This is a genomic window from Krasilnikovia sp. MM14-A1259 (assembly GCF_047159535.1).
Classification (GTDB): Bacteria; Actinomycetota; Actinomycetes; order Mycobacteriales; family Micromonosporaceae; genus Actinoplanes.
The window spans coordinates 7,068,564-7,183,906 of sequence record NZ_BAAGAJ010000002.1 but is presented as its reverse complement, the minus strand read 5'-3'; the positions used below and the strand labels follow the sequence as shown (position 1 = coordinate 7,183,906).

At 71.2% G+C, this 115,343-nt stretch carries 94 protein-coding genes, 1 tRNA gene and 1 pseudogene (2 of these 96 cut by a window edge); 26 read left to right on the top strand and 70 right to left on the bottom strand.

The genetic code is table 11. The annotated features are described in order from the left end of the window. The 9 genes from ACMCNK_RS32695 to ACMCNK_RS32655 form a co-directional block, all read right to left on the bottom strand. Positions 1-320, bottom strand: the 5' portion of a protein-coding gene (locus tag ACMCNK_RS32695; RefSeq protein WP_412740180.1) for a putative Ig domain-containing protein. 6,346 nt of this gene lie to the left of the window's left edge; 320 of the gene's 6,666 nt are visible here — the first part of the coding sequence; its start codon is at positions 318-320; its stop codon lies off the left edge, out of view. 288 nt (positions 321-608) lie between these two features. Further along, on the bottom strand, positions 609-1,058 hold the full coding sequence (locus tag ACMCNK_RS32690; protein WP_412740179.1) for a metal-sulfur cluster assembly factor: 450 nt from the start codon (positions 1,056-1,058) through the stop codon (positions 609-611). Between the two features lie 104 nt (positions 1,059-1,162). Next, complete coding sequence (sufU, locus tag ACMCNK_RS32685; protein ID WP_412741062.1) at positions 1,163-1,618, bottom strand: Fe-S cluster assembly sulfur transfer protein SufU; 456 nt, start codon at positions 1,616-1,618, stop codon at positions 1,163-1,165. Continuing rightward, complete coding sequence (locus ACMCNK_RS32680; RefSeq protein WP_412740178.1) at positions 1,615-2,871, bottom strand: cysteine desulfurase; 1,257 nt, start codon at positions 2,869-2,871, stop codon at positions 1,615-1,617. Before ACMCNK_RS32680 ends, sufU begins: the two co-directional genes overlap by 4 nt. A gap of 19 nt (positions 2,872-2,890) precedes the next feature. Further along, positions 2,891-3,649, bottom strand: a complete 759-nt coding sequence (gene sufC, locus ACMCNK_RS32675) for a Fe-S cluster assembly ATPase SufC (protein ID WP_412740177.1) — start codon at positions 3,647-3,649, stop codon at positions 2,891-2,893. After that, positions 3,646-3,978 (bottom strand): non-heme iron oxygenase ferredoxin subunit, encoded by a 333-nt coding sequence (locus ACMCNK_RS32670; protein WP_412740176.1) that lies wholly within the window; start codon positions 3,976-3,978, stop codon positions 3,646-3,648. The genes sufC and ACMCNK_RS32670 overlap by 4 nt, the downstream gene beginning before the upstream one ends. Positions 3,979-4,033: 55 nt before the next feature. Continuing rightward, complete coding sequence (gene sufD, locus ACMCNK_RS32665) at positions 4,034-5,167, bottom strand: Fe-S cluster assembly protein SufD (protein WP_412740175.1); 1,134 nt, start codon at positions 5,165-5,167, stop codon at positions 4,034-4,036. Between the two features lie 60 nt (positions 5,168-5,227). Further along, entirely contained in the window at positions 5,228-6,649 is a 1,422-nt protein-coding gene (gene sufB / locus ACMCNK_RS32660) for a Fe-S cluster assembly protein SufB (RefSeq protein WP_412740174.1), read from the bottom strand. Further along, complete coding sequence (locus ACMCNK_RS32655) at positions 6,646-7,368, bottom strand: helix-turn-helix transcriptional regulator (RefSeq protein ID WP_412740173.1); 723 nt, start codon at positions 7,366-7,368, stop codon at positions 6,646-6,648. Before ACMCNK_RS32655 ends, sufB begins: the two co-directional genes overlap by 4 nt. Before the next feature lie 116 nt (positions 7,369-7,484). Between ACMCNK_RS32655 and ACMCNK_RS32650 the strand changes: the two genes are divergently transcribed. Further along, on the top strand, positions 7,485-8,429 hold the full coding sequence (locus ACMCNK_RS32650; protein WP_412740172.1) for a COX15/CtaA family protein: 945 nt from the start codon (positions 7,485-7,487) through the stop codon (positions 8,427-8,429). A gap of 233 nt (positions 8,430-8,662) precedes the next feature. On the opposite strand, the gene ACMCNK_RS32645 is transcribed toward ACMCNK_RS32650, so the two are convergent. From ACMCNK_RS32645 to ACMCNK_RS32635, 3 genes are all read right to left on the bottom strand, one after another. Further along, positions 8,663-9,580, bottom strand: a complete 918-nt coding sequence (locus ACMCNK_RS32645; protein ID WP_412740171.1) for an ATP-grasp domain-containing protein — start codon at positions 9,578-9,580, stop codon at positions 8,663-8,665. 22 nt (positions 9,581-9,602) lie between these two features. Beyond that, positions 9,603-9,896 (bottom strand): hypothetical protein, encoded by a 294-nt coding sequence (locus ACMCNK_RS32640; RefSeq protein WP_412740170.1) that lies wholly within the window; start codon positions 9,894-9,896, stop codon positions 9,603-9,605. 203 nt (positions 9,897-10,099) lie between these two features. Beyond that, on the bottom strand, positions 10,100-11,059 hold the full coding sequence (locus tag ACMCNK_RS32635; RefSeq protein ID WP_412740169.1) for a heme o synthase: 960 nt from the start codon (positions 11,057-11,059) through the stop codon (positions 10,100-10,102). Between the two features lie 343 nt (positions 11,060-11,402). On the opposite strand from ACMCNK_RS32635, the gene tkt reads away from it, so the two are divergent. From tkt to ACMCNK_RS32605, 6 genes are all read left to right on the top strand, one after another. Continuing rightward, positions 11,403-13,457 carry a transketolase gene (gene tkt, locus ACMCNK_RS32630; RefSeq protein WP_412741061.1) on the top strand — a complete coding sequence of 685 codons (2,055 nt, stop codon included), beginning with the start codon at positions 11,403-11,405 and terminating at the stop codon, positions 13,455-13,457. Positions 13,458-13,553: 96 nt separating this feature from the next. Next, complete coding sequence (gene tal / locus ACMCNK_RS32625; protein ID WP_412740168.1) at positions 13,554-14,699, top strand: transaldolase; 1,146 nt, start codon at positions 13,554-13,556, stop codon at positions 14,697-14,699. Positions 14,700-14,793: 94 nt separating this feature from the next. Next, positions 14,794-16,311 (top strand): glucose-6-phosphate dehydrogenase, encoded by a 1,518-nt coding sequence (gene zwf, locus ACMCNK_RS32620; RefSeq protein ID WP_412740167.1) that lies wholly within the window; start codon positions 14,794-14,796, stop codon positions 16,309-16,311. Continuing rightward, entirely contained in the window at positions 16,308-17,324 is a 1,017-nt protein-coding gene (locus ACMCNK_RS32615; protein WP_412740166.1) for a glucose-6-phosphate dehydrogenase assembly protein OpcA, read from the top strand. Before zwf ends, ACMCNK_RS32615 begins: the two co-directional genes overlap by 4 nt. A 19-nt stretch (positions 17,325-17,343) precedes the next feature. After that, positions 17,344-18,114, top strand: a complete 771-nt coding sequence (gene pgl / locus ACMCNK_RS32610) for a 6-phosphogluconolactonase (protein WP_412740165.1) — start codon at positions 17,344-17,346, stop codon at positions 18,112-18,114. Next, positions 18,054-18,749 (top strand): hypothetical protein, encoded by a 696-nt coding sequence (locus ACMCNK_RS32605; protein ID WP_412740164.1) that lies wholly within the window; start codon positions 18,054-18,056, stop codon positions 18,747-18,749. The genes pgl and ACMCNK_RS32605 overlap by 61 nt, the downstream gene beginning before the upstream one ends. A 23-nt stretch (positions 18,750-18,772) precedes the next feature. Here the strand turns inward: ACMCNK_RS32605 and ACMCNK_RS32600 are convergent, their stop codons facing one another. The 15 genes and pseudogenes from ACMCNK_RS32600 to rsgA all read right to left on the bottom strand — a co-directional run. Further along, complete coding sequence (locus ACMCNK_RS32600; protein ID WP_412740163.1) at positions 18,773-19,048, bottom strand: flagellar biosynthetic protein FliQ; 276 nt, start codon at positions 19,046-19,048, stop codon at positions 18,773-18,775. A gap of 97 nt (positions 19,049-19,145) precedes the next feature. Next, positions 19,146-19,568, bottom strand: a complete 423-nt coding sequence (locus ACMCNK_RS32595; protein WP_412740162.1) for a glyoxalase superfamily protein — start codon at positions 19,566-19,568, stop codon at positions 19,146-19,148. Between the two features lie 106 nt (positions 19,569-19,674). Then, on the bottom strand, positions 19,675-20,016 hold the full coding sequence (locus ACMCNK_RS32590; protein WP_412740161.1) for an RNA polymerase-binding protein RbpA: 342 nt from the start codon (positions 20,014-20,016) through the stop codon (positions 19,675-19,677). A gap of 164 nt (positions 20,017-20,180) precedes the next feature. Continuing rightward, complete coding sequence (secG, locus tag ACMCNK_RS32585; protein WP_412740160.1) at positions 20,181-20,438, bottom strand: preprotein translocase subunit SecG; 258 nt, start codon at positions 20,436-20,438, stop codon at positions 20,181-20,183. 126 nt (positions 20,439-20,564) lie between these two features. Beyond that, positions 20,565-21,356, bottom strand: coding sequence for a triose-phosphate isomerase (gene tpiA, locus ACMCNK_RS32580; protein ID WP_412740159.1), 792 nt, complete (start codon positions 21,354-21,356; stop codon positions 20,565-20,567). 55 nt (positions 21,357-21,411) lie between these two features. Continuing rightward, positions 21,412-22,611, bottom strand: a complete 1,200-nt coding sequence (locus ACMCNK_RS32575; protein ID WP_412740158.1) for a phosphoglycerate kinase — start codon at positions 22,609-22,611, stop codon at positions 21,412-21,414. An 11-nt stretch (positions 22,612-22,622) separates the two neighbouring features. Continuing rightward, the gene (gene gap, locus ACMCNK_RS32570; RefSeq protein WP_412740157.1) at positions 22,623-23,621 is read right to left on the bottom strand and encodes a type I glyceraldehyde-3-phosphate dehydrogenase; all 999 of its coding nucleotides are present in this window, start codon (positions 23,619-23,621) and stop codon (positions 22,623-22,625) included. A 355-nt stretch (positions 23,622-23,976) separates the two neighbouring features. Further along, complete coding sequence (whiA, locus tag ACMCNK_RS32565) at positions 23,977-24,957, bottom strand: DNA-binding protein WhiA (RefSeq protein ID WP_130511592.1); 981 nt, start codon at positions 24,955-24,957, stop codon at positions 23,977-23,979. Positions 24,958-25,013: 56 nt separating this feature from the next. Then, complete coding sequence (locus tag ACMCNK_RS32560; RefSeq protein ID WP_412740156.1) at positions 25,014-26,114, bottom strand: gluconeogenesis factor YvcK family protein; 1,101 nt, start codon at positions 26,112-26,114, stop codon at positions 25,014-25,016. Next, on the bottom strand, positions 26,111-27,010 hold the full coding sequence (gene rapZ / locus ACMCNK_RS32555; protein ID WP_412741060.1) for an RNase adapter RapZ: 900 nt from the start codon (positions 27,008-27,010) through the stop codon (positions 26,111-26,113). Before rapZ ends, ACMCNK_RS32560 begins: the two co-directional genes overlap by 4 nt. A 63-nt stretch (positions 27,011-27,073) precedes the next feature. Then, positions 27,074-29,170, bottom strand: a complete 2,097-nt coding sequence (gene uvrC, locus ACMCNK_RS32550; RefSeq protein ID WP_412740155.1) for an excinuclease ABC subunit UvrC — start codon at positions 29,168-29,170, stop codon at positions 27,074-27,076. Between the two features lie 104 nt (positions 29,171-29,274). Next, on the bottom strand, positions 29,275-29,844 hold the full coding sequence (locus ACMCNK_RS32545; protein WP_412740154.1) for a Rieske (2Fe-2S) protein: 570 nt from the start codon (positions 29,842-29,844) through the stop codon (positions 29,275-29,277). Between the two features lie 354 nt (positions 29,845-30,198). Then, complete coding sequence (gene uvrA, locus ACMCNK_RS32540; RefSeq protein WP_412740153.1) at positions 30,199-33,186, bottom strand: excinuclease ABC subunit UvrA; 2,988 nt, start codon at positions 33,184-33,186, stop codon at positions 30,199-30,201. A gap of 139 nt (positions 33,187-33,325) precedes the next feature. Further along, positions 33,326-35,143 carry a hypothetical protein gene (locus tag ACMCNK_RS32535; protein WP_412740152.1) on the bottom strand — a complete coding sequence of 606 codons (1,818 nt, stop codon included), beginning with the start codon at positions 35,141-35,143 and terminating at the stop codon, positions 33,326-33,328. Positions 35,144-35,397: 254 nt separating this feature from the next. After that, positions 35,398-36,195: pseudogene (rsgA, locus tag ACMCNK_RS32530) on the bottom strand (GTPase RsgA); the annotation flags it as partial. A 231-nt stretch (positions 36,196-36,426) separates the two neighbouring features. Between rsgA and ACMCNK_RS32525 the strand changes: the two are divergent. Continuing rightward, a complete protein-coding gene (locus ACMCNK_RS32525) occupies positions 36,427-37,137 on the top strand; it encodes a maleylpyruvate isomerase family mycothiol-dependent enzyme (protein ID WP_412740151.1) in 711 nt (236 codons plus the stop codon). Between the two features lie 90 nt (positions 37,138-37,227). Here the strand turns inward: ACMCNK_RS32525 and ACMCNK_RS32520 are convergent, their stop codons facing one another. After that, positions 37,228-37,848: a cysteine hydrolase family protein gene (locus tag ACMCNK_RS32520; protein ID WP_412740150.1), complete on the bottom strand. Its 621-nt coding sequence runs from the start codon at positions 37,846-37,848 to the stop codon at positions 37,228-37,230. A 186-nt stretch (positions 37,849-38,034) separates the two neighbouring features. Between ACMCNK_RS32520 and ACMCNK_RS32515 the strand changes: the two genes are divergently transcribed. Next, a complete protein-coding gene (locus ACMCNK_RS32515) occupies positions 38,035-38,667 on the top strand; it encodes a ClpP family protease (protein ID WP_412740149.1) in 633 nt (210 codons plus the stop codon). Between the two features lie 58 nt (positions 38,668-38,725). Here ACMCNK_RS32515 and ACMCNK_RS32510 read toward each other — a convergent pair whose 3' ends face one another. Both ACMCNK_RS32510 and ACMCNK_RS32505 read right to left on the bottom strand, forming a co-directional pair. Then, positions 38,726-39,151 carry an uL11 family ribosomal protein gene (locus tag ACMCNK_RS32510; RefSeq protein WP_412740148.1) on the bottom strand — a complete coding sequence of 142 codons (426 nt, stop codon included), beginning with the start codon at positions 39,149-39,151 and terminating at the stop codon, positions 38,726-38,728. Positions 39,152-39,329: 178 nt separating this feature from the next. Then, entirely contained in the window at positions 39,330-40,169 is an 840-nt protein-coding gene (locus tag ACMCNK_RS32505) for a transglycosylase SLT domain-containing protein (protein ID WP_412740147.1), read from the bottom strand. 161 nt (positions 40,170-40,330) lie between these two features. Here ACMCNK_RS32505 and typA point away from each other — a divergent pair, with 161 nt between their 5' ends. Continuing rightward, positions 40,331-42,196 (top strand): translational GTPase TypA, encoded by a 1,866-nt coding sequence (gene typA, locus ACMCNK_RS32500; protein ID WP_412740146.1) that lies wholly within the window; start codon positions 40,331-40,333, stop codon positions 42,194-42,196. Positions 42,197-42,238: 42 nt separating this feature from the next. Here the strand turns inward: typA and ACMCNK_RS32495 are convergent, their stop codons facing one another. Further along, positions 42,239-43,261: a TerC family protein gene (locus ACMCNK_RS32495; protein ID WP_412740145.1), complete on the bottom strand. Its 1,023-nt coding sequence runs from the start codon at positions 43,259-43,261 to the stop codon at positions 42,239-42,241. A gap of 344 nt (positions 43,262-43,605) precedes the next feature. Here ACMCNK_RS32495 and ACMCNK_RS32490 point away from each other — a divergent pair, with 344 nt between their 5' ends. Further along, positions 43,606-43,908 (top strand): antibiotic biosynthesis monooxygenase family protein, encoded by a 303-nt coding sequence (locus tag ACMCNK_RS32490; protein ID WP_412740144.1) that lies wholly within the window; start codon positions 43,606-43,608, stop codon positions 43,906-43,908. Positions 43,909-44,054: 146 nt separating this feature from the next. Here ACMCNK_RS32490 and uvrB read toward each other — a convergent pair whose 3' ends face one another. From uvrB to rpsA, 3 genes are all read right to left on the bottom strand, one after another. Continuing rightward, on the bottom strand, positions 44,055-46,187 hold the full coding sequence (uvrB, locus tag ACMCNK_RS32485) for an excinuclease ABC subunit UvrB (RefSeq protein WP_412740143.1): 2,133 nt from the start codon (positions 46,185-46,187) through the stop codon (positions 44,055-44,057). Positions 46,188-46,664: 477 nt separating this feature from the next. Next, positions 46,665-47,858 (bottom strand): dephospho-CoA kinase, encoded by a 1,194-nt coding sequence (gene coaE / locus ACMCNK_RS32480; RefSeq protein WP_412740142.1) that lies wholly within the window; start codon positions 47,856-47,858, stop codon positions 46,665-46,667. A gap of 207 nt (positions 47,859-48,065) precedes the next feature. Beyond that, positions 48,066-49,568 (bottom strand): 30S ribosomal protein S1, encoded by a 1,503-nt coding sequence (gene rpsA, locus ACMCNK_RS32475; RefSeq protein ID WP_412740141.1) that lies wholly within the window; start codon positions 49,566-49,568, stop codon positions 48,066-48,068. Between the two features lie 370 nt (positions 49,569-49,938). On the opposite strand from rpsA, the gene ACMCNK_RS32470 reads away from it, so the two are divergent. After that, positions 49,939-50,751, top strand: a complete 813-nt coding sequence (locus tag ACMCNK_RS32470) for a class I SAM-dependent methyltransferase (RefSeq protein ID WP_412741059.1) — start codon at positions 49,939-49,941, stop codon at positions 50,749-50,751. Positions 50,752-50,836: 85 nt separating this feature from the next. Here ACMCNK_RS32470 and ACMCNK_RS32465 read toward each other — a convergent pair whose 3' ends face one another. The 12 genes from ACMCNK_RS32465 to ACMCNK_RS32410 form a co-directional block, all read right to left on the bottom strand. Then, the gene (locus ACMCNK_RS32465; RefSeq protein WP_412740140.1) at positions 50,837-54,163 is read right to left on the bottom strand and encodes a putative Ig domain-containing protein; all 3,327 of its coding nucleotides are present in this window, start codon (positions 54,161-54,163) and stop codon (positions 50,837-50,839) included. 290 nt (positions 54,164-54,453) lie between these two features. Continuing rightward, a complete protein-coding gene (locus ACMCNK_RS32460) occupies positions 54,454-54,825 on the bottom strand; it encodes an ArsR/SmtB family transcription factor (protein WP_412740139.1) in 372 nt (123 codons plus the stop codon). 74 nt (positions 54,826-54,899) lie between these two features. Next, positions 54,900-57,590: a DNA polymerase I gene (gene polA / locus ACMCNK_RS32455; RefSeq protein WP_412740138.1), complete on the bottom strand. Its 2,691-nt coding sequence runs from the start codon at positions 57,588-57,590 to the stop codon at positions 54,900-54,902. A gap of 54 nt (positions 57,591-57,644) precedes the next feature. Then, positions 57,645-58,424 (bottom strand): amino acid ABC transporter ATP-binding protein, encoded by a 780-nt coding sequence (locus ACMCNK_RS32450; protein ID WP_412740137.1) that lies wholly within the window; start codon positions 58,422-58,424, stop codon positions 57,645-57,647. After that, the gene (locus ACMCNK_RS32445; protein ID WP_412740136.1) at positions 58,421-59,428 is read right to left on the bottom strand and encodes an amino acid ABC transporter permease; all 1,008 of its coding nucleotides are present in this window, start codon (positions 59,426-59,428) and stop codon (positions 58,421-58,423) included. The genes ACMCNK_RS32450 and ACMCNK_RS32445 overlap by 4 nt, the downstream gene beginning before the upstream one ends. 7 nt (positions 59,429-59,435) lie before the next feature. Next, on the bottom strand, positions 59,436-60,341 hold the full coding sequence (locus tag ACMCNK_RS32440) for an ABC transporter substrate-binding protein (RefSeq protein WP_412740135.1): 906 nt from the start codon (positions 60,339-60,341) through the stop codon (positions 59,436-59,438). A gap of 34 nt (positions 60,342-60,375) precedes the next feature. Further along, entirely contained in the window at positions 60,376-61,086 is a 711-nt protein-coding gene (locus ACMCNK_RS32435) for an ABC transporter ATP-binding protein (protein ID WP_412740134.1), read from the bottom strand. Beyond that, positions 61,076-61,930 (bottom strand): ABC transporter ATP-binding protein, encoded by an 855-nt coding sequence (locus tag ACMCNK_RS32430; RefSeq protein WP_412741058.1) that lies wholly within the window; start codon positions 61,928-61,930, stop codon positions 61,076-61,078. The genes ACMCNK_RS32435 and ACMCNK_RS32430 overlap by 11 nt, the downstream gene beginning before the upstream one ends. 29 nt (positions 61,931-61,959) lie before the next feature. Further along, complete coding sequence (locus ACMCNK_RS32425; RefSeq protein ID WP_412740133.1) at positions 61,960-63,078, bottom strand: branched-chain amino acid ABC transporter permease; 1,119 nt, start codon at positions 63,076-63,078, stop codon at positions 61,960-61,962. Positions 63,079-63,133: 55 nt separating this feature from the next. Continuing rightward, a complete protein-coding gene (locus ACMCNK_RS32420) occupies positions 63,134-64,084 on the bottom strand; it encodes a branched-chain amino acid ABC transporter permease (RefSeq protein ID WP_412740132.1) in 951 nt (316 codons plus the stop codon). 78 nt (positions 64,085-64,162) lie between these two features. Next, entirely contained in the window at positions 64,163-65,329 is a 1,167-nt protein-coding gene (locus tag ACMCNK_RS32415; protein ID WP_412740131.1) for a branched-chain amino acid ABC transporter substrate-binding protein, read from the bottom strand. A 216-nt stretch (positions 65,330-65,545) separates the two neighbouring features. Next, the gene (locus ACMCNK_RS32410) at positions 65,546-66,163 is read right to left on the bottom strand and encodes an ANTAR domain-containing response regulator (protein ID WP_412740130.1); all 618 of its coding nucleotides are present in this window, start codon (positions 66,161-66,163) and stop codon (positions 65,546-65,548) included. A 127-nt stretch (positions 66,164-66,290) separates the two neighbouring features. On the opposite strand from ACMCNK_RS32410, the gene ACMCNK_RS32405 reads away from it, so the two are divergent. Both ACMCNK_RS32405 and ACMCNK_RS32400 read left to right on the top strand, forming a co-directional pair. Beyond that, positions 66,291-66,377: transfer RNA gene (locus ACMCNK_RS32405), tRNA-Leu, on the top strand. Between the two features lie 397 nt (positions 66,378-66,774). Further along, positions 66,775-66,930 carry a hypothetical protein gene (locus ACMCNK_RS32400; protein ID WP_412740129.1) on the top strand — a complete coding sequence of 52 codons (156 nt, stop codon included), beginning with the start codon at positions 66,775-66,777 and terminating at the stop codon, positions 66,928-66,930. Between the two features lie 23 nt (positions 66,931-66,953). Here ACMCNK_RS32400 and ACMCNK_RS32395 read toward each other — a convergent pair whose 3' ends face one another. From ACMCNK_RS32395 to ACMCNK_RS32385, 3 genes are all read right to left on the bottom strand, one after another. Then, on the bottom strand, positions 66,954-67,319 hold the full coding sequence (locus tag ACMCNK_RS32395; protein ID WP_412740128.1) for a hypothetical protein: 366 nt from the start codon (positions 67,317-67,319) through the stop codon (positions 66,954-66,956). Between the two features lie 63 nt (positions 67,320-67,382). After that, positions 67,383-68,267: a hypothetical protein gene (locus ACMCNK_RS32390; protein WP_412740127.1), complete on the bottom strand. Its 885-nt coding sequence runs from the start codon at positions 68,265-68,267 to the stop codon at positions 67,383-67,385. A gap of 34 nt (positions 68,268-68,301) precedes the next feature. Further along, positions 68,302-68,901, bottom strand: a complete 600-nt coding sequence (locus ACMCNK_RS32385) for an RNA polymerase sigma factor (RefSeq protein WP_412740126.1) — start codon at positions 68,899-68,901, stop codon at positions 68,302-68,304. Positions 68,902-69,158: 257 nt separating this feature from the next. On the opposite strand from ACMCNK_RS32385, the gene ACMCNK_RS32380 reads away from it, so the two are divergent. Beyond that, positions 69,159-70,673 (top strand): hypothetical protein, encoded by a 1,515-nt coding sequence (locus tag ACMCNK_RS32380; protein WP_412740125.1) that lies wholly within the window; start codon positions 69,159-69,161, stop codon positions 70,671-70,673. Between the two features lie 167 nt (positions 70,674-70,840). Here the strand turns inward: ACMCNK_RS32380 and ACMCNK_RS32375 are convergent, their stop codons facing one another. The 4 genes from ACMCNK_RS32375 to gltB form a co-directional block, all read right to left on the bottom strand. Further along, entirely contained in the window at positions 70,841-71,716 is an 876-nt protein-coding gene (locus ACMCNK_RS32375) for an acyl-CoA thioesterase (protein ID WP_412740124.1), read from the bottom strand. Beyond that, complete coding sequence (gene pyk / locus ACMCNK_RS32370) at positions 71,713-73,161, bottom strand: pyruvate kinase (RefSeq protein ID WP_412740123.1); 1,449 nt, start codon at positions 73,159-73,161, stop codon at positions 71,713-71,715. Before pyk ends, ACMCNK_RS32375 begins: the two co-directional genes overlap by 4 nt. Before the next feature lie 205 nt (positions 73,162-73,366). Next, the gene (locus tag ACMCNK_RS32365; RefSeq protein WP_412740122.1) at positions 73,367-74,845 is read right to left on the bottom strand and encodes a glutamate synthase subunit beta; all 1,479 of its coding nucleotides are present in this window, start codon (positions 74,843-74,845) and stop codon (positions 73,367-73,369) included. After that, entirely contained in the window at positions 74,838-79,430 is a 4,593-nt protein-coding gene (gene gltB, locus ACMCNK_RS32360; RefSeq protein WP_412741057.1) for a glutamate synthase large subunit, read from the bottom strand. The genes ACMCNK_RS32365 and gltB overlap by 8 nt, the downstream gene beginning before the upstream one ends. Before the next feature lie 204 nt (positions 79,431-79,634). Here gltB and ACMCNK_RS32355 point away from each other — a divergent pair, with 204 nt between their 5' ends. Continuing rightward, positions 79,635-80,504 (top strand): GNAT family N-acetyltransferase, encoded by an 870-nt coding sequence (locus ACMCNK_RS32355; RefSeq protein WP_412740121.1) that lies wholly within the window; start codon positions 79,635-79,637, stop codon positions 80,502-80,504. Positions 80,505-80,580: 76 nt separating this feature from the next. On the opposite strand, the gene ACMCNK_RS32350 is transcribed toward ACMCNK_RS32355, so the two are convergent. From ACMCNK_RS32350 to trpC, 5 genes are read right to left on the bottom strand one after another with little or no spacing between them, the layout of a single operon-like run. Then, the gene (locus tag ACMCNK_RS32350) at positions 80,581-81,771 is read right to left on the bottom strand and encodes an FAD-dependent oxidoreductase (RefSeq protein ID WP_412740120.1); all 1,191 of its coding nucleotides are present in this window, start codon (positions 81,769-81,771) and stop codon (positions 80,581-80,583) included. A gap of 30 nt (positions 81,772-81,801) precedes the next feature. Then, positions 81,802-83,112: a prolipoprotein diacylglyceryl transferase gene (gene lgt, locus ACMCNK_RS32345; RefSeq protein WP_412740119.1), complete on the bottom strand. Its 1,311-nt coding sequence runs from the start codon at positions 83,110-83,112 to the stop codon at positions 81,802-81,804. A gap of 48 nt (positions 83,113-83,160) precedes the next feature. Then, complete coding sequence (trpA, locus tag ACMCNK_RS32340; RefSeq protein ID WP_412740118.1) at positions 83,161-83,967, bottom strand: tryptophan synthase subunit alpha; 807 nt, start codon at positions 83,965-83,967, stop codon at positions 83,161-83,163. Then, positions 83,964-85,199, bottom strand: a complete 1,236-nt coding sequence (gene trpB / locus ACMCNK_RS32335; RefSeq protein WP_412740117.1) for a tryptophan synthase subunit beta — start codon at positions 85,197-85,199, stop codon at positions 83,964-83,966. The genes trpA and trpB overlap by 4 nt, the downstream gene beginning before the upstream one ends. Beyond that, on the bottom strand, positions 85,196-85,987 hold the full coding sequence (trpC, locus tag ACMCNK_RS32330; RefSeq protein WP_412741056.1) for an indole-3-glycerol phosphate synthase TrpC: 792 nt from the start codon (positions 85,985-85,987) through the stop codon (positions 85,196-85,198). The genes trpB and trpC overlap by 4 nt, the downstream gene beginning before the upstream one ends. A gap of 387 nt (positions 85,988-86,374) precedes the next feature. Here trpC and ACMCNK_RS32325 point away from each other — a divergent pair, with 387 nt between their 5' ends. Further along, a complete protein-coding gene (locus ACMCNK_RS32325) occupies positions 86,375-86,698 on the top strand; it encodes a hypothetical protein (protein WP_412740116.1) in 324 nt (107 codons plus the stop codon). On the opposite strand, the gene ACMCNK_RS32320 is transcribed toward ACMCNK_RS32325, so the two are convergent. The 6 genes from ACMCNK_RS32320 to ACMCNK_RS32295 all read right to left on the bottom strand — a co-directional run bounded on the left by ACMCNK_RS32320 (position 86,620) and on the right by ACMCNK_RS32295 (position 100,005). Further along, a complete protein-coding gene (locus ACMCNK_RS32320) occupies positions 86,620-87,207 on the bottom strand; it encodes a Trp biosynthesis-associated membrane protein (protein WP_412740115.1) in 588 nt (195 codons plus the stop codon). The two genes, ACMCNK_RS32325 and ACMCNK_RS32320, sit on opposite strands and share 79 nt — an antisense overlap. Beyond that, positions 87,207-88,745: an anthranilate synthase component I gene (locus ACMCNK_RS32315; protein WP_412740114.1), complete on the bottom strand. Its 1,539-nt coding sequence runs from the start codon at positions 88,743-88,745 to the stop codon at positions 87,207-87,209. Before ACMCNK_RS32315 ends, ACMCNK_RS32320 begins: the two co-directional genes overlap by 1 nt. A gap of 55 nt (positions 88,746-88,800) precedes the next feature. Beyond that, positions 88,801-89,187 carry a phosphoribosyl-AMP cyclohydrolase gene (hisI, locus tag ACMCNK_RS32310; RefSeq protein WP_412740113.1) on the bottom strand — a complete coding sequence of 129 codons (387 nt, stop codon included), beginning with the start codon at positions 89,185-89,187 and terminating at the stop codon, positions 88,801-88,803. A gap of 70 nt (positions 89,188-89,257) precedes the next feature. Beyond that, positions 89,258-89,710, bottom strand: a complete 453-nt coding sequence (locus ACMCNK_RS32305; RefSeq protein WP_412740112.1) for a hypothetical protein — start codon at positions 89,708-89,710, stop codon at positions 89,258-89,260. A gap of 71 nt (positions 89,711-89,781) precedes the next feature. Beyond that, entirely contained in the window at positions 89,782-96,327 is a 6,546-nt protein-coding gene (locus ACMCNK_RS32300; RefSeq protein ID WP_412740111.1) for an RHS repeat-associated core domain-containing protein, read from the bottom strand. 90 nt (positions 96,328-96,417) lie between these two features. Then, positions 96,418-100,005 (bottom strand): LamG-like jellyroll fold domain-containing protein, encoded by a 3,588-nt coding sequence (locus ACMCNK_RS32295; RefSeq protein WP_412740110.1) that lies wholly within the window; start codon positions 100,003-100,005, stop codon positions 96,418-96,420. A 581-nt stretch (positions 100,006-100,586) separates the two neighbouring features. Here ACMCNK_RS32295 and ACMCNK_RS32290 point away from each other — a divergent pair. Then, positions 100,587-101,837 carry a hypothetical protein gene (locus ACMCNK_RS32290; protein WP_412740109.1) on the top strand — a complete coding sequence of 417 codons (1,251 nt, stop codon included), beginning with the start codon at positions 100,587-100,589 and terminating at the stop codon, positions 101,835-101,837. Positions 101,838-102,319: 482 nt separating this feature from the next. Here the strand turns inward: ACMCNK_RS32290 and ACMCNK_RS32285 are convergent, their stop codons facing one another. Further along, entirely contained in the window at positions 102,320-102,772 is a 453-nt protein-coding gene (locus tag ACMCNK_RS32285) for a hypothetical protein (RefSeq protein ID WP_412740108.1), read from the bottom strand. On the opposite strand from ACMCNK_RS32285, the gene ACMCNK_RS32280 reads away from it, so the two are divergent. The 4 genes from ACMCNK_RS32280 (at position 102,732) to ACMCNK_RS32265 (ending at position 105,635) form a co-directional block, all read left to right on the top strand. Beyond that, on the top strand, positions 102,732-103,325 hold the full coding sequence (locus tag ACMCNK_RS32280; RefSeq protein WP_412740107.1) for a hypothetical protein: 594 nt from the start codon (positions 102,732-102,734) through the stop codon (positions 103,323-103,325). The two genes, ACMCNK_RS32285 and ACMCNK_RS32280, sit on opposite strands and share 41 nt — an antisense overlap. Before the next feature lie 158 nt (positions 103,326-103,483). Then, positions 103,484-104,212 carry an ABC transporter ATP-binding protein gene (locus ACMCNK_RS32275; RefSeq protein WP_412740106.1) on the top strand — a complete coding sequence of 243 codons (729 nt, stop codon included), beginning with the start codon at positions 103,484-103,486 and terminating at the stop codon, positions 104,210-104,212. Then, on the top strand, positions 104,209-104,946 hold the full coding sequence (locus ACMCNK_RS32270; protein WP_412740105.1) for an ABC transporter permease: 738 nt from the start codon (positions 104,209-104,211) through the stop codon (positions 104,944-104,946). The genes ACMCNK_RS32275 and ACMCNK_RS32270 overlap by 4 nt, the downstream gene beginning before the upstream one ends. A 68-nt stretch (positions 104,947-105,014) precedes the next feature. Continuing rightward, positions 105,015-105,635 (top strand): TetR family transcriptional regulator, encoded by a 621-nt coding sequence (locus tag ACMCNK_RS32265; RefSeq protein ID WP_412741055.1) that lies wholly within the window; start codon positions 105,015-105,017, stop codon positions 105,633-105,635. A 36-nt stretch (positions 105,636-105,671) separates the two neighbouring features. Here ACMCNK_RS32265 and ACMCNK_RS32260 read toward each other — a convergent pair whose 3' ends face one another. Next, a complete protein-coding gene (locus ACMCNK_RS32260) occupies positions 105,672-106,397 on the bottom strand; it encodes a DUF2470 domain-containing protein (RefSeq protein WP_412740104.1) in 726 nt (241 codons plus the stop codon). A gap of 156 nt (positions 106,398-106,553) precedes the next feature. On the opposite strand from ACMCNK_RS32260, the gene rpsD reads away from it, so the two are divergent. Next, a complete protein-coding gene (gene rpsD / locus ACMCNK_RS32255; RefSeq protein WP_412740103.1) occupies positions 106,554-107,162 on the top strand; it encodes a 30S ribosomal protein S4 in 609 nt (202 codons plus the stop codon). 4 nt (positions 107,163-107,166) lie between these two features. Here the strand turns inward: rpsD and ACMCNK_RS32250 are convergent, their stop codons facing one another. Both ACMCNK_RS32250 and ACMCNK_RS32245 read right to left on the bottom strand, forming a co-directional pair. After that, positions 107,167-108,942, bottom strand: a complete 1,776-nt coding sequence (locus ACMCNK_RS32250; RefSeq protein WP_412740102.1) for an ABC transporter ATP-binding protein — start codon at positions 108,940-108,942, stop codon at positions 107,167-107,169. Between the two features lie 112 nt (positions 108,943-109,054). Beyond that, a complete protein-coding gene (locus ACMCNK_RS32245; protein WP_412740101.1) occupies positions 109,055-110,857 on the bottom strand; it encodes an ABC transporter ATP-binding protein in 1,803 nt (600 codons plus the stop codon). Between the two features lie 161 nt (positions 110,858-111,018). On the opposite strand from ACMCNK_RS32245, the gene ACMCNK_RS32240 reads away from it, so the two are divergent. Further along, a complete protein-coding gene (locus ACMCNK_RS32240) occupies positions 111,019-111,657 on the top strand; it encodes a TIGR03085 family metal-binding protein (protein ID WP_412740100.1) in 639 nt (212 codons plus the stop codon). Between the two features lie 13 nt (positions 111,658-111,670). Here ACMCNK_RS32240 and ACMCNK_RS32235 read toward each other — a convergent pair whose 3' ends face one another. Beyond that, positions 111,671-112,222, bottom strand: coding sequence for a septum formation initiator (locus ACMCNK_RS32235; protein WP_412740099.1), 552 nt, complete (start codon positions 112,220-112,222; stop codon positions 111,671-111,673). 101 nt (positions 112,223-112,323) lie between these two features. On the opposite strand from ACMCNK_RS32235, the gene ACMCNK_RS32230 reads away from it, so the two are divergent. Together ACMCNK_RS32230 and ACMCNK_RS32225 are read left to right on the top strand one after the other, a co-directional pair. Beyond that, a complete protein-coding gene (locus tag ACMCNK_RS32230; protein ID WP_412740098.1) occupies positions 112,324-113,007 on the top strand; it encodes a response regulator transcription factor in 684 nt (227 codons plus the stop codon). Continuing rightward, positions 113,004-114,269: an ATP-binding protein gene (locus tag ACMCNK_RS32225; protein WP_412740097.1), complete on the top strand. Its 1,266-nt coding sequence runs from the start codon at positions 113,004-113,006 to the stop codon at positions 114,267-114,269. Before ACMCNK_RS32230 ends, ACMCNK_RS32225 begins: the two co-directional genes overlap by 4 nt. On the opposite strand, the gene ACMCNK_RS32220 is transcribed toward ACMCNK_RS32225, so the two are convergent. Further along, positions 114,266-115,343 carry the end of a putative bifunctional diguanylate cyclase/phosphodiesterase gene (locus ACMCNK_RS32220; RefSeq protein ID WP_412740096.1) on the bottom strand. 1,166 nt of this gene lie beyond the right edge of the window, so 1,078 of the gene's 2,244 nt are visible here — the last part of the coding sequence; its start codon lies off the right edge, out of view; its stop codon occupies positions 114,266-114,268. The two genes, ACMCNK_RS32225 and ACMCNK_RS32220, sit on opposite strands and share 4 nt — an antisense overlap.

The window sequence follows — 115,343 nt, the reverse complement described above, 5'->3', positions numbered from 1 at the left end:
GGCTTGCCGGAGATCAGGCCGCTGGTGGCGTTGATGGTCAGCCCGGCGGGCAGGCCGGTCGCCGACCACAGGTACGCCCTCGTGCCGCCCAGGGCCGCCATCTGCAGGCTCGTCGCGAGGTTGACGCCGCTGACGCGGGCGCCCGGGTTCGTCACCGTCGGGTTCGTCACCGGCGGCGCGATGGCCTGAGCCGGCGCCACCGCGACCAACGCGGCCACGATCGTCGCCACGCAGCTCAGCGCGAGCAGCGCCAACGCGCGCGGTGACCCGCCGTGCCGGCCAGAATTCCCCGAAACCTTGTGCAGCCCGTGACCCGTCATGCCCAACCTTCCACGCCCAATGCGACACGGGAAAGGTAGGGAATCGCGGCATATGTGCGGCAGCGGACAACGGTGCGGCACCGGCCCGCGGTCGGTGCCGCCGGAACTCCACCCGGCACCGACCTCGGTGCCCGAAGGGGGGAGACCCGCTCAGGGCCCCCTCAAGATCGCTCAGGGCCCCGTCAAGGTCACGCATCAAGGCTGCCCTGCGGACCCATCGGTCACACCGGTACCAGCCCCGCGCGGGCGGGTCGGGAATGTCTCCGGGAAAGCCCTAAGGCACGGACGTCAGACGTTGAAGCCGAGCGCCCGCAACTGCTCCCGCCCGTCGTCCGTGATCTTGTCGGGGCCCCACGGCGGCAGCCACACCCAGTTGATCCGGAAATCGCTGACGAGGCCGCCGCCAGGGCCCCCGGTCAGGGCCTGGCGGGTCTGGTCCTCGATCACGTCGGTCAGCGGGCAGGCCGCCGACGTCAGGGTCATGTCGAGCGTGACGACGTTCTCGTCGTCGACGTGCATGCCGTACAGCAGGCCGAGGTCCACCACGTTGATGCCGAGCTCCGGGTCGACGACGTCGCGCATCGCCTCCTCGACGTCCTCGACCGACGCCCGCGCCGGGCCGTCGCCCTTGACCACACCGGCCTTGGAATCCGCGACGGCGTTCGCCGACGTCGCGTCGTCCGGGCCGGCGGTGTCCGCGGCGTCCGCGGCGATCTCTTCAACGGTCCTGTCGCTCATGCCCTGTCATCCTTCCGCATGCGCTCGCGGCCCTCGCTGCGCTCGGTGCACTCGCTCATGCCCAGTCATCCTTCCGCACGCGCTCGCTCACGCCGTTCACACCACTACGCCTTGGCCGGGCTTGCGCTCACGCCCGCGCGCGCCGCCGCGTCCTTGAACGCCATCCACGGCAGCAGCGCGCATTTCACCCGGGCCGGATACCGCGCCACCCCGGCGAACGCGATCCCGTCGCCGAGTACCTCTTCGTCCGGCTCGACCTGGCCCCGGCCCTGCATCAGCTCCAGGAACGCCTCGTGCACCCGGAACGCCTGCGCGGTGTCGCTGCCCTGGAGCAGCTCGTGCAGCACGGATGCGGACGCCTGGCTGATCGAGCAGCCCGCCCCGTCGTACGAGATGTCGGCCAGCTTGTCGCCCTCGACCGCGACGCGCACCGTGATCTCGTCCCCGCACGTGGGGTTGACGTGGTGCGCCTCCCCGCCGTACGGGTCGCGCAGCCCCTTGCCGTGCGGGTGCTTGTAGTGGTCCAGGATGATGTCCTGGTAGAGCTGGTCCATCATCAGGCGAACACCCTCCGCACCCGGTCGAGTCCCTGCGCCAGCGCGTCGATCTCCTCGGTCGTGGTGTACAGGTAGAACGATGCGCGGGTCATCGCCGCGACCCCGAACCGGCTGCACACCGGGCGGGCGCAGTGGTGCCCCACCCGCACCTCGACCCCGAGGTCGTCGAGGATCTGGCCGACGTCGTGCGGGTGGACTCCCTGCACGTCGAACGACACCGTGCCGCCGCGCCCCTCCGGACCGCCCGGGCCGAACACGCGCACCCCGGGAACGTCGGCGAGCGTCTTCAGGGCGTACCCGGTGATCTCCTGTTCGTGCTCGTGGACGGCGGCCATGCCGAGCGCGGACAGGTAGTCGATCGCGGCGCCCAGGCCGACCGCCTCGACGATCGGCGGGGTGCCCGCCTCGAACCGGGCCGGCGGGGCGGCGAACGTCGTCCGCTCCATCGTCACGGTTTCGATCATCGAACCGCCGCCGAGCACCGGCGGCATCGCGGCCAGCAGTTCGCCGCGGCCCCACAGCGCGCCGATGCCGGTGGGCCCGAGCATCTTGTGGCCGGTGAACGCGATGAAGTCCGCGCCCAGCTCGGCCACGTCGATCGGCAGGTGCGGCACGGACTGCGAGCAGTCCAGCAGCACCAGCGCGCCGACCTCGTGGGCCCGGGCGACGATCCGGGCGGGGTCGTTGATCGTGCCGAGGATGTTCGACATGTGCACGATCGAGACGATCTTCGTACGCTCGTTGACCAGCTCGCCGAGGCGCGACTCGTCGAGCCGCCCGTCGTCGGTGATGCCGAACCAGCGCAGCGTGGCACCGGTGCGCTGGCACAGCAGCTGCCACGGCACGATGTTCGAGTGGTGCTCCATCTCGGAGATCACCACCTCGTCGCCGGGGCCGAGCCGGAAGCGGGGGTCCACGTCGGGCTGCGTGGCGGCGTTCGAGAACGCGTACGCGACGAGGTTGATCGCCTCGGTGGAGTTCTTGACGAACACCACGTCCTCCGGTGCCGCCGCACCGATGAACGCGGCCACCTTCGCCCGGGCGTCCTCGTACGCCGTGGTCGCCTCGGTGCCCAGCGTGTGCACCGAACGGGAGACGTTGCCGTTGTGCCGCTCGTGATGCGCGCGCATCGCATCGAGCACCGCGCGCGGCTTCTGCGAGGTGTTGGCGCTGTCGAGATACACCAGCGGGTGCCCGTTGACCTCCCGACCGAGGATCGGGAAGTCGGCACGCACCCGGGCAACGTCGAACGTCATCGTGAGTCCTTCGGGGGTCTCAGGCGCGGGTCAGGTAACGCTCATATCCCTCGGCCTCGAGCTGCTCGGCCAGCTCGGGACCGCCCTCCTGGACGATCTTGCCGGCGACGAAGACGTGCACGAAGTCGGGCTTCACGTAACGCAGGATGCGGGTGTAGTGGGTGATCAGCAGGACGCCGGTCTCGCCGGTGTCCTTCACCCGGTTGACGCCCTCGCTGACGATGCGCAGGGCGTCGATGTCCAGACCGGAGTCGGTCTCGTCCAGGATGGCCATCTTCGGCTTGAGCAGTTCGAGCTGCACGATCTCGTGGCGCTTCTTCTCGCCGCCGGAGAAGCCCTCGTTGACGTTGCGCTGGGCGAACGACGGGTCCATCTGCAGCCGCTCCATCGCGGAGCGCAGCTCGCCGCCCCAGGTACGCAGCTTCGGGGCCTCGCCGTCGACCGCGGTCTTCGCGGTGCGCAGGAAGTTCGCCACCGACACGCCCGGCACCTCGACCGGGTACTGCATCGCCAGGAACAGGCCCGCGCGGGCGCGCTCGTCGACGCTCATGGCGAGCACGTCGACGCCGTCGAGGGTCACCGTGCCGCCGGTGATCTCGTACTTGGGGTGCCCGGCGATGGAGTACGCCAGTGTGGACTTGCCGGAACCGTTCGGACCCATGATGGCGTGGGTCTCGCCCGACTTCACGGTCAGGTCGACGCCGGCCAGGATCGGCTTGAGCTCGCCCTCGGGCAGCTTGACCGACACCTGCAGGTCGCGGATCTCGAGGGTGCTCACGGCATTACTCCATTGCTCGGTGTCGAAGAGACGTAGATTTCGCCGTCGCGGATCTCGACGGGAAAGGTCGCCACCGGCTCGGTGGCGGGCAGTCCGGTGGGCTCGCCGGTACGCAGGTCGAAGCGCGAGCCGTGCAGCCAGCATTCGAGGGTGCAGCCGTCGACCTCGCCCTCGGAGAGGGCGACCGTGGCGTGGCTGCACTCGTCGCGCACCGCGTAGAACGCGTCGTCGTCGGCGTGCACGACCGCGATCTCCACGCCGTCGACCTCGACCTTGATCGCGGTGCCCTTCGCCACGTCGTCGGCGGACCCGACCAGCTCGAAGGTCACGACGGGCCTGCCTTTGTCATGCTCTCCCGGCCCTCGCTGCGCTCGGTGCAGTCGATCATGACTCGACCTCGGCCAGGCGGGCCTCGATGGTGTCGCCCAGCCGCTCGCGCAGCTCCTCGATCGGCACCTTGTTGATCAGCTCGGCGAAGAAGCCACGGACGACCAGCTTGCGGGCCTCGCCCTCCGGGATGCCGCGGGCCATCAGGTAGAAGAGCTGCTCGTCGTCGAAGCGGCCGGTCGCGCTGGCGTGCCCCGCCCCGGCGACCTCACCGGTCTCGATCTCCAGGTTGGGCACGGAGTCGGCCCGGGCGCCGTCGGTGAGCAGCAGGTTCCGGTTGATCTCGTACGTGTCCGTGCCGGTCGCGGCGGCCCGGATCAGCACGTCGCCGACCCACACGGTGTGCGCCGAGGCGCCCTGCAACGCGCCCCGGTAGCCGACGTAGCTGCGGCAGTCCGGCACCCCGTGGTCGACCAGCTGCCGGTGCTCGAAGTGCTGCCCGGCGTCCGCGAAGTACAGGCCCCACAGCTCGGCCTCGCCGCCGCGGCCCGCGTACTCGACGCTGGTGAACTGGCGGACCAGCGAACCGCCGAGCGCCACCTGCACGTGGTTGACCCGGGCGTCGCGGCCGACCCGGAACCGGATGTGCTGCGCCTGCACCGCGTCCGCGTCCCACTCGGCGAGCGTGACCAGGTGCAGCTGAGCGCCGTCACCGACGACCACCTCGACGTTGTCCGCCAGCACGGCGCCGCCGACCTGCTCCAGCACGAGCGTGACCTGGGCGAACCCACCGATCTTGACCACCGTACGGGCCGCCGCGGCGTCCGTGCCCTGGCCGACGACCTTGATCAGTACGGGCGCGTCCGCGACCGTCTCGGCGGCCACCTCGATCAGGTTGACGTCGACCGCCGCCCCGAACGCCAGCGCGGAGATCCGGTCGAACGGGGTCAGCACCGGCTCCACGTCGGCGGCGGAGACGGACTTGACGGCCACTCCGGCCGGCAGGCCGCCGTACTCCAGCACCGGGGCCGCCCCGGTCAGCGTGCTCGCCGTGACCAGCGACCCCAGCCGCTTGAGCGGGGTGAAGCGCCACTCCTCCTCCAGGCCGGTCAGGGCCGGGAAGTCGGCGACGTCGAAGGAGCGCAGCACCTGCGACTTGGTGCTCGGGGGGGCCAGGGCCTCGGTAGTCATCTCGTCCTTGCTCGGGTAGTTCGACGATTCAACGACAGGCGGTCAGCAGCGACGGGGCGGTCAGCCGACCGCGCCCTCCATCTGCAGCTCGATCAGGCGGTTGAGCTCCAGGGCGTACTCCATGGGCAGCTCCTTGGCGATCGGCTCGATGAAGCCGCGCACGATCATCGCCATCGCCTCGTCCTCGGTCAGGCCCCGGCTCATCAGGTAGAAGAGCTGGTCCTCACTGACCTTGGAGACGGTCGCCTCGTGGCCCATGGCCACGTCGTCCTCGCGGATGTCGACGTACGGGTACGTGTCGCTGCGGCTGATCGTGTCGACCAGCAGCGCGTCACACTTGACCGTGCTCTTGGAGTGCGCCGAGCCCTCCAGCACCTGCACCAGGCCCCGATAGCTGGTCCGGCCGCCGCCGCGGGCGATCGACTTGCTGACGATCGTCGACGAGGTGTGCGGCGCGGCGTGCACCATCTTGGCGCCCGCGTCCTGGTGCTGGCCCTCGCCGGCCATGGCGACCGAGAGCACCTCGCCCTTGGCGTGCGGGCCGGTCATGTAGACCGCCGGGTACTTCATGGTCACCTTGGAGCCGATGTTGCCGTCGATCCACTCCATGGTCGCGCCCTCCTCGCAGGTGGCGCGCTTGGTGACCAGGTTGTAGACGTTGTTCGACCAGTTCTGGATGGTCGTGTACCGGCAGCGGGCGTTCTTCTTCACGATGATCTCGACGACCGCGGAGTGCAGCGAGTCGGAGGAGTAGATCGGCGCGGTGCAGCCCTCGACGTAGTGCACGTACGCGCCCTCGTCCACGATGATCAGGGTCCGCTCGAACTGGCCCATGTTCTCCGTGTTGATCCGGAAGTACGCCTGCAGCGGGATCTCCACCTGCACGCCCTTGGGCACGTAGATGAACGAGCCGCCGGACCACACCGAGGTGTTCAGCGACGCGAACTTGTTGTCGCCGACCGGGATGACCGTGCCGAAGTACTCCTTGAAGATGTCCTCGTGCTCGCGCAGGCCGGTGTCGGTGTCGAGGAAGATGACGCCCTGCTCCTCGAGGTCCTCACGGATCTTGTGGTAGACGACCTCGGACTCGTACTGCGCGGCGACACCCGCGACGAGGCGCTGCTTCTCCGCCTCCGGGATGCCCAGCTTGTCGTACGTGTTCTTGATGTCCTCGGGCAGGTCCTCCCACGACTGGGCCTGCTTCTCCGTGGAGCGCACGAAGTACTTGATGTTCTGGAAGTCGATGCCGGTGAGGTCGGCGCCCCAGTTCGGCATGGGCTTGCGGTCGAACAGCCGCAGCCCCTTGAGCCGGCGCTCCAACATCCACTCCGGCTCGTTCTTCTTCGCGGAGATGTCGCGCACCACTGCCTCGGACAGGCCGCGCTGGGCCTCAGCGCCCGCAACGTCGGCGTCGGCCCAGCCGTACTCGTACTTGCCCAGGGCAGCGAGGTGCTCTTCCTGAGTGACGATCTGGTCGGTCATCTATCCGTCCTAACCGTGATGGCGGCTTTCTCCCGTGCCGGTCCCGGGATGTGCGTGGTGCACACCCCGTCGCCGTGCGCGATGGTCGCGAGACGCTGCACGTGGGTGCCGATGAGCCGCGAGATGACCGCGGTCTCGGCGTCGCACAGCTGAGGGAACTCGGCGGCCACGTGGGCCACCGGGCAGTGATGCTGGCACAGCTGCCCACCCGAGGCGATCGCGGTCGAGTTGGCAGCGTAGCCCTCGGCGGTCAATGCCTCGGCGAGCGCCTCCGCCCGGGCGATCGGGTCCTCGCCGGCCGAGCGCAGTGCCGCCCGGCAGCGGTCCTCCAGCGTCGCGACCTGGGCGGCGGCGAACGCGCTGACCGCCTCGGGGCCGCCGTGCTCGGCGATCCAGCGGACCGCAGCGGTGGCGATGCCGTCGTAGAAGTGCGGGAAGCCCTCGCGCGCCTCGGCGGTCAGCACGAACGTCTTGGCGGGGCGGCCGCGGCCACGCGGACCACGCGGGGCGCGCTCCCGCACCTCGACGAGGCTTTCGGCGAGCATGGCGTCGAGGTGCTTGCGGATCGCGGCCGGGCTCAGGCCCAGCTCCGCGCCCAGCTCGGCCGCGGTGGCCGCGCCGCGCTCCAGCAACAGCTGGGCGACCCGGTCGCGGGTACGTCCGTCCGGCGCGCTGGCGTTCGCCACCGCACCTCCCCGGGACAGCACCGCGTTTTTCACTACGGCAACGTTACGTATTTCGCCCGGCGCCCGCAAACCCGGGTTCCGGTGATCCAGGACACCGCCCCGGGCCAGCACTCGCAAACAAGATCAAATCTACGCGTACGATCCGGGACGTGAGCTTCCGCGCCCCCCTGCGCCCCCTCGCCCTGGCGAGCCTGGTGGCCAACATCGCGCTGGTCGTCACCGGCGCCGCGGTCCGCCTGACCGGCTCCGGCCTGGGCTGCCCCACGTGGCCCAAGTGCACCGACGCGTCGTACACCACGACCGCCGCCATGGGTGTGCACGGCGCCATCGAATACGGCAACCGGATGCTCAGCGTCGCCCTGGGCGTCATCGCGCTCGCGTGCTTCGTGGCCGCGCTGTGGCAGCGGCCCCGGCGGCGTTCCCTGGTGCTGCTCTCGCTCGGGGTGCTGCTCGGCATCCCCGCCCAGGGCGTGATCGGCGGCATCACCGTGCTCACCCACCTCAACCCGTGGGTCGTCGGGCTGCACTTCCTGCTGTCCATGGCGCTGATCGCCCTCGCGTACGCGTTGTGGCGCCGCACCGCCGAGGGCGACGGCCCCGCCCGCCCGCTGGTGGCCGCGCCGCTGCGCGTGCTGGCCGGGCTGACCGCGGCGGTGAGCGCCGCGGTGATCGTGCTGGGCGTGGTCGTGACCGGCAGCGGCCCGCACGCGGGCGACGAGCACGCCCGGCGCAACGGGCTGAACCCGGAAATGATCTCCCAGGCGCACGCCGACCTGGTGTTCCTGCTGCTCGGGTTATCGGTGGCGCTGTGGTTCGCGCTGCGCGCCGTGGGCGCGCCGCCGACTGCCGTGCGGGCCGCGGCGGGGCTCGTGGCGATCGAGCTGGCGCAGGGGCTGATCGGCTTCGTGCAGTACGTCACGCACCTGCCGGTGCTGCTCGTGGGGGCGCACATGCTGGGCGCCTGCCTGGTCTGGGTCGGCACCCTGGCCGTGCTGTGGAGCCTGCGCGAGCGTCCCGGGGTCCCGGCCGCCCCGGAACCGGCCGCTCCCCCCATCACCGCCGAGACCGCAGACCCGGTGCCCGCGGCGCACTGAGCCCGCGGAGTACTGGGCCCGCGGCGCACTGGGCCGCAGCGCACTGGGCCCGCGGCGCACTGGGCCGCGGCGCACTGGGCCCGCGGCGCACTGGGCCCGCGGCGCACTGGGCCGCGGCGCACTGGGCCCGCGGCGCACTGGGCCCGCGGCGCGCTCGCCGCATGGACCTGGCGTGACCCGGAGCCGGAACAGGCCCCAGGACCACCCGGCACGACCCGCGGCCGGGCCGGCGGTCACGAGCGCGGCAGGCGGTCCAGGATCGCGTCGGCGAGCCGGTCGGCGGCGCCGTCGTCATACAGCAGGAACAGCGACGGCTCGGTGAGTTCCAGCTCCACCAGCAGCGGTCGGCCGTCGGGGCCCGGGATGAGATCCACCCGGGCGTACAGCAGCCGGTCGGCGCCGCCGGGGATGGCCGCCAGGGCGAGCGCGGCGACGGCCAGCTCGGCCTCGCCCGCCTCGCGCGAGCTGATCTCCTGGCGGTACGCGCTGGGGTCGCTGCCGGCGTCCGGGCCGTGCAGCAGGGCGTCCTTGCGCACGGCGTGGCTGTACCGCAGCGCGCCGGTCTTGTCCGGGGTGCACAGCACCGCGGTCTCGCCGACCGTGTCGACCGCGGCGAGGTACGGCTGGACCATCGCGGTACGCCCGGCTGCGCCGAGCCGAGCCACGTGGGCCTGCGCGAGCTCGCTCTGCTCGGGCAGCCGGTAGCGGCCGGAGTCGCGGCTGCCGATGCTGATGGCCGGCTTGACCACCCATTCCCCCGCGGCGGGGGCGGTCCACGCCTCGCCGGGCTCCACGAACCGGGTCGGGGTGACCGGCACGCCGGCCTCGGCGAGGTCCCGCAGGTAGTGCTTGTCCGTGTTCCACGCGACGATGTCGGCCGGGTTGGCCAGCCGGGGCACGCTCCCGGCCCAGGCGACGAACGCGTCGCGGCGGGGCGGGTAGTCCCAGGTCGAACGCAGCACCGCCAGGTCGTAGGCGGCCCAGTCGGCGGCGGGGTCGTCCCAGCACACCGCGTCGACCGCGACCCCGCGGGCGCGCAGCGCCGCACGCAGGGGGTGATCGTCGGCGTACAGGTCGGGGAAGTGGTCCGAGGTGACGAGAGCGACCCGGGATCGCTCCCGGGTCGCGGGGCCGGACGGGTCCGAGGTCACCGGTGTGCCGCACGCATCGGGATCAGCGGGCCATGCTCCGGCGCGACATCGACCGCCACAGGTCGCCGCTGGGGCGCATCTGCTCCATCAGCTCACGCTCCCACTCGTTCTGCACCTCGACTCCTGCGGTCTCGCAGGCCTCGCGGGCCACGTCGGTGCCGTCGGCGAACTGGTCGGTCCAGGCGCCGTCCTCGCCCACCAGGACGATGCGGGCGCCACGCTTGCCGACGTACTCGATGACCGCCTTGGCGCCGCCGTGTCCCACGGCGAACGACTTGATGCCGGCGGTCAGTGTCGTATCGGAACCTTCTGCCATGAGGGGCAGCCTAAGCAGACTGTGGCCCGGCGCACGCACCCCTCGGCGCTTTTTGTGATGCCAATTACCTGCCCCTATGGACGTTCACCGCATTGGTATGCACGGATTTGGTCCGAATTGCACCTTCACCAGGGTTCGTCCGAACGAGCGTTGCTCCGTCACCCGGCCGCGGGTCACCCACCGCCCGGCAGAGGGACCCGGACTCAGCGCAGGGCGTCGATCGCGACCGCGATGAACAGGATCGTCAGGTACGTGACGGACCAGTGGAACAGGCGCATCGGCTTGAGCGGCTCGCCGCGGTGACTCCGCCGCACGAGCAGGATCGCCTCGCCGAGCAGCAGCGCGCCCGTGACGATCGCGGTGACGCCGTAGACGATGCCCAGGCCCAGTGGCCAGGCGGCCAGCGACGCGGCGACCGTCAGGACCGTCCAGAGCAGGATCTCGCCGTTGACCCGGCGCGCGGAACGGACCACCGGGAGCATCGGGATGCCGGCCCGGGCATAGTCGTCCTTGTACGTGATCGCCAGCGCGTAGAAATGCGGCATCTGCCAAAAGAAAACAACGGCAAATAGCGCCCAGCCGCCCGGAGCCAGCGACCCGGTGACCGCCGCCCACCCGATCAGCACCGGCGCCGCCCCGCACACCCCGCCCCAGAACGTGTTCTGCGGGGTACGGCGCTTGAGCCACAGCGTGTAGACCAGGTCGTAGTAGACGATCGCGGCCGCGGTCAGCGCGGTCGCCAGCCAGTTCGTGAACACGGCCATCAGCACCAGCGACACCGCCGCCAGCACGAGCCCGAACACCAGTGCCGCGCGCGGCGTAACCGTGTGCGCGGGCAGCGGACGCCGCTTGGTGCGCCGCATCAACTGGTCGATGTCGCGGTCGATGTAGCAGTTCAGCGCGCTCGCCGCGCCCGCGGCCAGCGACCCGCCGATCAGCACCACGGCGACCAGACCGAAGTCGGGCCACCCGTCCGCGGCCAGCATCATCGCCGGGACCGTGGTGACCAGCAGCAGCTCGACGATGCGCGGCTTGGTGAGCGCCACGTACGCCCGCAGCACCGCCCGGACGTCGCGGCGCACCCCCGAACGGTCGGCCGGGAACGGTGCCGTCTCGCGCACGCCGGACGGCCGTCCCTGGGGACGCTCGGTGATCATGCTCACGGACAGCCACCTTCCGGCATCGGCGCGGATTTGCGCGCCCCTTGCCGGCGGGGCCGACGGCACGCTCGGACAGACTACGCGCAGCCTGTACGGCCGACCGGAGGACCCGGCCCGCGTGCACGGCGTCACACGCCGCGACCTTCCGGCCGGGCGATCCGCCTGTCCGCTCTCAGCGTATGGGCCTGCCAGGTTCGCACGGCGGGTGTTCACGGGTAATGGATAGGGTCGAGTTCGTAGGGTCCCCCCGAGACGCCCGAGGAGCAGAACCGACGTGGCTGGCACAGATGCTTTGAACTGGTCCGACCTCGACCGGCGGGCCGTGGACACCGTCCGCGTGCTCGCGATGGACGCCGTCGAGAAGGCCGGTAACGGTCACCCCGGCACCGCCATGAGCCTCGCCCCCGCGGCATACCTGTTGTTCCACCGCGTCATGCGGCACGACCCGAGCGACCCCGCCTGGCCGGGGCGGGACCGGTTCGTGCTGTCGTGCGGGCACTCCAGCCTCACCCTCTACATCCAGCTCTACCTCTCCGGCTACGGATTGTCACTGGACGACCTGGCCTCGCTGCGGCAGTGGGGTTCGCTGACGCCGGGTCACCCCGAGCACGGGCACACCCCCGGTGTGGAGACCACCACCGGCCCGCTCGGCCAGGGCATCGGCAACGCGGTCGGCATGGCGATGGCGGCCCGCCGCGAGCGCGGCCTGTTCGACCCGACCGCCGAGCCCGGCGGGTCCCCGTTCGACCATCACATCTGGGCGATCGCCTCGGACGGCGACATCGAGGAGGGCATCAGCCACGAGGCCAGCGCCCTGGCCGGCGTCCAGCAGCTCGGCAACCTCACGCTGATCTGGGACGACAACGAGATCTCCATCGAGGATGACACCCGCATCGCCAAGAGCGAGGACGTCGCCGCGCGGTACGCGGCGTACGGGTGGCACGTGCAGACCGTGGACTGGCGCCGCGGCGACCCGGCCGACGGCGAGTACCACGAGGACGTCGAGGCGCTGTACGCGGCGCTGCAGGCCACCAAGGCCGAGACGGACCGGCCGTCGTTCATCGCCCTGCGCACGATCATCGGCTGGCCCGCGCCGAACAAGCAGAACACCGGCAAGATCCACGGCTCCGCGCTGGGCGCCGACGAGGTCGCCGCGACCAAGGAGCTGCTCGGCTTCGACCCGCAGGCCGCGTTCGCGGTCGACGAGCAGGTGATCGCGCACGCCCGCGAGGTCGTCACCCGGGGCCGCGCCGCCCACGCGCAGTGGCAGGGCGGTTTCGACAGCTGGGCCACGGCGAACCCGGACGCCCGCGCACTGTACGACCGGGTGGCCGCCCGCACCCTGCCCGACGGCTGGGCCGGCGCGCTGCCGGAGTTCGGCGCCGACGCCAAGGGCCTGGCCACCCGCGCCGCCTCCGGCAAGGTGCTCGACGCGCTCGCCGGAGTGCTGCCGGAGCTGTGGGGCGGCTCGGCCGACCTGGCCGAGAGCAACAACACGACGATGAAGGGCGAGCCGTCGTTCATCCCGGCCGAGCACGCCACCAAGGCGTTCCCCGGCCACGAGTACGGCCGTACGCTGCACTTCGGCATCCGCGAGCACGCCATGGGCGCGATCCTCAACGGCATCGCGCTGCACGGCGGCACCCGCCCGTACGGCGGCACGTTCCTGGTGTTCAGCGACTACATGCGCCCGTCGGTGCGGCTGGCCGCGCTGATGAAGCTGCCGGTGACGTTCGTGTGGACGCACGACTCGATCGGGCTGGGCGAGGACGGCCCCACCCACCAGCCGGTCGAGCACCTGACCGCGCTGCGGGCCATCCCCGGCCTCGACGTGGTGCGCCCGGCGGACGCGAACGAGACCGCCTGGGCGTGGCGCGGCGCGCTGGAGCACACCGACCGCCCGACCGCGCTGGCGTTGAGCCGTCAGGCGCTGCCGACGATCGACCGCGAGCGGTACGCGTCCGCCGAGGGCGTCCTCAAGGGCGGCTACGTCCTGTCCGAGGCCACCGGCGGGCAGCCGCAGGTGATCCTCATCGCCACCGGCTCGGAGGTGCAGTACTGCCTGACCGCCCAGGAGCGGCTGGAGGCCGACGGCACCCCGACCCGGGTCGTGTCGATGCCGTGTCAGGAGTGGTTCGCCGCGCAGGACGCCGCGTACCAGCAGCAGGTGCTGCCGCACGGGGTGAAGGCGCGGGTCACCGTGGAGGCCGGCATCGCGATGAGCTGGCAGCGTTTCCTCGGCGACTGCGGCGAGGCGGTCAGCATCGAGCACTACGGCGCCAGCGCACCGGCGGGGGTGCTGTTCGAGCAGTTCGGGTTCACCGCGGACAACGTGGTGGCCAAGGCCCACGCCGCCCTCGCGAAGGTCGGCGAGATCACCGGTACGACCACCGGGAACTGATCTTCACAGGCGGTTTCGCCGTACTACAGGCTCGGGAACTGAGCTGTCGGGACGGCTTCGCCGCACCGCAAAGCCGAAGAATTGAGGAGTATCGCGATGACCGACAGGCTGGCCGAGCTCTCCGCCGCAGGTGTGGCGGTCTGGCTCGACGATCTTTCGCGGGTGCGGCTGACGACCGGCTCGCTGGACAAGATGCGCCGTGAGCAGCATGTGGTCGGCGTGACCACGAACCCCACCATCTTCGCCAAGGCTCTCGCGGACGCCGACGCGTACGACGAGCAGCTGCGTGACCTCGGCACCCAGGGGGTCACGGTGGAGGAGGCGGTGCGCCTGCTCACCGGCTACGACGTGCGCTGGGCGTGCGACGTGATGCGGCCCGCGTACGACGCGTCGGGCGGGGTCGACGGCCGGGTGTCCATCGAGGTGGACCCGCGGCTGGCGTACGAGACCGCGAAGACCGCCGCCGAGGCGCGCACGCTGTGGTGGCTGGTGGACCGGCCGAACCTGTTCATCAAGATCCCGGCGACCGAGGCGGGCCTGCCGGCGATCACGGCGACCCTGGCCGCGGGGATCAGCGTCAACGTCACGCTGATCTTCTCGCTGGAGCGGTACCGGGCGGTCATGGACGCGTTCCTGTCCGGTCTGGAGCAGGCGAAGGCGAACGGCCACGACCTCACCAAGATCGGTTCGGTGGCGTCGTTCTTCGTCTCCCGGGTGGACACCGAGATCGACAAGCGACTGGACAAGATCGGCACGGACGAGGCGAAGGCGATGCGGGGCAAGGCCGCGATCGCCAACGCGCAGCTGGCGTACGAGGCGTACACCGAGGTGTTCGCGACCGCACGCTGGCAGACGCTGGCCGACGCGGGCGCACACCCGCAGCGTCCGCTGTGGGCGTCCACCTCGACGAAGAACCCGGACTTCCCGGACACGATCTACGTCGAGGAGCTCATCGCACCCGGGACGGTCAACACCATGCCCGAGTCGGTGATCTTCGCGTTCGAGGATCACGGGACGACCCGCGGCGACACCGTCACCGGCTCGTACGATGCGGCCCGCAAGGTCCTCTCCGACCTGGCCGCGCTCGGCGTCGACTACGACGACGTGGTGCGGGTACTCGAGGAGGAGGGCGTCGAGAAGTTCGAGGCCAGCTGGGTCGAGCTGCTCGACGGCGTCGGCAAGTCGCTGAAGGCGGCCGCCGGGGGTGCCGCGCACCCCAGCGACGCCGCGAAGAGCGCCTGAGGTTTCCCGTCCGCCCGGCCGGTCATCCCGGCCGGGCGGTCCAACCCCGGCCCGCCACCGTACGGGGGCACCAGAAGCTGGCAGGATGGCACACGTGGGTAATCCGCTGCGCGCACCGCAGGACCGCCGCCTCCCCCGGATCCCGGAGCCGTGCGCTCTGGTGATCTTCGGGGTGACCGGCGACCTGTCCCGTAAGAAACTGATCCCGGCGGTCTACGACCTCGCCAACCGCGGCCTGCTGCCGCCCGGATTCGTGGTCCTGGGCTTCGCCCGCCGCGACTGGGGCGACGGCGACTTCGAGTCCCTGGCCTACCAGGCGGCCAAGAACGGCGCCCGCACCCCGTGGCGCGAGGACGTCTGGCAACGGCTGGCCAGCCAGTTCCAGTTCGTGCCGGGCTCCTTCGACGACGACGCCGCGTTCGACAGCCTGGCGAGCACTCTGGACGACCTGCGCGAGCGCAACGGCATCGCGGGCAACGCCGCGTTCTACTTCTCCATCCCGCCCGCCGCGTTCCCGATGGTGCTCAACCAGCTCAACCGCACCGGCATGGCCGACAACGCCAAGTCCGGCGGGTGGCGCCGGGTCGTGGTGGAGAAGCCGTTCGGCAACGACCTGAAGACCGCGATGGCGCTCAACCAGCTCGTCGACGAGGTGTTCACCCCGCAGGACGTCTTCCGCATCGACCACTACCTGGGCAAGGAGACGGTCCAGAACATTCTGGCCCTGCGCTTCGCGAACAGCCTGTTCGAGCCGGTGTGGAATTCCAAGTACGTCGACAGTGTCCAGATCACCATGGCCGAGGACGTGGGCATCGGCACCCGCGCGGCGTTCTACGACTCCGCCGGGGCGGCCCGCGACGTGCTGCAGAACCATCTGCTGCAGTTGCTCGCCCTCGTGGGCATGGAGGAGCCGACCAGCTTCGACCCCAACGAGATCCGCGCCGAGAAGCTGAAAGTGCTCAAGGCGATCAGCCTGCCCCCCGACATCACCCAGGGTTCGGTGCGCGGCCAGTACCTGCCCGGCTGGGTGGCCGGTGAGCGCGCGGTGGGTTACCTGGAGGAGAAGGGCGTGCCCGCCGACTCCACCACCGAGACGTACGTTTCCGTGCGCCTGGGCATCCAGAACCGCCGCTGGGCAGGGGTGCCGTTCTTCGTGCGCGTCGGCAAGCGGATGCCGCGCCGGGTGACCGAGATCGCGATCCTGTTCAAGAAGGCGCCGCACCTGCCGTTCAACCCGGCCGACGTGGAGATGCTCGGCAACAACCAGCTCGTCATCCGCGTCCAGCCGGACGAGGGGGTGGTGCTGAAGTTCGGCTCGAAGGTGCCGGGCACCACGATGGAGGTTCGCGACATCGCGATGGACTTCCAGTACGGCGAGGCGTTCACCGAGTCCAGCCCCGAGGCGTACGAGCGGCTCGTGCTCGACGTGCTGGTCGGCGACCGGACACTGTTCCCGGACGCGGCCGAGGTGGAGCAGAGCTGGCGGGTCATCGACCCACTGGAGGCGGCGTGGACCGGCACCACCCCGGAGCCGTACCGCTCCGGCGAGTGGGGTCCCCGGGCGTCCGACGAGATGCTGGCCCGCGAGGGCCGTGCCTGGAGGCGAGCATGATCGGGTTGTGGGACACCACCGGCAACGAGGTGGTCAAGGCGCTCGCCGCCGAGCGGCGTTCGGCGGGCGGGGTGGCCAGCGGCCTCGCCCTGACCCTGGTGGCGGTCGTCGAGGAGAAGATGGTCCGCGAGGCCGAGGCCGCCGCCACGATCGCCGCCGCGGCTCACCCGTGCCGGCTGCTCATCGTGGTCCGCTCGGATCTGGAGGGCCGCAGCCGCCTGGACGCGGAGATCGTCGTGGGTGGCCGGCTCGGGCCCGCCGAGGCGGTCGTCATGCGTATGTACGGCCGCCTCGCCCTGCACGCCGAGTCGGTCGTCATGCCGCTGCTGGCCCCGGACGTGCCCGTGGTGACGTGGTGGCACGGCGAGCCGCCGGAGATGATCGCGAACGACTTCCTCGGTGTGGTCGCCGACCGCCGGATCACCGACTCCAAGCAGGCCCCCGACCCGGTGGCCGCGCTGGTGCAGCGGGCCCGCGACTACGCGCCCGGCGACACCGACCTCACATGGACCCGGATCACGCTGTGGCGCACGCTGGTCGCCGGCGCGTTCGACACCACCGAGGAGGAGGTCGTCGGCGCGAAGATCATGGCGCCGCGGACCGACCCGACGGCGGCGCTGATGTCCGGCTGGCTCAAGTCGCGGCTGCACATCGACCCGGTGTGGGAGCACACGGACACCGCGCCCCGGATGCACTCGGTGGAGCTGCAGTGCGCCAACGGCGACTGTGTGCGGGTGACCCGGGAGGAAGGGACGGCGCTGTTCAGCCGTACCGGCCAGGAGGACCGGTACATGCCGCTGCCGAAGCGGCCGGTAGGTGACGAACTGGCCGAGGAGCTGCGCCGGCTCGACGCGGACCAGATCTACGCGGACGCGCTGGGTGCGATGGCTGGTGTCACCGACCTGGAGCACCGGCCCGCCATGCGCGTGCACGTGTGGAAGGATCCGGCGCTCGCACAGCGCGCGGGAGCCGTGGAGGGCGCACTGGCGGGCCCCGGCGGCACGTCCGCCTGAGGCGATGACAAGGGAGAACATGAGCGAGACGGTGGTGGTCGTCGTCCCCGACGCCGACATTCTGGCGTCGGCCGTGGCGGCACGGCTGGTCGTGAAGATCATTGACGCGCAGGCCGAACGTGGCTGGGCCAGCATCGTGCTGACCGGCGGCCGGGTCGCCGCCAAGGTGCTGCGCGCGGTGCGGGACCTGCCGGCCGCCGATGCGATCGAGTGGACGCACGTCGACCTGTGGTGGGGCGACGAGCGGTTCCTGCGCGCGGGCGACCCGGACCGCAACGAGACGCAGGCCCGTGAGGCCCTGCTGGACGCGTTGCCGCTGGATCCGGCCCGGGTGCACGCGATGCCCGCCGCGGACGGCCCGGACGGCGACGACGCGGCCGCGGCCGCCGCCCGGTACGCCCGGGCACTGGCCGCCGCCGCCAAGCCGGGCAGCTCCGAACTGCCGCACTTCGACGTGCTCATGCTGGGCGTCGGCGAGGACGGCCACGTGGCGTCGATCTTCCCGGAGCATCCGGTTTACCACGCGACCGGGACGGCCGCGCCGGTGCACAACAGCCCCAAGCCGCCCCCGACGCGGATCACGCTGACCCTGCCGACGATCCAGAGCGCGGAAGAGGTGTGGCTGGTCGCGGCCGGCCCCGACAAGGCCGCCGCGGTCGGCATGGCGATCAGCGGGGCGGGGCCCAAGCAGTTGCCGGCTGCCGGGGCGACCGGCACGGACCGTACGCTGTGGCTGCTGGACCGGGCCGCCGCCGCGAACGTGCCGTCGAAGCTGCGCAGCCTGCGCTGAGCGTGCCGCCCGCCTCGACCGGCGCGCTGAGCGACGTCTTCTGGCTCGGCGGCGGCAGCGGGGCGGGCAAGTCCACGGTCGCGCGGCGCCTGGCGGACCGGCACGGCCTGCGGCTGTACGCGACCGACGACGTCATGGCCGAGCACGCCCGCCGCAGCCCGGCTGAGGTGAGCCCGGCGCTGGCCGAGTTCGCGGCCATGGACATGGACGAGCGGTGGGTGCGGCGCAGCCCGGAAACGATGCTGGAGACGTTCCACTGGTTCCGGGGCGAGGGTTTCGACCTGATCGTCGAGGATCTGCTGCGGCTGCCGCAGGGGCCGGCCGTGCTGGTCGAGGGGTTCCGGCTGCTGCCGGAGCTGGTGCGGCCGTGGGCCGGCCCGGGGCGGGCGCTGTGGTTGCTGCCGACGCCGGCGTTCCGGCGGGCGGCGTTCGACAGCCGCGGCTCGACGTGGCAGATCGCGGGCCGCACCAGCGATCCGCCGCGGGCGCTGGACAACCTGCTGGCACGCGACCGGATGTTCACCGACGGCCTGCGCGAGCAGACGCGGCGCATGGGGCTGCCGGTCGTCGAGGTCGACGGCACGCTGTCCGAGGACGATCTCGCCGACCGGGTGGCCCGGGCGTTCGGGCTTTGAGCCCCGGCCCTTTGCTGCCGCGATCAGCCGGCGGCGAGCAGTTGCGGCACCTTGTCGAACAGCTGCGTGGTGTAGGTCACCATCTCGTGCAGCATCCAGTTGCCGCAGATCAGCAGCGCCACCCCAACCCCGGCCGCCTTGGGCACGAAGGACAGGGTCGCCTCCTGGATCTGCGTCACGGACTGGAACAGCGAGATCGCAAAGCCGATCAGCAGCGCGGTCAGCAGGATCGGCGCGGCCATCTTGGTGGCGATCGTCAGTGCCTGCATGGCCAGCTCTACGATCATCGTGTCGGTCATGCCATCCCGTTCGGGCGCGGACCGGCGGCGCCGAGCGCAGAACGGGCGCGCGCGGGTTGCCGTTGGGTTCGCCCGCCCGGATCCCTCAAGCCACCGGTCAGGCGTCCGCGGGTCGTCCCCGCGACGAGATCTGCTGCACGGCCCACTGGTTGCCGTCCGGGTCGCTGAAGAACACGAACCCCACGTTGTCGAGGGGATCCGGCATCGGCCGCGGGTTCTCCCCCAGCACCTGCACGTCGCTGACTTCGACGCCGCGCTCGCGCAGCTCGGCGTGCGCCCGTTTGATGTCGGCGACCACGAGCTGCAGCCCCTTCAGCGAGCCCGGTGGCATGTCCGGCACCACGCCGGGGCCGATGACGATGGAACAGCCCGACCCGGGTGGGGTCAACTGCACCATCCGGCCCTTGTCACCGAAGCGCGTGTCGTGGTCGACGACGAAGCCCAGCCGGTCCGCGTAGAACTCTTTCGCCCGGTCCACGTCCGTAACCGGCACGATGACGACTTCCAGGGTCCAGTCCACCCGGTCATGATGCCACCGGCGCCGCGCGCGGGCGGCGAGGACACGCGGCGGCCCGCGTGGTGCCCGGCGCCGCGCAGCGGCTACGACGGCCTGCAGGCCGCGCAGGTCACTCTCCGCGGCGCTGGCGCACCTTCGCGAGGGCCTCGGCGAGGATCGCCTCGCCGTCGGCGTCGGAGCGGCGCTCCTTCACGTACGCGAGGTGCGACTTGTACGGCTCGACGCGGCTGCGCCCCGGCGGGTTCTGCCGGTCCAGTCCGGCGGGCTGACCGCACCGCGGGCAGTCCCAGGTCTCGGGCGAGGGCGCCTCGGCGGCAAAGAGCACATCGACCCGGTGGTCGCTGGCACACCAGTACGTCACCTCCCGCCGGGGGGCGGGCTCGCTGCGCTCGTCGGGGCGCATCGGGCTGGAGCCGACACGGCTGCCGCGGATCGCACTGCCACTGGACACGGATGTCACTCCTGTCTCGAGGGGCGCAATGTCATCGCCGTGAGAACGGCGGGAGATCCCCGTAAAGGGACCCTGAGGAAAGAACCGCGCGGCCCGGACGGAACCGGACCGCGCGGCAGAGTCTACGTCTCCCGGGGCAACGGGAGAAGTATCGAGCCGTGTCGTCAGCCGCCGGACTGGCTGACCCGCAGCCACAGGCCGAGGCCCACGATGCACGCGAACCAGACGATGCCCACGAGCACGGTGTATCGGTCGAGGTTCTTCTCCGCCACGCTGGAGCCGGCCAGGCTGGAGGTGACGCCGCCACCGAACATGCTCGACATGCCGCCGCCCTTGCCGCGGTGCAGCAGGATCAGCATGGTCAGCAGGATGCTGGTGATGATCAGCAACACGATCAACGTGTACGTGAACGCGATCGGCATGGTCGGTTCGTCCTCTCGACGGTCGGCGTCGGTCTTGGCGGGGCCCGCCGAACGCACAGCAGCGCCCCCACAATAGCGGTCACGCTCGCGCCCAGCCGCCCGGGGGACGGCCGGGCGCGAACACCGCTAACGGCCCACGTGCTCCGAGAACCGGCAGATCCCGGCGAATTCGTCCGCATCCAGGCTCGCGCCGCCGACGAGCGCGCCGTCGACGTCTGGCTGCGCCATGATCGCGGCGGCGTTGCTCGCCTTGACCGAGCCGCCGTACTGGATCCGCACCGCCTCGCCGACCTCGGCGCCGTGCCGCTCGGTCAGCCGGGCCCGGATCGCCCCGCAGACCTCCTGCGCGTCCTCCGGGGTCGCCGTTTTGCCGGTGCCGATGGCCCACACCGGCTCGTACGCGATGACGGTCTGCTTGACCTGCTCGGCCTTGAGCCCGTCCAGGCCCGCGTCGACCTGGGCGAGCACATGCGACACCTGGTCGCCGGCCTCCCGGATCTCCAGGCCCTCCCCCACACAGAAGATCGGCGTGAGGTCCGCCGCGAACGCCGCCTTGATCTTCGCGTTGACCAGGGCGTCGTCCTCGGCGTGGTACTGGCGGCGCTCGGAGTGCCCGATCACCGCGTACGCGCAGCCCAGCTTGGCCAGCATGCCGCCGGAGATCTCCCCGGTGTACGCGCCGCCGGTGTGCGCGGACACGTCCTGCGCGCCGTACCCGAGCTGCAGTTTGTCGCCGTCGATCGCGGTCTGCACACTGCGCAGATCCGTGAACGGCGGCAGCACGACGACCTCGACCTCGGCGAGGGTCTGCTCGGGCAGGCTCGCCGCGAGCTTCTGCACCAGGAGGATGGCCTCGAGGTGGTTGAGGTTCATCTTCCAGTTGCCGGCGATGATCGGCCGGCGATTCGACTCACTCACAGGCGGCCCTTCCCGGTCATGCTCTCCCGGCCCTCGCTTCGCTCGGTGCAGTCGATCATGACGCCTCCAGGGCCGCGACGCCGGGCAGGGTCTTGCCCTCCAGGTACTCCAGGGAGGCGCCGCCGCCCGTGGAGATGTGCCCGAAGGCGGTCTCGTCCAGGCCGAGGGTGCGCACGGCCGCGGCCGAGTCGCCGCCGCCGACCACGGAGAACCCGTCGATCTTGGTGATGGCCTCGGCCACCCCGCGGGTGCCCGCGGCGAACGGGGCCAGCTCGAACACGCCCATCGGGCCGTTCCAGAACAGCGTCTTCGCGCCGCCGATGGCCTCGGCGAACAGGGCCACGGACTCCGGGCCGATGTCCAGGCCGAGCCGGTCCGCCGGGATCTGCGAGGCGGACACGGTCACGTGGTCGGCGTCGGCGGAGAACTCCGTCGCCGCGACGACGTCGACCGGCAGCACGATCCGGCCCTTCGCCTGCTCCAGCAGGTCGGCGCAGGTCTGCACCATGTCGGCTTCCAGCAGCGAATTGCCGACCTCGTGGCCCTGGGCCTTGAGGAACGTGAAGCACATGCCGCCGCCGACGAGCAGCTTGTCGACCTTGGGAAGCAGCGCCTGGATGACCGCGAGCTTGTCGGAGACCTTCGAGCCGCCGAGCACCACGACGTACGGCTGCTCCGGGCTGTCGGTGACCTTCTTGAGCACCTCGAGCTCGCGCAGCACCAGGCCACCCGCGTAGTGCGGCAGCCGGGCGGGCACGTCGTACACCGAGGCGTGCTTGCGGTGCACCGCGCCGAACGCGTCGTCGACGTACGCGTCCGCGAACGCCGCGAGCTGGTCGGCGAACCCGCCCCGCTCGGCGTCGTCCTTGCTGGTCTCGCCCGCGTTGAAACGCAGGTTCTCCAGCAGCAGCACCTGCCCTTCGGTCAACGCGGCGGCCTTGGCCTGCGCATCCGGGCCGACCGTGTCGGCGGCGAACACCGCCGGCGCACCCAGCAGCTCGCCGAGGCGCGCCGCGACCGGGGCCAGGGTGAACTTCGGGTCGGGCGCACCCTTGGGGCGGCCCAGGTGCGAGCACACCAGCACACGGGCACCGGCATCGCGCAGCGCGACCAGCGTCGGCAGCACCGCGCGGATGCGGCCGTCGTCGCTGATGACGCCCGGATTGTTCTTCTCGAACGGGACGTTCAGGTCGGCGCGCACGAGCACGCGCCGACCCGAGACACCCTCGCCGAGCAGGTCGTCGAGAGTCTTCACGCTGTCGTCCCTCAGGCGCCGACGAGCTTGACCAGGTCGACCAGGCGGTTCGAGTAGCCCCACTCGTTGTCGTACCAGCCGACGACCTTGACCTGGTTGCCGATCACCTTGGTCAGGCCGGCGTCGAAGATGCACGAGGCCGGGTCGGTGACGATGTCGGCCGACACGATCGGGTCCTCGGTGTACGTGAGGTAGCCCCGCAGCGGGCCCTCGGCGGCGGCCTTGACCGCGGCGTTGACCTCGTCCACCGAGGTCTCCCGCGACGCGGTGAACGTCAGGTCGGTCGCCGAGCCGGTCGGGATCGGCACGCGCATCGCGAAGCCGTCCAGCTTGCCCTTGAGCTCCGGCATGACCAGGCCGATCGCCTTGGCGGCGCCGGTCGAGGTGGGCACCACGTTCAGCGCGGCGGCGCGGGCCCGGCGCAGGTCCTTGTGCGGGCCGTCCTGCAGGTTCTGGTCCTGCGTGTACGCGTGGATCGTGGTCATCAGACCCTTCTCGATCCCGACCGAGTCGTGCAGCGCCTTGGCCATCGGCGCCAGACAGTTCGTGGTGCAGGACGCGTTCGAGATGACCGTGTGCTTGGCGGCGTCGTAGAGGTTGTCGTTGACGCCCATCACGATCGTGATGTCCTCGTTCTTGGCCGGAGCCGAGATGATGACCTTCTTCGCGCCGTTGTCCGCGTGCACCTTCGCCTTGGTGGCGTCGGTGAAGAAGCCGGTCGACTCGATGACCACGTCGGTGCCCAGGTCGGCCCACTTCAGGTTGGCCGGGTCCCGGTCCGCGAACGCCTTGAAGGTCTTGCCGCCCACGGTGATCTCGTCGGCGGTGGCCTTCACCTCGTGCGGCAGGCGGCCGAGGATCGAGTCGTACTTGAGCAGGTGGGCGAGGGTCGCGTTGTCGGTCAGGTCGTTGACACCGACGATCTCGATGTCGGCGCCGGAGGCGAGAACCGCCCGGAAGAAGTTGCGGCCGATACGGCCGAAGCCGTTGATGCCAACCCGGATGGTCACAGGTGGATCTCCTCGTTTCGGTCCGCCGGCGATGCGACCGGCGGAGGACTGTGTGCCGACCTTTGCTCGCGGGCCGGCTGTGTGGTCCCGGCCGCCGCGCCTTACGGAGGAATCCTGCCGCCGCACGGGCGGCGGCACGGCGCGGTCGGCCCTGCTGCCGGCACCGTCGCCGTCCCCCAGACCCTATCGGAGGAACGTCCGGCGCATGTCGGCGGGGCGCGACCTTATCGTTACTTCAGGTCCACGGCCGTGTCGCCGGATTGGCCGAGATCGAGTCCCGCAAATGCCCGCAATCAGGCGATGCCCGCGCCCGCCCGGCACCCGTGATGGGCGGGGCTCAGCCCGCCGGACGGGCTCAGCAGGCCATCATCTCGGGGGTGACGGCGGCCTCGGTGTCCGGGATGCCGAGGTCGCGGGCACGCTTGTCAGCCAACGCCAGCAGCCGCCGGATACGCCCGGCGATCGCGTCCTTGGTCAGCGGCGGGTCGGCCAGCGCGCCCAGTTCCTCCAGCGACGCCTGCCGGTGCTCCAGCCGCAGCCGGCCCGCCGACGTGAGATGGTTGGGCGCCTCGTCGGCGAGGATCTCCAGCGCCCGGGTGACCCGGGCCGCGGCGGCCACCGCGGCGCGCGCGGAGCGGCGCAGGTTCGCGTCGTCGAAGTTGGCCAGCCGGTTCGCGGTGGCCCGCACCTCGCGGCGCACCCGCCGCTCCTCCCAGGCCAGCACGCTGGCGTGCGCACCTATCCGGGTCAGCAGCGCCGCGATCGCGTCACCGTCCTTGATCACCACCCGGTCCACGCCGCGCACCTCGCGCTCCTTGGCGGTGATGCCGATGCGCCGCGCCGCGCCGCGCAGCGCGAGCGCGGCCTCCGGGCCAGGGCAGGTGATCTCCAGGGCGCTGGAGCGGCCCGGCTCGGTGAGCGAGCCGTGCGCCATGAACGCGCCGCGCCAGGCGGCGACCGCGCAGCAGACATTCGCGGACACCACGTGCGGGGGCAGGCCGCGCACGGGACGCCCGCGCACGTCGAGCAGGCCGGTCTGACGGGCCAGCGCTTCACCGTCTTTCACGATGCGCACGATGTAATGGCTGCCCTTGCGCAAGCCGCCGGACGCCAGCACATGAACCTCGCTGGGGTAGCCGTACACGTCGGCGATCTCGCGGCGCAGCCGCCGCGCCACCGCCCCGGTGTCCAGCTCGGCCTCGACCACGACCCGGCCCGAGACGATGTGCAACCCGCCCGCGAAGCGCAGCAGGGCGGCCATCTCGGCCCGGCGGCAGCACGGCTTGGGCACGTCGACCCGGCTCAGCTCATCCTTCACCGCTGCGGTCATCGCCATCGTCGTCACCTCGTGCGCCGGATCGTGAACTATGTGTGGCCGTGGTCGTCTGATACTTAACGAGCGGCGCCCAGGACAGGCACCAGTGCGACGCCCAACGACTCAGGATCATGCCTGGGGCTGCCATCCGCAACGGCGACGGGGGCCAGGACGAGCCGAGCGCCGAGCGCCTGGGCTGCATGATGCACCGGCTCCGGCTCGCCCACCCACTTGGCATCCGCCAGCACGACATCCACGCGCAGGCCCGGCAAATACCAGTGCAGAGCGGCCAGGTGATCGGCCACCGACAGGCCATGCGTTTCGATGTCCGCGGCCAGGTTCAGGGTGACCAGCCGCCGGGCGGGACTACTCATGATCGCGTCGGCGAGCTGCGGCACCAGCAGGTGCGGCAGCACGCTGGTGTACCAGCTGCCCGGGCCGAAGATCAACCAGTCGGCCTCGGCGACCGCGGCCAGCGCGGACGGGCAGGCCGGCGGCGCGGGCGGCACCAGACGTACGGCCTCGACGTGCCCCGGGGTGGCCGCGACCGCGTGCTGGCCGCGCACCGTGATCATCTCGTCGGGCCGCTGCGGGTCGGCGCCACGCACGTCGGCCTCGATGCCCACGGCGTGGCGGGACATCGGCAGCACCCGGCCCCGCGCGCCGACCAGCCGGCCCGCGTGTTCCAGCGCGGCGATCGGGTCGCCCAGCAGCTCCATGAGACCGACCAGCAGCAGGTTGCCGACGGCGTGCCCGGCAAGCGGGTCCTGCCGGTCCCCCGGACCGGGCCCGACGGCCCCGGCGCTGGTCGCTCCCGAACCGCCGGGAGCGGCACTGTCCGCCCCGGCGCCGGCGATCATGCCCGCTGCCGGGCCGCCGTCGCGGTGCCGGCGCTGGCCGCCCGGCGCGAAGCGGTACTGCAGCAGTGCGGCGGTGCGCTGGTCGAACGGATCGTCGTCGGCCAGAGCCGCGAGGGCCTGCCGCAGGTCGCCCGGTGGCAGGGAGTCGCGCTCGGCGCGCAGGCGGCCACTGGAGCCTCCGTCGTCGCCGACCGTGACCACGGCGGTGATGTCGAGCTCGAGGTCGGGCGCGCTGTGGCGCAACGCCCGCAACGAGGCGGCGAGGCCGTGGCCGCCGCCGAACGCGACGACCCGGAGGCGGCGGGCGCCGCCCGTCACTCCCGCCCCAGGTCGCGGTGGGAGGACAGTGCTGAGAGCCGCAGGTCGCGCAGCCGCGTGGTCAGCTCCTCGGCAAGGGCCACGCTGCGATGCTTGCCGCCGGTGCAGCCCACGGCCACCGTCAGGTAGCGCTTGCCCTCCCGCTCGAACCCGGGCGCGGTCGCCGCGATCAGCGACGCGTACGTCCGCACGAACTCGGCGGCACCGTCCTGCCCGAGCACGTATCCGCTGACCGACTCCTCCAAGCCGGTGTGCTCACGCAGTTCCGGCACCCAGAACGGGTTCGGCAGGAACCGGGCGTCCATGACGTAGTCGGCGTCGGGCGGCAGCCCGTACTTGAAGCCGAACGACAGCACGGTGATCCGTAGCTTGCGGGCGTCCTCGCCGCCGAACAGCTCCTCGACGCGGCGGCGCAGCTGGTTGACGTTGAGGTGACTCGTGTCGATGATGACGTCGGCCTGCTCGCGGGCCTCTTCCAGCAGCTTGCGCTCGGCGGCGATGCCGTCGGCAAGGCGACCGTCGCCCTGCAACGGGTGCGAGCGGCGCACGCTCTCGAACCGCCGGATCAGCACCTCGTCATCGGCGTCGACGAACACCACCCGCGGGGAGAACCCGCGTTCCTTGAGCGCGCGCACCGCACCGGCCAGGTCCGTGGAAAAGGCCCGGCTGCGCACATCGAGCACCATCGCGGTCCGGCGCGCCGCGCCGCCGGCCTCGAACGCGAGCTGTGCCATGTCGAGCATGAGCGCCTGGGGCAGATTGTCGACGACGTAGAAGCCGACGTTCTCCAGCGCGCGGGCGACCGTGCTGCGACCGCCGCCGGACAGCCCGGTCACCACCACCAGGTCGGTGCCGGCCTCGTCCGGGCCCGGTTCCTCCGGAGCGAACTCCGGCATGGACTCACTCACACACGTCCTCCTGCGCTGCGCTGCGCCCGAGCGTCGGGCGGACACTGCATCCTAGGCCGACTCGGTGCTGCTGGGGCTTTCGGCCTCGGATCGGGTACCCAATTCGGGGGGTGCCGACGGGGTGGGTGGATGCAACGCGGCGAGCACCGCCTCGGCGGTACGCCGTCCGATCCCGGGCACCTCGGTCACCTCCTCCGGCGTGGCTTGGGCCAGGCGTTTGAGCGACCCGAAGTGCCGCAGCAACGCCTTGCGCCGGGTCTCCCCCAGGCCGGGGATGTCGTCCAGCGCAGATGCCGTCATCCGCTTGGAACGACGCTGACGGTGAAACGTGATGGCGAACCGGTGTGCCTCGTCGCGAACCCGCTGCAACAGGTACAGCGCCTCGGAGGTGCGCGGCAGGATCACGGGGAAGTCGTCGCCGGGCAGCCACACCTCCTCCAGCCGCTTGGCCAGCCCACACAGCGCCACGTCCGTGATGCCGAGGTCGGCCAGCACCGCCGCCACCGCGTTGACCTGAGGCTGGCCGCCGTCGACGACGACGAGCTGCGGCGGGTACGCGAACCGGCGCGGCCGGCCGGTCAGCGGGTCGATGCCGGGCAGCTCGCCCGGCCCGTCCCCCGAGTCCGCCGCGGGCAGCCTGTCCGGCCCGTCCCCCGAGTCCGCCGCGGGCAGCCTGTCCGGCCCGTCCGCGGCCGGCGGCCCGCCGGCCGGACCGGCCGCCGGGGGTGGCGCACCGGCCGCCACGGCCCGGAAGCGGGCGAAGCGGCGCCGCATCACCTCGCTCATCGCGGCGAGGTCGTCCGTGCCGCTGCCGTCCGGGTTGCCCCGGACCGCGAAGCGGCGGTACTCGCTCTTGCGGGCCAGCCCGTCCTCGAACACGACCATGCTGGCCACTACGTCGGTGCCCTGGATCTGGGAGACGTCGAAACACTCGATGCGCAGCGGCGCCGATTCCATCCCCAGCGCCTCGGCGATCTCGTCCAGCGCCTTGCTGCGGGTGGTGAGGTCACCGGCGCGGCGCAGTTTGTGCCGGGCAAGAGCCTCACCGGCATTGCGGGCGACCGTCTCGAGGAGGGCACGTTTGTCACCGCGCTGGGGCACCCGCAGGGACACCCGGCTGCCGCGGTGCTCGCTGAGCCAGTCGGCCAGTGCCGGAGCGTCCGGCGGCAGCTCGGGCACGAGCAGTTCCCGGGGAACGTCGCGTTCGCCGTGCTCGTCGCCGTACACCTGGGTGCAGAAGTGGTGCACCAGATCGCCGGTGGTCAGGTCCTCGACCTTCTCCACCACCCAGCCGCGCTGGCCGCGGACGCGGCCGTCGCGCACGTGGAAGACCTGCACGGCGGCCTCGAGCGGATCCTCCGCGAACGCGACCACGTCGGCGTCCGTGCCGTCGCCGAGCACGACGGTCTGCTTCTCCATCGCACGGCGCAGCGCGGCGATGTCGTCACGCAGCCGCGCGGCCCGCTCGAACTCCAGCTGCGCGGACGCGTCGAGCATGTCGCGCTCGAGGCGTTTGACGAACGCATCGGTACGCCCCGCCATGAAGTCACAGAAGTCGTCGACGACGGCCCGGTGCTCGTCGGCGCTGACCCGGCCCACGCACGGGGCGGAACACTTGCCGATGTAGCCCAGCAGGCAGGGGCGGCCGATCTGACCGGCCCGTTTGAAGACCCCGGCGGAACACGTCCGCGCGGGAAAGACACGCAGCAGCAGGTCGAGGGTTTCCCGGATGGCCCAGGCATGCGAGTACGGCCCGAAATACCGCACGCCCTTGCGCTTGGCGCCGCGCATGACCTGCAGGCGCGGGAACTCCTCGTTGAGGGTGACGGCGAGGAACGGGTACGACTTGTCGTCGCGATACTTGACGTTGAACCGGGGATCGAACTCCTTGATCCAGGAGAACTCCAGTTGCAGCGCCTCGACCTCGCTGCCGACCGTGACCCAGTCGACAGCCGCGGCGGTGGTGACCATCTGCTGGGTGCGCGGGTGCAGCGACCAGGTGTCCGCGAAGTAGGAATTCAGCCGGTTACGCAGGCTTTTCGCCTTGCCGACATAGATCACCCGGCCGGTCGGGTCACGAAAACGGTAGACGCCGGGGGCGTCGGGAACGGTCCCCGGAGCCGGCCGGTAGCTGGACGGGTCAGGCACGGCTCAACAGTAGTGCGTGGCCCTGACATGATTACCCGACCGGAGGCCCGTTGCCGCCGCCACGGCGTCGGGCCTCCGGCCGGAAACTCGGACCGGTCGCAGCGTCAGGCCTTGACGATGTTGTCGCCGTCCACCTTGACCTTGACCTCGGGCAGGCCCTTGGGGGCCGGGCCGCCCTTGACGGAACCGTCCTCAATGGAGAACGTGCTGCCGTGGCACGGGCAGCTGATCACTCCGCCGTCGACCTTGTTGACCGGGCAGCCGGCGTGCGTGCAAATCTTGTTGAACGCCTTGAACGTCCCACTGCTCGGCTGGGTGATGACCAGGTCGCCCTGGATGACGCCGCCGCCCTTGGGCACGTCGGCGACCGCGGCCAGCACTTCTGCGCCGCCGCCGGAGTCACCGCCCTTGGATGAGCCGCCCTTGGATGAGCCGCCCGGGAAACCCGCATCGGCGCCCTTGCTGCCGGCCGGGGCGGGGTTGTTCTGGAAGTCGCTGCCGCTGGGGTTCGTCCCGCCGCCGCTGCTGCTGCTCGTGCCGCACGCGGCCAGCAGGCAGGTGGCGCCGAGTGCCCCGGCACCCGCCAGCACGGCGCGGCGCGGCGCCACGGCGCCCTGACGGGTCGGCTCACCCTGCGGGTGCGCGGTGTCGGTCCTCGCCTGCACGTCAGTCATGTGTCCGTACCCCTCCAGTGCCCTCAGCCGCGCCCGATACCTCACGCGGCGTTGTCTGTAGATACGCGGAATCCACCGGAGTGGTTCATGCGCAAGCCCGAAAAATATCCGGACGCGGCGCGGGGCGTTCTCCCCTTTTGCGGCGTTTGCCGGTGGCTTTCGGGCGGATTTCACTGCATCCGCAGGTCGGCCGAGCCTAGCCCGCCCCGCCTGTGAGAACGGCCTGACGTAGCTGTGTGTTACCTGAGCATGCGTAGCTCAGGCATTGGCGGCGGCGAGCGTGTGCGACTCAGGTATCGGCAGCAGTGGAAGCGGGCGCGGCTCAGATGTCGGCGGCAGTGAAGCGGGCGCGGCTCAGGTGTCGGCGGCGCGGGAACGCGGGGCGCGTGACCGGGTGGTGCCCGCGCGCGTGGCGCCCGACCGCGTGCCGGTGGCCTTGCCGTTGCCGTTCGCCTTGGCCGCACGCGCCACCGCGGCGGCGCAGCCTTCCGGCTCACCGGTGAGGCCCAGCACATGGCGCAGGAACTGGCCGGTGTGGCTTTCGACCACCTCGGCCAATTCCTCCGGCGTGCCGGTCGCCAGAACGAGGCCGCCCTTGTTGCCGCCCTCCGGGCCCATATCGATCAGCCAGTCCGCGGTTTTGATCACATCGAGGTTGTGCTCGATGACGATCACCGTGTTGCCCTTGTCGACCAGCCCGCCCAGCACCATCAGCAACTTGCGGATGTCCTCGAAATGCAGGCCGGTGGTGGGCTCGTCGAGCACGTACACCGTGCGCCCGGTCGAGCGTTTCTGCAGCTCCGAGGCCAGCTTGACGCGCTGGGCCTCGCCGCCGGACAGCGTCGGCGCGGGCTGGCCCAGCCGCACGTAGCCCAGCCCCACGTCGACCAGGGTGCGCAGGTGGCGGTGGATGGCCGGGATCGCGGCGAAGAACTCGGCCGCCTCCTCGATCGGCATCTCCAGCACCTCGGAGATCGTGCGCCCCTTGTAGTGCACCTCCAGGGTCTCCCGGTTGTAGCGGGCCCCCTTGCACACCTCGCACGGCACGTAGACGTCCGGCAGGAAATTCATCTCGATCTTGATGGTGCCGTCGCCCGCGCAGTTCTCGCAGCGGCCGCCCTTGACGTTGAACGAGAACCGGCCCGGGCCGTACCCGCGCACCTTGGCCTCGGTCGTCTCGGCGAACAGTTTGCGGATGTTGTCGAACACCCCGGTGTAGGTCGCCGGGTTCGAGCGCGGCGTACGCCCGATCGGCGACTGGTCGACGCCCACCACCTTGTCGACGTGCTCCAGCCCGGTGATCCGGGTGTGCCGGCCGGGCACCATCCGCGCACCGTTGATCTGGTTGGCGAGCACCGTGTGCAGAATGTCGTTGACCAGCGTCGACTTGCCCGACCCGCTGACGCCGGTGACCGCCACGAACTGCCCCAGCGGGAACCCGACGGTCAGGTTGCGCAGGTTGTGCTCGCGCGCGCCCTGCACGACCAGCTCGCGGCCGGCATGGCGGGGCCGGCGCATCTGGGGGACGGGGATCACCTTGCGCCCCGACAGGTACGCCCCGGTCGGCGACTGCTTGCTGTCCAGCAGGCCCTGCACCGGCCCGCTGTGCACGATCCGCCCGCCGTGCTCGCCCGCGCCCGGGCCGATGTCGACCACCCAGTCCGCGGTCCGGATGGTGTCCTCGTCGTGCTCGACCACGATCAGCGTGTTGCCGAGCTTCTTGAGCCGCACCAGCGTCTCGATGAGCCGGTGGTTGTCACGCTGATGCAGGCCGATCGACGGCTCGTCCAGCACGTACAGAACCCCGACCAGGCCGGAGCCGATCTGGGTGGCCAGCCGGATGCGCTGGGCCTCGCCACCGGACAGAGTGCCCGCGCCCCGGTCGAGCGACAGGTAGTCCAGGCCGACGTCGACGAGGAACCGCAGCCGCGCGTTGATCTCCTTGAGCACCCGCTCGGCGATCATCTTCTGACGGTCGTCGAGCTCGATCGTGGCGAGCATCTCGGCGCACTCGCCGACCGACAGCGCGCACACCTCCGCGATGCTGCGCCCGGCAATCGTGACCGCCAGCACCTCGGGCTTGAGCCGGGCGCCTCCGCACGACGGGCACGGCACGTCGCGCATGTACCCCTCGTACTTGTCCCGCGACCAGTCGCTCTCGGTGTCCGCGTGCCGGCGTTCCAGCCACTGGACCACGCCCTCGAAACCGGTGTAATACGAGCGCTCCCGCCCGTACTTGTTGCGGTAGCGGACGTGGACCTGGTCCTCGGAGCCGTGCAGGATCGTCTTCTGCGCCCGGGCCGGCAGCTTGCGCCACGGCGTGTCGATGGTGAACTTCTCCTGCTCACCCAGTGCTTCCAGCAGCCGCAGGAAGTACTCCAAGGTGGTGCCGCCCGACCACGGCTGGATCGCGCCCTCACGCAGGGTGCGCTCCACATCCGGGATGATCAGCTCCGGGTCGACCTCCTTCCGGGTGCCCAGGCCGGTGCACTCCGGGCACGCGCCGTACGGCGCGTTGAAGGAGAACACCCGCGGCTCGAGATCCTCGATGGCCAGCGGGTGGTCGTTGGGGCAGGCCAGGTGCTCGGAGAAGCGCCGCTCCCGGTGCGGGTCGTCCTCCGGCAGGTCGACGAAGTCCAGCAGCACCATCCCCCCGGACAGCTGCAGTGCCCCCTCCACCGAATCGGTGAGCCGCTGCTTGCTGCCCGATTTGACGCTGAGCCGGTCGACCACCACCTCGATGGTGTGTTTCTCCTGCTTCTTCAGCTTCGGTGGCTCGGTCAGCGGGTGCACCACACCATCGACGCGGGCCCGCGCATACCCCTTCGACTGCAGCTCGCCGAAGAGATCGACATACTCCCCCTTGCGGCCGCGGACCACCGGGGCCAGCACCATGAACCGGGTGCCGTCGGGCATCGCCAGGACCCGGTCGACGATCTGCTGCGGGGTCTGGCGGCTGATCCGCTCACCACACACCGGGCAATGCGGGACGCCGGTCCGGGCGAACAACAGCCGCAGGTAGTCGTACACCTCGGTGATCGTGCCGACCGTGGAGCGCGGGTTGCGGGAGGTGGACTTCTGATCGATGGAGACCGCCGGTGACAGGCCCTCGATGAAGTCGACGTCGGGCTTGTCCATCTGGCCGAGGAACTGCCGCGCATACGACGACAGGGACTCCACGTAGCGGCGCTGACCCTCCGCGAAGATCGTGTCGAACGCGAGGCTGGACTTGCCGGACCCGGACAACCCGGTGAAGACGATGAGGGCATCTCGGGGCAGGTCGAGGTTGACGTCGCGCAGATTGTGCTCCCGCGCGCCGCGGATGATCAGTCGGTCGGCCACAGCCAGCCACTCCGTCTTGGTTCTTGGGGTCCGGGCTTCAGTCGCGGCAACTCTAGCCACGGGGTCCGACAAGTTCCGCCGGCCTAGGTGCAGCGCCCCGCAGTAACTGCACATTCCCCCAGAACGGCCACCGCAGACGTCACCCGCGCGGCGGAACCGGCAGATCCCGCACGTCCCACACCTGCACGCCCCCGACCAGCCGCGGGGAACGCCCCAGCAGGTCGGTGAGCGTCACCTCCAGCAGATCCCCGTGGTGGCTGTTCGGTACCAGCACCACCACCCCGGCACGCCAGTAGCTCAGGTCGGCGATCGCGTTGCGCCGGTCGACGTAGGTGAGCGCCGGGCGCCGCCCGTACTCATCCACCCAGGCCAGCAGGACCGACGTCGGGCGCGGCGCCGCATGCCACGAACCGGTCTCGTCGCGCGGCGGCTGCGCCGGGCCCATGAAATAGCCGCGCGGCACCGCGAAGTCCAGCCCCGACAGCGCCGCCCAGCGCATCCCCGCCCGCCCGATCGTCACCTCGGGCAACGGCACCGGCACCAGCGTGCGGTCGGCGCTCACGTACTGCCGCCATGTCCCCTCGGCGAGGAACGGCGGCAACGGGTCCGCGCCGACGATCGGCAGCGGCTTGGGCAGCACCGGCACCAGCGCCACCGCCAGCGCGGCCCAGAACGCGACCCGGCGCCGCTGCGGGTGGTCCCCGATCCGGTCGGCGGCCAGCGCGATCAGCACCCCCACCAGGGTGGCCGGCACCATCGCGAACCGGGTCACGCTCACCAGATCCAGGACCGGCACGTGGCTGACCAACGCGAAGGGCAACGGGATCCCGGTGACGTGACCGGCGACGCGCAGCTTCGGGCCCAGCGACGCCACCAGCAGCACCGCCCCTGCCAGCACAACGGCCCGCGCAGCCGCCGAGCGCCACAGCATGGCCACCATCACACCCAGCATGATCAACATGGGTACGCCGAAGAACGTGTTCTCCTCGGTCGCGCTGACGGTCAACTCGCGGGCCACCGCAACGTTGCCGGCCAGCGACTGCCGCGCGTACGCGCCCAGCGAGAGCAGATCCGTCGCGACCTGGTCCGGCGTGAACGGCTGCCCGTGATAGCTGCCCGCGGCGCCGAACTGATGCCACAGCGGGTACGCCAGCAGCGCCGACGCCACCGCCACCGCCACACCCAGCCCGGCGACGAACCGGCGCCACACCGCCCTCGCCACATCCCGCCGCTGCACCGCGTACGCCGGCACGAACACCGCCAACGTCAGCGCCGTGAACAGCAACGTCTCCTCGTTGATGAACACCTGGAGCACCACGAGCAGGCCCAGAGCCACCCCACCCCGCAACACGCGCCCCGGCTCGCGCAGCCGCAACACCTGCCACACAATGAACGGCACCACGAACTGGCAGACGAAGTTCACGTGCCCGTTCGCGTGCGACACCATCGTCGGCGCGAACCCGCACCACAGGCCACCCAGCCAGGCGGCAAGACGGCCCCGCACCAGCCGGGTGAACAGCCAGTACCAGGCCGCGGCGGTGCCGGCCAGGCCGAGAGTGAGCAGCAGCACCACCGACACCCCGGCGCCCAGCCAATGGGTGATCGGTGACACCGGCAGGCCGAGGGCGAGCACCGACGTGTTCGCCATCATGTTCACGCCGGTCGGGGCGTTGAGCCGGTCGCTGAACAACAGATCAGCGCCGTGGAACACCACCCGCTCGCTGTGGGCGAGCATGAACAGGAACACGCCGTGGTCGTCGGCGTTGGCCGACAGCACCCGCCCGTTCGGGTCGCGCCACAACTGCACCAGCACCAGCACGGCCAGGGCCAGGTAGCTGAACAACGCGCCCAGATCGGCACGCCGCCGCCGGCGACCGGGAACGTCGGCAACCGGCGTGGCGGGCTCCGGGGCCCCGGGTTCCGCCCGCCGTTCGACCGCCTCGGTGACCGCGCGCACCGACGCATTCTGCCAGGCAGCCGGCCCCGCCGTCAGGGCCGGTCCCGCCGCCACCTCACCCATACCCCCACGGCCACCTCGGCGTCAGCGGCCTGGCCCGCGAGCCGCCCGCCACACCCCGTACCCCGGGCTGCGGGTGCCGGCGCAAGGTCAGGCGATTCCGTTCCGGCGTTCCGTGGTGGCCGGGGCTGCCCGACGACATGCCCGGTGCCGGCAGGCTGTCAGGGCCGAGTCCGGTGCCTGCCGCCCGCGTCGGCCGCATCGCGCAGACCCAGGCCGCGGATTCCCGGCGTGTCCAGGACAGCGCCGCCACCGGGCACCGGCACCAGCCTCCGGTCCGCCGCCGGACTCCGCCCCTTACGGCTCTCCCGCACCGGCATCACGCTGGCCCCCGCCAACGCATCGACCAGCGCAGACTTGCCCGCACCCGGGCGGCCCAGCAGCGCCAGCGAACGGCCCGGCCCCACCAGCCCGCGCAGCTCGGCCACACCGTCACCGCGGTGCGCGCTCACCGGCAACACCGGCACGCCCGCGACCACCGCAGCCACATGCCGCACGACCGCATCGGCATCCACGGCCGCGTCGGACTTCGACAGCACCACCACCGGCCGCGCCCCGGACTCCCCGGCCCACGCCAGCAGGCGTGCCAGCACAGCATCGTCGAGCCCGGGAACCATCGGCTCGACGACCGCCACGGTGTCCATGTTGGCGGCCAGCACCTCACCGGCCACCGGCGCACCCCCGAGCCCGGTCGTGTCGTGCCCGACCAGGACCGCGCGGCGCGGCAGCACGTACTCGATCGTGGTCCGCCGATCGGGCCAGCGCCGCAGCACCACCCAGTCGCCCGGACACGGCAGCCGGGCCGGATCCGCGGCCGCCGCGATCAGCACCGGCCCGCCCACGCTGGCCCGGCCGACCCCGGCCGCGCCGAGGACGGTGCAGACGCCTCGCTCGACCCTCAGCACACGGCCGGGGTCCGCGTCGGCACGGTCGAACGCCCGGTAGGCGTCGGCGAAGCCGTCGTCCCAGCCCAGGTGGGACAGATCTGACACGCTGCCCACCTCCTTCGGGGGATTTCGATCGACACACCTGCACAGACCGTACGGTCACCGCTACACCCACGAAAGCGAATTCCCATGCCGTTCTGTCGGCGCCGACCACTAGGGTTCAAGCCATGACGGCGACTCCCCTGTCACGCCCCCGCAGCGTTCGGTGCACTCGGTCATGACGGCGCCCATCGGGTCATGCCCTCGCGGCCCTCACTGCGTTCGGTGCACTCGGTCATGACGGTCGATCCGCTCGCGTTGATGACCGACGTCGAGGAGGCCACGCAGCGGGTGCTGCGCGCGGCAGCGTCCCTCGACGACGACGCGGTCACCGCACCGTCCGGTCTGTCCGGCTGGACCCGCGGCCATGTCCTGACCCACCTGGCCCGCCAGGCCGACGCCATCACCAATCTGCTCACCTGGGCGCGCACCGGCGTCGAGACCCCGGCGTACGCCTCGCCCGCAGCGCGCGTGGAGGGCATCGAGGCCGGCGCCGAGCGCCCCCTCGCCGAGCAGCTCACCGATCTGCGTACCTCTCACGAGCGGATGGCCGACGCGGCCGCCGCCATGCCCGCCGACTGCTGGACCTTCCACATCCCCTCGCGTAACCAGCTCGCCGCCGCCCTGCCGTGGGTGCGCCTGCGCGAGGTGGAGGTGCACCACGTGGACCTCGCCGTCGGCTACACGCCGGCCGACTGGTCGGACGCGTTCGCCCAGCGGCTGCTGCGCGAGATCGTGGGCGGCGCCGCCCCCGCTGCGCCCGCCATGGCGCTCCGCCCGTTCGGCCTCGATCACGAGCTGATCCTCGGCGATCCCGGCGCCGCTCCCACACCGGTCATCGGCGGCCCGACCCGGTCCATCGCGGCTTGGCTGTCCGGCCGCGGCGACGGCGCCGACCTCACGGTCTCGCCCGACGGCGAGTTGCCCATCCCGGCCACCTGGATGTGACATGTCGTCCGCGGGCGACGACAGCCCCGAGCTCGGGCACGCGGATGCCGCCTGCGGCCGGCATGCCCGAGCAGCAGCCCGGGGCCGGCCTCAGCGGGCCAACGCGGCCATGATCTGCGCCGATTCCACCGGCAGCGAGAACATCGGATAGTCGTAGGCGATCGCGTTGTCATGCTCCTCGGCCGACGTCGCAGCCGTGCAGTCGGTCAGCGTGATGACCCGGTAACCGTTCTCGTACGCGCTGCGCATCGTGGATTCGACGCAGCAGTTGGTCAGGAAACCACCGAGGATCACGGTCTCGATGCCGCGGTTGCGCAGAATGAAATCCAGGTTCGTGCTGGCGAACGTGTCCAGACCGCGCTTGCCCTCGATGAGGATGTCCCCTTCGGCCGGTGCCAGGGCGTCCACGATGGCCGCACCCCACGTGCCCTTCACGAACGCGTTGCCGTCCACCACCCCCTTGAGGATCCCGTACGGGTGGCGGCTCAACTCGCCGTAACCGGGGGCGAACGTGATCGGCGCGTGCATGACCGTCACACCGGCCGCCCGGGCCGCCTCGACCAGCGCCACCGTCTTCGGCAGCATCCCGGTCTTGTCCATCACCGCGGCCACGGCGCCGTGCAGGGCCCCGCCGTCCGAGGTGAACTCGTTCTGAAACTCGATGAGCACCAGTGCGGTCCTGGCGGGATCAAGTTGCAACGTCTCGGACACGGCTACCCCCAACGCAAATGGCACGCGGTCACGTCAGGTGTCCATGCAAACACACACCGACCTCGTCCGCCCTCAGCTGAAGGGCTCCGTCCGGCCGTGGCGCCGAACCTAGACTGTGGCGCAAGCCGCGACGCCGGCGCACGGCGACACCGAGTGGACGGTGGCGGCACACGCGCGGAGGTACCGGTGGATCTGCGACACGACCCGCTGCGCTGGCAGCCCGGCCCCGATCCCTCCCCCGGTTCGTGGCCGCCGCCCGCCGATCCCGGCCCGGCCGTGCCCGGCTGGCTCGAGGAACGCCTGTTCGACCAGCGGATCGTCATGCTGCGGGGCCCGTTGACCGGCCAGTCCGCGATGGGCGCCACGGCAGCGTTGCTGACGCTCGACGCTGCCGGGCCGGCCCCCGTGCAGGTGCACGTGGCCAGCTCCGGCGGAGAGTTGAGCGCTGCCCTGTCGATCGTCGACGTCATCGACGCCATGACCGCGCCGGTGGAGGCGGTGGTCACCGCGGAGGCCGGCGGGGCCGTCCTGGCCGTGCTCGCAGCGGCGCGGACCCGCGTCGGGTACCGGCACGCCCGGTTCCGGCTGGCCGAGCCGCGCGCCGCAGGGGTCACCGGCACAGCGGACGAGGTCGCCGCCGCAGCCGGCCAGCACCTGCGCGAGCTGGAGGAGGTCGTCCTGCGCCTCGCCCAGCTCACGGGCCAGTCCCGCGCCCGCATCGAGGACGACCTGGCCGCCGGGCACAGCCTGACCGCCGCGCAGGCGCGTGACTACGGCCTCATCGACGCGGTCGTCGGCGACGACGCCGGTCCCACGTAAGCACCACACGCACGCAAAAGGCGCGGACCCGGACGGGTCCGCGCCTTTGCGATGCGAATTACTCGGCGACCTTGACACCCATCGAACGGGCCGTGCCGGCGACAACCTTGATCGCGGCATCGACGTCGTTGGCGTTGAGGTCGGGCAGCTTGCGCTCCGCAATCGTACGGATCTGGTCGGCGCTCAGCGTGCCCACCGTCTGGGTCAGCGGGTTCGACGCGCCGGACTGGATCCCGAGCGCCTTGCGGATCAGGAAGCTGGTCGGCGGGGTCTTGTAGGTCAGCTGGTGGCTGCGGTCCTCGAAGACCGTGACGACGACCGGGATGATCTCCCCGCGCTGGTTGGCGGTGGCCTCGTCGTACTCGACCTTGACGGCCCGCATGTTGGCGCCGGTCGGGCCGAGCATCTTGCCGAGGTCGACCATCGCGGCGTTGCCCGCCTCCAGCGCGAGGGTCACCACGTGGGTCTTCTTCTTGGGCGGCATTGCTTCAGGGCTCCTTCGTGTGTGCTGCACGGGCCGAAGTAGGGAGCGCCGCCAGCATCTGAACGCACAACAACCCCGAGACCTTACAGCCGCGCCCACGAAGTGGTCAAAACGGCGTTAGTCCCGGGTAGCGCCCACCAGTGTATCCCGAGCTGGGTGGGCGGTGCCGGGTGGGCGGTCAATACCGGTCGCAGTAGCAGGACGTCATCAGCGACCGGACCGAATCGACGTACTCGGGGTTGGGCAGCTGCTTGCCGGCATAGGCGGCGTCAACCGCCCCGAACCCGCTGTTGTACCCCGCGACGACCATGTTCAGCAGACACATGCTGGAGTGGCTGCTGCACGCACCGGCCTTCAGGCTGTAGTCGCCCTTGAAGTACCGGTCGCCGAAATACTTCGTCAGCCACGCCAGATAGTTCGCTCCGATGACCGCGTTCTGGCGGTAGTCCTTCGCGTCGTACGCCTGCCCGAACCGGCCGTTGATCATGTCCTGGGTGGCGGGCATCACCTGCATCAGCCCCCGCCCGCCGTCGCAGTTGACGATGTCCGACTGCCAGCCGCTCTCATGCCACGACGTCGCCAGCACGAGCCGGGCCGGCAGCTTCAGCGTCGGCGCCGACGTCGGCCAGTACGTCTGCCCCGCAGCGGCGTTCAGCGCCGCCTTCGCCTTCGACTTCGACACCTTGGCACCCTCGTGCTTGGCGCACGCGGGCTCCTGGAAGTTGTTCGGATCCTCGGTCGGCGTCGCCTTGACCTTGGCCTTGGTCGTCGCCTTCGTCGGCGCTGTCCGCGACGGCGCCGGTGCCGCCGAAGTCTGCTCAGGCGTCGGCGACAGCGACGGCACCGGGGCAGAGGAGACCTCGTCCACCGGCACGGCCGAAACAGACTCGGCCGGCGTGGACGGCTGGTCCTGCGCCACCGCCTTGTCGTGCCCGCCCAATCCACAGCCGGCCGCCACCACCAGCCCGGCGACCGCGGACACCAGCCAGCCCGCACGCCTCATCGCACCCGTTGCCATCGACGAATTTCCTCCCCGTGTGCCGATCGACGGACGACGCTATCAGCACGTCACAGCAGCTCGCTGCCCTGGAAACGGACATACGACGCACACGCGGAAGCGCGGTCACCGGGTGCGACCCCGGGACGCCTTCCGCAACCTGACTCCGTGACAATGGGGGCATGCAGACCCGCACCGACCTACGCAACGTCGCCATCATCGCCCACGTCGACCACGGCAAAACCACCCTGGTCGACGCCATGCTGCGCCAGGGGAGCCAGTCCCACGCGCGGGGCGAGATGGCCGACCGCGTCATGGACTCCATGGACCTGGAGCGGGAAAAGGGCATCACGATCCTCGCCAAGAACACGGCGATCAGCTACCAGCCCGCCGACGGCCCGCCGGTCACCATCAACATCATCGACACTCCCGGCCACGCCGACTTCGGCGGTGAGGTCGAGCGCGGCCTGACCATGGTCGACGGGGTCGTCCTGCTGGTCGACGCCAGCGAAGGCCCGCTGCCGCAGACCCGTTTCGTGCTCCGCAAGGCGCTGCACGCCAAGCTGCCGATCATCCTGGTGATCAACAAGGTGGACCGGCCGGACGCCCGGATCAAGGAGGTCGTCGACGAAACGTACGAGCTGTTCCTCGACCTCGACGCCGACGAGCACCAGATCGAGTTCCCGATCGTCTACGCCTGCGCCCGCGACGGCATCGCCTCGCTGACCCAGCCCAAGGACGGCACCGTCCCGGACGACAGCACCGACCTCGAAGTGCTGTTCAGCACCATCCTCAACACCATCCCGGCCCCGACGTTCACCGAGGGCGCACCGCTGCAGGCGCACGTCGTCAACCTCGACGCCTCGCCGTTCCTCGGGCGTCTCGCGCTCTGCCGCGTGCACGAGGGCACCATCAGCAAGGGCCAGACCGTCGCCTGGTGCAAGACCGACGGCACGATCAGCAACGTACGCATCTCCGAGCTGCTGATCACCGAGGGCCTGGAGCGCAAGCCCGCCGAGAGCGCCGGCCCCGGCGACATCATGGCGGTCGCCGGCATCGCCGACATCATGATCGGTGAAACCCTCGCCGACGCCGCGGACCCGAAGCCGCTGCCGCTGATCCAGGTCGACGAGCCGGCCATCTCCATGGTCATCGGCACCAACACGTCGCCGCTGGTCGGCAAGGTCAAGGGCGGCAAGGTCACCGCCCGCATGGTCAAGGACCGCCTCGACAAGGAGCTGATCGGCAACGTGTCGCTGCGGGTGCTCCCCACCGAGCGCCCGGATGCCTGGGAGGTCCAGGGCCGCGGTGAGCTGGCCCTCGCGATCCTCGTCGAGCAGATGCGCCGCGAGTCATACGAGCTCACCGTCGGCAAGCCGCAGGTGGTCACCAAGACCATCGACGGCAAGGTGCACGAGCCGGTCGAGCGGCTCACCATCGACGCCCCCGACGAGTACATGGGCGCGATCACCCAGCTCCTGTCCACCCGCAAGGGCCGGATGGAAGAGCTGATCAACCACGGCACCGGCTGGCTGCGTATGGAATGGCTGGTGCCCGCGCGCGGCCTCATCGGATTCCGTACGGAGTTCCTCACCGAGACCCGCGGCACCGGCATCATGCACCACCTGTTCGAGGACTACGAACCGTGGTTCGGCGAGCTGCGTACCCGCCAGAACGGCTCGCTCGTCGCCGACCGGGCCGGCGTGGTCACCGCGTTCGCCATGACCAACCTGCAGGAGCGCGGCCAGCTCTTCGTCGAGCCGACCATCGAGGTGTACGAGGGCATGATCGTCGGCGAGAACAGCCGCCAGGACGACATGGACGTCAACATCACCAAGGAGAAGAAGCTCACCAACATGCGCTCGTCGACCGCGGACGAGACCGAGAAGCTGATCCCGCCGCGCAAGCTGTCGCTGGAGCAGGCCCTCGAGTTCTGCCGCGAGGACGAATGCGTCGAGGTGACGCCCGCCGCGGTGCGCATCCGCAAGGTCGTACTCGACCAGCAGACCCGCGGCCGGGCAGCAGCCCGCCGCAAGCACCAGCAGTGACGCCGACGGGGTGCGGGCGCTGGCGCCCGCACCCCGTCGCGCCTATGCGTTGACCAGTTCCTTGCGGCGGTCGCGCGACGACTTGGCCAGGCTGGCGGCGGTGGCCACACCCAACGTGCCGATGATGACCAGCAGCGACAGCCAGATCGGGATCTCGGGTGCCCAGCCCACCCCCTGCCCGCCGTTGATGAACGGCACCTGGTTGGTGTGCAGCGCCTCGAGGAACAGCTTGACGCCGATGAAGCCGAGCACCACCGCGAGCCCGATGTTGAGGTAGACCAGCCGCTGCAGCAGCCCGCCGAGCAGGAAGTACAGCTGGCGGAGCCCCATCAGCGCGAACACGTTGGCCGTGAAGACCAGGAATGGTTCCTTCGTGATGCCGAAGATCGCCGGAATCGAGTCGAGGGCGAAGATCAGGTCGGTCGTCCCGATCGCGATCATCACGATGAGCATCGGGGTGAACAGCCGCTGCCCCGTGGTGGCGATCATCGTCAGCCGCCCGCTGTCGTACGAGCTGGACACCGGCAATGCGCGCTTGGCCCACCGGATGAGGACGTTCTCCTTGAAGTCGTCTTCGTCGTTCTCACCCTGCCGGACCAGCGTGATCGCGGTGTAGACCAGGAACGCCCCGAAGAGGTAGAAGATCCACGAGAACTGGGTGATCAGCGCGGCCCCGGCGGCGATGAACGCGCCCCGCATGAGCAGGGCCAGCACGATCCCGATCAGCAACACCTTCTGCTGGAACTGCCGGGGCACCGCGAACCGCGCCATGATCAGCACGAAGACGAAGAGGTTGTCGACAGAGAGGCTGTACTCGGTCAGCCAGCCGGTGTAGAACTCACCCGCATACCGCCCGCCGGCCGTCGCCCAGACGCCGAGCCCGAACAGCAGGGCGAGCACGACGTAGAAGGTCACCCAGCCGCCGGCCTCACGCATGCTCGGCTCGTGGGGACGGCGCCCGATGATCAACAGGTCGACGGCGAGGATTGCGGCCAGCGCGACCAGGGTGATGATCCAGACCCAGGCGGAAACATTCAACGAGAACCTCCGGCAGACACGGTTCATCGCCACGCCGTCGGTTCGACGGAGCGCAGCGACGTGCGACTGTCGGAGGTCTCTTCCGCCGCATCCTTCACGAAGATGCGACCGCCGGCCCCGGGTCCGCCCGGGCGGGCGGAGCCGTGTTGACGACACCGGCGCGGGGGAATACTCCCCTCCTACGCCCATCATTCTTGCCCATGGAAGGCCGTTTCTGCACACCCCCGCGGAAAGGGTGTGAAGGCTCTCTTTCGCTAATCGCCCGTTCTCGGACATTTGGCGGTGAGGGAGGTCACCATTCGTGTGGCGTCCTAGGAGGATAGTTTGATGGCGTCGGCGCCGGCGATGATCGCCACGTTAAGGTGTCGACCATGGTTCTCGAAGTCGCTCTGATCGACATCCTGCCCGGCCACGAGAACGCGTTCATCGCCGACTACCGGCAGGGGCATCCCGTGCTCGCCGGCACGCCGGGCTGCCGCTCCGTACGCATGACGCGCGGGATCGAGTCGCCGTCACGGTTCGTCCTGCTGGTCGAATGGGACAGCGTCGCCGCCCATGAGGAGAACTTCCGGGGCACCGAGCGCTTCGCCCAGTGGCGCGGCTTCATCGGCAAGCACTTCGCCAACCCGCCGCTCGTCGAACACTTCACCGACATCACCCCGGACGGCCTCTGACGCGACGGCCGCTCCCCTGGGCCACCCGGGACGTCGACCCCAGCTGACGACGGCGAGTGCCGCCCTGGAAGACCACGCCCACCCGCCGCCCGCTCCCTCGTCGCCGACGGCGGACCTGCTCCCCAGACCTCGCTCGCGCCGCCGGCTCAGCGCACCCCGGCCGCATCCATGCCGCGCAGTTCCTTCTTCAGCTCGGCCATCTCGTCACGGATCCTCGCCGCCAGCTCGAACTGCAGCTCACGAGCGGCGGCGAGCATCTGGTCGTTGAGGTCCTGGATCAGCTGGGCCAGCTCGGCGCGGGCCATGCCCTCGCGGGCGGGCTGCACCGCGCCGCGGGCCTTGGACCGCGTCTCCGGCACCGGGCCCTTGCCACGCGACATCTGCCGCCCGCCGCCGCCCACCACATGCCCGCCCGGACCGTGGCCACCGATCGCGGTGTCGGTGTCCTCGGCCTCGCGGTAGATGTCGTCGAGGATGTCGTGGATCTTCTTCCGCAACGGCTCCGGGCTGATGCCGTTGGCCTCGTTGTGGGCGATCTGCTTGGCCCGGCGGCGGCTCGTCTCCTCGATGGCGTCACGCATGGACGGCGTCATCTTGTCCGCATACATGTGGACCTCGCCCGAGACGTTACGGGCGGCCCGGCCGATCGTCTGGATCAGGGAACGGCCGCTGCGCAGGAAGCCCTCCTTGTCGGCGTCCAGAATGGCCACCAGTGACACCTCGGGCAGGTCGAGGCCCTCCCGCAGCAGGTTGATGCCGACCAGCACGTCGTAGTCGCCCTTGCGCAGCTCCTTCAGCAGCTCCACACGGCGCAGCGTGTCGACCTCCGAATGCAGATACCGCACCCGGATGCCGTTCTCCAGCAGGTAGTCGGTCAGGTCCTCGGCCATCTTCTTCGTCAGGGTGGTGACCAGCACCCGCTCGTCGCGCTCCGTCCGCAGCCGGATCTCGTGCATGAGATCGTCGATCTGCCCCTTGGTCTGTTTGACCACCACCTGCGGATCCACCAGGCCCGTCGGGCGGATGACCTGCTCGACAAACTCCCCAGCCGACTGCTGCAGCTCCCACGGGCCCGGGGTGGCGGAGAGGAACACCATCTGCCCTACCCGCTCCAGGAACTCGTCGAACCGCAACGGCCGGTTGTCCGCTGCGCTGGGCAACCGGAAACCGTGCTCGACGAGGATCCGCTTACGCGAGGCGTCGCCCTCGTACATGCCGCCGATCTGCGGGATCGTCACATGCGACTCGTCGATCACCGTGACGTAGTCATCCGGGAAGTAGTCCAGCAGCGTGAACGACGGCTCCCCGTACGTCCGGCCGTCCATGTGCATGGAGTAGTTCTCGATGCCGTTGCAGAAGCCGACCTGACGCATCATCTCGACGTCGTACGTCGTCCGCATGCGCAGCCGTTGCGCCTCCAGCAGCTTGCCCTGCCGGTCCAGCTCGGCCAGCCGCTCCTCCAGCTCAGCCTCGATGCCGCGGATGGCCCGCTCCATCCGCTCCGGGCCGGCCACGTAGTGCGACGCCGGGAAGATGATCAGCTGATCGACCTCGCGGACGATCTCCCCGGTCAGCGGATGCAGGTAGTAGAGCTTCTCCACCTCGTCGCCGAACAGCTCGATGCGCACCGCGAGCTCCTCGTACGCCGGGATGATCTCGAGGGTGTCGCCCCGCACCCGGAACGTCCCCCGCTGGAACGCCATGTCGTTGCGCGAGTACTGGATCTCGACCAGGCGACGCAGGAGCTGGTCGCGGTCGACCTCCGCCCCGACGCGGACAGTCACGCTGCGGTCCAGGTACTCCTGCGGGGTGCCCAGGCCGTAGATTGCGCTGACCGTCGCGACGACGACCGTGTCGCGGCGAGTGAGCAGCGACATCGTCGCGGAGTGGCGCAGCCGCTCGACCTCCTCGTTGATCGAGGAGTCCTTCTCGATGTACGTGTCGGTCTGCGGAATGTACGCCTCGGGCTGGTAGTAGTCGTAGTAACTCACGAAATACTCCACCGCGTTGTGCGGCAGCAGCTCGCGGAACTCCTTCGCCAGCTGGGCACAGAGTGTCTTGTTGGGAGCCAGCACGAGCGCGGGGCGCTGGAGCCGCTCGATGAGCCAGGCGGTCGTCGCGCTCTTGCCCGTGCCGGTGGCGCCGAGCAGCACCACGTTTCGCTCCCCGCCGCGGACGCGGCGCTCCAGCTCGTCGATCGCGGCCGGCTGGTCACCGGCGGGTTGATAGTCGCTGATGACCTGGAAGCGGCCGTCGAGTCGAGGGATGTCGAGCGCCATGACGCCAACGGTACGACGAGGGTCCGACAACTTCGCCCGGTCCCGCCCGGGCCGCACCCGCCCCGCGCCGGCGAGGCTCCGGGCGGGTGTTCGGAGGGTGCCAATTCGGCCCCGGCCGCGGGCATTGTGAGCGCTTGCGCGGCTCCCCTAGCCTGATCCGGTAGGCCGCTCGCGGCGGCCGCCCGACCGGCCGGGCCGATCAACGGCCCGCCCGCGTCGGCACCGAGGTTGCTGCCCCGGCCAAGGCTGGCGAGCGCACCTACGGGTGGTCGCGCCCTGCGCTGACCGGCCGCCGCGAGCGCCCTCTCCCCAGGGCCGGATCCAGCTCCCCCATGCGCACCCGCCCTCCGAGGCGCATCCGGATTTCCTGCGCGCGCCCCGATTTCCCCTCGCGCATTCGGGCTCGCTCCGCGCGCGGATTCCCAACACCCGCCCGGATTCCCTACGCCCGCCCGGATTCCTGACGCGGGCCCGGATTCAGGTCGGCTGCCAGCCGGCCTGCTCCGCCCATGCGTACGCCGCCCGCGCCTCGGCCACGAGCCACGGTTCCTTCGCTTCGGCGTGACAGCCCACGTCCGGGTGCTGGCCGGCCCAGTGCTGCTCGGCCGCCGCGTACCCGTCGCGGGCCTCGGGCACCGCCCGCAGGTGGTCGCGCATGAGCAACGCGAAACGCCAGCCTGGCGAACCGCTCACCCGCACATGCAGGCGCATCGGCCGACCTGGATCGGCGCTGCCGTGCATCCTTTTGGGCCACGTCTGCCCCGCGCAGTCCCGCGCGTCGTCGGCCCATTCCCCTGGACGACGCGGCAGACCCGTCGCCGCGAGGTCGTCGGCCAGCGAATCGGCCTCCGCCAGCGTGCGCACGGCAAGCATGAGTTCGATGACATCCCGGGCCGGCATGCCCGGCACCGCGGTCGAACCGACGTGGGTGACGTCCGCCTCACGGCCCAGCCGGGACCGCAGCGCAAACCGCAGGCGGGCGATGCTGCGCTCAGCCTGGGCGGACCACGTCGGATCCGGCGCGACGACGTGCCACTCGCGGTCTGCGGGCGCGGCACTGCCCGCCCGCAGATTTTCCTCGTACGGGCGCAGTCGGTCCCGCCACAGCGCATCGACTCGCGCCTCGAGTTCGGCGAGGCCGGCGTCGTTGGCGACGACGATGTCCGCGGCGGCCCGGCGACGATCGTCGTCGGCCTGGGCGGCGATTCGGGCGGCGGCGTCCTCGGGGGTCATGCCGCGGTGTTCGACCAGGCGGCTGATCCTGGTCTGCGGGTCGGCCTCGACGACCACGACCAGGTGGAACGACGGGGCCAGTCCGGTTTCGACGAGTAGCGGCACGTCGTTGACGACGATCGCGTCGGACGGTGCCCGGGCGGCGAGTTCCGCGGTGCGGGCGCGTACCCGGGGGTGGATGATGGATTCGAGCCGGCGGCGGGCCGCCTCGTCGCCGAACACCCGGGCTCCGAGTGCGGGCCGGTCGAGTTCTCCGTCGGCGCCCACCACGGCCGGCCCGAACGCCTCGACCACCTCGGCCAGCCCGTCCGTACCGGCGGCCACGACCTCGCGGGCGAGCCGGTCGGCGTCGATCAGCATGGCGCCGCGGGCGACGAGCCGCTGGGCGACCGCGCTCTTGCCCGCACCGATGCCGCCCGTGAGCCCCACCATCAACACGCGGTCAGCCTAGTGCGCGCCGAGCCGGCGTTGGCACCGACCTTCGCGACCCGATGTCTGCGGCGGCAGATGTGGACCCACGCAGGGGCCTGACGCAAATGAGGCCCTTATGACGGACCCGACGCACAGCGCTGGGCCCACGTGACGAACGGCGAAGGCCCGCCCGCGACGAGTCGCGGACGGGCCTTCGTGGTCAGGCTGTCCGGGTCAGCTCTTGCCGCCGGCGAGCTTCTCCCGCAGCGCGGCGAGCGCCTCGTCGGTGGCCAGCGTGCCGGCCGGCTCCTCCGCGGCGCGCGCCGGGGCCGGCGAGCTCGAGGAGGCGGACGACGGGCCGCTCGTGCCACCCGCAGGGGCCGGGTTGAGCGCAGCCTCGGCCTCGGCCTCGCGGGACGCCTGCACCTGCTTGGTGTGGGCCTCCCACCGCTCGCGAGCGTCGGCGTACTGCTTCTCCCACGCCTCGCGCTGCTTGTCGAAGCCTTCGAGCCACTCGCCCGTCTCCGGGTCGAAGCCCTCCGGGTAGATGTAGTTGCCCTCGGCGTCGTACGTCGCGGCCATGCCGTAGAGGGTGGGGTCGAAGTGCTCCTCGCCCTCCACGAAGTTCTCGTTGGCCTGCTTGAGCGACAACGAGATCCGGCGACGCTCCAGGTCGATGTCGATGACCTTGACCATGACGTCCGACCCGACCTGGACGACCTGCTCGGGCAGCTCGACGTGACGCTCGGCCAGCTCGGAGATGTGCACCAGGCCCTCGATGCCGTCGTCGACGCGCACGAACGCGCCGAACGGCACCAGCTTGGTGACCTTGCCCGGGACGATCTGGTTGATCGCGTGGGTCCGGGCGAACTGGCGCCACGGGTCCTCCTGCGTCGCCTTGAGCGACAGCGAGACGCGCTCGCGGTCCAGGTCGACGTCGAGCACCTCGACCTCGACCTCCTGGCCGACCTCGACAACCTCGGACGGGTGGTCGATGTGCTTCCAGGAGAGCTCGGAGACGTGCACGAGGCCGTCCACACCGCCCAGGTCGACGAATGCGCCGAAGTTGACGATGGAGGACACGACGCCCTTGCGGACCTGGCCCTTCTGCAGCTTGTTGAGGAACTCGGTGCGGACCTCGGACTGGGTCTGCTCGAGCCACGCACGGCGGGACAGGACCACGTTGTTGCGGTTCTTGTCCAGCTCGATGATCTTCGCTTCGAGCTCACGGCCCACATACGGCTGCAGGTCGCGCACCCGGCGCATCTCGACCAAGGAGGCGGGCAGGAAGCCGCGCAGGCCGATGTCGAGGATGAGACCGCCCTTGACGACCTCGATGACGGAGCCGCGCACGACGCCGTCGTCCTCCTTGATCTTCTCGATGGTGCCCCAGGCGCGCTCGTACTGCGCCCGCTTCTTCGAGAGGATCAGCCGGCCCTCCTTGTCCTCCTTGGTGAGGACGAGGGCTTCGATGTGGTCTCCGACCGACACCACTTCCGCGGGGTCCACGTCATGCTTGATCGACAACTCGCGCGAGGGGATGACGCCCTCGGTCTTGTAGCCGATGTCGAGCAGGACTTCGTCCCGATCGACCTTGACGACGGTGCCTTCGACAATGTCGCCGTCGTTGAAGTACTTGATGGTCTCGTCGATGGCCGCGAGGAATGCTTCCTCCGACCCGAGGTCGTCGACGGTGACCTTGGGGGCGCTCGAGGTGGCCTCGATGCTGCTCGTCATGTGGACAGTTGCTCCGAACGGATGGATTCGTGGTGTCTCTCGCGCCCGGCGGAACTGCCGGCGGGCACAGCGCGAACATCCGTCGTGATCATGGCGATCGAGGCCCTGATCAGGTTAGTTTGCACGAGCTGGCACCGACGACCACGGAGCCTGCTCCCTGCCGAGGCACACGATCCGCGAGCGCATCGACTAGCTTACCGTGCGCATTACCACAGGTTGCAAGCCCTCCAGATGACGGCGGCACAATGTTTCGCCTGAACCCTCCAGCCCGACCGTTTTGTTCCGCTTTCTCCCTACCGACAACCGGTGGGAGACCGTTGCGGCGCACGCTCGGAAGGCCCTTCCCCGTACCGTTGCCCTGGTGATCGAAATGCAACCCACCGCCGATCCGGCCCCGGCCGTCACCCGCCGGGCCGTCACCGACGACGAGACCCGAGCCGCCAGCCGCCGCTGGTGGGACGGCGACGCCGACGACTATCAGGCCGAGCACGGCGCGTTCCTCGGCGACGCCGACCTGGTGTGGTGTCCCGAGGGTCTGCGCGAGGCCGATGCACGGCTGCTGGGCGACGTGTCCGGCCGGCGGGTCCTCGAACTGGGGTGCGGGGCCGCCGCCGGGGCTCGCTGGCTGGCCGGACGGGGCGCCGGAGTGGTGGCAATGGACCTGTCCGCGGGCATGCTGCGCCACGCCCGGCTCGCCTCGGACCGCTCGGGGATCCCGGTGCCCCTGGTGCAGGCCGACGGCCTGGCACTGCCGTTCGGCGCCGCCACGTTCGACATCGTGTGCACGGCGTTCGGGACGGTGCCGTTCGTGGCCGATTCGCAGAGCGTGATGCGTGAGGTCGCACGGGTCCTGCGCCCCGGCGGCCGGTGGGTGTTTTCCATCACACATCCGATGCGGTGGGTGTTCCTCGACGACCCCGGCGAGGCCGGCCTGATGGCGGTGCAGTCGTACTTCGACCGGCGTCCATACGTCGAACAGGACGATGACGGCGTGCCCGTGTACGTCGAACAGCACCGCACCCTCGGCGACCGGGTCCGCGAGCTGGTCGCGGCCGGGTTCGTGCTGCGCGACCTGGTCGAGCCGGAGTGGCCCGAGGGCCACGAGCAGGTATGGGGCCAGTGGAGCCCGCTGCGTGGACAGATCTTCCCGGGCACCGCCATCTTCGTGGCCGAACTGCCCTGACCCGCGGCCCCGCGAATCGGCCGGCCCGGCCGGGCCGCAGTGGTACGGGCAACGAGCCCGGTTTGTCCGCTCGGCGACGTGACCCCTACCGCGCGGGCAGATCCGGCGAGCCGTCGGCGAGCGCGCGTTCGGCGAGCGCCAGCCAGCCCGAGTCGGCCACGGTCCAGGGCCACGGTCGGCCCCGGCCGCCCCACTCCCGTCGGGCGTTCGCCACGAACGTAGCCGCCCCGGTCCGGTCGCCCTGCACGGCCGCGGTGTAGGCCAGCACCGCCCACGGGGTGCCGGCACACCCGGTGCCGGAGGCGTCCGACGGCGGGCAGGCAGCGGTCCACTCAGGCCAGTGCGCGGTGAAGTCCGCCCAGACCTGCCCGCGTTGCGCGGCCGGACCGAGCCGGGCCCACAACGGCCATGCCTGGCCCGCAGACGTGGAGTCGTCCCCGGCGTTCGGATACCAGGTGTCCCAGTCCGGGCAGGTTCCTCCGGCGCGGCAGACGACGGTCGCGTCGGTGTCGTTGGCGTACATGCCGACGCCGGGCAGGTACAGGTGATCCTCGATGGCAGCGGCGACCACGTCTGCCTCGCCGGCCCAGTAGTCGGCCTTGCCGGCGTCCTTGATCACGTACCGTTCGAGCCAGCTCAGTGCGGCGAAGCCCTGCTGCGCCTCGACGTTGTCCATCAGGTACTTCGCGTGCCAGTCCGGCTTGGCCCAGGTGAGCCCGTCCACCTGCTTGGTCGCCTCGATGGCGTTCGCGATGGATTCCAGCAGGTAGCCCTGGTCCGCGACCCAGCCGGCGTCGGCGGGGTTCGCCCGCGCGTACGCCTGCATCGCCATCAGGAACGTGCCGGCGTAGCCGTCGGACGAGTCGTAGTAACACTGCTCGGAGGCGTTGCCGTTGCCGTCGATGGTGGTCTCGACGCCGGTGACCACGTTGATCCGGTAGTCGCACGCGGTGCCGTACACCCCGAGCGGGTCGGGCCATTGCACGTGCCTCAGGTACCAGTCGAGGTAGGCCTTCGCCGCCGGGAAGTAGCGCGGGCCTGCGGCGACGAGCCCCGGCACCGCAAGGTTCGCCAGGTACGGGCGGACGAGCGCGTCCGTCGCGGAGTCGATTCCGCCGCCCGGGATGTTGACCGAGATGGCGCCGCTCGCCGCGCCGTGCCCCGGCGGAACCTGGGCCTGCGAGATCCAGTCGGCCTCGTCCGCGACGGCGGCGGCGTAGTCGAGGGCGGGAGCCGCGGCACCAACCTGCCAGGCGAACGACGCGCTGCCGGTGCGCCCGGCGGCGTCGGTGGCGGTGACGACGACGGTCGGCGAGACCTCCGTCGTGGGGGTGCCGGAGATGACGCCGGTGGCCGGGTCGAGTACCAGGCCGTCGGGCAGGCCGCTGACCGACCAGGTGTACGGCGCGGAACCGCCCGTCGCGCCGAGAGCGACGGTGGTGGGGGCTCCGACGGTGCCGTTGCGGGTGCCCGGGTCGGCGACGGACACGGCCACGGTGACGGCGATGGTGAACGTCGTGGTTCCGGTGCGGCCAGTCGCATCGGTGACGGTCACGGTGATCGTGTTGTCGCCGGCCGCGGCCGGGATGCCGGAAAGGTAGCCGGCCGGATCGATCGTCAGGCCCGCGGGCAGGCCGGTCGCGGACCAGGCGTACGGGGCGGTGCCGCCACGGGCGGTCAGTGCGGTGCGCACCGCCACGCCGACCGTGCCGATCTGGTCACCGGGGTCGGCGAGCTCCGGGGCGGTGGCGGTGATCCAGGTGAACGTCGCCGCGCCGGTGCGCTTGGCCGAGTCCGTCACGGTGACCGCGACCGTGGCCGTGCCGGCACTCGAGGGCGTACCGGAAATCACCCCGGTGCCCGCGTTCAAGCTCAGCCCTGCCGGCAGACCGGCCGCCGACCACGTGTACGGGCCGGTCCCGCCCTTCGCCGCCAATGCCAGCGTCGTCGCCTGCCCCACCGTGCCCTGCTGAACACCCGGATCCACCACCGACACCGGCGCCGCCGCCACATCCCAGGTGAAGGCCACGCTGCCCGGGATCTTCGCCGCATCGGTCGCCGTCACCGTCACCGAGTACGACCCCGCACCCGACGCCGTACCCGAGATCACACCGGTCTTCGCGTTGATGCTCACGCCGACGGGCAACCCCACCGCCGACCACACGTACGGCGCCTTCGCACCCGAAGCAGACAACGCCAGTGACACCACCGCACCGACCACCGACGCCCGCGTACCCGGACTCGACACCACCGGCGCCACCCCGGCCGTCCACGAGAACGACACACTCCCGGCACGCTTGGCCGGATCGGTGGCGGTGACCTTGGCCGCGGAGGTGCCCGCCTTCGTCGGCGTGCCGGAGATCAGACCGGTGGCGGCGTTGATGCTCAGCCCGGTCGGCAGCCCGGTCGCGGACCAGGTGTACGGGGTCTGGCCGCCGGCCGCCGCCATCTGCAGACTCGACGCCTGGTTGACGCCGCTGTACCGGGTGCCCGGGTTGGTCACGGTCACGGCGGCGGCGGTGATCCAGGTGAACGTGGCGGTGCCGGTGCGCTTGACCGAGTCCGTCGCCGTGACCGTCACCGAGAACGACCCCGCACGCGACGGCCTGCCGGAGACCACCCCGGTGCCCGCGTTCAAGCTCAGCCCTGACGGCAATCCGGTCGCCGACCACGTGTACCGCCCGGTGCCACCCTTCGCCGCCAACGTCAGCGTCGTCGCCTGCCCCACCGTGCCCTGCTGAACACCCGGATCCACCACCGACACCGCCGCGGCAGCCACATCCCAGCCGAACGCCACACTGCCCGGGATCTTCGCCGCATCGGTCGCCGTCACCGTCACCGAGAACGACCCCGCACCCGACGCCGTACCCGAGATCACACCCGTCGACGCGTCGATGCCCAACCCGGGCGGCAACCCCACCGCCGACCACACGTACGGCGCCTTCGCACCCGACGCCGACAACGCCACCGACGCCGCCGCACCGACCACCGACGCCCGCGTACCCGGACTCGACACCACCGGCGCCACCCCGGCCGTCCACCAGAACGACACACTCCCGGACAGCTTCGTCTTGTCGGTCGCGACGACCTTGGCCGCGTAGGTGCCCGCCTTCGTCGGTGTGCCGGAGATCAGACCGGTGGTGGCGTTGATGCCCAGCCCGGTCGGCAGCCCGGTCGCCGTCCATGCGTAAGGCTTCGTCCCGCCGGTGGCGGCCATCTGCAGGCTTGTCGGGTGACTGATGCCGCTGTAGCGGGCACCCGGGTCGGCGACCGTCGGGCCCGTCGCGGCCTGCGCTGCGGGCACGGCCACGAATCCGGCCAGCAGCGTCGCGACACCGGCCAGTGCCAGTGCCGCCAGCGCACGTGAGCGCCGCCGTGACTGCCGAACCACATCCGGCAAGCGACCCGTCATGCCCAACCTCCCACGCCCTGATGACACAGGCCGAAGGTAAGGATCTGCGGCACCAGAGCGGGAGACGCATGGGGGCAGGGCAGATCTGCGGTCGGTGACCCCCGCCTCCGCCGGGGATCCATGTCCGTGACCGATCGGACGAGATCAGTTCAGGGCGATCTCAAGATCGCGCATCGGGACCAACCGGAAACCTCCTCAGCCACAGCGGTAACGGCTTGCGGCTGGGGTGTGAAGAACTTCTCCGGAAAAGTCCTCAAGTCGCAGTGGATCCCAGGGCGGATGGCCGGTCGTCAGCGGGCGCCGGACGCGGCCAGGCTGCTGACGTCGAGCAGGTCACCGAGGCCGGCCAGTGCGCGGGGCACGAGCCGGTAGTAGACCCAGGTGCCGCGCCGGTCGCTGTTGACCAGCCCGGCTTCGCGCAGGACCTTCAGATGGTGGGAGATGGTCGGGCCGGTCAGGTCGAACTCACCGGTGAGGTCGCACACGCAGACCTCACCACCGCCGGCCGATGCGATCATCGACAGCAGTCGCAGACGCACCGGGTCGCCCAGCGCCTTGAACATCGGCGCGACCGCGGTGGCCTCCTTGGCGTCGAGCGCCCCCCGAACCACCGGCGTCAACGAGGACGGCCGGGGCTTCGTCTCGATCGATAGTGCTGACATGCGCCCAAGCTTGGCAAAGCCAGGCAAGTACGCGAACGTATCGATGTCAGGACGGTCAGCAGCGGTGGTTGCGCTCAGTGGTCGGCGCCGTCCCAGTCGCGGCCGACGCCCACGGACACCTCCAGCGGCACGGACAACGGGTAGGCCCCGCCCATCTCGCGCCGGACCAGCTCCTCCAGAGCGTCGCGCTCGCCGGGCGCCACCTCGAAGACCAGCTCGTCGTGCACCTGCAGCAGCATCCGCGAACGCAGCCCGGAATCGCGCAGCGCCTCGTCGACGCGCAGCATCGCCACCTTGATGATGTCCGCCGCGGAGCCCTGGATCGGCGCGTTGAGCGCCATCCGCTCCGCCATCTCCCGGCGCTGGCGGTTGTCGCTGCTCAGGTCTGGCAGGTAACGACGCCGGCCGAGGATGGTGGCGGTGTACCCGTCCTGCACCGCGCGGCGCACGACGGCCTGCAGGTAGTCGCGGACGCCGCCGAAACGGGTGAAGTACTCGTCCATCAGCCCACGGGCCTCTTCGACCGCAATCGTGAGCTGGTTGGACAGACCGTACGCGCTGAGCCCGTACGCGAGGCCGTAGTTCATCGCCTTGATCTTGCGGCGGTGATCGTGGCCGACCTGCTCCACCGGCAGGCCGAACACCGACGAGGCGGTGGCGGCGTGGAAGTCGGCCCCGGAGTTGAACGCGGCGATCAGCGCGTCGTCGCCGGACAGGTGCGCCATGATCCGCATCTCGATCTGGCTGTAGTCCGCGGTCATCAGCTGCTCGTAGCCGTCCCCCACGATGAACGCGCGGCGGATGCGCCGCCCCTCCTCCGTGCGGATCGGGATGTTCTGCAGGTTGGGGTCGGTGGACGACAGCCGCCCGGTCGCCGCCACGGTCTGGTTGAACGTGGTGTGGATCCGCCCGTCGGCGGAGACGGACTTGAGCAGGCCGTCCACCGTGGACTTCAGCTTGGCGACGTCGCGGTGGCGCAGCAGGTGCGCCAGCAGCGGGTCGGCGGTCTGCGCGAACAGGCTCTGCAACGCGTCGGCGTCGGTCGTGTACCCCGACTTGATGCGCTTGGTCTTGGGCAGGTTCCGCTCCGTGAACAGGATCTCCTGCAGCTGTTTCGGGGAACCGAGGTTGAACTCGCGGCCCACCTCGGCGTGCGCGGCCTGCGCCGCCGCCTTCACCTCAGCGGCGAAATGGGCCTCCAACTCGGACAGATACTCCGTGTCCGCGGCGATGCCGAGGTGCTCCATCTCGCCGAGAACGACCTCCAGCGGCTGCTCCACGTCGGCGAGCAGACGCTGGGATTCGCCGCCGTCGCGGGACAACTCCTCGGTCAGCACGTCCGCCAGGTCGAGGGTGGCGCGGGCGCGCAGCATCACCCCTTCCTCGGCCGCCCCGTCGTCGCCGAGGCCCTCCAGGGTGAGCTGGCCGTCGTCGGGGGCGTCGACCCGCAGCTCGCGCTTGAGGTAGCGCAGCGCCAGGTCGGTCAGGTCATATGCCCGCTGGTCGGGCTTGGCCAGATACGCCGCGAGGGCGGTGTCGACCCGCACCCCGGCCAGCGTCCAGCCGTGCGCGCGCATCGCCAGCATGGCCGGTTTCGCGTCGTGGATCACTTTGGGACGGGTCGGCTCGGCCAGCCACGCGGCTACCGCACGGTCGTCGTTCTCGTCGAGGGTGGTGGGGTCGAACCAGGCCGCCGGGCCGTCGCCGGTGGCGACCGCGACCCCGGTCAGCGCGCCCGTGCCGCGGCCGAAACGGCCGGTGACCGCGACTCCGACCGGGGCGACCCCGGCGTGCTCGCGCAGCCAGGCGGCCACCTCGCCGGTGCGCAGCATCGCGCCGGACAGGTCGAAGCCGGACTCGGCCTCGGGCTCGACCGCCTCCAGGTACGAGTACAGCCGCTCGCGCAGGACGCGGAACTCCAGCGCGTCGAAGACCTGATGCACCGCCTCGCGGTCCCACCCGGGCCACTGCACATCCGCCGGGCCCAGCGGCAGCTCCAGGTCGCAGACCAGGGCGTTGATCTCGTAGTTGCGCAGGACGTCGGCGAGATGGGCGCGCAGGTTCTCCCCCGCCTTGCCCTTGATCTCGTCGACGCGCGCCACGATGCCGTCGAGGCCGCCGTACTGATTGATCCACTTGGCGGCGGTCTTGTCGCCGACGCCGGGCACGCCGGGCAGGTTGTCGCTGGTCTCGCCGACCAGGGCGGCCTTGTCGCGGTAGCGATCGGGGCCCACCCCGTACTTCGCCTCGATGGCGGCCGGGGTCATCCGCCACACCTCGGAGACGCCGCGCACCGGGTAGAGGATCGTCACATGCTCGCCGGCGAGCTGGAACGCATCGCGGTCGCCGGTGGAGATGACCACCTCCATCCCCAGGTCACGGCCCTGGGTGGCGAGCGTGGCGATGACGTCGTCGGCCTCGTAGCCCGGCTTTTCCACGACCGGGATACGCAGCGCCTCCAGCACCTCCTTGACCAGGCTGACCTGGCCCTGGAACGGCTGCGGGGTCTCGGAACGGCCCGCCTTGTACTCCGCGTACTTCTCCGTGCGGAACGACTGCCGGGACACGTCGAACGCGACCACGATATGCGTGGGCTGCTCGTCACGCAGCATGTTGATCAGCATCGACGTGAAGCCGAAGACGGCGTTGGTCGGCTGGCCGGTCTGGGTGGAGAAATTCTCCACCGGCAGCGCGAAGAAGGCCCGGTAGGCCAGCGAATGGCCGTCGAGCAGCAGCAAGCGGGGGGTCTTGGCGTCGTCGCTCACGTCGCTGAACTCTAGTCGCGACCTACGACAACACCGCCGACCGCCCCGCCCGCTTTACAGCACCTTGCTCAGGAATGCCTTGGTGCGTTCGTGCTGCGGATTTCCGATGACATCCCGCGGCGCACCCTGCTCGACCACGACCCCGCCGTCCATGAAGACCAGCGAGTCGCCCACCTCCCGGGCGAAACCGATCTCGTGGGTCACCACGACCATCGTCATGCCGTCGCGGGCCAGATCCTTCATGACGTCGAGGACCTCGCCGACCAGCTCCGGGTCCAGCGCGCTGGTGGGCTCGTCGAACAGCATCAGCTTGGGCCGCATGGCCAGGGCGCGGGCGATCGCCACCCGCTGCTGCTGCCCGCCGGACAGCTGCGACGGGTAGTTGCCGGTCTTCTCGCCCAAGCCCACCCGATCAAGCAGGGCGAGGGCCTGGTCCCGGGTCGCCGCCTTGTTCTCCTTCTTGACCCGGACGGGGGCCTCCATGACGTTCTCCAGCGCCGTCATGTGCGGGAACAGGTTGAACCGCTGGAACACCATGCCGATGGACCGGCGCTGCTCGGCCACCTCGCGTTCCTTCATCTCGTACAGCTTGCCGCGGCGCTCGCGGTAGCCGACCAGTTCCCCGTCGACGAAGATCCGGCCGCCGTTGATCTTCTCCAGGTGGTTGATGCAGCGCAGGAACGTCGACTTGCCGGAGCCGGAGGGGCCCAGCACGCAGCACACCTCTCCCGGCTTGACGACCAGGTCGACGCCCTTGAGCACCTCGACGCTGCCGAACGACTTGTGCACGTTGTCCGCGCGCACCATTTCGGCCGTACCGTTGTTGCCGGTCATGGGGTTGCACCGCCCTCCACCGTGATACGGCCGCCCTGCTCCATCTCGATGTTGCGCAGCCGCCGCTTGGCCTTGGCGGCCGTGCCGTAGCCCCGGCCGAAATGCCGCTCCAGGAAGAACTGCCCGACCATCAGGATGCTGCACATGATGAGGTACCAGATCACCGCGGCGATCAGCACCGGCAGCACCACGAAGGTGCGCGCCTTGATCGCGCTGAGCTGGAAGAACAACTCGAAGGTCACCGGCGCGAACGCCACCAGCGACGTGTCCTTGACCATCGCGATGACCTCGTTGCCGGTCGGCGGCACGATCACCCGCATCGCCTGCGGCAGCACGACGCGCAGCAGCACCTGCGTGCGGGACAGGCCCAGCGCCACGGCCGCCTCGCCCTGCCCGGGGTCGATCGACTGGATGCCCGCCCGCACGATCTCGGCCATGTACGCGGCCTCGGACAGCCCCAGAGCCAGCATGCCGGCCACGAATCCGGCCAGCAGGTCGGTCGCCTTGATGCTGTAGAACTGCCCGTTGAAGTTGTCGATGCCGAACAACGCGCCGATCTGCTTGTCGAACGGCAGGCCGAAGCCGATGCGGGTCCACAGGATGTTCAGGTTGCCGAAGAGGATCACCAGCACCAGCCGGGGCACCGCGCGGAAGAACCACGTGTAGACCCACGACGCGTACTTCAGGACCGGATTCTCCGACAGCCGCATGATCGCGAGCACGATGCCCAGCACGATGCCGATGACCATCGAGCTGATCGTCAGCAGGATCGTGCCCCACAGGCCCTGCAGGACCGGGCCGGTGAACATCACGCCGCGCTTGCCTTCGGCGTACGACGTGAAGATGAACGACCAGCGGAAACGGTCGTTGGTCACCAGCAGGTGGAGGAACATCGCGCCGAGGATCGCGATCACCGCGATCGCCACCCACCGGCCGGGGTGCCGCACGGGCACGGCCTTGATCGCCTCAGGCCGCGCCCGTCCGGGCTGTGTCTGCTCGCTCATGCGCGGATCAGGACGCCGCCGGGTTCACCTCGGGGGCGGTGATCGCACCCGCGGTGACGCCCCACTTGTCCAGGATCGTCTTGTACGTACCGTCGGCGATCAGCGACGCCACGGCGTCCTTGATCACCCCGGCGAACTCGGTCTTGTCCTTGGCGACGACGTAGCCGTACGGCGCCGAGTCGTAGATGCCGCCGAGCAGCGCGAGCTGGCCGTTGGTCTGCTTGACCGCGTACGCGACGACCGGGGAGTCCGCCAGCATCGCCTCGTCCTTGCCCGTCACCACGGCGTTCGTGGCGTCCGACTGGGCCTGGTACTGGTCGACCGTGATCTTCGGCTTGCCGGCGTCGGTGCACTTCTTCGACCGCGCGTTCACGTCGTCGACCTGCACCGTCGCGGTCTGCACGGCGATCTTCTTGCCGCAGGCGTCGTCCGGGTTGATCGTCGCGCCCGCCTTGGCGGCCCACTGGGTGCCGGCGGAGAAGTAGGAGATCATGGTGGCCTCCTTCTCCCGCTTCGCGTTGATCGTGAACGACGAGACCCCGACCTGGTACTTGCCGGAGCTCACGCCCGGAATGATGCTGTCGAACGTCGCCGACTGCCACTCCGTCTTCAGGTTCAGCTTCTGGCCGACCGCGTTGAACAGGTCGACGTCGAAGCCGACGACCGTCTTGCCGTCGGTGTCCAGGAACTCACTCGGCGCGTACGACGAGTCCGTACCGATGACCAGCTTGCCGGCTGCCTTGATGTCGGCGGGCACCTTGTCCGCCAGCGACGTGTCGGCGGACGCCTTGGGCACGGCCTTGCCGGACGAACCGGTGTCGGACTCCGAACCACAAGCGGCGAGGGAGAGTGTCAGGGCGGCCGCGGCGGTGAGGCCAAGAATCGCGCGCCGGCCAGGGGCGGTGCGGAACATGAACAACAACTCCTTGTGAGGGGGATACGACGGATCAGGCGACGCCGAGGTAAGCGTCCTTGACGGCGGGGTCGTGCAGCAGTTCCGCGCCGGTCCCGGCCTTGACGATGCGGCCGGTCTCCAGCACGTACGCGCGGTGCGCGCGCGACAGCGCCTGTTGTGCGTTCTGCTCCACCAGCAACACCGTGGTGCCCTGCTGGTTGATCTCGACGATGATGTCGAAGATCTGCTGGATGAGCATCGGCGCTAGACCCATGGAGGGCTCATCCAAAAGGAGCAGTTTGGGTCGGCTCATCAGCGCCCGGCCCACCGCGAGCATCTGCTGCTCACCGCCGGACAGGGTGCCACCCACCTGCTTTTCCCGCTCCTTGAGCCGGGGAAACAGCGTGAAGGCCCGCTCCAGGTCCTCGTTGATCTCGGCACGCACCTTGCGGGTGTACGCGCCCATCTCCAGGTTCTCCCGGACGGTCATGCCCGGGAAGATGCCGCGGCCCTCCGGCGACTGCGACACCCCACGGACCACCCGCAGGTCGGCGCGCAGCTTCGTGATGTCCTCGCCGTCGAAACGGATCGAACCCTGCGCCACCGGGCGCAGACCCGAGATCGCCCGCATCGTGGTCGACTTGCCGGCGCCGTTCGCGCCGATCAGCGCCACGATCTCGCCCTGCGCCACGGTCAGGCTGATGCCGTGCAGGGCCTGGATACGGCCGTACAGCAGCGTGACGTTGTCCAGCTCAAGCAGCATCGGTCGGCACTCCCAGGTACGCGGCGATGACCGCCGGGTTGTCCCGCACCTCGGCGGGCGTCCCCTCGGCGATCTTCTTGCCGAACTCCAGCACGACGATCCGGTCCGTCACACCCATCACCAGGCGCATGTCGTGCTCGATGAGCAGCACGGTCACCCCGGTGTCCCGGATCTTGCGGATGAGCTGCAGCAGCTCCTCCTTCTCCGCCGGGTTGAAGCCCGCCGCCGGCTCGTCCAGGCACAGCAGCGTCGGGTTCGTCGCCAGCGCACGGGCGATCTCCAGGCGCCGCTGCTCGCCGTACGACAGGTTGCGCGACACCTCGCCCGCGCGCTTGTCGATGCCGACGAAACGCAGCAGCTCCAGCGACCGCGCCCGGCCGGTCCGCTCCTCCCGCAGGTGGCGCGGGAGCCGGAACAGCGCACCGATCACGCTGGTCTTGTGATGGGCGTCCATGCCCACCATCACGTTCTCCAGCGCGGTCATCTCCGGGAACAACCGGACGTTCTGGAACGTACGGGCGATCCCGGACCGGGTGATCTCGTGCTTCTTCTTCCCGACGATGGACTCACCGTTGAACCGGATCGCCCCGCTCGTCGGCCGGTACACGCCGGTCGTCGCGTTGAAGCAGGTGGTCTTGCCCGCGCCGTTCGGCCCGATCAGGCCGAAGATCTCGCCGCGGCGCAGGCTGAACGACACGTCGTTGAGGGCCACCACGCCGCCGAAGCGCAGCGTCACGTGGTCGACCTCCAGCAGGACGTCGCTCGCCCCCGCCCCGGCAGGGGTGTATCCACCCCTGCCGGTCGGAATCGGCAGGTCCACCCGACGGGCGTTGGCCGCGTCCATCTCCTGCGGCGTCTCGATGTGCGGCTCGCTCACTGCGGAGCCACCTCCCTCTCCCGGTCCTTCAGCTCCATCGCCCGCCGCCGGCTCGGGATCAGACCCTGCGGCCGGAAGATCATGATCACGATGATCACCACGCCGAAGATCGCGAAGCGGTACTCGAACAGGTCCGTGTTGAAGATCGGGTCCGTGATACCCCGCAGCCGGTCAGGGATGTACGAGATCAGCGCACCGCCCAGGATGGCACCGGCGATGTTGCCCGAACCACCCATGACCACACCGGCCAGCACCAGGATCGAGAACTGCAGCACGAACGTGCTGGAGTTGACGAAGCCCTGCGTACCCGCGAACAACACACCGCCCAGGCCACCGATGAACGCACCGATGGCGAACGCCCACAGCTTGTACTTGATCGTCCGCACGCCCATGATCTCGGCGGCTTCCTCGTCCTCACGGATCGCCAGCCACGACCGGCCCACCCGGCTGCGGTCCAGGTTCCGCACCCCGATGACCACCAGGAGAATCACGGTCAGACCGAGCCAGAAGTACGGCGTCGCATCCCGTACCCCGAAGATCGGCTCGCCGTTGATCGTGCCCGGCGGATGCGGCAGATCCGTGAACCCGCGGTCACCGCGCAGCGTCTCCGTGCTCGTCGCCACGATCCGGATGATCTCCGCGAAGCCCAGCGTCACGATCGCCAGATAGTCACCGCGCAACCGCAGGGTCGGCCAGCCCAGGATCAGACCCGCCACCATCGTCACCGCCAGCGCGATCGGGATCGACGCCAGCCACGCCCACTTCGTGTGCAGGATGCTGTCCGGCGAGGTCAGCAACGCGGTCACATACGCGCCCACCGCGAAGAAACCCACATACCCCAGGTCCAGCAGACCCGCGAAGCCCACCACGACGTTCAGGCCCAAGGCCAGCAGCACGAAGTAGGACATGTTGAACAGCGCGCTCGGCCAGTCGATGCCCTGGGTCGTGATCTGCGGGCCGATCAGCGGGATCTCACCGACGTACGGCAGCAGGTACGCCAGCGCCACGAACCCCAGCACCACCGCGATCCGCGCCGGGGTCGGAAGCCCGGCGAACCAGCCCCGCACACCGCCCCGTTCCCGGAACGACTGCGTGTTTCCACTCGCCTCGGTCATGACAGTTCCTCCCTCGGCATGCCCTCGCGGCCCTCGCTTCGCTCGGTGCACTCGTTCATGCCCGTGCCTTCCCCAGAGACTCGCCCAGCAGGCCGGTCGGCCGCGCCAGCAGGATCAGCACCAGCAGCACGAACGACGCCGCGTGCAGCCACTGCGTGCCGAACAACCCGGCCGCGTAGTTCTGCAGCACACCCAGCAGCAGCCCACCCAGCAGGGCGCCGCGCAGGTTGCCGATACCACCCAGCACCGCCGCGGTGAACGCCTCGATGCCCAGCAGGAAGCCGGCGTCGAACCGCGTCACACCGATCTTCAAGTCGTACATGACCGCCGCGATGCCGGCCATCAGACCGCCGATGAGGAACACCAGCGCGATCACGCGGCTCTTGTTCACACCCATCAGCGCCGCGCTGTCCGGATTCTGCGCCACCGCCCGGATGCCGCGGCCCAGCCGCGAACGGTTGATGAACCGGTCCAGCACGAACATCATCACCAGCGCCAGCCCGATGATCAGGATCTGCAGATTCGTGATCTGCGTGTTGCCGATCGTGATCACGACCTTCTGCTGCACCAGGCCCGGCACACCGGTCGGATTCCGGTGCGTGACCACACCGACCGTCTCCGAGATCGCCAGCGACGCACCGATCGCCGTGATGAGGAACGCCAGCGGCGGTGCGTTGCGCCGCCGCAGCGGCCGGTACGCCACCAGCTCCACCACCAGCGCGGTCGTGCCGGACGCGACGATCGCCGCGACCAGGCCCAGCAGCAACAGGCCGATCACCGCCATGGTCGACGGGGTGGCGGAGTTCTGGTCCAGGCCGAACACGCCCCACATCAGCAGCGCGGCGTACGTACCCAAGAGGAAGACTTCGGAATGCGCGAAGTTGATGAGTCGCAACACACCGTAGACCAGGGTGTAGCCCAGCGCGAACAACGCGATGATCGCGCCCTGCGCCAAGCCGGTCACGGTCAGTGGACCGAAGTCGTGGATCAGACCCGAGAAATTCACAAGGGGCTCCTGAAACGAGAGGTCGGTGTGGCCGGAGGTCATCCGGCCACACCGCACCTACAGAGAGTTACCGGTCGATCAGGCCTTCGGAGCCTCTTGGTCCGCGACCGTGTTGCCGTTCGCGTCGAACTTGAACGCCCAGACCTTGATGAACTGCGGGTCAAGCTCACCGGTGTCGGTGAACTTGTACGTGTTCGCAATGCCCTGGTAGTTCACCGTCGACAGGAAGGTGATCAGCTTCTCGGGCGTCGTGTTGCCCTCGTCGATGCCCTTGAGGTAGATGTTCGCCGCGTCGAACGCCACGTCCGAGTACGTACCCGCGTCCTGGTTCCAGGCCGCCTTGTAGTCCGCGACGAACGTGCCGCCCGCCTTCTCCGGCGGCGAGCACGGGCAGGTCACGATCGTGCCCGCGGCAGCCGCGTTGCCGGCCGCCTTGGCCAGACCCGGGTCCTTCATGCCGTCGCCGCCGACCAGCGTGCCCTTCCAGCCCGCCGCGGTCAGCTGCTTACGGATCAGACCACCGTTGGCGTAGTAACCGCCGTAGAACAGCGCGGTCGCCCCGCTGCTCTTGACCTTCTGCACCAGCGCCGAGAAGTCGGTCTGCTTGCCGTCGGCCTCGGTCTTGTCCGTGCCCGCGACCGCCGCGCCGAGCGTCTTCTTGACCACCTCGGCCAGACCCGCGCCGTACGCGGACTGGTCGTCGGCCACGAAGACCTTCTCGGCCTTCATGATGTTCTTGATGTAGTTGGCCGCAGCCGGGCCCTGCGCGTCGTCGTTCGCGACGGCCCGGTGGAAGGACTTCCACCCGTTGGCCGACAGCGACACCCGGGTCGCGGACGGGGTGATCGTCGGGATCTTGGCCGACTCGAAGATCGGGCCGGCAGCCTCGGACTCGCCGGAGAACGGCGGGCCGACCACACCGATGATCTTCTTGTCCGCCACCAGGCTACGAGCAACACCCGGCGCGACCGCAGGGTCACCCTGCGAGTCGAACTTCTTGACCGTGATGCACTCGGAGCCCTTCTTGGTGTTGTACTGCTTGATCGCGAGCTCGAAGCCCTGCTCGATGTTCACACCGAGGTTGGCCGCGGGGCCCGTCAGCGCTCCGAAGAACGCGAGCGAGTAGCCGCAGTTCGAGCCGCTCGCCGTGTTGCTGCTGCCGCTGTCCTTGTTACAAGCGGCGGCACCGGCGATGAGGCCGATGACAGCCACCCCGCCGATGGCTCGTGCGAGAACCTGCCTCAAGGTTGGACCCCTCCTCCATACCGAACCCACCGAGCCACCGCGCGTCGATTGGCACTTGCGTGCTCCACGCCACATTCCGGGCCCGTCATGGGGCGGGACGCTATCCCAACCGCAACACCGGGGGTAAGAGGACGGGCGGGCATTCACCGAACCGTTACGTGGGGTGCTGTTCGGGTGCGAATTGGTGTCACAACTCGCGTGCCACAAGGCCCAAGATCACGAGCTCGACGAGGCCCCCGACTCCAGGTCCTCCGCAATGATCCGCTCCGCGACCTCACGCATCGTCATCCGGTGATCCATCGCCGTCCGCTGGATCCATTTGAACGCCTGCGGCTCGGTCATCGCGTACTTCGTCATCAGCTGGCCCTTGGCCCGCTCCACCGACTTACGCGTCTCCAGCCGCTCCGACAAGCCCGCCACCTCGGACTCCAGCGCGGCGATCTCCGCGTACCGGGAGAGCGCAATCTCGATGGCCGGCACAAGATCCGACTTCTGGAACGGCTTCACCAGGTACGCCATCGCACCGGCCGCGCGCGCCCGCTCCACCAGGTCACGCTGGCTGAACGCGGTCAGGATCACCACCGGGGCGATCCGGCCCCCCGCGATCCGCTCGGCCGCCGCCAGGCCATCCATGATGGGCATCTTGATGTCGAGAATCACCAGGTCCGGCTTCAGTTCCTCGGCCAGCCGGACGGCGGTCTCGCCGTCCCCGGCCTCACCGACGACGTCGTAGCCCTCCTCCACGAGCATCTCGGCCAGGTCCAGCCGGATGAGCGCCTCGTCCTCGGCGATCAGCACCCGCCTGCGCTCTGCCCCCGCCTGCGTGTCGGCCACGGAACCCCAACCCCCAACGCTCAAATGGATCTCGACACCCGGGTATCTGGGTGCCGCTGCCCTCAGCGTAGTAGGTAAGCTTCGACGTGCTCGGGTCAGCGTGGGCAGACCTCGCTGGACCGAGCATGCCGGGGTGGCGCAATCGGCTGACGCGGATGACTCAAAATCATTTGTCCGAGAGGACATGCGGGTTCGAATCCCGTCCCCGGCACCAAGAAATTGTCGTACCTGCGTTCGAGCATGGCGGGGTGCATCCACCCCACCTCCGCGAACAGGCGGCTCGGCTGCAGGCCGGCGGTATGCCCTTCGGCGAGGTATGCCGTTCGCTCGGACTACCCAGAGGCACCGTCGGCCATTGGTTATACGGCGAACGGGCGCGCCGACGGCTGCGGCGACCGCCGGACCCCCACCGTTGCTCCCGGTGCCGCCCCCTGCCTGGACCGCCGGCCGACCAAGCAAGCTACGCCTATCTGCTCGGCCTCTATCTCGGTGACGGCCACCTCGTTACCAGCGCCAAAGTCCCCGTCCTGCGCGGGCTGTTTCATTCCGACGGTTGCCGCGTCACGAACACCATCCGACGCCAGAAAAAGACATATGCCTATCCGAGGTACATGTTCTCGAACGAGTCCGCCGACATCATGGGCCTGTGCCAGGCATCGCTGGACCAACTAGGCGTTCCCTGGCGGATGTGCCGCCGCAACATGCTGTCGGTCGCGCGCCGCGAGGGTGTGGCCGTCCTCGACCGGCACATCGGTCCCAAGCAGTGACCCGCGGCCGCCGGCAACGGTGCTCAGTTCACCGGCCAGCGCGCACCGGTCATCGTGTCCGCCGGGTACCGCTCGGGCCGCCGGTTCACCGGGCACTGCCCGGTGCGCGCCGTGAACTGCCGGGCGAGGATCTGCGCGTGGCGCGGCGTGACCCGGGCGGCGTACGGCTCGGATGGCGCAAGCGCGACGGCACCCGGCACGAGTGCCGTGGTGTCGGCGGCGGGGACGCCGGCTTCTCGCCGGAGCCGGCCGCCGAGCCGGGTAAGGGCGGCGGATCGATGCCGGACCAGGTAGGTCATGAGTTGCCGGTATTGCGCGAGCCTGCGCAGGCGCCAGCCGATGCGGTCGGCGAACACCTCGTCCGGTGCGGGGGCGGTGTTGAGGTACATGGTGGCTGCCTTGGTGGTCGCCGGCCGCGTGCCGGGGTGGGGATGTCTGGGGGCGGCGCCGGTTCAGTTTCTGGGGTCTGGCCCGGGGTGATGCGATGGTTTGCCCGCCCCGCCGTCGTCGCCGGGGTCGCCCTGTCCGGTGCCGGGCCGGTCCGGGAGGTGGGTGGGTTTGGGCTTCTTGTGCGGGATGAGGTCGCGCAGGGTGGCGCAGTACCGCGCGATGTCGTCCCCCCCGCCCGCTGCCGCCGCCAGCGCGGCGCGGGTCTGCTCGCTCAGCGCCTTGCCGTGGGGGTTGCGGCGGGCGGTCTCCCAGGCGATGCAGAGGCCGAGGACGTCGCCGGGTGCCGGGCTGAGACCCGGTGCCGGGCTGAGACCCGGTATCGGGCTGCCGCTCGGTGCCGGGCTGGTGAACGGTGGTGCCGCGCCGTCGACGGTGGTACGGGTGCCGGGTGTCGCGGTGGCGGCGGTGGTACGGGGGGTGACCGGATTCCGGGCGGCGGCGCCATGGGGGGAGGGCGCGCCGCCGCCCGGGCCGGTCGGGGTGCGGTGAGGGACGGGTGCCGGCGCGGGGACGCCGATGGCGGAGAAGAGGCGATGCGCACGCTGCTGCGCGCCGTCCGGCAGGTTTCCGGTGCCGGCCGCGAACGCCGTGCCGCTGCTCGCCAGGACTGCGAATCCGGCCGCCACCTTCATCGCGACCGTCCTGGCGGACAGCGGTACCCGGACACGGCGTGTTCCCTTCGCAGGTGTGGTCGGCACGGCGCGCTGATGTGCCGCCACGAATCCGGCCACCGCTGCGCGTTCGCCGGCGAGTTCCCGCGGGGATGCGGGCGCCCGGGCGGCGGCGAGCAGTTGACCCAGTCCCTCGTGTCCGGGACCGGGCTGGTGACCGGCAACCAGACGGTCGGCCTCATCGAGGCCGAGTCGTCGGGTTCGCCACGTACGCATCGCATGGGTAAGAGCGTCGCGGGGGCGCATGGCGTTACACCCCCTCGGTGCGGATCGTGCGGGCGGGCGAAAGTGCGGGGTTGCGGGCCTGGACCTGGGGGTCGGCGGCGAGGCGGCGCAGGCCGCGCATGGTGGCGATGCGTACCGCGCCGGGGCGTTTGCCGAGGACCTGGGCTGTGGTGGCGACATCGAGGCCGGCGACGACGCGGAGCATGACGGCTTCGGCCTGGTCGGTGGGGAGGGCGGCGATGCGGCTGAGCGCCCAGGCAGTGTCGCTGCCTTCGGCGGCTTCGGCGGCGGCGTCGCGGGCGGGGGTGCCGGTGGTGTCGTCGGCGATGGTGCCGGTGGGGTGTTCGGGGCGGCGTCCGGCGCGGCGTTGTTCGTCGATGGCGCGGTTGCGGGCGATGCGGAACAGCCAGCCGCGGAAGGCGGCGCCGTCGCCGGTGAAGCGGTGCAGGTCGCGGGCGGCTTGCAGCCAGGTTTCGGAGGCCACGTCGTCGGCGGTGTCGCCGACGACGACGCGCAGGTAGCGCAGCAGGGCGGGGTTGAGAAAGCGCCAGAGGACGGCGAAGGCCCGTTCGTCGCCGGCGTTGGCCGCGCGGACCGCCCGGGCGAGGTCATCGTCTTGCGACACGCTGTTTGGTCGTCTTCCGATCCGTTGATGGCAGGGCCAGCACGGTACACCGGCTTCGGCGGCGGCGCGGGCGGGGTCCCGCGGGCGGGTGGGGCGGCTGCGGCGGGCGGGGTGGTGACGGGTTGTCCGGGCTCGGCGGCTGGTGCGGGTCATTTCCGCAAAGGGCGGGTTCGGCCGCGTGGCTGGTGCTGTCATGGCAGTAATCAGCACTGGCGGGAGGCTCCATGGTGTGGTCGGGCTCGGCGCCACGGTCCGGGATGCGTGAACGCATGTGGGCGGTGCTGCTGGTGATGGGTGTGGCGTGGCTGGCCGTTGCGTGGCTGGTGCTGCGGGTGGACCCGGGCGATGTGGCGACTGCGGCGGGGGTGGTGCTGCTGGTCGCCGCGGTGAGCGAGGTGCTGCGGGCGCTGGCGGGGGCGCGTACGTGGTGGTTGGCCGCCGGTTTGGCGGTGTTGTTCGCGGCCGCGGGGGTGCTGGTGTGGGTGGGGGTGGATTCCTCGTACGCCTCGACGGCCGCGGTGGTCGGCGGTTTTCTGATGGTGCGTGGCGTGGCGGATGTGACGGTGGCGGCGTTGCTGCGCGAGACGGACCGGATCTGGGGTTTCCTGCTCCTGCTGGGCGTGGCGGAGGCGGCGCTGGGGGTGTGGACGGCGGCCCCGGCGGTACGCGGCGATGAGACGTTGATTGTGGTGCTGGCGGGGTTGGCGGTGGCGCGTGCCGCGGCGGATCTGGTGGGTGCGTTGCAGTTGTGGGAGGGACCGCCGGCGTCGCTGCTCGATCTGCCTCCGGAGCGGGCCGCCGGAGTGGCCGGGTACTCGGCGGGGCTGACCGATTTTCCGGATGGTGTGGCGCGGTATCGCTCGCAGGGGTTGGCGGCGTTGTCGGCGCCGGGCGGTTCGGGGCCGGGGCTGGTCGGGTTGGAGCTTGCGGAGCCGGGTTCGGCCGGGCCGGGGTGGGGTTCGGCAGCGGGTTCGGATTCCGGCGGGCCGGGCCCGGCGGGTTGGGGGTCGGCCGGGCAGGGCGCGGCGGGTTCGGGTGCGTCCGGCCGGGCTTCGGTGCCGCCGGGCACCGCGGGCGGTGCGGCCGGGGGAGCCGGTGCGGGGCCTGTCGGGGCCGGGCAGCAGGGCATGGGCGCGGTCGGAGGGCGGCAGCCGGGGCAGGTCGGAGGGCAGCCGGGCGCCGGGGTCGGCGGTCAGGGTGGTGGATGGCCGGGCGGGGATCAGTCGTCGAGCTTCCATGACGAGGTGCTGCGTACGACCGCGGATCTGGACACGATGCTGGCCATGGCGGGGGTGACCGGTACGGTCACCGGCGCCGCGGCGGCCGCCCAGCACGTGGATTTGCCGCCGGTGCCGGACACGCCCGAGGGTGTGCTGGCGTTGCCGCCGGCGGAGCCGTCCGCGGGCCCTTGGACGCCGGGGACTCCGCAGTGGCCGTCCGGGGCGCCGATGCCGGATGGGTCCGGCCCGGCCCGGCCCGAGGAATCGGCGTCGCAGCGGCCGGCCGAGGCGGCCCCGGAGACGGCGTGGCAGCGGCCGCCGGACCCGGCGTGGCCCCCGGCGTCTCCGGGTGTGCAGTCCGGTGGTGTGGCGCCCTCGGTGGGTTACGACCCGGCCGGGCGGTATCCGGCTGCGCAGCCGCCGCCGGCCCAGGCGTGGGCGGGCCAGTCGTCGGACGGCACAGCAGGCGTGGTGCCGGACGGCACGCCGGATCCGCAGGCTGCGGGAACGGGCGACGCCGCGCCGAGGGCGGGACACCGCCGCGCGGAGTGAGGTGGGCTTGCCTCCCCCAACCTCGCCGGTCCGGGGCCCGACACACGGTCAGTCGCCGGGCCGGGGTCCCGGATCGGCGGGGTCCCGGATCGGCGGGGGCCCCGGATCGGCGGGGCGATGGCATCGACGGGGCGATGGCATCGGCGCCCTGGCACGGCGGCCGCTGGTCAGCCACCGATGCGGCGCAGCAGCCCTTCTTGGACGGCGCTGGCGATGTGCCGCCCGTCGCGGGTGAACATGCGGCCGACGGCGAGCCCGCGGCCGCCGCCCGCGGACGGGCTGGTCTGGTCGTACAGGAACCATTCGTCGGCGCGGAACGGACGGTGCAGCCACAGTGCGTGGTCGAGGCTGGCGCCGATGACCCCGCCCGGCCCCCACACCTCGCCGTGCACGGACAGGACGGAGTCCAGCAGTGACAGGTCGGACGCGTACGTGAGGGCGCACGCGTGGATGAGCGGGTCGTCGGGCAGTGCGCCGTCGATGCGCATCCAGACGCGCTGGTGGATGGCGGGGTCCCGGTCGCCGGGCGGCACCCAGCCGGGCGAGTTGATGTAGCGGACGTCGACGGCCTGCGGGGAGGCGGCGAACGCGCCGGCCCGGTCCGGGTACCGCGCCAGCCAGTCCGCCATGGTCGGGACGTCCTCGGGCGCGGGCACGTCGGGGGCCGGGCCGTGATGGTCCAGGCCCTCCTCGGTCAGCTGGAACGACGCCGACATGAGGAAGATCGTGCGGCCGTGCTGCTGGGCGGTGCAGCGGCGCACGGAGAAGGAGCGGCCGTCGCGGATGCTCTCGACGTGGAAGTCGATGGGCACGGTCGGGTCGCCGGCGCGGACGAAGTATCCGTGCAGGGAGTGCACGTGGCGGGTCGAGTCGACCGTGCGGCCGGCGGCGACGAGCGCCTGACCGGCCACCTGGCCGCCGAAGACCCGCTGGGCTCCCACCTGTGGGCTTTCGCCCTGGAAGGTGGCCGCGTCGGTTTGCTTGAGGTCGAGCACGTCCAGAAGCTGATCGACGGCGGCCTGTCCGCGCAGGGGCAGTGTCATTGCGCGCCGTTGACCGTGGCCGGGTCGACGAGCGAGCCGAGCTGGTGCACTCGCAGCGTGTTGGTGCTGCCGGGCGCGTTGGGCGGGCTGCCGGCCACGACGACGACGTAGTCGCCGGGCTTGGCCAGGCCCAGTCCGAGCAGCGCGCGGTCGACCTGCCGGAACATGTCGTCGGTGTGCTGCACGAAGTCGGTCAGGAACGTCTCGACCCCCCAGGACAGGGCGAGCTGGTCGCGGACCTCCGCCACCGGGGTGAACGCGAGCAGCGGCAGGTCGCAGTGCAGCCGGGACAGCCGGCGCACGGTGTCGCCGGTCTGGGAGAACGCGACCATCGCCTTGGCGCCGATGTTGCGGGCGATCTGCGAGGCGGCGACCGTGAGGGCCCCACCGTGCGTACGCGGGTCGTGCTGCAGGCGGGGCACGCCGAACGCGCCGTTCTCGGTGGTGGTGACGATGCGGGCCATGGTGCTGACCGTCAGGACCGGGTACTTGCCGACGCTGGTCTCACCGGAGAGCATCACCGCGTCGGCGCCGTCGAGGACGGCGTTGGCGACGTCGGAGGCCTCGGCGCGGGTCGGTCGGGAATTCTCGATCATGGAGTCGAGCATCTGGGTGGCCACGATGACCGGCTTGGCGTTCTCCCGGCACAGTTGCACGGCCTGTTTCTGCACCAGCGGCACCTGGTCGAGCGGCAGCTCGACGCCGAGGTCGCCGCGGGCGACCATCACGCCGTCGAACGCGAGCACGATCTGCTCGAGGTGGGTGACCGCTTCCGGCTTCTCCACCTTGGCGAGTACGGGCCGCTGGCGCCCTTCCTCGGCCATGATCTGGTGGACGAGTTTGATGTCGTCGGGTGAGCGGACGAACGACAGGGCGATCAGGTCGACGCCCATGTTCAGCGCGAATCGCAGGTCGGCCTCGTCCTTGTCGCTGAGGGCGGGGACGCTGACCGCGACGTTGGGCAGCGAGACGCCCTTGTTGTTGCTGACCGGGCCGCCCTCGACGACCAGGCAGCGGATGTCGTTGCCGTCCACACCGGCGACCTCGACCGCGACCTTGCCGTCGTCGATGAGCAGGCGGTCGCCGACCTTGACCTCCTGCGGCAGCTTCCGGTACGTGCAGGAGACACGGTCGGGGGTGCCGAGGATGTCGTCGCCGGTGATGGTGACGGCGTCGCCGGTCTGCCACACGTGCGGGCCGTTGGCGAACTTGCCGAGGCGGATCTTCGGACCCTGCAGGTCGGCGAGGACGGCGACGGCGCGGCCGGTGTCACGGGCGGCTTCGCGGACGAGGTCGTACACGTGCTTGTGGTCTTCGTGGCTGCCGTGGCTGAAGTTCAGCCGGGCCACGTCCATGCCGGCCTCGACGAGGCCCCGGATGCGCTCCGGTGACGCGGTGGCGGGGCCCATGGTGCAGACGATCTTTGCGCGGCGTGTCACAGCCATCAGGCTAGTCTCTCTTTCGGATCGGCCCGCTGGCCGATCCCCGTCAAGGGGATGAATGACGACGCAACAATGGCGTCGAGCGGGCGTCAGCGACCGCGAACGGACCCAGCTTATCGGGCTGCGCGCAGCGCCCGTGCGCAGATGGCCCCTCTGGGGACAACGGACAGGCGCGGGACGGCGTGCCGTCCCGCGCCTGAACGTGCGTTCACCGTGCGGCGGCCAGCGGCTGCGAGGTCGGCCGGACCGGGGCGGGCAGTTCGCCGTGCGCGCCGAGGTACTGGTGGATGGCCGCGGCGGCGGCCCGGCCCTCGGCGATGGCCCACACGATCAGGGACGCGCCGCGGTGCATGTCGCCGGCCACGAACACGCCGTCGGCATCGGTCTGCCAGTCGTCGCGGGCGTCGAGCGCGCCGCGGCGGTTGCGGCTGATGCCGAACTGGGCCAGCAGCGGCGATTCCTCAGTGCCCTCGAAGCCGATGGCCAGCAGCACCAGGTCGGCGCGCAGCTCGCGTTCGCTGCCCTCGGCGACGGTGACGATGCGTTTGCCGTCGCGGCGTTCGACGCTGACGTCGGCGATGCGTACGGCGGTGACGTTGCCGTTGCCGTCGTCGACGAACTCCTGCACGGCGACGCCGAAGACCCGGTCGCCGCCCTCCTCGTGGGCGGGGTAGTTGCGCAGGATGACCGGCCAGGTGGGCCACGGGTGCACTTCGGCGGCCCGGTCGGTGGGCGGCAGCGGGTACTGGTCGAGCTGGATCACCCCGGCTGCGCCCTGCCGGTGGGCGACGCCGAGGCAGTCGGCGCCGGTGTCGCCGCCGCCGATGATGACCACGTGCTTGCCGCGGGCGTCGATCGGGGTGGTGTCCTGCAGCCCGGCGACGACACGGTTGGCGGGCACGAGGTGGTCCATGGCCAGGTGTACGCCATTGAGCTGTCGTCCCGGGGTTTCCGGGGTGTCGCGGCCGGCGAGCGCGCCGCACGCCAGCAGTACGGCGTCGAAGCGTTCCCGCAGGTCGTCGGCGGTGATGTCGACGCCCACGTCGACGCCGGCCTGGAAGACCACGCCCTCGGCTTCGAGCTGGGCCAGCCGGGCGTCCACCACGGACTTCTCGATCTTGAAGTCGGGGATGCCGTACCGCAGCAGGCCGCCGATGCGGTCGTCGCGTTCGAACACGGTGACCGCGTGCCCGGCGCGGGCCAGTTGCTGGGCGGCGGCGAGCCCGGCGGGGCCGGAGCCGACCACGGCGACGCTCTTGCCGGACAGCGTGGTGGGCGGCTGCGGCTGCACGTACTCGAGGTCGAACGCGTGGTTGGCGATCTCGACCTCGACCTGCTTGATGGTGACCGCGTCGTCGGCGATGCCGAGCACGCACGCGGCCTCGCACGGTGCGGGACACAGCCGGCCGGTGAACTCGGGGAAGTTGTTCGTGGCGTGCAGGCTTTCCGCGGCGGCGGCCCACGCGCCGGTGCGGACCAGGTCGTTCCAGTCCGGGATGCGGTTGCCCAGCGGGCAGCCGTCGTGGCAGAACGGGATGCCGCAGTCCATGCACCGGGTGGCCTGGTCGCGGATCAGGTCCTCGCCGGCGGGCGGGTACACCTCGCGCCAGTCCTGGATGCGCACCGGCACGGGACGCCGCTTGGGCAACTGCCGCTCGTAGCGCAGGAAACCGTTCGGATCAGGCACTGATGCCCCCCATAACCGCCTCGTCGACGTCACGACCGGCGGCCTCGGCGGTCCTGATCAGTTCCATCACGCGCTTGTAGTCGCGCGGGACCACGGCGGTGAACTCCGGCACCGCCGCGGGCCAGTCCGCCAGCAACCGTGCGGCCACGGCGGACCCGGTCTCGGCGAGGTGCTTCTCCAGCAGGCCGTGCAGCTGCTGCTGCTCGGCGTCGGTGAGCGGGGCCAGGTCGACCAGTTCCGGGTTCACCTGGACCGGGTTCAGGCCCAGCACGTACGCGGTGCCGCCGCTCATGCCCGCGGCGAAGTTGCGCCCGGTGGTCCCGAGCACCACCACGGTGCCGCCGGTCATGTACTCGCAGGCGTGGTCGCCGACACCCTCGACGACCGCGGCGGCGCCGGAGTTGCGCACCGCGAACCGTTCACCGGCGCGGCCGCGCAGGAACACCTCGCCGCCGGTGGCGCCGTACAGGATGGTGTTGCCGGCGATGATGTTGTCCTCGGCGACGAACGGGGCCCGCTCGTGCGGGTGCACGATGATGCGGCCGCCGGACAGTCCCTTGCCGACGTAGTCGTTGACGTCGCCGATCAGCCGCAGGGTGACGCCGCGCGGCAGGAACGCGCCGAACGACTGCCCGCCGGTGCCGCGCAGCGTGAACGTGATCGTGTCGTCGGGCAGGCCGTTGCCGCCGTACCGGCGGGCGACCTCGCCGCCGAGCATCGCCCCGACGCTGCGCTGCTCGTTGCGGCAGTCCAGTTCGGCGCGGACCCGCGTGCCTTCGGCCAGGGCCGGGGCGGCCAGCGCGATCAGCTCGTTGTCCAGGGCCTTCTCCAGGCCGTGGTCCTGCGCGACGATGCCGCGGCGGGCGGCACCGGCGGGCAGTTCGGGTACGTACAGCAGCGGGCCCAGGTCCAGCCCGTTGGCCTTCCAGTGGTCGACGGACGGGACGGCGTCGATCACCTCGGCGTGGCCGATCGCCTCGTCGATGCTGCGGAAGCCGAGCTCGGCCAGGTAGCCGCGGACCTCCTCCGCGAGGAACAGGAAGAAGTTCTCCACGAACTCGGGTTTGCCGGTGTACCGCTCGCGCAGCACCGGGTTCTGCGTGGCGATCCCGACCGGGCAGGTGTCCAGGTGGCAGACCCGCATCATGATGCAGCCCGACACGATCAGCGGGGCGGTCGCGAAGCCGAACTCCTCGGCGCCCAGCAGGGCGGCGACGACCACGTCACGGCCGGTCTTGAGCTGGCCGTCGACCTGCACGGTGACCCGGTCACGCAGTCCGTTGAGCAGCAACGTCTGCTGCGCCTCGGCCAGGCCCAGCTCCCACGGCGAACCGGCGTGCTTGAGCGAGTTCAGGGGGGACGCACCGGTGCCGCCGTCGTGACCGGAGATGAGGATGACGTCGGCCTTGAGCTTGGCGACACCCGCGGCGACCGTGCCCACGCCGATCTCGCTGACCAGCTTGACGTGCACCCGCGAGCTCGGGTTGACCATCTTCAGGTCGTGGACGAGCTGGGCCAGGTCCTCGATGGAGTAGATGTCGTGGTGCGGCGGCGGGGAGATCAGGCCCACGCCCGGGGTGGCGTGCCGGGTCTTGGCGATCCACGGCCACACCTTGTTGCCGGGCAGCTGACCACCTTCGCCGGGCTTCGCGCCCTGCGCCATCTTGATCTGGATGTCGTCCGCGTTGACCAGGTACTCCGCGGTGACGCCGAAGCGGCCGGAGGCGACCTGCTTGATCGCGGAACGGCGGGCCGGGTCGTACAGGCGCTCGACGTCCTCGCCGCCCTCGCCGGTGTTGCTCTTGGCGCCGAGACGGTTCATGGCGATGGCGAGAGTCTCGTGGGACTCGGCGGAGATGGAGCCGTAGCTCATCGCGCCGGTGGAGAACCGCTTGACGATCTCACTGGCGGGCTCCACCTCCTCCAGCGGCACCGCGGGACGGTCGGAGCTGAGCCGGAACAGCCCGCGCAGGTGGCCCGCGGAAGCGGACAGCTCGTCCACCTTGGACGTGTACTGGCGGAAGACGTCGTACTGGCGGCTGCGGGTGGCATGCTGCAGCAGGAACACCGTCTCGGGGTTGAACAGGTGGATCTCGCCCTCGCGGCGCCACTGGTACTCGCCGCCGACCTCCAGGCGCCGGTGTGCCCGCTCGGCCGGGTTTGCCGGGTAGCCCTTGGCGTGCCGCGCCGCGACCTCGGCGTGGATCTCGGCCAGGCCTGCGCCGCCGATGCGCCCGGAGGTGCCCTCGAAGTAGCGCTGCAGCAGGTCGTCGTCCAGGCCGACGGCCTCGAACACCTGGGCGCCGCAGTACGACGTCACGGTCGAGATGCCCATCTTGGACATGATCTTCAGTACGCCCTTGCCGAGCGCCTTGACGTAGTTGCGGACCGCCTTGCCCGGGTCCATCCCCGCGAGCGGGCCGGTGGCGATGAGGTCGTCCACCGTCTCGAACGCCAGGTACGGGTTGACCGCGGCGGCGCCGTACCCGATGAGCACGGCCGCGTGGTGCACCTCGCGGCAGTCGCCGGACTCGACGACCAGCGCGACCTGGGTGCGGGTCTGCTCGCGCACCAGGTGCTGGTGCACCGCGGCGGTCAGCAGCAGCGACGGGATCGGCGCCAGGTCGGCGTTGGCGTCGCGGTCGGAGAGCACCAGGATGCGTACGCCGTCCTCGATGGCCTCGGACACGTGGCGGCAGATCTGGGTGAGCCGGGCCTTGATGCCCTCTCCTCCGTCGCGCAGCGGGTACAGCCCGGAGACGCGCACGGCCTTGAAGCCGGGCAGGTCGCCGTCCTCGTCGATGGAGAGCAGCTTGGCCAGCTCGTCGTTGTCGATGATCGGGTACGGCAGCACCACCTGACGGCAGCTCGCCGGCCCCGGGTCGAGCAGGTTGCCTTCCGGGCCGATCGTGGTGCCCAGGCTGGTCACCAGTTCTTCGCGGATCGCGTCCAGCGGCGGGTTGGTGACCTGGGCGAACAACTGGTGGAAGTAGTCGAACAGCAGGCGCGGCCGGGTGGACAGCGGCGAGATCGGGGTGTCCGTACCCATCGACCCGAGCGGCTCGGCGCCGGTCCGGGCCATCGGCGCGACGAGGATCTTCAGCTCCTCCTCGGTGTAGCCGAACACCTGCTGGCGGCGGGTCACCGAGTCGTGGGTGTAGACGATGTGCTCGCGCGGCGGCAGGTCCGCGATGTCGATCAGACCGGCGTGCAGCCACTGGTCGTACGGTTCGGCGGCGGCGAGCTCGCTCTTGATCTCGTCGTCGTGGACGATGCGGCCCGCCGCGGTGTCCACCAGGAACATGCGGCCCGGCTGCAGACGGCCCTTGGCGACGACCGTGGCCGGGTCGAGGTCGAGCACGCCCGCCTCGCTGCCCAGCACGACCAGCCCGTCGCTGGTGTGCCACCAGCGGCCGGGGCGCAGCCCGTTGCGGTCCAGCACCGCGCCGATCAGCGTGCCGTCGGTGAACGCGACGCTGGCCGGTCCGTCCCACGGCTCCATCAGGCTGGCGTGGAAGCGGTAGAAGGCGCGCCGGGCCGGGTCCATGCCCGGGTCGTTTTCCCACGCTTCGGGAATCATCATCAGTACGGCGTGCGGCAGGCTGCGCCCGGCCAGGTGCAGCAGTTCCAGCACGGCGTCGAAGTTCGCCGAGTCGGACGCCTCCGGCGTACAGATGGGGAAAAGCCGCTTGATGTTTCCGGGCACGTTCGGCGAGGCGAGCAGCGCCTCGCGGGCGGCCATCCAGTTGCGATTACCGCGGATCGTGTTGATCTCACCGTTGTGCGCGATGATGCGGTACGGGTGGGCCAGCGGCCACGACGGGAACGTGTTGGTGGAGAACCGGGAATGCACCAGGGCGATCGCGCTGTCCACCCGCTCGTCGCACAGGTCCGGGAAGAACTCGGGCAACTGGTCCGGGGTGAGCATGCCCTTGTAGGTGATGGTGCGGCAGGACAGTGACGGGAAGTAGGCGGCCACGCCACGCTGCGCGGTCTCCCGTTCGGTCTGCCTGCGGATGCAGAACGCGACCCGGTCCAGGTCGAGGCCGTCGAGGGGGTCACCCGCGGCGCCGGCGTCCGAACTCGTCAGCCGGTGCGCGGCCAGGAACACCTGGCGGATCGCGGGACGCGCCGCGTCGGCGGTCTCCCCCAGCCCGGACGGGTTCACCGGCACGTCGCGCCAGCCGAGGATGTCACCGCCTTCGACCAGGGCGTACTTCTCGAACACCGCTACCGCGCGGGCGGCCGCGCCGGGGTCGTTCGGCAGGAAAACCAGGCCGGTCGCGTACCGGCCGGCCGCAGGAAGTTCGAAGTCGACGACCGCGCGCAGGAAGGCATCCGGGACCTGGATCATGATGCCGGCGCCGTCACCCGTGTTGTACTCCGCGCCGCGGGCGCCGCGATGGTCCAGCCGGATCAGAGCGGAAAGCCCCTTGGCGACCACGTCGTTGCTGCGCCGGCCGTGCAGGTCGGCCACGAATGCCACGCCACACGCGTCGTGCTCGTGCGCCGGGTCGTACAGCCCCTGGGCGCGATTCTGAGCGGCGGGCGAGCTCTCGGCGCGACTGGTGTCCGCCGTGGGCAGGTTCAGCGGGTGCGGAAGAGCCACCGGGCCTCCTGTCGTCACTGGTGTTTCGTATCAAGGTCGGGACGACGTCGGCCCTGCAAAGTCACTAGAGTCTACGTTAAGGGTTACCGATCTCCGCCAGATGCAGATTCGTCACACTGCGGATCGAGCACACTTCCGTCCGCACGCGTTGACCCCCGCACGATTGGGTAGTCTCGCGCGGTGGCGCATCCAACTTCCGACGTCTTCGCCAGACTGGAACGCTTCTATGACGCTGTGCCCCGCGACGCCGCTGTCGCGGAGGACATCGGGAGTTTCGTGCTCTTCGTGCGCGACGGCGCGGGCTGGCCTTTCTACGCCCGACCCCGGATCGGGGCGCCGACACCGTCTGCAGCCGATGTTACTGCGGTGCGGCAGCGCCAACGAGACCTCGGGATCGCCGAGGCTTTCGAATGGGTCCATGACACCACCCCCGACCTGCTTCCGGTAGCCCGGTCCGCCGGCCTGGAGGTACTGCTCGCGCCGCTGATGGTACTGCAGCGGGCCGCGCTGGTCCCGGACCTTCCCCTGCCGGACGCGCGAATCCGGCTGCTCGACCCGGCCGCGCCCGCGTTCGCGGACGATCTGGCCGCCAGTCGCGCGGTCGCCCAGCTCGGCTTCGGCGCACCCGCCGCGCCGGCGTTTCCCACCGGGGACGGGCCGCTGGTCACCGCGGCGGCGGGGCCGCGCGAGCGCGACGCCGTGACCCGCCCCGACGACGCGCAGGTCGACGACGCGCGGCAGCGGCAGACGGCCGGGCGGCACACCACCGCGGTGGTCGAGTCGCCCACCGAAGGCATCCTGGCCAGCGGAATCGTGCAGCAGGTCGGCGACGTCGCCGAGGTGGCCGGGGTGGCCACCCTGCCGTCGGCCCGCCGCCGCGGGTACGCGTCCCAGCTCACCGCGAGCCTGGCCCGGCATGCGCTGCAGTCGGGCGCCGACCTGGTGTTGCTGTCCGCCGGTGACGACGATGTGGCCCGGCTGTACTCGCGGATCGGCTTCCGCCGTATCGGCACGGCATGCATCGGCGAACCCGCGCCCGCCGCGTTGTGAACCGTCCCACCCCATGATCGCCGGGCGTGGCGCGCCCGGTGGCCGCCGGTCAGGGCGCCACCACGGAACGTCGCCGTCAGTCCGGGGGCTGCCACCGCGTGGCCAGGCCGTGCACGTGGCCCAGCATGCGCGGACGCAGCGAGCCCAGGGCCGCATCGCGGGCCCGCAACGCCAGCCGCCCGCGCGCCTGCACGACCGCCGACATCCTCCGCATCTGGCGCACCATGCTCGTCGTGCGGGGCGCCCGCATCCGGCTGTAGGCGTCGATCGCCTCGTGCAGTTCCCGGCCGGGCCGGGCGTTGGCGGTCAACGCCGCCAGCGTCGCCACGTCCTCGAACGCCAGGCACGCCCCCTGCCCGAGGTGGTGGGGCATCGCGTGACCCGCGTCGCCGACCAGCACCACCCCGCCCGTCCCGCCGCCGAACCCGTACGCGCGGGGCAGCGGCCGCAGCTCGCGGACCTCCTGCGGCACCAGCTCCTCGGGGCGGGTCGCCGCCAGCAGATCACCGACCGGCGCATGCCAGTCCGCGAACCACCGGCGCAACAGCGACAACTGGGTGGCGGGCGGCTCCGGCCGGGGTGCCCCGGCGGCGGTGGCGACCCAGTACATGCCGCCTCGGCCGGCCGCCCGCGCACCCAACGGCATCGACACGAACCGGTACCCGGCGCCGAGCGTCTCCCCGCCGTCGGCCACCTCGGCGGGCAGGCGGGGCAGCCGGTAGTCCGGGACGACCGCCTGCCACGCCGCGAAGCCCGAACCGACCGCCACGGACTCCGGGGCCACCGCGCGGCGTACCGGGCTGTCGATGCCGTCCGCGGCCACCAGCAGATCCGCCTCGAACACGGTGCTGCCGTCGGTGACCGCGGGGCGCCGGCCACGGCCCAGCCGCACGGTACGCACCGGCACACCGGTACGGATCTCCACCAGGTCACCGAGGCCCGCGACCAGCGCGTCGTACAGGTCCTCCAGGTGCACGACCGCGCGCGCGGGCCCGGCACCGGAGCGGGTCCGGGGCGCCACCAGCCATTGGCCGTCCGGGCGCCGCACACCGCCGTCGGGCAGCGGGGCGGCGATGCCGGCCCAGCCGCCGTCGGGGTCGATGGCCTCCAGGGCGCGCCGGCCGTTGGCCCACAGCACCAGCGCGGTCGGTGGCGCAGCGATGCGTTCGCCCTGCTCCAGCAGGGTCACCCGCCATCCGGCACGGGCCAGCGCACCGGCGGCGGCCAGGCCGGCCATTCCCGCGCCCACCACCACGGCCGTGCGCACGTCGCCGCCTCCCGCCCCGGGGCTGCCGGATCAGTGCTCGTCGGTGGTGCCGGCCGACGAGCCGGCCGGCTGCGCCCCGTCTCCGGTCGCCGGACCCGGTGCAGCATCCCGGGCCGAACCCGGCCCGGCCTCCGTGGCCGGTTCCTGGGCGGTGTCGGCCCCCGGGGCGGCGTCCGCGCCGGTTGCGGATGCGGCGTCCGCCGCCGTCGCGTCGGCGGATTCGGTCCCGGCCGCGGAGGCCGGTGCGGTCGCGGCGGATTCGGTCTCGGCCGCGGACGCCGGTGCGGTCGCGGAGGCGGAAGCGGAGCCCGCCGCGGCGGGCTCGGCCGCCGGATCCAGCGGCGGCAGGACCCCGGTCTCCCGGTACGCCTGGAAACGCTCCTCGCTGACCACCTGATAGGCGCGGGGCGCTTTGGACCCGGCCGGCTCCGCGGACTCCGTGACATCCACCTGGGAAAGGTCCGCGGACGCGGCCGGCTCGGGCGCGGTCTGCGGCGCGTCGATCGGCACCACGTACTCGCGGGGGCCCTTGACCAGCAGGAAGTAGGCGAGCGCGCCGAGGAACACCAGGATGGAGGTGAAGACGTTGAGGCGGATGCCGAAGAAGTGGTTCGCGTCGTCGACGCGCAGCATCTCGATCCAGCACCGGCCCACGGTGTACGCCATCACGTACAGCGCGAACGCCCGGCCCCGGCCGAACTTGAACCGGCGGTCCGCCAGGAACACCAGCACGGCCACGCCCACGTTCCAGATCGCCTCGTACAGGAACGTCGGGTGGTACAGGTCGGGCAGGGTGACCGGCTTGCCGTCGATGACGATGGCGTGCCCGGCGTTCGAGCGGTCCATGTCGTGCACGCGCAGGCCCCACGGCAGCGTGGTGACGCTGCCGTACAGCTCGTTGTTGAACCAGTTGCCGAACCGCCCGATCGCCTGCGCCAGCGGCAGGCCGGGAGCGAGCGCGTCGGCGAAGACGCTCAACGGCAGGCCGAGCTGGCGCGCCGCGATCCAGGCGCCGAGCGCGCCACCGGCGACCGCACCCCAGATGCCGAGGCCGCCTTCCCAGATGTAGAAGGCGCGGATCGGGCTGCCCCCGGCGCCGAAGTAGTCCTGCGGCGACGTGATGACGTGGTAGATGCGGGCACCGACGATGCCGAACGGCACCGCCCACACCGCCATGTCCAGCGACGCCCATGGCGCCACGCCGCGGCGGCGCAGCCGCGCCTCCATGACCAGCACCGCCACGACGATGCCGAGCACGATGCACAGCGCGTACGCGCGGACCGGGAAACCGAAAACGTGCCAGACCGACACGGTGGGGCTGGGGATTGCGGCGAGCGTCACGGGTGCACAGGCTACCGCCGTACGGCGGGCCCGCAATCCCCAGGGCGGTCAGCGCTGCGGGCTGCGTACTCCCTGGGCCAGCTCGGCGCTGAGCGCCCGCAGGCGCTGCCGGCCGGTGGCGGCGTCGGGGGCCTCCAGCACGCACCGGATCAGGGCGCTGCCCACGATCACCCCGTCGGCGAAACCGGCCACCTCGGCCGCCTGCGCCCCGGTGCCGACGCCCAGGCCCACCCCGACCGGCATGTCCGGGTCGGCCGCGCGGATCCGGGCGACCAGATCCGGCGCCTGCCGCGACACCTGGGAGCGGGCGCCGGTGACACCCATGAGCGCGGTGGCGTACACGAAGCCGCGGCAGTGCTGCAGCGTCATCGCGATCCGCGCGTCGGTCGACGACGGGGAGACCAGGAACGTACGGTCGATCGCGTACCGATCGGCGGCGGCGAGCCACTCGGCCGCCTCGTCCGGGATCAGGTCCGGGGTGATCATGCCGGTGGCCCCGGCCGCGGCGAGGTCGCGGGCGAACGCGTCGACGCCGTACTTCTCGATCGGGTTCCAGTACGTCATGAGCACGACCTGCGCGCCCGTGGCCGCAACCGCCTCGATGATGCGCAGCGTGTCGCGGGTACGCACCCCGCCCGCGAGCGCGATGTCGCTGGCCTTCTGGATCACCGGCCCGTCCATCACCGGGTCCGAGTACGGCAGCTCCACCTCGATGACGTCGCACCCGGCCTCGGCCATCGCGACCATCGAGGCGATGCTGTCGTCCACGGTCGGGAACCCGGCGGGCATGCAGCCCACGAGCAGCGCCCGCCCCTCGGCGCGGGCCTTGCCGAACGTCTCGGCGATGCTGGTCACGAATTCTCCCCGGGGACGAGCGTCGAGAGGTCGCCGAGCAGCCCGAAGTACGCCCCGGCGGTATGCACGTCCTTGTCGCCGCGGCCGGACAGGTTCACCACGATGGTCGGGGTGCGGCCCAGCTCGGCCGCCAGCCGCGGCGCGAGGCGGGCGGCCCCGGCCAGCGCGTGCGCGCTCTCGATCGCCGGGATGATGCCCTCGGTACGGCACAGCAGCTGGAACGCGGCCATCGCCTCGGCGTCCGTGACCGGCTCGTACGTGGCCCGCCCGGTGTCGTGCAGCCAGGCGTGCTCCGGGCCCACGCCCGGGTAGTCCAGCCCGGCGGAGATCGAGTGCGATTCCATCGTCTGGCCGTCGTCGTCCTGCAGCACGTACGTGCGGGCGCCGTGCAGCACCCCGGACGAGCCACCGGTGATCGACGCGGCGTGCCGGCCGGTTTCGACGCCGTCGCCGCCGGCCTCGAAGCCGTACAGGCGCACGCCGGCGTCGGGCACGAACGCGTGGAAGATGCCGATCGCGTTGGAGCCGCCGCCCACGCACGCGGCCACCGCGTCGGGCAGGCGACCGAGCTGATCGAGGCACTGAGCGCGGGCCTCGGTGCCGATGCCGCCCACGAAGTCGCGCACCAGCTCCGGGAACGGGTGCGGCCCGGCGGCCGTACCCAGAAGGTAGTGGGTGGTCTCGACCGTGGAGACCCAGTCGCGCAGGGCCTCGTTGAGCGCGTCCTTGAGCGTGCGCGAGCCGGTGGTGACCGGTACGACCGTGGCGCCGAGCATCCGCATCCGCGCCACGTTGAGCGCCTGGCGTTCCGTGTCGACCTGGCCCATGTACACGACGCAGTCCAGGTCGAGCAGCGCCGCGGCGGTGGCGCTGGCGACGCCGTGCTGGCCCGCGCCGGTCTCGGCGATGACCCGCTTCTTGCCCATCTTCTGCGCGAGCAGGGCCTGGCCGAGGACGTTACGCACCTTGTGCGCGCCGGTGTGGTTCAGATCCTCGCGCTTGAGCAGGATCTCCGCGCCGACCGCGGCGGACAGCCGCTCGGCGCGGTACAGCAGGGACGGGGTGCCCGCGTAGTCGCGCAGCAGCCCGGTGAACCGGCCCTGGAACTCCGGGTCGGTCTTGGCGTGCCGGTACGCGGCGTCCAGCTCGTCGAGCGCCTTGACCAGAGCCTCGGGGACGAAACGGCCGCCGTAGCGGCCGAAGTGACCGGCCAGATCGGGCAACTCGCTCATCGGACGGGCCTCGGGGTCGCCGGGTGGTTGCCCGCGTTGACCAGCTCGGCGACCGCGTCGCGCGGGCTCTTCTTCGTGACCAGGCCCTCGCCGACCAGGACCGCGTCGGCGCCGGCCGAGGCGTACCGGATCAGGTCGTGCGGGCCGCGCACCCCCGACTCGGCGATCTTCACGACGTTGTTGGGCAGGCCGGGCGCGATCCGCTCGAAGACGGACCGGTCCACCTCCAGGGTCCGCAGGTCGCGGGCGTTGACGCCGATGACCTGGGCGCCGGCCGCGAGCGCGCGGTCGGCCTCCTCCTCGTTGTGCACCTCGACGAGGGCGGTCATGCCGAGCGACTCGATGCGTTCGAGCAGGCCGACCAGCACGTTCTGCTCCAGCGCGGCCACGATCAGCAGCACCAGGTCGGCGCCGTGGGCGCGGGCCTCGTGCACCTGGTAGCTGGAGACGACGAAGTCTTTGCGCAGCACCGGGACCTGCACCGCGGCGCGGACCGCGGCGAGGTCTTCCAGGGACCCGCCGAACCACCGGCCCTCGGTGAGCACGCTGATGCAGCGGGCGCCGCCGGCCGCGTACTCCCCGGCCAGCTCGGCCGGGTCGGGGATGTCGGCGAGCGCCCCCTTGGACGGCGACGAGCGCTTGACCTCGGCGATCACCGCCACGCCGGGCTTGCGCAGCGCCGCGTACGCGTCGATCGCGGGCGGGGCCGCCGCGGCCAGGTCGCGGACCTGCTCCAGCGGCACCTGCTCCTGCCGACGGGCCACGTCCTCGCGAACCCCGGCCAGGATCTCCTCAAGAACATTCTGCGGTCCGGCGCCCCGGTCGGCGGGTCCGCCAGCGCCTGCTTCCGCCTGATCGGATGTCACGTAATGACTCCCCTCTCCGGGTGCCTTCCGCCCGATGCTAGGCGGGGGCGGTCGTCATCGACCGCCCGGGGTGCGACCCACACCACTACGTGGGCGCGGCATAATGCCCTGCCAGGAGCCTGTCTCGTTGGTCACAGGCGTATCTGCGGTCCCGCGTGTCGGCCTGCACCGAATCGGATGATCGGTGGATCCCACATAGCGTTGACGTCGCCGTCACGGCACGGAAACACGACTCGGGCATCATCTGATTCGGGCAAACTGGTTCCCGGCGTCGGGGGCGCCGGCCGTCGATCAGTTGTGGAGTTGACCATGGCGAGTGCAGTGAATGCGCAGACCAGCGGCTTCGTCGCTCTCTCCCGCGCGGTGTGTTCGGTCGCCGTCGACCTCGTCGCCGGTGTCGAGCGGGTGGTGGGCGACGGCAAGGTGCGCACCGCGCAGAGCAACGCGTGGGACGCCATCTGCGCGGACCGCGCGGCCCGTCAGGCCCGCGCGGATCTGGATCGTCTCGTGGCGGACCTGCTGGCGTCCGGCCCGCCCCTGCGCGGTGAGCGCGTTCAGGTGGTCGGATCGTCGCCGCGGTCGAGCGCGTCCCAGACGGCCCTGGTGTCCACCGGCGGCGTCTCCCGCGGCTGAGCGCCGCTCGCCTCCCGGGCGTCCGTGAGCCGGGGCGCGGACGAGGGTGGAGGCGCCGCGCTGCCGCGCTCGTAGCGGGAGCCCATGGCCGACCACTCATGGCCGTGCCGGGCCGCCCACCAGCCGGCGAGCGCGACCAGTGCGCCGCCGAGCACGCACGCGGCAGGCCCGAGCGTCGCGGCCGCCCCGGCGGCGCCCGCGTCCAGGCCGGCGCGACCGGCGATGGCGGTGGCCGCCAGCCCCACCCCGATCACCGCGATCAGCCCGCCCAGCAGGCGCCGGGTCACCCCGCGGGTGGCCAGCAACGCACCCGCGCCGGCGATGGCCACCAGCGCGAGCGCCACCAGCCACGGCATCTGCTCCGCGCCGGTGCGCGTGGCGCGCAGATCGGTCAGGCCGGGCCGCACGGTCACCTGCACCGACCAGGTGCGGGTGGCCGCGTACAGGGCGAGGCCCGCGCCGGCCGCGCACGCCAGCGCAGCCGGGCCGAGCAACCGTTGCGGGGCCATCAGCGGGCGGCGCGCAGGGTCTCGGCGGACGCGATGGCGGACAGGACCGCCGCCGCCTTGTTCCGGGTCTCCTGTTCCTCCGCGGCCGGGTCGGAATCCGCGACGATGCCCGCACCCGCCCCGACGTACGCGACCCCGTCGCGCAGCAACGCGGTGCGGATCGCAATCGCCATGTCCATGTCGCCGGCGAAACCGAAGTAGCCGACCGTTCCGCCGTACAGGCCGCGGCGGGTCGGCTCCAGCCCTTCGATGATCTCCATGGCGCGCACCTTCGGCGCCCCGGACAGCGTGCCCGCAGGGAACGTCGCGGCCAGCGCGTCGAACGCGGTCCGGTCCGCGCGCAGCTCCCCGACGACCGTGGAGACGATGTGCATGACGTGGCTGTACCGCTCGATGCGGGCGAAGTCCGGCACCTCAACCGAGCCCGGCGCGCACACCCGGCCCAGGTCGTTGCGGCCCAGATCGACCAGCATGACGTGCTCGGCACGTTCCTTCGGGTCCGCCAGCAGCTCCGCGGCCAGCGCGTTGTCCTGTTCCGGGGTGGCGCCGCGCCAGCGGGTACCCGCGATCGGGTGCAGCAACGCGCGCCGGGTGCCGTCAGGCTCCGCGCTGACCTTCAGGTGGGCCTCCGGCGAGGAGCCCACGATGTCGAAGTCGTCGAAGCGCAGCAGATACATGTACGGGCTGGGATTGGTGGCCCGGAGCACCCGGTACACGTCGAGCGGGTTGGCGTCCGTGGGACGTTCGAAGCGCTGACCCACCACGATCTGGAAGCACTCCCCCGCTCGGATCGCCTCCTTGGCCTGCTCGACCGCCTTCCGGTACTCCCCCGCCGCGGTCCGGCTCACCGCCGTGCCCGGTGCGACCCGGGTGACCGTCGAGATCATCGGCGGGGTGGGCCGGGACAGCGCGGTGGTCATCGCGTCCAGCCGCCCCACCGCGTGGTGGTACGCGGCCCGCCGCCCCTGCTCGTCCGCGTCGTCGGCGAGCACCGCGTTGGCGACCAGGATCGCCGACCCGTCGTGGTGGTCCAGCACCACCAGATCCGTGGCCAGCATCATGCCCAGCTCGGGCAGGGGCACGTCGTCGACCGCCTCGGCGGGCAGCCGCTCGAATCGGCGGACCAGGTCGTAGCTGAGATAGCCGACCATGCCGCCGGTCAGCGGTGGCAGACCCGCGTCCGCGTCCGCCGCCGCATCCTGCGGTGAGGCGAGCGCGGCGACCGTCTCGCGCAGCGCTACCACCGGATCGCCGTCGACCGGTACGCCCGCGGGCGGCTCACCGAGCCAGGCCGCCTGACCGTCGCGCTCGACCAGCGTCGCCGCGCTGCGCACACCGATGAACGAGTACCGCGACCACGCGGCGCCCTGCTCCGCCGACTCCAGCAGGAACGTGCCCGGGCCCCCGGCCAGCTTCGTGTACACCCCCACCGGGGTCTCGCCGTCCGCGAGCAGCCGCCGCACCACGGGCACGACCCGGCGGTGCGCCGCCCGCGCGACGAACCCGTCTTCGTCGGGAACCACCGCGCCGCTGGTCACAATGTGCTCCCCTCGGGCGCGCCCTCCCGGCCCTCGCTTCGCTCGGTGCAGTCGGTCACGCTGTGCTCCCCTCGGGCGCCGTCACCGGCAACTCGTCGGAGAAGCAGGTGTGCGTGCCCGTGTGGCAGGCCGCGCCGATCTGGTCGACGGTGAGCAGCAGCGCGTCGCCGTCGCAGTCCAGCGCCGCCGACCGCACGTACTGGTGGTGGCCGGAGGTCTCGCCCTTCACCCAGTACTCCTGGCGGCTGCGGGAGTAGTAGGTGGCACGGCCGGTGGTCAGCGTGCGATGCAGCGCCTCGTCGTCCATCCACGCCAGCATCAGCACGTCGCCGCTGCCGTGCTCGCGCACGATCGCGGCCACCAGGCCGTCGGGGGTGCGTTTGAGGCGGGCGGCGATGGCCGGATCCAGCGCGGACCGGGGGGCGATTTCAGGTACGGACACGCCTGCGATTGTCCCGCACCCGGTGCCGGGATGCGCGCGGGCCGCCTTCAGCCCACGATCCGGGCACCCGTCACGTCAAGATCTCCAACACGAGTCTTCTCAGCGAGGCTCCGCAGAATGGGCATGATTCCACAAATGTGTGCTCGCTGATGCGCTTCTGCCGGTCCGCCGTGAACAGTACGCCGCCCTCGAGGGCGACTACCTCGAAATGGGCGCCGCATTCCATGCAGACGTGGTCCAGAAATTCACCCACCAACGCCCCGGAAAATTCTTCTTCGGTGACCGTGCCGGCAATGACGCGACCGTCGAGGGCAGCCAGGTCCATCCCGTTGCTCCAGTGGAGGACGTAATAAAACGCGGGCCAGCCCGGGCGCAGGCGAACAAGAAATCTGCGAAGCCTCGGGTGCTTGGCCAATCGCGCATCGACGAGCCGATCGAATCGGGCACCGGAATCGGGCGGGACCACGTCGTCCGCGGTGAAGTAGGTGATTACTTTCCCTGCAACTGTGAGTTCCGTCGGCACCTATCTGTCCCTCTCGTCGGTAGACATGACTGTCGCCTCACCTCGGTCCATGGGAGACCCCGAGCCGGGCATCACTCGGCTCCGGCGCCACCACCCTCGGCCATGGGCCTGGCCCTGATCATGTTCGGGACGAGGATCTCGGACTCACCGGCTCCGGGCATGGTCTGGACAATTCCCTGGCCGGGAGCGAGGCGCGCCACGTAGATCGTGCCGTCCGGTCCGGCGAAGATCTTCGCCACGGCCGGGTCAGTGGTGAACGAAATCATACTCTTGGGCCCGATTTCATCCATTTCCGTGCCGAAGGCGCCGTGGGCCTGAACGTAGTTGTCTTCACTTCCCCAGCTCTCGATTCCCGCATTGTGCGCCTCACGCGATGCCGCCAGAGCTTCCGCCACGGACCCCGTTTCGCCGTACTTCTCGGCGGCCGCGTCGCTCATGATGAGCCCGGTCTCCTCGGCGATCCAATTTTCGAGGGCCCTGGAGGTACCGCGATAGACAACTCGTCCCAGGTCCATGTCGGCCTGGCGCGATCCGCCCTTGAAGTCATCTCCGACCAGCCATCCTCTGCCGACGGACGCGGCATTGATGTAGCCGGACGGGTCGGTGAAACCCCCACCGTCGACCGTGTCGCGGACCTGGGCTTCCATGCCGTCCGGACACATTCCCTCGCCATAATGGTGCGCAACACAAATTTGGTACCAGACACCCAGCTCCTGGTCATTGCGCATCGTCTGGTTGTTCAGATGAAAGTCCGCAGTCGCCTTGGCGTAGGCCAGACTCATGCGTCCGTAATACGGGTCGTTGGTCTTGACCAGGACATGGCGGGTGATCGGGACGTAAACCGGCCCGGACGACCGATCAACATTGTGTTCGCAGGCGTTGGCGCTGGCACATCCGCCCCCGACGCTGCCGGGAGCCGAAGCCGGGGCGGCGGAGCGTTCCTTGTTGAGGGCGGCTTGCGGGCCGTAGAAGTGGTCGTCGTCGCGCAGCCCGGTGGGGTCGCTGTGGGTGATGGGGTCGTTGTTGGAGTAGCTGTAGGCGTTCCACTGCGTGGGGTCGGTAAGGTCGTGGACCGGGTCGACGGAGATGAACCGCCCCAGCGCCGGATCATATTCGCGGGCACCGATGTGAGTGAGTCCGGTCGGGTCGTTGGTGCCGCCGACGAAGCCCTTGGTGTTGGGCCACAAGGGCTGGGTGCCGCGAGGCCCGCCATAGGGGTCCTGGCGGCGGATGTCGACCTTCTGGGTGTAGGCGTTGACGCTGATCTGCTGGGTGCCCTGGTGGTCGCTGAACAGCCAGGTCAACGCCTGGGTGCCGACGGTACGCGACGCCACGGTCTGGCCGGCGAAGTCGTAGTAGCGGGTGCCGGTAAGGGTGGCAGTGCTGCCGGAGACCTGGCGGCGGATTTCCATGCCGGGCAGGTAGAGGGTGGCGCCGGTGGCGTCGCGGCGGATCAGCCGGGTGCCGTCGGGGTCGAACAGGTTGGTGGTGGTGCTGGCGCCTTCGACGACCTTGGTGAGGTGGCCTTCGGCGTCCCAGGTCAGGTTCTGGCTTGCGGTGGCGCCGGGCCGGGCGTTCTGGTTGCCGCTGTTGTCGTAGCCGTAGTTGACGGTGGTGCCGGTGCTCTGCCCGGGGGTGGTGGTGGTCATCGCGGTGGGGGCGTGCGGGCGTACGACACCGGCTCCCGGTGTGGGCGTGGTGTAGGTGCGGACCGTGTCGCCGAGGCTGGTGTGGGAGACCTCTTTGGTCCGGTTGCCGATCTTGTCGACGGTCCAGTCCTGCCAGTACGGCGCGGGGCCGCCCAGGTTGGGCACCGACGGGGTGCTCGCGCAGTCCACTCCGGCCTTCGGAGTCCAGGCGGTGGTGAGCCTGCCGAGCGGGTCGTAGGTGAAGCACTGGGTGTCGGCGGTGCCGACCTGCGGTGCGTCGGCCACGGTCGTGATCTGGCCGGCCGGGTTGTAGGTGTAGGTGCGGTCGGCGACCGTACCGCTGGAGGTTTCCGGTTTGACCTTGACGTCGGTGACCCGGCGGGTGGCGGTGTCGTAATAGGTCCCCTGTTCGGCGAAGACCCCGCCGGTGGTCTTGAGGGTGGTGACGGTGGGCTCACCGTACGCGGTGTAGAGCTGGCCGCTGACGTACGAGCCGACGTTGGTCATGTTGGTGGCCAGCGACGAGGGCAGGCCGGTGACGGCTTCGTAGGTGGTGGTGACGTTCTCGCCGCCGAGGTTGCCGCCCGCGGGGTAGCTGATGGAGTTCGGCACGCCCGTCGCGGTGTAGCCGTAGCCGTAGGTGTAGGTGCCGGCCAGCCCGGTCTCGACGGCGGGGATGACGTAGTTGGCACCGGTGGGCTGGTAGCGCTGGGTGAAGTTGATGGCCTGCCATTTGTAGGCATTGCCGTTGTCGTACCGGATGCTCTGGGTCATCTGCCCGCGGATGGTGATGCCGGTGTACAGCTTGTCGTAGATCCACTCGGCGCGTTTGGTGCCCGTCGTCGAGTTGTCGTAGACGGCGGTTTTGCGGCCGAGCGAGTCATACGTGTAGGCGAGGGTGTTGTTCCGGGCGTCGGTGGTGGTGACGAGCTCGTTGTAGTCGTTGTATGCGGAGGTGCTGCGGCCGGCGTCGGGGTCGTTGGCCTCGGTCTGGCGGCCTCTGGGGTCGTACTTGTAGGTCCACTGGTCGCCGGCGGGGTCGGTGACCGCGGTGCGCTGGTCCTTGCGGTTGTAGGCGTACTTCGTCGTGTCGTAGGCGCCGTCGATGCCGGACGCGGTGGTGTATTGGCGCAGTTCGACGGTGTGGCCGCGGGCGTCGGTCACGGTCGTGGCGGGGGTGCCGCCGGCCGGGGGGATGACGGTGGTCTGGTCACCGCCGTAGACGGTGGTGGTGCGCCATTTCTCGACGAGGTTGGTGACGCCGTCACTGGCCATGAAGATGGCGTCGGTGGTTCGTCCGGCGCGGTCGTACAGGTTGCGGGTCAATGCGGGGACGGAGCCTTCGGGTTCCCAGTAGAGGGTGCCGGAGGCGGTGCCGGGTTCGGCGTGCGGGTTGTAGGTCGAGCCGACCCGGCCCCACGCGTCGTAGATGGTGTCGGTGACGATCCGGCCGCCGCCGACCGCGGGGCTCTGGGTCTGCCGGTTACGCAGGAACCCGTCGAAGATCTGATACCCGGTCACGTAGTTCCCGGCCGCGTTGAGCGTGTCGGTCTGCACGTACGGGTAGGTGGACCGGTTCGCCGAGTACGCGTACGAGTAGCGCACCGACGGGGTGGTGGGGTTGCCGGCCTTGGACCAGCCGATGTTCCAGACCTGACTGGTGCGGCCGAGCCCGTCGTACGTGATCTCGGTGAGACGACCGTTCGGGTCGGAGACCTTGGTCTTGCTCTCCCAGTAGGGGTTCGTCACGGTGGTGGTCACCCAGCCGAGCTGATTAGTGTCGGTACGGCTGGTGACCAGCCCGGTAGCCGGGCTGTACACGGTCGTGGTGGTGTTGTTCCTGATGTCGGTCGTCGTCAGTTGACGGCCGAACGCGTCGTAGCTGGTTCGGCTGGTGGTCTGCCAGGCGGTTCCGCCGGCCGGAGTCCAGTCCTTCAGTGTGTCGCTGCGGGTGACCTGCCCGTAGACCGGTGCCGTGCCCGCGCTGGTCGCGCCGTCGTAGTAGCTGAGCGCGTCGGAGATGACCTGGTCACCGTTGGTGGGTGTGGTGCCGCAGGTCAGCGCGGTGGTGGTGACCTGCCGGGGCAGGGTGACGATGTTCTTGGCGGTGTTGCGGTTGTAGCTGTAGGTGGTGCACTTCTCGTCACCGCTGGCCGCGATGTCGCCGTCGTCCTGGGTCCAGTTGGTGGTGCCGTAGGTGTCGTCGAAGTCGCTGCGACTGCCGGTGACCCGCCAGCCGCGGTCGCCGTCGGTACCGAGCGCGGTGCCGGTGTAGGCGACGCGGGTGTTGACGTAATGGGCTGTCACGGTGTCGCCGTTGATGGTGCGCGACGCGGTCGCCAGGGAACGCCAGGGCACGTTGACGGTCTTGCTGACCGGCTTGTCGGTGGTGCCGTTGTAGGTGACCTGTTCGCGGACCATGCCGGCGAACTGGTCCTCGTCGTACACGGTCTCCGAGCCCAGCGACGCGGGCACGGTGACGGTGCGGGTGCCGCCGGAGGGTGCGGCCTTGTCGCCGTTCATACCGCGCAGGTACGTGGTGCGGGTCAGCGTCTTGGCGGTGTCCCCGACCTGCGTCGTGACGGTGGCGTAGCCGCGGAACTGGTCCCAGGTCTTGCGTTTCGGCCTGCTCAGCCCGTCGTCGTCGGCGTAGTGCCACGCCGGGTCACCCTCGTACGTGTAGAAGGTGGTCTTGGTCGGCGTCTGGTGACCGTCCGCGAGTTGCACGTCGGTCTCCAGGACCTGGCGCACGACGTACTTGTGCCACCACTCGGTGATGTCCGGGCCGTCCGGGTCGTACGGGTCGGGCCCGATGACCGGGTAGCACAGCTTCGTGTTGGTGCTGGGCGCCGACGGCAGGTTCGATGCGGTGCACTCGGGGGTGGAGTAGATGACCTGGGTGCGGGCGCCGGTCTCGGAGTAGATGTTGGACAGCCGCTGCCAGTTGTTGCTGGTGTTGTACTTGGTCATCACCCGGTTCGGCAGTGACACCGGCTCCAGGGTCACCGGCGGCAGGGCGATCGGCGTGCCGACCAGGCCGGTGTGCACGATCGAGGACAGCCACAAACCGGGGTCGGTGCCATCGCCGGTGGCCGGGAACGTGTGCCCGAACGTCCACGAGTCGACGTCCTGCCACGCCGGCGTGGCCACGGTGGTGTCCCACACCCGGGTCGTGATCTTCGTGAGGCGCTTGGTCGACCAGAACGTCGGCGAGTAGTCGTCACACGACGTGGCGCTCGTCTTGCACTCCTGGTCCCACGGGGTGTCCGGCCAGTGCTGCGCGTCATGGGTGGTGCAGTCGGTGGCGATGCACCGGTCCGAGTTCTGGAACACGATCTGCGCGGCAGGGTTCACGTTACGGTCGGTGGCGCCGCGGTCCCACGTGCCGTAGTCGATGCGGGCCAGGGTGCCGCCGCGCACATAGGAGATGTTCTTGCTGCTGGTGACTTCCTGCGCGTACTGGTTGAGTTCCTTGGTGTACCAGTACGACATCGTGTTGCCGCGGGTGTCGACGACGTAGTCGAGGTTCCACCGCCACGCCTGCGCGCAGTCGGAGTCGGTGAACGCGGCCGCGTGGCACGGCTCACCGGAGTGGTTGCCGTACACCGGCACGGTCCACGTCGAGTCGGTGTCGCTGCTCTGCCCCGCCGGGCGGTTCAGGCCGAAGAAGTACTGGGTGCCGTCGGTGGTGGTGACCTTCCAGTGCTCGCCGTCGTTGTCGCCGTTGCTCGCGCCGGTCAGCTTCTCGATCTTCGCACCGTTCTCGGTGCGGCCGTGCCAGCCCTTGCCCGACTCGTACACCAGTTCCGTGCTGGAGCCGTTCAGCGACATCACCGCGTTGTCGGAGCGCCAGCACAGGTCCGCGGTCTGCGCCGGGTTGTTGGGAGAACCGGCTTTGTCCTCGGCACAGGGCACGTAGCGGCGCTCGATGTAACCGGGCCAGAAGTCGAAGCCCTCACCGATCCAGGACGGCTGGTTGTTGGTGGCCGCGTTACGGCCGTCCACACTGGCCGACGAGTAGGAAAGACCGATCTTGGGCTCCGGCCCGCCGGACGACGGCGGGGTCCGCATCGGGTACGACCAGGTGAACGCACCGGAAGAACTGCCCGAGGCCCAGGTCGAGGAGGGGGCGAGGGAAGTGGCGGTGTAGTCACCGGCGTCCCCGGACGGCGCGGCAGCGGCGGCGAGCAGGGTGCCCCCGGTCGCTGCGGCGGCAGGCCGGAACTGCCCCGGCGCCCGATCGAGCGCGGGCACCGTGGTCACCGCTGCGTCACCGGTGAAGGCGGCGCCCTTGATCGTGCCGGTGCTGTCCGCGGCGACGGGGACGTCGGCGGTGACCGTTCCGGCGGCCGGGTTGTTGCTCGACGGCAACGGCACCGCCTTGCAGGCGGCCTCGTCCGGGGTGGTCAGCGCGCATGGGGGGAGTTGCCACAGGCGCAGCCGGGAGCCCCAGCCGGCGCCGTAGGCGTACCGGAAGGCGCGGTAGTCCACCGACACCGTCGCCGCACCACCACCCGTGGGCGCGGACACGCGGGTGACCAGGCCGTGCTTCCACTGCTCGGGCAGGCTCGACCGGTCGAGGACCTGCACCGTGAGGTCCGAGACCCGGTCCCCGGCGGCGCCCTTGCCGCGGCTCACCGACACCGGCGTGGTCCCGGCTCGTGCCGACTTCACCTTCGCGGTCCTGCCGGGCACGGCGACCGTCGCGGAGCCGGCGTCCGGCCATTCCGGGGCCGGCAGGTGCAGCGGCGCATGCTTCTTCGGTTTCCAGCCCTTACCGGCCACCTCCCCGCCTTCGGTGTCGAACTTCTCCTTCTGCCCCGGCAGGTGCACCGACGGGGTCTTGTCCGCCTGGGCCGGGGTGACGACCAGCGACGACGTTGCCAGCAGCCCGGCCAGCACCGCGCCGAGGGCGAGCCGCCAACGCGGGACACGACGGGCGGCCGGCGAGGAACCAAGGATGTTCACGGTGCGGTACTCCCGAGGGAAGGGAAGCCGGTCAGGAAACGCGAGGGGTTTCCGGTGGGCGCCCTTGTGCCGGGCGCCCACCGGATCGGGTCATTGGCTTATCTGCTGCTCGTGCAGATCGGCGACCTGCGCGTCGTTCATCGCGCCCTGGTACAGGTTCAGGTCGTCGATGCCGCCGAACCACTGGTCGTACCAGGCGCCGGTGCTGTTGTCGGACGACCACCACGCGCTGCCCACCGACAGCGGGCCGGCGGCGTTCCACCCGGTCCAGTTCTTGATGGGGTCGCCCGCGCGGACGCCGTCGACGTACAGCCGGACCTCCTTGGCCTCGGCGTCGTAGACCATCACCAGATGGGTGTAGTCGTCGAGGTCGTCGGCGCCCAGCACGGTCGGGGCGATGGCATGCGCGTACGTCTCCCCGAGGTCCTGGTCCGTGTTGACGGTCATCACCTCGAACCGCGGACCGGTCACCCCGTTCACGGTCGACTTGCGGGTGCCCAGGTAGAACGGCGACATCTTGGTCCCGCGCTGCGCGACCGCCGTCATCGTGGTGTCCAGCTTGCTGGGCTGCACCCACACCGACACGGTGAACGACTGATCGGTACGCAGCACCGGCCCCTCCTGCCACGACGGGGCGTCGCCCGCGGCGGCCGGGTTGCGCTGCGACGTGCCCAGCTCCTTGTCCTTCTGACCGTAGAACGGGTCGGCGGGGTCATCGACGAAGTGGGTGTCCGACAACGCCAGCCCCTGCGACGAGGCGGTCCGGCCGGCGCCCACGCCCGTGCCCTGGGTCAACGCCAGCCGCCGGTTCCACTCCGTACCGGCGTCGGGGGCCCGGCACACGCTGTCGTCCGGGATGGACGCGTCGTAGCAGGGCGCGGCGGTCTGGAAGTCCCACCGGCCAACCTCGACCGGCGCCAGGATCCCCGGCTCGTCCACGCCACCGGCGTCGTTCGCGGGCTGACCCACGAAGTCCTGCGCCACCAGCACCCGGTCGAACGCCTGCACGTCTGCGACGTTGCCCTTGAACCAGCCGGCCGCCGCACCCCCGGCCTGACCGCGGCCCACGGTCAGGCGGCCGTCGGCCGGCCACGGGGCTGCCGTACGGGCGACCTCACCGGCCAGGACGCCGTTGACGTAGAGGCGGATCTGCCCGGCGGCCTTGTCGTACACACCGGCCACGTGCGTCCACCGGCCCACGTCCGCCGCGGTCGACGAGAGCGCGACGCGGGCGGTGCTGGACTGCGCCGCGGTGTCACGCATCGTGAACGACCAGTGCGGCGCCGCCGGCGACCCCGACTGCACCGTGCCCAGCGCGAAGCCGGCCGCGTCGCTGCCCTCCTGCGCCACCACGGTCGTCTCGGTGGCTGGGCTGCCCAGCCGCACCCACGCCGCGACGCTGAACGACTTCGTCGTGTCCACCACCGACGAGTCGGTCGCCAGCTGCGACGAGGTGCCGTCGAACGTCGCCGACTTCCCACCCACCAGGTGCGCGTCCGGCGTCCAGGTGAGGCTCGTCGGGCTCAGCGGAGTGTCACCGGCCAGCGAGGGCTGGCTGTCCGCCTGCGCGGCGGACTCGTCTACGCCCGGATACGTCTCCAGACCCCACCGCGCCACCGCCGGGGACGGGCGGCCCACCTCGAAGGTGTACCCGGCGGGCGTGAAGTTGCCCGAGGAATCGAGGGCCCGCACGTAGAGCGTGTTGAGGCCGTACCGTGGCGCGGTCACCGTCACCGTCGCCGACCGGCCGGTCACCCCAGCGACCGTGGTCGTGGCCACCGACGAGGTCACCGACTCGTTCCAGCCGTACCTGAACGTGACCACGTCGGTGTCCGGCGAGGACAGAGTCACCGTGCCCGGCTGGCCGGGACCCGATGGCATGGACTGCCACACCGGCGGATTCAGGCTGGGCACCGTCGTGTCGACGGTGAAGACGCACCAGTCCGAATACGGGCTGACCTGTGAGTACGGGGACGGGTCGGTGCTGTAGGCGCGGAACGCGTACGTCTTGCCGTTGGTGAAAGGCAGTGTGGTGGACGCCCGCGAGCCGGCTGATGCGGACGCCTGGGCGGTCCCCTTGTAGACCCAGGCACCGGAGGCCGGGACCTCGTCCCACTCGAACGACGCCTTAAGCGCCTGGCCGGTGTCCGCGTCCGGGACGACGGCCGACAGCGCCGCCGACGGGGTGTTGATCTTCACCCCGGACGAGTTGCAGCCGATCCCGCCGATCTGCAGGCCGTATGGTTTGCCCGGGATCGCGTCGACGTCCGCAATCAGCTTGGCCTTGGCCGGGAAGAACTTCTTCCACCGCGTGTGGTCGCTCTCGTTGCTGCCGTTGGAGTCGCGGGCGGAGAACGCCACCGAGACGCTCGGCGCGGACCCCTTGGCCGCCGTGTTCACCATCGTGGTGACCGAGGTGTTGGTCCAGTTGACCGTCATGTCCGGCTGGGGGGAATCCGCGCAGCCGCTGCCTTCGTTCGCGTGCGAGGCCACGGTGCCCAGGAACGTGCTCAGCGTGGTGCTCCAGGCAGCGCGCGGCGTGGTGAACGTCCCCGCCTTGAACATCGACGTGTTCGTGCTCCCGCACGACCAGGAGTGATCCAGCACCATCTGCACGGTGGCGCTCCGCACGTACTTCTTCGCGATCTTGTCGATCGGGAACTGGAAGAACGACCGGTAGATCTTCCCGGAGTCCGGGTCCGCGCCCACCCGCGCGACCGACGTGTCGCTGTTGTTGCTGTTGTTGTTCGTCGCGTACGCCCACTTGTTCTGCGCCGTGCTCCACGACGGGTCGATGAACACCGGGAAGCGCGCGCCGCTACCCATCAGCGACATGTCGGGCCGCAGCAGCAGGTCACCCTTGCCCGACAGCTTGGCGCCCAGCGTCGCGACCCGCGCGGCGTCGCCCGGACCGTGCGCCGACGAGCGGGTGTTGCGGAAGTCCGACGCCTGGTCCGGCGACGGTGCCGCGAACCCCGGGACGGCGGCCGGCCCCGGCAGCTGCGCAACTCGGGCAGGCGCGACCAGGTCCGAGGAGTCCCACATCACCGGCTCGTCGGCCTCGGCGACCAGGGTCGTGCCCGCCACCGCCCGCAGCGAGCCGTCCGGCAGCCGGGTCACCGTGGTGTCCCCACCCAGATCGAACGTGACCTCCTGCAGCTTGGGGTTGGCGGCCGCCGCCGCGGTCTTCACCACCAGCAGGTGTGACAGGCCGGTGTCCGTGGCGCGCACGACCAGGTCGACATCCGGCAGCACCCGCGCATATGTCGCGGTGTCCCCCGCCACGGTCGGCTTCGGCAGCGCACCCAGCGGCCAGCTCAGCGTCATCTTCTTGCCGCCCCGCGTCAGCCGCGCGAACGGGCCCTCGCCGCCCTCGGAGAAGCGGACGTCGGACACCGAGGCCTTCGGCCGCAGCCAGCCGTCCGGGCCCGCGGCGAGCGTGAGGTCCACGTTCTTCCAGGAGCCGTCGCGCTGGTGCACCCGCTGCGGCACCACCGACGTCTCATACGTCAGTGCGCCGGTCGGCTCCGCGAACAACTGGCTGTACTCGGTCCGGGCCGGCCTGACCTCCACCCGGGTACCGGACTTCACCGCCGCCCTGCGCGCGGCTGCCTCGTTCGGTGCACCGTCCGCCGGAACGGCCGACAGCGGAGCCGCCGCGGCCGCATCGGCGGACATTGCGGGAACGGCCAGGAGTCCCGCCACCAACGCTGCCGGCAGCCCTGCCGCGATCCCACGTGTCCATCGTGGTCCCGCGCACCGCCGTGCTGTCGTACCGAACTGGTGCCGCCGGCTTTCCGACATGCTTCACCCCGTAGATCAACTATCAGAGGATCGGCAGGCTAATCACCGCGGCGGCATATTGATAGGTGTCTTGACAAGAGCTCGGAATGCTGGTGCGGGTGTTGCTCAGTGGTGAAATCGGGATAGAGGGATACGGCTGCGCCTCGTAAGGGGATCGATCGAGCTCACGGTTCTGGCTGAACGGCCGACCTGGTTTCCACCGGCCGGATCCGCCCGCTCGACCGAAAGGCCGTCACCGGCATGGGCCGATCGTTCAGATCACATCGGCGGCAGCGTCACCGCTCCACGGCACGACTCCCCTTTTGAACGACTCATCCGATTCGCGGACAACTTCGGCGCCCGGCCGTCGTATCCCTCCGGGGACCGATCCCCGTCTTCGGGGCAGCACCGGACACAAGGGAGTTGATTCGCGAACCATGCTCACCCAACTGAAGCGTCCGCTCCGACGGGCTGCCATGAAGCCGTGGGTGTGGGTGCTCGTGGTCGCCACGCTGTTCTCCGCCGCCCAGCTCACGGCCGCGCCCGGCAAGTTCTACCCGGACTCGGCGCAGTACCTGGCGCAGACGCTGGACCTCCTCGGGGACAGCCGGCAGGCAGACCGCGAGACGACGATCCAGACCTACTGCGACGCCTATCGCCGGCCCCGGCTGATGAGCCCGTTCGGGCGGCCGTCGGAAAGCGCCGACCGCGCCGCCGACGCATGCGTGCGTAAGCTCCACGCCCAGAACGCGCTGACCACCGAGAACCGCTACGGGCCCGGGATCACCCGCGGATCGGCGATCTTGTCGCCGCGCTACGAGAGCATCTTCCTGTCCCGGCCGGGTGTCGCCGTGATCTTCGCCCCCGGAGTCGCCGTCCTCGGCCCCCGGATGGGAATGTGGCTCACCACGCTGATCTGGACCCTGATCGGCAGCGTGTTCGTCTTCCTGCTGCTGCGCGTGGTCGGTACGCCGCTCCGGCAGGCCGTGCTCGGCCAGGTGCTGTTTCTGATCCTTCCGCCCCGGTACTGGACGATGGCGCCGCTCGCGGAAGGGATGACGCTGACGCTCGTCGCGCTGGCGTTACTGGGCGTGGCGTACACGATGACCCACCGCACACGTCTGGGTCTGGCCCTGATGGCCGCGGCCGTCGGGTGCGGACTGTTCGTGAAGTACTCCCAGTTCCTGCTGCTTGCCGTGGCGTTGGCCGGGAGCGCCGCGCTCGCCGCGCTTTTCGCGCGCCGGGCCGGGCATCCGACACGCCGGCTGCTGCAGGTCGCCGGCGCATCCGCGGCGGCTGCTGTCGTCCTGTACGCCGTCTCGACCGCACTGGGGTGGCCCGGCGGCGCCGAGAGCATGCAGGATCTGGCCACGGAGCATTTCCGTCGACCGGACGTACCCGATCCCACCCTTCACTGGCTCCGCTCCAACGCCCGGTTCTGGGTCTCGTGGGCCGGTGACCAGCTCGCCGCCCCGCTCCTGCTCGCCACGTGGGCGGTGGCCGCATGGGGGGTCATCCGTTCCCGAACGGTCGTGGGCTTCGCCATATTTGCCACCGCGCTCGCCGGGGTCGGCAATCAAATCGGCCACCCCGACGCGAGCCAGGCCGACCGCCTCATCCTCGTCGCATGGCTGCTCACCGTGTACGGACTTCCGCTGCTGCTGGCCGACCGGAACCGCCTCGCCGGGGCAAGACCACGGGCGACGCAAGCTGCCGCCGGGAGGTGAGCCCGGGCCGGACGTCCCGGGGGTGTGCGCCGTGGCCCCGAAAGGTACGGTCGGTGGGCGCCGCGCCTCCGGGTGCCCGCGTCGCCGCCCGCAGCGCTGTCCCTGCGGGTCGCGCCCCCTCGCGACGGGAGTCTTTGACCCATGGAGCCCACCTCCGACCCCGAGAACGTCCCGCAGTCGCGCGGCGTCGCCCGCTTCTGGCCGTCGCACGGGATGCCCGCTCCCGCCCAGCGCTCGCCGGACGCCGACGCGCCGGGCATCGGGCCGGACCTGGCGGACGACAACGGATTCCCGCCCGCGGACACTGACCGGACGTATCGCAACGGTGCCTCCGCGGCGCACCCCGGGCCGGTGAACGGACTCCCGCCGGCGCCCCCGCCGCCGTTCCAGGGCACCCCGGCCAACGGGAGCACGCCGTCCGAGAGCCCGGCGCCGGGCTGGCCCGGTCCGCGACCGGCCGACCCGTTCGCTCTCACCACCCCTCACCTTCCAGCGACGAACGGCGAACCCATGAACCCGCAGCCGAACGGATCCACCTCACCCACGACCGCGGGATCGGCGACGGCTTTCCCGTTCGGGCCGGCCGACGCCGGCCTGCCGTCGACCTCCGGCCGGGCGGACACCGCGGCCTCGGAGACGGCGTGGTCGGCTCCGACGACAGGTTTCGCGGGGATGACGCCCGGTTCCGGCACGTCGGCCACATCCGAGGTGCCGAGGTCCCCGCTGCCCGCGCCGGGACGGCCGGTGTCGCCGGCGGCGACGACCGGACCGGCGAGCTCCGGGGCGACGCCGCCCGTGCTGCCGGCCGCGCCTCTCGGGTCCGCCGGACTGACGACGCCCCCGGCGCGGACCGGGGCCGCATCGTCCGCCCCGCTGCCGGGTTCCGTGGCGCCGATGCCGATGCCGGGCTCGCCGGCCGCCGCGGGTCTGGGCACGGCGGGACGGGCCGCGGTCGGCGGGCAGGCCACCAACGGTCGCGCCGGTGACGGCCCGGCCATCGCCGAACGGTCTTCCGGCGGCGCGACTCGCGGTGCGGCCGACGACGCGCTCGGCCTCCAGGTGCCCCGGCCCGCGCGGCGGGGCGACGACGAGATCGCCGTGCCGGTCCGCCGGGCGAGCGACCCGGTGGACGAGCCGGGCGGGCGTCGCCGCGACCGTGGCGAGGACGCCCCGGCCGCGGACAGGCGCGGCGCGCTGCGTCCGGGCGACGTCGGCGAGACCGAGATCGCGTTCTGGGACGAGGCGGGGGTCGCGCACTTCCGGGCCGAGTGGCACGAGGTCAAGGCGGGGTTCGTCGACGATCCGGTGGCGGCGCTGACCCGCGCCCACGACCTGCTGACCGAGGCGGTCCACGAGCTCACCGAGTCACTGCTGGCCGAGCGGGACGCGCTGGACCCGCTGCGGAACACCGCAACGCCCGACACGGAGAGCATGCGCATGGCGATGCACCGCTACCGGGAGTTCCTGGAGCGCATCCTGTCCCTGTGACGCGATCGCGTCACCGCACCATCCGAGGCCCCGCGGACCGTCCGGTCCGGCGGGGCCTCGTCGCATCCGGATCTGTTCGCCCGCGTGGGGCGTTGACTCGAGCCAAGGAATTCATCTAGCGTTGAACTCAACGGTCAGTGAATTCTGAGGAGGGCGTGATGGAGAGCGCCATCGAGGTCCAGGACCTCGTGGTCGACCGCGGCAAGCGCCGCGTGCTGCACGGCATCACCTGCACGGTGCCCACCGGCATCGTGGCCGGCCTGCTCGGGCCGAGCGGGAGCGGCAAGACGACGTTGATCCGGGCCATCGTGGGCGTGCAGATCGTCCGCTCCGGCACCGTGACCGTGCTCGGCCAGGCCGCCGGATCGCCCCCGCTGCGCCGCAAGGTCGGGTACGTCACCCAAGCCCCCAGCGTCTACGCCGACCTGTCCGTCCGGGAGAACGCCCGCTACTTCGCCGCCCTCTACGGTCTGGGCGCCGCCGAGGCCGACCGCGCGATCGCCGACGTCGGCCTGACCGCCGCGGCAGGCCAGCTCGTGGTGAGCCTGTCCGGCGGCCAGCGCAGCCGCGCGTCGCTGGCCTGCGCGATGCTCAGCAGTCCCGACGTGCTGGTGCTGGACGAACCGACCGTCGGGCAGGACCCGGTGCTGCGCGTCGAGCTGTGGGCCCAGTTCCACGAGCTGGCCGCGCGGGGCACCACGCTGCTGGTCTCCAGCCACGTGATGGACGAGGCCGGCCGGTGCGATCGCCTGCTGCTGATCCGCGAGGGCCGGCTGATCGCCGACGACACCCCGGCCGCGGTGCGCACGGCCGCGGGCACGGACGACCTGGAGGAGGCGTTCCTGCGCCTCATCCGCGAGCGCGAGAGCGCGGAGGTGACGGCATGAACCCGAGGATCACCATCGCCACGGCCGCGCGGGCGCTGCGCCAGCTGCGGCACGACCGGCGTACGGTCGGGCTGCTCGTCGTGGTCCCGGCGCTGCTGCTGGCACTGCTGTATTTCATGTACGAGGACGCCGCCGCGACCTTCGACCGGATCGCGCTGATCATGCTGGGCGTCTTCCCGTTCGTCACGATGTTCCTGGTGACCAGCATCGCGATGCTGCGCGAGCGCACCACGGGCACGCTGGAGCGCCTGCTGACCACGCCACTGGGCAAAGTGGACCTGCTGTTCGGGTACGGCATCGCGTTCAGCCTGGCCGCCGCGGTGCAGGCCGGGGTCGCGGTGGGCGCGGCGTACGGGCTGCTCGGGCTCGACACCATGGGCAGCCCGGGGCTGGTGGTGGTCATCGCGATCGTCAACGCGGTGCTGGGCGTGGCGCTGGGGCTGTTGTGCAGTGCTTTCGCGCGTACCGAATTCCAGGCGGTCCAGTTCCTGCCGGTGGTCGTGATCCCGCAGCTGCTGCTGTGCGGCCTGTTCGTGCCCCGCGACGAGATGGCCGGCTGGCTGCAGGCGGTCAGCAACGTGATGCCCCTGTCGTACGCGGTCGAGGCGCTCGGTCAGGTCGGCGCGCACGCCACGGCGACCGCGACGATGTGGCGCGACCTGATGATCGTGACCGCCGCGGCCGTCGCGGCGCTGATCCTGGCCGCGGCGACCCTGCGGCGGCGCACGCCGTGACCGGCACCGCGGAGCCTGCCGGGCGCACCGGGAACACCGGCGGGCGCAACCCGGCGGGCTCCGCCGGAATCGGCCGCAGGCGCCGCGAGTCAGGAACGGCCGGGCGGCGCAGCGGGCGGCGGCCGGGCAATCAGGACACCCGGCAGGCCATTCTGGACGCTGCCCGCGCGGCATTCGCCGACCGGGGCTTCGACCAGGCGTCGATCCGGTCGATCGCCGCGGAGGCGCAGGTCGACCCGGCCCTGGTGCACCACTACTTCGGGACCAAGGAAAAGCTGTTCCTGGCGGCGATGAACTCGCCGATCAACCCGGCCGAGCTGGTGCCGCAGGCCCTGGCCGGGCCTCGGGAGCAGGCCGGCGAGCGGCTCGTGCGGCTCGTGCTGTCGGTGTGGGACTCCCCGGCGGGCGGGGCGGCGGTGGCCATGCTGCGCTCGGCGATGAGCAACGACTGGACCGCACGGCTGATGCGCGAGTTCGTGGTGACCCAGATCCTGCGGCGGGCGGTCGTCGAGCTGGGCCTGGACCCGGCGCAGGCGCCGATGCGCGCCGCGCTGGTGGCGACGCAGGTCGCCGGGCTGGCCGCGGTCCGGTACGTGCTGAAGGTGGAGCCGGTGGCCAGCGCTCCCGCGGAGGAGCTGGTCGCGGCGATCGGCCCCACGGTGCAGCGGTACCTCACCGGCGAGCTCTGAGACCGCGGGGCCCGGCCGGGCGGGCCCCGCGACGGGTCAGGCCGTGCAGTGGTGGCAGAGCACCGGGTGCAGCAGGCGGGCCAGCTCGTGGCGGTCGGCGACCGGTGCGGGGAACGGCAGCCGGGCCAGCCGCGCGCCCGCGCGGACGACCAGGCCGTACCGGTCGAGGCGGACCACGCGCGGCTCGTCGCCGGGGCGGGCGGCGGCGCCGAGGCAGCGCCGGGCGTACGCCGCCACCTGCGTGACGTGATGGTCGGCCAGGTCGGTGAGCAGGTCGAACTCGATGGCGCGCAGCGGGTCCGGGGTGGCTTCGGCGTACTCGTCGGGGTCGACCTCGTGCAGCGTGCCGTGCCGCTCGTGGCGGACCTCGGCGACTTCCATCCGGTACAGCACCTGGGAGTCACCGACGTCGAGCAGGTCACCGGTGGCGTCGGTGTCGGCGTAGTCGAGAGCGGCCGCCCGGGACTCGGCGCCGTCGAGCAGGCGGGCCCACCCGACCACCCAGACCCGGCCCAGCGTCGGGGCGCCCGCGATCGGCGGCACGTCGGGGATGTCGAGCACCATCGCGGTGTCGTCGGTGCCGGCGGCCGGGCGCAGCGCGTCGGCCAGTGCGCCGTCGCGCGGGGCGAGCAGCAGGACGCGTCCCCGCGCGTCGGTCACGTGGCGCACCGGCAGCGAGCCCTGGTGACCGGAGATGTGGGCGGTCGCGGGCAGGTGCCCGGCGGCGAGCGTCCGGGCGACCTCTGCGGGGCTGGGGTGCATGGGCGGGTACCTCCGGCAGGCGGGACGGTGGGCGGCAGGCAGGACGGGGGGCAGGCAGGACGGGGGGCAGGTAGGACGGGGGGCCATGGCGCTGGTTAGGTTCACCTTAGTAAGGTGAGCCTAACCGTAGCACCTCTCGATCGGAGCGAGAACGACGTGAACAACTCCCGCCCCAAGGTCCGGCTGTCCCGCGCGCTCGGCATCCCGCTGACCCGCAAGTGCGTCAAGTACTTCGAGCGGCGTCCGTTCCCGCCCGGCGTGCACGGGCGCGCGCGCCGCAAGACCTCGGACTACCAGGTGCGGCTGCTGGAGAAGCAGCGGCTGCGGCACCAGTACAACGTCAGCGAGGCGCAGCTGCGCCGGGCGTACGACGACGCGCACCGCGGCAGCGGCAAGACCGGCGAGACGATGGTGGCCCTGCTGGAACGGCGCCTCGACGCCACGGTGCACCGCGCCGGGTTCGCCCGCAGCATCTACCAGGCACGCCAGCTCGTCGCCCACGGACACTTCACCGTGGACGGACGCAAGGTGGACCGGCCCTCGTACCGGCTCAAGCCCGGCCAGGTCGTGGCCGTACGCGACAGCAGCCGCCAGAAGCCGCCGTTCCTGCTCGCCGCCGCGGGCGCGCACGTGGACGGGCCGACCGCGCCGTACCTGTCGACCGAGCTGGCGCAGTTGCGCACCACCGTGCTGCGCGAACCGCTGCGCAGCGAGATCCCGGTGCTCTGCGACGAGCAGCTCGTCGTGGAGTTCTACGCCCGCTGAACGCTCAGCGGGTCTGCTCCAGCCAGCTCGCGTACAGCTTGGCGTAGATCGAGTCCTGGTCCTCCAGCAGACGGGCGTGCGGGCCGCGCTGCACCACGCGGCCCGCGTCGACCACGATCACCTCGTCGGCGGCCTGCGCCGTGGACAGCCGGTGCGCGATCGCCACCGTCGTACGCCCCCGGGTCACCGTGTCCAGAGCCTTCTGCAGCCGCACCTCGGTGGCCGGGTCCACGGCGCTGGTCGCCTCGTCGAGCACCAGCAGATCCGGGTCGGCCACGTACGCCCGCACCAGCGCGACCAGCTGACGCTCCCCCACGCTCAGCGCCTCGCCGCGCTCCCCGACCGACGTGTCCAGCCCCTCCGGCAGGCCCGCCACCCAGTCCGCCAGACCCAGCTCCCCGAACGCGGCCGCCAGCTCCGCGTCGGTCAGCTCCGGCCGGGCGAAACGGATGTTCTCCGCCACCGTGGCGTCGAACAGGAACCCGTCCTGCGGCACCATCACGACCCGCGAACGCAGCGACGCGAACCGCACCGAGGTCAGCGGCGTACCCGACAGCCGTACCTCGCCCGCGACCGGGTCCATCAGCCGGGTCAGCAGCTTCGCGAACGTCGTCTTGCCGCTGCCGGTCTCCCCCACCACCGCGACCCGGGTCCGCGGCGCGATCTCCAGGTCCACATCGGCCAGCACGACCGGGCCGCCGGGATACCGGAACGACACGTCGGCGAACCGCACCGACAGCGGGCCCTCCGGCAACGCCGTCCCCAGCTCGTCCGGGTCGGCCACGTCCGGGTCGATGTCGAGGACGTCCAGCACCCGGCGCCAGCCGGCCACCGCGTTCTGCGCCTCGTTGAGCACCTCGGTGGCGATCTGCACCGGCTGGATGAACAGCGTCACCAGGAACAGGAACGCGGTCAGCCGCCCCACGGTCAACTCGCCGTCGACGCCGAGCAGCACACCCACCACCACGACCGAAGCGATCGCGACCCCGGCCGCCAGCTCACCCGTGGAGAACCCGATCACGCTGGTCTGCAACGCCCGCTGCTGCGCCCCGCGCAGGTCGTCGATGGCGTGATCGAGGCGGCGCCCGGTGCGCCCGGCCACCCCGTACGCGCGGATGACGGTCGCGCCGACCACGCTCTCGGCGATCACCCCGAGCATCGTGCCGGTGCGCTCGCGCACCCGGCGGTACACGACGGCCAGCCGGCGCTGGAACAGCCGGATGATGACCACCGCGGGGACGAACGCGGCGAACACCACCGCCGTCAACTGCCACGAGTAGATCAGCATGACCACGGTCGTGACCACGAGCTGGCCCGAGGAGAGCAGCAGCATGATCCCGCCGGTCTGCAGGAACTGGGTGATCTGGTCGACGTCCCCGGTGACCCGGGAGACCATCGAGCCGCGCCGCTCCGCCTGCTGATGCAGCATCGACAGATCGTGGATGTGCCGGAACGTGCGCGCCCGCAACGCCCCGAGCGCGGTCTCGCTGACCGTGAACAACCGGCGGGTCATCAGGTACCCGCACGTCGTCGACACCGTGAGGGCCGCCAGCGTGAACACCACGATCGTCAGGACCACACCCAGGTCCGGGCCGCCCGGACCGCGGATCCCCCGGTCGATTCCCTGCTGGACCGCGATCGGTACGGCCACCCGCCCGGCCATCGCGACCACCGCGAGCGCGAGCGTGCCGGCCAGCCCGGGCCGCAGCTCCGGCGACAGCGCGACCCCCCGCCGCACCGTGGCGAACGCGCCCTCCTCCCGCTCCACCGTCACGCTCATGCGGCGCCTGCCTTTGGCATGCGCTCGCGGCCCTCGCTGCGCTCGGTGCACTCGCTCATGCCGAGCCAGCCGCGCATGCGCTCGCGGCCCTCGCTGCGCTCGGTGCACTCGCTCATGCGGCGACCTCGGTGCCTTGGGGCTCGCGTTCCGCCTCGGCCTGCTCGTACGCGGTGACCAGGTCGCGGTAGCCGGGCACGGACGCCATCAGCTCGGCGTGCGTGCCGGTCGCCGCCACCCGGCCCTGCTCCACGTAGACGACCCGGTCGGCGAGCGCGATCGTGGCCCGCCGGTACGCGACCACGAGGATGGACGCGCCGGAGTCGTGGCGCCGCAGCGAGGCGAGGATCGCCGCCTCGACCCGCGGGTCGACCGCACTGGTCGCGTCGTCGAGCACGAGCAGCCGGGGCCGCCCGGCCAGCGCCCGGGCCAGGGTCAGCCGTTGCCGCTGGCCACCGGAGAGCGACGTGCCGCGTTCGCCCACCGCGGTGTCCAGACCCCCGGGCAGACGGCCCACGAACCCGTCGGCCTCGGCCAGGCCCAGCGCCGCGTGCACGGCGTCGTCGTCCACACCGTCGCGGTCGAGCGTCACGTTGCCGCGGATCGTGTCGTCGAACACGAACGGGATCTGCGGCACCATCGCCGCGGTGGCGGCCAGGGCGGGCGCGGTCAGTTCGGGCAGCCCGATGCCGTCCAGGCGGATCGTGCCGGACGCCGGGTCGACCAGGCGCACCGCCAGCGCGGCGATCGTCGACTTGCCGGAGCCGGTCGCGCCGACCAGGGCCACGGTGCTGCCCGGTGCGACCGTGAAACTCACGTCGTGCAGGACGTCAGGGCCGTCGGCGTAGCAGAACCGGACCCGGTCGAACTCCAGCGCCGCCGGACCGGTCCCGGCGGGCGTCATCGTCCCGTACGTGAGGTCGCCGTCCGCGGCCAGCACGGCCTGGACCCGCTCCCAGCCGGCGACGCTGCGCGGCAGCTCCGCCACCACCCAGCCGATGGCCCGGACCGGGAACGCCAGCACGGTGAACAGGAACGCGACGCTGACCAGCTCGGCGACGCTGATCGCACCGGCCTCCAGCCGCCAGGCGCCGAGCAGCAGCGCCGCGAGCGTGCCGACGCTGGGCAGGCTGTCCATGAGCGGGTCGAACAGGCCGCGCAGCCGGCCCACCGAGATCAGCGCGTCGCGCAGCTCGGCCACGAACACCCCGAACCGCTGCGACTCGTCCGCCTCGCGGCCCATCGTCTTGACCACCAGCGCCCCGTCGAAGCTCTCGTGGGCGACCGCGCTGACCTTGGCCCGCAGCTGCTGGGCACGGATCTGCCGGGGCGACATCCGGCGCGAGTACACGAGGTTGAGCCCGAACAGCGCCGGGAACAGCGTCACCCCGACCAGGGCGAGCACCCAGTCCGTGAGGAACAGCGAGATCACCGCCGCGCCGATCATGACGATCGTGCCGACCGCGAACGGCAGCGGGGCGATCGGCACGAACGCCGCCTCGACGTCGGAGTTGGCGTTGGACAGCAGCGTGCCGGTGGCGTGCCGCTGATGCCACGACGGCGGCAGCGACAGGTACCGGCGGGTCACCGCGCGGCGGTAGCGGGCTTGCAGCCGGAACTGCATGAACCCGGCGCCCAGGCGGCGGCCGAAGATGCCACCGACCCGCAGCACGCTGATCCCGATGAAGACCGCGGCGACCGCGGCCAGCGCCGCGGGCCGCGCCCGGTGAGACGCGAACGCGGGCACCACGAGGTGCCCGATGACCGCGCCGACCAGATACGAGTTCGCGATGACCAGGAGCCCGAAGGCAACGCTGCCGATGGTGCCGACGACGAAGGGCCGGGGTTCCGTACGGATCGCGTGGCCCAGCACGCGCAGCCCCCGCCCCAGCACGTCCCGGCTGGCCCTCGCGGTCACATCCCCACCTTGCTGCCGGGTCTCACGGCCGTAAGTCACCGCCGGGTCTCCCGGCCTTACCGATCCATCCTGCCGAACCGTTCCGCACCGGCCACCGAATTACCGGTGTGTCCGCGGACACATCGATGCGAGGGTACGGGATCCGCCCATACCATCACCCCATGAGCGACTACGCCCAACGGGAGCGCGCGGCCGTGGCGGACCTGTTGTTGCAGGTGGGCCCGGACGCCCCGACGCTGTGCGCCGGATGGACGACCCGCGACCTGGCCGCCCACCTGGTCATCCGCGAGCGCCGCCCGGACTCCGGGGCGGGCATCGTGGTGCCCCGGTTCGCCGCCTACACCGAGCGGATCCGGACGGCCAAGGCGGCGCAGCCGTACGAGCGGGTGGTCGAGGAGGTGCGCAACCCGCCGTGGTGGAGCCCGGTCAGCAACCCGCTCACCGACGAGCTGGCCAACACGGTGGAGTTCTTCATCCACCACGAGGACATCCGCCGCGCCGGATCCGGCTGGACCCCCCGCACTCTGGACGAGGGCGAACGGCAGGCCCTGTGGCGTACCGCGCGGCTGACCGCCCGGCTGCGGCTGCGACGGCTGGGGATGCCCGTACTGGTGGTGGCCCCGGGCGTCGGGGAGCAGCGCGTCGGCGCCCCGAGCGCGGGCTCCCCGGCCGTGGTGCTCAGCGGCGAGCCCGGCGAGCTGGTGATGTTCCTGTCGGGCCGGCAGCGGGCCGCCCGGGTGCAGGTCGACGGGCCCGACGCGGCCGCCGACCGGCTGCGCACCGCCCGCCTGGGCATGTGATGGACGGGCCCGCTCAGTCGTCGCGCTCGGACAGGCTGGGCCGGCCGGCCACGCACGTGACGCGGACCCGTACCCGGTCGTGGTCGTCGGCCGTGCCGCGGAACTCGCCCTCGGCCTGGTCCTTCGGCCCCTGATCGCGCTCGTGCACGGCGAAGCCGGTCAGCGGTGACATCGCCACGATCTCGACCCGGCCCTCGCTGCACCGTGCGACCACGATGCCGCCGCGGGTGTGGAACGAGCGCGGCACCGCCGTGGGCGACGGCGAGGCACCCGCCCCGGTGGAGGCGGACGGCGTTGCGGGCGTGCGGGACGGCGCTGAATCCGCCGGGGCCGGGGCGGACGGCTCCGGCGCGGACGGCGTCACGCCGGCCGGCGGGACCGCGGGCGAGGACTCGGGCACCTGCCGGGCGGCCAGGGTGCTCGCCACTTCGGCCTCCGTACGCGGGCGCCCGGCCTCCGAGGTGAGGCCGCTGCCGATCACGTGGACGGCGCCGAGCCCGATGAGCACGGCCAGCACGGCCGCGCCGAACCAGCCGGCGGTCACGAGCACGGTACGTCGGGTCACTCGACGATGATGCCCGGCGCTGGGCTAAAGCGACGACTGCCAGGCGCTAAGGGAGGGTTAACACGCCTGGTGACGGGCGGTGTGCGGGTTACCGTGCAGCGGTGGCCCACCTGCTGTTGATCGAGGACGACGCGGCGATCCGTACGAGTCTGCTGCGCGCCCTGCGCGACCGGGGCCACGCCGTGGCCGCGTCGCACACCGCGATGGACGGCCTGCAGACCGCGCTGGCCGAACGCCCCGAGCTGGTCGTGCTCGACCTGGGCCTGCCAGACCTGGACGGCCGGGAGCTGCTGCGCATGTTGCGGGCGGTCAGCGCGGTCCCGGTGATCGTGGCGACCGCCCGCGACGACGAGACCGAGATCATCCAGGTGCTGGACGCGGGCGCGGACGACTACGTGGTGAAGCCGTTCACGGCCGCGCAGCTCGACGCCCGGATCCGGGCGGTGCTGCGCCGCGGCGCCGCGGACCGCCCGGAGCAGGCCGCGCTCACGGTCGGCGGGCTGCGCATCGACGCGGGCGCCCGGACCGCGTCGCTGGACGGCGCCCCGCTCGACCTGACCCCGCGCGAGTTCGACCTGCTGCACCATCTCGCGAGCCGCGCCGGGCAGGTGGTGACGAAGCGTGAACTGCTCGCCGAGGTGTGGCAGGTGCCGTACGGCGGGGCGGACAAGACCGTCGACGTGCACCTGTCGTGGCTGCGGCGCAAGCTCGGCGAGACCGCGCAGGAGCCGCGCTATCTGCACACCCTCCGGGGGGTGGGCGTGCGGTTGAGCGAGCCCGGATGAGGCGCCGGCTGACGCTGCTGGTCGCCGCGACCACGTGCCTGGTGTTGCTGGCGTTCCTGGTGCCGCTGGCGCTGCTGGTCCGCCAGGTCGCCGCGGACCGGGCGGTCAGCGGCGCGAACGACGTGGTCCGGGCGATCGTCCCGCTGGTGGGTACGAGCGATTCGGCCGAGCTGGAACTCTCGCTGAGCGGGGTGTCCGTGCCGGTCACGGTGTACCTGCCGGACGGGCGGGTGCTCGGCACGCCGGCGCCGGAGACCGCGGCGGTGCGGCTGGCGCGGGTGGACGGGCAGTCGTTCACGGTCGACAGCCCGGCCGGGCGGGAGATCGTCGTGCCGGTCGTCACCGCGCAGGGCACGGCCGTGGTGCGTACCGTGGTGCCGCGCGCGGCGCTGACCCGCGGGGTGACCCAGGCGTGGCTGGTGCTGGCCGGGCTCGGCGCCGCGCTGGTGCTGCTGGGGCTGCTGGTCGCGGACCGGCTCGCCCGTACGTTGGTGAAGCCGATCGCGGAGCTGTCCGCGGTCTCGCATCGCCTGGCCCGGGCGGAGCTGTCGGCGCGGGCGTCGCCGGCCGGGCCGCCGGAGCTGCGCGAGGTGGCCGGGGCGCTGAACCACCTGGCGGGCCGCATCCAGGACCTGTTGCGTCAGGAGCGGGAGCAGGTCGCCGACCTGTCACACCGGTTGCGTACGCCGCTGACCGCGCTGCGCCTGGAGGCGGAGTCGCTGCGCGACCCGGACGACGCGGCACGCGTGGCGGACGCGGCGGACGCCATCGAACGGGCCGTCACCGCGGTCATCCGGGAGGCCCGCCACCGCGGCACGCACCGCCCGCGGGCCGGCTGCGACGCGACCGCGGTGGTGGCCGACCGGGTCGCGTTCTGGTCCGTGCTGGCCGAGGACACCGATCGGGGCGTACGCCACGAGCTGCCCGGCACGCCGCTGCCGGTGGCGGTGCCCGCCGACGACCTCGCGGCGGCGCTGGACGCGCTGCTGGGCAACGTGTTCGCGCACACCCCGGACGGCACGGACTTCGGGGTGTCGCTGACCGCGCGACCGGGCGGCGGCGCGGTGCTGACCGTGTCGGACGCCGGTCCGGGGTTTCCGCACACCGCGCTGCGCCGGGGGGCGTCCGGGTCGGGTTCGACCGGGCTGGGTATGGACATCGCCCGGCAGGCCGCCGAGGCCACCGGCGGGGTGCTGCGGGTCGAGCCGGCCCGCGGCGGCGGCGCCCGGGTCGTCCTGGAGCTGACCGGCCCGGCCCGTTAGGCAGCCTGGCGGGCGTCCCCGCGCAGCAGCGCGTCGAACTCCGCCGGCGGCAGCGGTCTGCTGAACAGGTAGCCCTGGATGGCCTGGCAGTCGGCGGCGCGCAGCGCGTTCCAGTCGTCCTGCTCCTCGACGCCCTCGGCCACGACGGTCATGTTCAGCGAGCGGGCCAGCCACAGCACCGCGGAGATGATGGACGCCTTGCGGGCGTCGGTGGCCAGGCCCGCGACGAACGTACGGTCGAGCTTCACCACGTCCGCCGGGACGGACTGCAGCCAGGTCAGGGAGCTGTAGCCGGTGCCGAAGTCGTCCAGCGCGATCCGTACGCCCAAGGCCTTGATCGCCCGCAGTCGTTCGTGCAGGTCGGTCGACGTGACGAGCTGGGCCGTCTCGGTGATCTCCAGGACCAGCCGTGCGGGGTCGATGCCCGGCGCGCGGGCCAGCAGGCCGGTGAGCAGGGGGACGAATCCGGTCTCGGCGAGCTGCCGCGGGCTCACGTTGACCGACACGTAGCCCAGCTCACGGTCCCACCGCGTCAGGTGCCGCAGCGCCGCGGCCAGTACGTGTTCCCCGAGCGGCACGACCAGGCCGGTCTCCTCGGCGGCGCCGATGAAGTGTCCCGGCGCGAGAATCTCTCCCTCCGGTGTGCGCAGCCGCACCAGCGCCTCGGCGCCGAGGATGTGCCCGGTGGTGGCCGAGACGATCGGCTGGAACCACACCGGCAGGTTCGTCTCGCGGTCCCCGTCGAGTGCGGCCCGCAGCCGGGACTCCGCGACGAGGTGCTGCTGGACGGTGACCCGCATCTGGTCGCTGAAGATCTTCAGGCGGTGGCCGCCGGCGCGCTTGGCGGCGTACATGGCGGTGTCGGCGTCCAGGACGACCTGTGCGGCCTGGTCGGCGCCGTGCGCCACGGCCAGCCCGACGCTGGCACCGAGCCGCACGCTGCCGCCGGGCACCGGCAGCGGCTCGGCGAGCGCCGCGAGCACCGCCGCACCGACCCGGACGCCGTCCGCGATCGGTGCGCGCACCGCGACCACGAACTCGTCGCCGCCGAGGCGCGCCAGAAGCGACTCCGGC

What these genes read in the sequence shown, in the direction of transcription:
- ACMCNK_RS32525 (WP_412740151.1), top strand. Translation starts at nt 36,427, where the DNA reads ATGACGGTCGATCCGCTCGCGTTGATGACCGACGTCGAGGAGGCCACG.
- ACMCNK_RS32450 (WP_412740137.1), bottom strand. Translation starts at nt 58,424, where the DNA reads ATGACCGGCAACAACGGTACGGCCGAAATGGTGCGCGCGGACAACGTG.
- ACMCNK_RS32270 (WP_412740105.1), top strand. Translation starts at nt 104,209, where the DNA reads ATGAACCCGAGGATCACCATCGCCACGGCCGCGCGGGCGCTGCGCCAG.
- ACMCNK_RS32380 (WP_412740125.1), top strand. Translation starts at nt 69,159, where the DNA reads ATGCGTGAACGCATGTGGGCGGTGCTGCTGGTGATGGGTGTGGCGTGG.
- trpB (WP_412740117.1), bottom strand. Translation starts at nt 85,199, where the DNA reads ATGAGCGAGTTGCCCGATCTGGCCGGTCACTTCGGCCGCTACGGCGGC.
- ACMCNK_RS32395 (WP_412740128.1), bottom strand. Translation starts at nt 67,319, where the DNA reads ATGTACCTCAACACCGCCCCCGCACCGGACGAGGTGTTCGCCGACCGC.
- ACMCNK_RS32225 (WP_412740097.1), top strand. Translation starts at nt 113,004, where the DNA reads ATGAGGCGCCGGCTGACGCTGCTGGTCGCCGCGACCACGTGCCTGGTG.
- sufD (WP_412740175.1), bottom strand. Translation starts at nt 5,167, where the DNA reads ATGACTACCGAGGCCCTGGCCCCCCCGAGCACCAAGTCGCAGGTGCTG.
- ACMCNK_RS32375 (WP_412740124.1), bottom strand. Translation starts at nt 71,716, where the DNA reads ATGACACTGCCCCTGCGCGGACAGGCCGCCGTCGATCAGCTTCTGGAC.
- rpsA (WP_412740141.1), bottom strand. Translation starts at nt 49,568, where the DNA reads ATGACGAGCAGCATCGAGGCCACCTCGAGCGCCCCCAAGGTCACCGTC.
- ACMCNK_RS32470 (WP_412741059.1), top strand. Translation starts at nt 49,939, where the DNA reads ATGCAACCCACCGCCGATCCGGCCCCGGCCGTCACCCGCCGGGCCGTC.
- ACMCNK_RS32640 (WP_412740170.1), bottom strand. Translation starts at nt 9,896, where the DNA reads ATGGCAGAAGGTTCCGATACGACACTGACCGCCGGCATCAAGTCGTTC.
- ACMCNK_RS32465 (WP_412740140.1), bottom strand. Translation starts at nt 54,163, where the DNA reads ATGACGGGTCGCTTGCCGGATGTGGTTCGGCAGTCACGGCGGCGCTCA.
- ACMCNK_RS32440 (WP_412740135.1), bottom strand. Translation starts at nt 60,341, where the DNA reads ATGTTCCGCACCGCCCCTGGCCGGCGCGCGATTCTTGGCCTCACCGCC.
- ACMCNK_RS32280 (WP_412740107.1), top strand. Translation starts at nt 102,732, where the DNA reads ATGCCGATGCCGGGCTCGCCGGCCGCCGCGGGTCTGGGCACGGCGGGA.
- ACMCNK_RS32495 (WP_412740145.1), bottom strand. Translation starts at nt 43,261, where the DNA reads ATGAACCGTGTCTGCCGGAGGTTCTCGTTGAATGTTTCCGCCTGGGTC.
- ACMCNK_RS32290 (WP_412740109.1), top strand. Translation starts at nt 100,587, where the DNA reads ATGAAGCCGTGGGTGTGGGTGCTCGTGGTCGCCACGCTGTTCTCCGCC.
- ACMCNK_RS32445 (WP_412740136.1), bottom strand. Translation starts at nt 59,428, where the DNA reads ATGAGCGAGCAGACACAGCCCGGACGGGCGCGGCCTGAGGCGATCAAG.
- ACMCNK_RS32545 (WP_412740154.1), bottom strand. Translation starts at nt 29,844, where the DNA reads ATGACTGACGTGCAGGCGAGGACCGACACCGCGCACCCGCAGGGTGAG.
- ACMCNK_RS32390 (WP_412740127.1), bottom strand. Translation starts at nt 68,267, where the DNA reads ATGCGTACGTGGCGAACCCGACGACTCGGCCTCGATGAGGCCGACCGT.
- ACMCNK_RS32295 (WP_412740110.1), bottom strand. Translation starts at nt 100,005, where the DNA reads ATGTCCGCCGATGCGGCCGCGGCGGCTCCGCTGTCGGCCGTTCCGGCG.
- tal (WP_412740168.1), top strand. Translation starts at nt 13,554, where the DNA reads ATGACCGACAGGCTGGCCGAGCTCTCCGCCGCAGGTGTGGCGGTCTGG.
- sufB (WP_412740174.1), bottom strand. Translation starts at nt 6,649, where the DNA reads ATGACCGACCAGATCGTCACTCAGGAAGAGCACCTCGCTGCCCTGGGC.
- ACMCNK_RS32690 (WP_412740179.1), bottom strand. Translation starts at nt 1,058, where the DNA reads ATGAGCGACAGGACCGTTGAAGAGATCGCCGCGGACGCCGCGGACACC.
- ACMCNK_RS32320 (WP_412740115.1), bottom strand. Translation starts at nt 87,207, where the DNA reads ATGGCCCCGCAACGGTTGCTCGGCCCGGCTGCGCTGGCGTGCGCGGCC.
- rapZ (WP_412741060.1), bottom strand. Translation starts at nt 27,010, where the DNA reads ATGCCGGAGTTCGCTCCGGAGGAACCGGGCCCGGACGAGGCCGGCACC.
- ACMCNK_RS32600 (WP_412740163.1), bottom strand. Translation starts at nt 19,048, where the DNA reads ATGACCGACACGATGATCGTAGAGCTGGCCATGCAGGCACTGACGATC.
- ACMCNK_RS32240 (WP_412740100.1), top strand. Translation starts at nt 111,019, where the DNA reads ATGAGCGACTACGCCCAACGGGAGCGCGCGGCCGTGGCGGACCTGTTG.
- ACMCNK_RS32460 (WP_412740139.1), bottom strand. Translation starts at nt 54,825, where the DNA reads ATGTCAGCACTATCGATCGAGACGAAGCCCCGGCCGTCCTCGTTGACG.
- pyk (WP_412740123.1), bottom strand. Translation starts at nt 73,161, where the DNA reads ATGGCTGTGACACGCCGCGCAAAGATCGTCTGCACCATGGGCCCCGCC.
- ACMCNK_RS32425 (WP_412740133.1), bottom strand. Translation starts at nt 63,078, where the DNA reads ATGACCGAGGCGAGTGGAAACACGCAGTCGTTCCGGGAACGGGGCGGT.
- ACMCNK_RS32490 (WP_412740144.1), top strand. Translation starts at nt 43,606, where the DNA reads ATGGTTCTCGAAGTCGCTCTGATCGACATCCTGCCCGGCCACGAGAAC.
- secG (WP_412740160.1), bottom strand. Translation starts at nt 20,438, where the DNA reads ATGCCGATCGCGTTCACGTACACGTTGATCGTGTTGCTGATCATCACC.
- ACMCNK_RS32430 (WP_412741058.1), bottom strand. Translation starts at nt 61,930, where the DNA reads ATGGACGCGGCCAACGCCCGTCGGGTGGACCTGCCGATTCCGACCGGC.
- typA (WP_412740146.1), top strand. Translation starts at nt 40,331, where the DNA reads ATGCAGACCCGCACCGACCTACGCAACGTCGCCATCATCGCCCACGTC.
- ACMCNK_RS32260 (WP_412740104.1), bottom strand. Translation starts at nt 106,397, where the DNA reads ATGCACCCCAGCCCCGCAGAGGTCGCCCGGACGCTCGCCGCCGGGCAC.
- pgl (WP_412740165.1), top strand. Translation starts at nt 17,344, where the DNA reads ATGAGCGAGACGGTGGTGGTCGTCGTCCCCGACGCCGACATTCTGGCG.
- ACMCNK_RS32275 (WP_412740106.1), top strand. Translation starts at nt 103,484, where the DNA reads ATGGAGAGCGCCATCGAGGTCCAGGACCTCGTGGTCGACCGCGGCAAG.
- ACMCNK_RS32505 (WP_412740147.1), bottom strand. Translation starts at nt 40,169, where the DNA reads ATGGCAACGGGTGCGATGAGGCGTGCGGGCTGGCTGGTGTCCGCGGTC.
- ACMCNK_RS32510 (WP_412740148.1), bottom strand. Translation starts at nt 39,151, where the DNA reads ATGCCGCCCAAGAAGAAGACCCACGTGGTGACCCTCGCGCTGGAGGCG.
- whiA (WP_130511592.1), bottom strand. Translation starts at nt 24,957, where the DNA reads ATGGCGATGACCGCAGCGGTGAAGGATGAGCTGAGCCGGGTCGACGTG.
- uvrB (WP_412740143.1), bottom strand. Translation starts at nt 46,187, where the DNA reads ATGGCGCTCGACATCCCTCGACTCGACGGCCGCTTCCAGGTCATCAGC.
- tkt (WP_412741061.1), top strand. Translation starts at nt 11,403, where the DNA reads ATGGACGCCGTCGAGAAGGCCGGTAACGGTCACCCCGGCACCGCCATG.
- ACMCNK_RS32435 (WP_412740134.1), bottom strand. Translation starts at nt 61,086, where the DNA reads ATGCTGCTTGAGCTGGACAACGTCACGCTGCTGTACGGCCGTATCCAG.
- ACMCNK_RS32250 (WP_412740102.1), bottom strand. Translation starts at nt 108,942, where the DNA reads ATGAGCGTGACGGTGGAGCGGGAGGAGGGCGCGTTCGCCACGGTGCGG.
- ACMCNK_RS32400 (WP_412740129.1), top strand. Translation starts at nt 66,775, where the DNA reads ATGTTCTCGAACGAGTCCGCCGACATCATGGGCCTGTGCCAGGCATCG.
- ACMCNK_RS32325 (WP_412740116.1), top strand. Translation starts at nt 86,375, where the DNA reads ATGGCGAGTGCAGTGAATGCGCAGACCAGCGGCTTCGTCGCTCTCTCC.
- ACMCNK_RS32615 (WP_412740166.1), top strand. Translation starts at nt 16,308, where the DNA reads ATGATCGGGTTGTGGGACACCACCGGCAACGAGGTGGTCAAGGCGCTC.
- ACMCNK_RS32680 (WP_412740178.1), bottom strand. Translation starts at nt 2,871, where the DNA reads ATGACGTTCGACGTTGCCCGGGTGCGTGCCGACTTCCCGATCCTCGGT.